91 protein-coding genes, 1 tRNA gene and 1 pseudogene are annotated in these 112419 nt (G+C 65.9%); 49 read left to right on the top strand and 44 right to left on the bottom strand.

The window, feature by feature from the left end; translation table 11 throughout:
- The 4 genes from ACF8NF_RS16125 to ACF8NF_RS16110 all read left to right on the top strand — a co-directional run.
- Positions 1-1367 (top strand): hypothetical protein (locus ACF8NF_RS16125; RefSeq protein WP_392450850.1); only part of this gene is annotated, 1367 nt, incomplete at its 5' end.
- A gap of 60 nt (positions 1368-1427) precedes the next feature.
- Positions 1428-10184 carry an LPD38 domain-containing protein gene (locus ACF8NF_RS16120; RefSeq protein ID WP_392450849.1) on the top strand — a complete coding sequence of 2919 codons (8757 nt, stop codon included), beginning with the start codon at positions 1428-1430 and terminating at the stop codon, positions 10182-10184.
- 134 nt (positions 10185-10318) lie between these two features.
- The gene (locus ACF8NF_RS16115) at positions 10319-11008 is read left to right on the top strand and encodes an IPTL-CTERM sorting domain-containing protein (RefSeq protein ID WP_267178311.1); all 690 of its coding nucleotides are present in this window, start codon (positions 10319-10321) and stop codon (positions 11006-11008) included.
- A 27-nt stretch (positions 11009-11035) separates the two neighbouring features.
- Complete coding sequence (locus tag ACF8NF_RS16110) at positions 11036-12064, top strand: collagen-like protein (RefSeq protein WP_392450848.1); 1029 nt, start codon at positions 11036-11038, stop codon at positions 12062-12064.
- 585 nt (positions 12065-12649) lie between these two features.
- Here ACF8NF_RS16110 and ACF8NF_RS16105 read toward each other — a convergent pair.
- The 4 genes from ACF8NF_RS16105 to ACF8NF_RS16090 all read right to left on the bottom strand — a co-directional run bounded on the left by ACF8NF_RS16105 (position 12650) and on the right by ACF8NF_RS16090 (position 15198).
- Entirely contained in the window at positions 12650-12847 is a 198-nt protein-coding gene (locus tag ACF8NF_RS16105; RefSeq protein ID WP_338496113.1) for a hypothetical protein, read from the bottom strand.
- A gap of 122 nt (positions 12848-12969) precedes the next feature.
- Positions 12970-13389, bottom strand: a complete 420-nt coding sequence (locus tag ACF8NF_RS16100; protein ID WP_392450847.1) for a hypothetical protein — start codon at positions 13387-13389, stop codon at positions 12970-12972.
- A gap of 253 nt (positions 13390-13642) precedes the next feature.
- Entirely contained in the window at positions 13643-14716 is a 1074-nt protein-coding gene (locus ACF8NF_RS16095) for a linear amide C-N hydrolase (protein WP_209800626.1), read from the bottom strand.
- Between the two features lie 296 nt (positions 14717-15012).
- Positions 15013-15198 (bottom strand): hypothetical protein, encoded by a 186-nt coding sequence (locus tag ACF8NF_RS16090; RefSeq protein ID WP_017405224.1) that lies wholly within the window; start codon positions 15196-15198, stop codon positions 15013-15015.
- 266 nt (positions 15199-15464) lie between these two features.
- Between ACF8NF_RS16090 and ACF8NF_RS16085 the strand changes: the two genes are divergently transcribed.
- Both ACF8NF_RS16085 and ACF8NF_RS16080 read left to right on the top strand, forming a co-directional pair.
- Positions 15465-15944, top strand: coding sequence for a GNAT family N-acetyltransferase (locus ACF8NF_RS16085; protein ID WP_074923362.1), 480 nt, complete (start codon positions 15465-15467; stop codon positions 15942-15944).
- 137 nt (positions 15945-16081) lie between these two features.
- Positions 16082-17383: a UDP-N-acetylglucosamine 1-carboxyvinyltransferase gene (locus ACF8NF_RS16080; RefSeq protein ID WP_016454857.1), complete on the top strand. Its 1302-nt coding sequence runs from the start codon at positions 16082-16084 to the stop codon at positions 17381-17383.
- Positions 17384-17407: 24 nt separating this feature from the next.
- On the opposite strand, the gene ACF8NF_RS16075 is transcribed toward ACF8NF_RS16080, so the two are convergent.
- A complete protein-coding gene (locus ACF8NF_RS16075; RefSeq protein ID WP_392450846.1) occupies positions 17408-17800 on the bottom strand; it encodes a hypothetical protein in 393 nt (130 codons plus the stop codon).
- A 114-nt stretch (positions 17801-17914) separates the two neighbouring features.
- On the opposite strand from ACF8NF_RS16075, the gene ACF8NF_RS16070 reads away from it, so the two are divergent.
- The gene (locus ACF8NF_RS16070; protein ID WP_237426644.1) at positions 17915-18331 is read left to right on the top strand and encodes an Arc family DNA-binding protein; all 417 of its coding nucleotides are present in this window, start codon (positions 17915-17917) and stop codon (positions 18329-18331) included.
- 132 nt (positions 18332-18463) lie between these two features.
- Positions 18464-18643 carry a CsbD family protein gene (locus ACF8NF_RS16065; RefSeq protein WP_016446836.1) on the top strand — a complete coding sequence of 60 codons (180 nt, stop codon included), beginning with the start codon at positions 18464-18466 and terminating at the stop codon, positions 18641-18643.
- Positions 18644-18754: 111 nt separating this feature from the next.
- Here ACF8NF_RS16065 and ACF8NF_RS16060 read toward each other — a convergent pair whose 3' ends face one another.
- Positions 18755-19930, bottom strand: coding sequence for a diguanylate cyclase (locus ACF8NF_RS16060; protein ID WP_392450845.1), 1176 nt, complete (start codon positions 19928-19930; stop codon positions 18755-18757).
- A 352-nt stretch (positions 19931-20282) separates the two neighbouring features.
- Between ACF8NF_RS16060 and ACF8NF_RS16055 the strand changes: the two genes are divergently transcribed.
- On the top strand, positions 20283-21845 hold the full coding sequence (locus ACF8NF_RS16055) for a methyl-accepting chemotaxis protein (RefSeq protein ID WP_016446838.1): 1563 nt from the start codon (positions 20283-20285) through the stop codon (positions 21843-21845).
- A gap of 468 nt (positions 21846-22313) precedes the next feature.
- Here ACF8NF_RS16055 and ACF8NF_RS16050 read toward each other — a convergent pair whose 3' ends face one another.
- Positions 22314-22607 carry an H-NS family nucleoid-associated regulatory protein gene (locus ACF8NF_RS16050; protein ID WP_016446839.1) on the bottom strand — a complete coding sequence of 98 codons (294 nt, stop codon included), beginning with the start codon at positions 22605-22607 and terminating at the stop codon, positions 22314-22316.
- A gap of 794 nt (positions 22608-23401) precedes the next feature.
- Here ACF8NF_RS16050 and ACF8NF_RS16045 point away from each other — a divergent pair.
- Positions 23402-25222, top strand: a complete 1821-nt coding sequence (locus ACF8NF_RS16045) for a methyl-accepting chemotaxis protein (RefSeq protein WP_016454855.1) — start codon at positions 23402-23404, stop codon at positions 25220-25222.
- Positions 25223-25254: 32 nt separating this feature from the next.
- On the opposite strand, the gene ACF8NF_RS16040 is transcribed toward ACF8NF_RS16045, so the two are convergent.
- Positions 25255-26742 (bottom strand): diguanylate cyclase, encoded by a 1488-nt coding sequence (locus tag ACF8NF_RS16040; RefSeq protein ID WP_392450844.1) that lies wholly within the window; start codon positions 26740-26742, stop codon positions 25255-25257.
- A 703-nt stretch (positions 26743-27445) separates the two neighbouring features.
- On the opposite strand from ACF8NF_RS16040, the gene ACF8NF_RS16035 reads away from it, so the two are divergent.
- Entirely contained in the window at positions 27446-27925 is a 480-nt protein-coding gene (locus ACF8NF_RS16035) for an Lrp/AsnC family transcriptional regulator (protein ID WP_016446843.1), read from the top strand.
- A 176-nt stretch (positions 27926-28101) separates the two neighbouring features.
- Entirely contained in the window at positions 28102-30549 is a 2448-nt protein-coding gene (locus ACF8NF_RS16030; protein ID WP_392450843.1) for a penicillin acylase family protein, read from the top strand.
- Positions 30550-30653: 104 nt separating this feature from the next.
- Here the strand turns inward: ACF8NF_RS16030 and selD are convergent, their stop codons facing one another.
- On the bottom strand, positions 30654-31712 hold the full coding sequence (gene selD, locus ACF8NF_RS16025) for a selenide, water dikinase SelD (RefSeq protein ID WP_017405217.1): 1059 nt from the start codon (positions 31710-31712) through the stop codon (positions 30654-30656).
- 99 nt (positions 31713-31811) lie between these two features.
- On the opposite strand from selD, the gene ACF8NF_RS16020 reads away from it, so the two are divergent.
- From ACF8NF_RS16020 to ACF8NF_RS16005, 4 genes are all read left to right on the top strand, one after another.
- A complete protein-coding gene (locus tag ACF8NF_RS16020) occupies positions 31812-32624 on the top strand; it encodes an N-acetyltransferase (protein WP_047218171.1) in 813 nt (270 codons plus the stop codon).
- A 200-nt stretch (positions 32625-32824) separates the two neighbouring features.
- Positions 32825-33394 (top strand): YfiR family protein, encoded by a 570-nt coding sequence (locus ACF8NF_RS16015; RefSeq protein ID WP_016446847.1) that lies wholly within the window; start codon positions 32825-32827, stop codon positions 33392-33394.
- Positions 33391-34620 (top strand): diguanylate cyclase domain-containing protein, encoded by a 1230-nt coding sequence (locus ACF8NF_RS16010; protein WP_016446848.1) that lies wholly within the window; start codon positions 33391-33393, stop codon positions 34618-34620. The genes ACF8NF_RS16015 and ACF8NF_RS16010 overlap by 4 nt, the downstream gene beginning before the upstream one ends.
- A 1-nt stretch (position 34621) precedes the next feature.
- Positions 34622-35128 carry an OmpA family protein gene (locus ACF8NF_RS16005; protein WP_016446849.1) on the top strand — a complete coding sequence of 169 codons (507 nt, stop codon included), beginning with the start codon at positions 34622-34624 and terminating at the stop codon, positions 35126-35128.
- A gap of 32 nt (positions 35129-35160) precedes the next feature.
- Here ACF8NF_RS16005 and ACF8NF_RS16000 read toward each other — a convergent pair.
- From ACF8NF_RS16000 to ACF8NF_RS15965, 8 genes are all read right to left on the bottom strand, one after another.
- Positions 35161-35256 (bottom strand) — tRNA-Sec (locus ACF8NF_RS16000).
- Between the two features lie 194 nt (positions 35257-35450).
- Positions 35451-37391 (bottom strand): selenocysteine-specific translation elongation factor, encoded by a 1941-nt coding sequence (gene selB, locus ACF8NF_RS15995; protein WP_203399469.1) that lies wholly within the window; start codon positions 37389-37391, stop codon positions 35451-35453.
- 10 nt (positions 37392-37401) lie between these two features.
- Positions 37402-38856 carry an L-seryl-tRNA(Sec) selenium transferase gene (selA, locus tag ACF8NF_RS15990; protein WP_392450842.1) on the bottom strand — a complete coding sequence of 485 codons (1455 nt, stop codon included), beginning with the start codon at positions 38854-38856 and terminating at the stop codon, positions 37402-37404.
- Positions 38857-38870: 14 nt separating this feature from the next.
- Positions 38871-39845 (bottom strand): formate dehydrogenase accessory protein FdhE, encoded by a 975-nt coding sequence (gene fdhE / locus ACF8NF_RS15985; protein WP_392450841.1) that lies wholly within the window; start codon positions 39843-39845, stop codon positions 38871-38873.
- Positions 39846-40051: 206 nt separating this feature from the next.
- Positions 40052-40678: a formate dehydrogenase subunit gamma gene (locus ACF8NF_RS15980; RefSeq protein WP_012205324.1), complete on the bottom strand. Its 627-nt coding sequence runs from the start codon at positions 40676-40678 to the stop codon at positions 40052-40054.
- Positions 40675-41604, bottom strand: a complete 930-nt coding sequence (gene fdxH, locus ACF8NF_RS15975; RefSeq protein ID WP_016454846.1) for a formate dehydrogenase subunit beta — start codon at positions 41602-41604, stop codon at positions 40675-40677. The genes ACF8NF_RS15980 and fdxH overlap by 4 nt, the downstream gene beginning before the upstream one ends.
- Positions 41605-41614: 10 nt before the next feature.
- A complete protein-coding gene (gene fdnG / locus ACF8NF_RS15970) occupies positions 41615-44680 on the bottom strand; it encodes a formate dehydrogenase-N subunit alpha (protein WP_392450840.1) in 3066 nt (1021 codons plus the stop codon).
- A gap of 355 nt (positions 44681-45035) precedes the next feature.
- The gene (locus ACF8NF_RS15965; RefSeq protein WP_047327725.1) at positions 45036-46223 is read right to left on the bottom strand and encodes an AI-2E family transporter; all 1188 of its coding nucleotides are present in this window, start codon (positions 46221-46223) and stop codon (positions 45036-45038) included.
- Positions 46224-46454: 231 nt separating this feature from the next.
- On the opposite strand from ACF8NF_RS15965, the gene ACF8NF_RS15960 reads away from it, so the two are divergent.
- The 6 genes from ACF8NF_RS15960 to ACF8NF_RS15935 all read left to right on the top strand — a co-directional run bounded on the left by ACF8NF_RS15960 (position 46455) and on the right by ACF8NF_RS15935 (position 54483).
- Positions 46455-49334, top strand: a complete 2880-nt coding sequence (locus tag ACF8NF_RS15960; protein ID WP_016446856.1) for a 2-oxoglutarate dehydrogenase E1 component — start codon at positions 46455-46457, stop codon at positions 49332-49334.
- 54 nt (positions 49335-49388) lie between these two features.
- Positions 49389-50651 (top strand): 2-oxoglutarate dehydrogenase complex dihydrolipoyllysine-residue succinyltransferase, encoded by a 1263-nt coding sequence (gene odhB / locus ACF8NF_RS15955; RefSeq protein WP_016454845.1) that lies wholly within the window; start codon positions 49389-49391, stop codon positions 50649-50651.
- A gap of 14 nt (positions 50652-50665) precedes the next feature.
- Positions 50666-51124, top strand: a complete 459-nt coding sequence (locus ACF8NF_RS15950; protein ID WP_207442642.1) for a hypothetical protein — start codon at positions 50666-50668, stop codon at positions 51122-51124.
- Positions 51121-52548 carry a dihydrolipoyl dehydrogenase gene (gene lpdA, locus ACF8NF_RS15945; RefSeq protein WP_013802658.1) on the top strand — a complete coding sequence of 476 codons (1428 nt, stop codon included), beginning with the start codon at positions 51121-51123 and terminating at the stop codon, positions 52546-52548. The genes ACF8NF_RS15950 and lpdA overlap by 4 nt, the downstream gene beginning before the upstream one ends.
- Positions 52549-52643: 95 nt before the next feature.
- Positions 52644-53747 (top strand): cell division protein ZapE, encoded by a 1104-nt coding sequence (gene zapE / locus ACF8NF_RS15940; RefSeq protein ID WP_016446859.1) that lies wholly within the window; start codon positions 52644-52646, stop codon positions 53745-53747.
- A gap of 40 nt (positions 53748-53787) precedes the next feature.
- Entirely contained in the window at positions 53788-54483 is a 696-nt protein-coding gene (locus ACF8NF_RS15935) for a hypothetical protein (RefSeq protein WP_016454844.1), read from the top strand.
- A 78-nt stretch (positions 54484-54561) separates the two neighbouring features.
- Here the strand turns inward: ACF8NF_RS15935 and ACF8NF_RS15930 are convergent, their stop codons facing one another.
- A complete protein-coding gene (locus tag ACF8NF_RS15930; RefSeq protein ID WP_026062214.1) occupies positions 54562-55335 on the bottom strand; it encodes a PP2C family serine/threonine-protein phosphatase in 774 nt (257 codons plus the stop codon).
- A 136-nt stretch (positions 55336-55471) separates the two neighbouring features.
- Between ACF8NF_RS15930 and ACF8NF_RS15925 the strand changes: the two genes are divergently transcribed.
- Positions 55472-57631 (top strand): ATP-dependent DNA helicase, encoded by a 2160-nt coding sequence (locus ACF8NF_RS15925; protein ID WP_392450839.1) that lies wholly within the window; start codon positions 55472-55474, stop codon positions 57629-57631.
- Here the strand turns inward: ACF8NF_RS15925 and ACF8NF_RS15920 are convergent.
- Complete coding sequence (locus tag ACF8NF_RS15920) at positions 57594-58385, bottom strand: outer membrane protein assembly factor BamD (RefSeq protein ID WP_392450838.1); 792 nt, start codon at positions 58383-58385, stop codon at positions 57594-57596. The genes ACF8NF_RS15925 and ACF8NF_RS15920 overlap by 38 nt on opposite strands.
- A 212-nt stretch (positions 58386-58597) precedes the next feature.
- Between ACF8NF_RS15920 and dnaE the strand changes: the two genes are divergently transcribed.
- The 5 genes from dnaE to sbcB all read left to right on the top strand — a co-directional run bounded on the left by dnaE (position 58598) and on the right by sbcB (position 68057).
- Positions 58598-62131: a DNA polymerase III subunit alpha gene (gene dnaE / locus ACF8NF_RS15915; protein WP_047218165.1), complete on the top strand. Its 3534-nt coding sequence runs from the start codon at positions 58598-58600 to the stop codon at positions 62129-62131.
- Between the two features lie 133 nt (positions 62132-62264).
- Positions 62265-62642 carry an ATP-dependent Clp protease adapter ClpS gene (gene clpS / locus ACF8NF_RS15910; protein ID WP_016454840.1) on the top strand — a complete coding sequence of 126 codons (378 nt, stop codon included), beginning with the start codon at positions 62265-62267 and terminating at the stop codon, positions 62640-62642.
- 63 nt (positions 62643-62705) lie between these two features.
- Positions 62706-65042 (top strand): ATP-dependent Clp protease ATP-binding subunit ClpA, encoded by a 2337-nt coding sequence (gene clpA / locus ACF8NF_RS15905; RefSeq protein WP_074923373.1) that lies wholly within the window; start codon positions 62706-62708, stop codon positions 65040-65042.
- A gap of 83 nt (positions 65043-65125) precedes the next feature.
- Complete coding sequence (gene cls / locus ACF8NF_RS15900; RefSeq protein WP_016446867.1) at positions 65126-66580, top strand: cardiolipin synthase; 1455 nt, start codon at positions 65126-65128, stop codon at positions 66578-66580.
- A 37-nt stretch (positions 66581-66617) separates the two neighbouring features.
- The gene (sbcB, locus tag ACF8NF_RS15895; protein ID WP_017404791.1) at positions 66618-68057 is read left to right on the top strand and encodes an exodeoxyribonuclease I; all 1440 of its coding nucleotides are present in this window, start codon (positions 66618-66620) and stop codon (positions 68055-68057) included.
- A gap of 133 nt (positions 68058-68190) precedes the next feature.
- Here the strand turns inward: sbcB and ACF8NF_RS15890 are convergent, their stop codons facing one another.
- Positions 68191-69420, bottom strand: coding sequence for a nucleoside recognition domain-containing protein (locus tag ACF8NF_RS15890; protein WP_017404792.1), 1230 nt, complete (start codon positions 69418-69420; stop codon positions 68191-68193).
- A gap of 148 nt (positions 69421-69568) precedes the next feature.
- Between ACF8NF_RS15890 and ACF8NF_RS15885 the strand changes: the two genes are divergently transcribed.
- On the top strand, positions 69569-69964 hold the full coding sequence (locus ACF8NF_RS15885; protein ID WP_016454836.1) for a VOC family protein: 396 nt from the start codon (positions 69569-69571) through the stop codon (positions 69962-69964).
- A 19-nt stretch (positions 69965-69983) separates the two neighbouring features.
- Here ACF8NF_RS15885 and tam read toward each other — a convergent pair whose 3' ends face one another.
- On the bottom strand, positions 69984-70757 hold the full coding sequence (tam, locus tag ACF8NF_RS15880; protein WP_193584890.1) for a trans-aconitate 2-methyltransferase: 774 nt from the start codon (positions 70755-70757) through the stop codon (positions 69984-69986).
- A 107-nt stretch (positions 70758-70864) separates the two neighbouring features.
- Here tam and ACF8NF_RS15875 point away from each other — a divergent pair, with 107 nt between their 5' ends.
- A complete protein-coding gene (locus tag ACF8NF_RS15875) occupies positions 70865-71773 on the top strand; it encodes a LysR family transcriptional regulator (protein WP_193584788.1) in 909 nt (302 codons plus the stop codon).
- 9 nt (positions 71774-71782) lie between these two features.
- Here the strand turns inward: ACF8NF_RS15875 and ACF8NF_RS15870 are convergent, their stop codons facing one another.
- On the bottom strand, positions 71783-72700 hold the full coding sequence (locus ACF8NF_RS15870) for a LysR family transcriptional regulator (protein WP_016446874.1): 918 nt from the start codon (positions 72698-72700) through the stop codon (positions 71783-71785).
- A 75-nt stretch (positions 72701-72775) separates the two neighbouring features.
- Between ACF8NF_RS15870 and ACF8NF_RS15865 the strand changes: the two genes are divergently transcribed.
- From ACF8NF_RS15865 to ACF8NF_RS15845, 5 genes are all read left to right on the top strand, one after another.
- Positions 72776-73645 carry a CoA ester lyase gene (locus ACF8NF_RS15865; RefSeq protein WP_016446875.1) on the top strand — a complete coding sequence of 290 codons (870 nt, stop codon included), beginning with the start codon at positions 72776-72778 and terminating at the stop codon, positions 73643-73645.
- 81 nt (positions 73646-73726) lie between these two features.
- Positions 73727-74731, top strand: coding sequence for a tripartite tricarboxylate transporter substrate binding protein (locus tag ACF8NF_RS15860; protein WP_074923376.1), 1005 nt, complete (start codon positions 73727-73729; stop codon positions 74729-74731).
- A gap of 58 nt (positions 74732-74789) precedes the next feature.
- On the top strand, positions 74790-75953 hold the full coding sequence (locus ACF8NF_RS15855; RefSeq protein WP_126312732.1) for a CoA transferase: 1164 nt from the start codon (positions 74790-74792) through the stop codon (positions 75951-75953).
- The gene (locus ACF8NF_RS15850; RefSeq protein WP_392450837.1) at positions 75953-76798 is read left to right on the top strand and encodes an amidohydrolase family protein; all 846 of its coding nucleotides are present in this window, start codon (positions 75953-75955) and stop codon (positions 76796-76798) included. The genes ACF8NF_RS15855 and ACF8NF_RS15850 overlap by 1 nt, the downstream gene beginning before the upstream one ends.
- 63 nt (positions 76799-76861) lie before the next feature.
- The gene (locus tag ACF8NF_RS15845) at positions 76862-77854 is read left to right on the top strand and encodes a tripartite tricarboxylate transporter substrate binding protein (RefSeq protein ID WP_016446879.1); all 993 of its coding nucleotides are present in this window, start codon (positions 76862-76864) and stop codon (positions 77852-77854) included.
- Between the two features lie 20 nt (positions 77855-77874).
- On the opposite strand, the gene ACF8NF_RS15840 is transcribed toward ACF8NF_RS15845, so the two are convergent.
- A complete protein-coding gene (locus ACF8NF_RS15840; protein WP_046239341.1) occupies positions 77875-79017 on the bottom strand; it encodes a PQQ-dependent sugar dehydrogenase in 1143 nt (380 codons plus the stop codon).
- A gap of 275 nt (positions 79018-79292) precedes the next feature.
- Here ACF8NF_RS15840 and ACF8NF_RS15835 point away from each other — a divergent pair, with 275 nt between their 5' ends.
- The gene (locus tag ACF8NF_RS15835; RefSeq protein ID WP_016446881.1) at positions 79293-79994 is read left to right on the top strand and encodes a YebC/PmpR family DNA-binding transcriptional regulator; all 702 of its coding nucleotides are present in this window, start codon (positions 79293-79295) and stop codon (positions 79992-79994) included.
- Positions 79995-80075: 81 nt separating this feature from the next.
- On the opposite strand, the gene upp is transcribed toward ACF8NF_RS15835, so the two are convergent.
- The 3 genes from upp to ACF8NF_RS15820 form a co-directional block, all read right to left on the bottom strand.
- Entirely contained in the window at positions 80076-80705 is a 630-nt protein-coding gene (upp, locus tag ACF8NF_RS15830; protein WP_012205354.1) for a uracil phosphoribosyltransferase, read from the bottom strand.
- Between the two features lie 56 nt (positions 80706-80761).
- The gene (locus ACF8NF_RS15825; protein WP_026062217.1) at positions 80762-81739 is read right to left on the bottom strand and encodes a threo-3-hydroxy-L-aspartate ammonia-lyase; all 978 of its coding nucleotides are present in this window, start codon (positions 81737-81739) and stop codon (positions 80762-80764) included.
- Between the two features lie 147 nt (positions 81740-81886).
- Complete coding sequence (locus tag ACF8NF_RS15820; RefSeq protein WP_203399459.1) at positions 81887-83410, bottom strand: helicase HerA-like domain-containing protein; 1524 nt, start codon at positions 83408-83410, stop codon at positions 81887-81889.
- A 78-nt stretch (positions 83411-83488) separates the two neighbouring features.
- Here ACF8NF_RS15820 and ACF8NF_RS15815 point away from each other — a divergent pair, with 78 nt between their 5' ends.
- The 9 genes from ACF8NF_RS15815 to ACF8NF_RS15775 all read left to right on the top strand — a co-directional run bounded on the left by ACF8NF_RS15815 (position 83489) and on the right by ACF8NF_RS15775 (position 93642).
- The gene (locus ACF8NF_RS15815; protein ID WP_203399458.1) at positions 83489-84208 is read left to right on the top strand and encodes a YebC/PmpR family DNA-binding transcriptional regulator; all 720 of its coding nucleotides are present in this window, start codon (positions 83489-83491) and stop codon (positions 84206-84208) included.
- On the top strand, positions 84205-85488 hold the full coding sequence (gene purD, locus ACF8NF_RS15810) for a phosphoribosylamine--glycine ligase (protein ID WP_012205358.1): 1284 nt from the start codon (positions 84205-84207) through the stop codon (positions 85486-85488). Before ACF8NF_RS15815 ends, purD begins: the two co-directional genes overlap by 4 nt.
- Before the next feature lie 4 nt (positions 85489-85492).
- Positions 85493-86467: an oxygen-dependent coproporphyrinogen oxidase gene (hemF, locus tag ACF8NF_RS15805; protein ID WP_203399457.1), complete on the top strand. Its 975-nt coding sequence runs from the start codon at positions 85493-85495 to the stop codon at positions 86465-86467.
- Between the two features lie 249 nt (positions 86468-86716).
- Positions 86717-87484, top strand: a complete 768-nt coding sequence (gene rsfS / locus ACF8NF_RS15800) for a ribosome silencing factor (protein ID WP_016446885.1) — start codon at positions 86717-86719, stop codon at positions 87482-87484.
- A gap of 21 nt (positions 87485-87505) precedes the next feature.
- Complete coding sequence (gene rlmH, locus ACF8NF_RS15795; RefSeq protein ID WP_012205361.1) at positions 87506-87973, top strand: 23S rRNA (pseudouridine(1915)-N(3))-methyltransferase RlmH; 468 nt, start codon at positions 87506-87508, stop codon at positions 87971-87973.
- A 104-nt stretch (positions 87974-88077) separates the two neighbouring features.
- Positions 88078-88692, top strand: a complete 615-nt coding sequence (locus ACF8NF_RS15790) for a nucleoside triphosphate pyrophosphatase (protein ID WP_047218151.1) — start codon at positions 88078-88080, stop codon at positions 88690-88692.
- Between the two features lie 136 nt (positions 88693-88828).
- Positions 88829-90316: a ribonuclease G gene (gene rng / locus ACF8NF_RS15785; RefSeq protein WP_016453532.1), complete on the top strand. Its 1488-nt coding sequence runs from the start codon at positions 88829-88831 to the stop codon at positions 90314-90316.
- Between the two features lie 179 nt (positions 90317-90495).
- Positions 90496-92397, top strand: a complete 1902-nt coding sequence (locus tag ACF8NF_RS15780; protein ID WP_203399456.1) for a LodA/GoxA family CTQ-dependent oxidase — start codon at positions 90496-90498, stop codon at positions 92395-92397.
- 9 nt (positions 92398-92406) lie between these two features.
- Positions 92407-93642, top strand: a complete 1236-nt coding sequence (locus ACF8NF_RS15775) for an NAD(P)/FAD-dependent oxidoreductase (protein WP_239009384.1) — start codon at positions 92407-92409, stop codon at positions 93640-93642.
- Here ACF8NF_RS15775 and ACF8NF_RS15770 read toward each other — a convergent pair.
- From ACF8NF_RS15770 to lptF, 8 genes are all read right to left on the bottom strand, one after another.
- Positions 93578-94570, bottom strand: coding sequence for a tripartite tricarboxylate transporter substrate binding protein (locus ACF8NF_RS15770; protein WP_088164895.1), 993 nt, complete (start codon positions 94568-94570; stop codon positions 93578-93580). The two genes, ACF8NF_RS15775 and ACF8NF_RS15770, sit on opposite strands and share 65 nt — an antisense overlap.
- Positions 94571-94981: 411 nt before the next feature.
- On the bottom strand, positions 94982-97201 hold the full coding sequence (locus tag ACF8NF_RS15765; RefSeq protein ID WP_239009383.1) for a TonB-dependent siderophore receptor: 2220 nt from the start codon (positions 97199-97201) through the stop codon (positions 94982-94984).
- A 77-nt stretch (positions 97202-97278) separates the two neighbouring features.
- Complete coding sequence (locus ACF8NF_RS15760; protein ID WP_203399454.1) at positions 97279-98241, bottom strand: helix-turn-helix transcriptional regulator; 963 nt, start codon at positions 98239-98241, stop codon at positions 97279-97281.
- A gap of 83 nt (positions 98242-98324) precedes the next feature.
- Entirely contained in the window at positions 98325-99491 is a 1167-nt protein-coding gene (locus ACF8NF_RS15755) for a pyridoxal phosphate-dependent aminotransferase (RefSeq protein ID WP_016453527.1), read from the bottom strand.
- Positions 99492-99549: 58 nt separating this feature from the next.
- Positions 99550-100491, bottom strand: a complete 942-nt coding sequence (locus tag ACF8NF_RS15750) for a CysB family HTH-type transcriptional regulator (protein ID WP_016445880.1) — start codon at positions 100489-100491, stop codon at positions 99550-99552.
- Positions 100492-100555: 64 nt separating this feature from the next.
- Entirely contained in the window at positions 100556-100969 is a 414-nt protein-coding gene (locus ACF8NF_RS15745; protein WP_016445881.1) for a sirohydrochlorin chelatase, read from the bottom strand.
- Positions 100970-100979: 10 nt separating this feature from the next.
- On the bottom strand, positions 100980-102089 hold the full coding sequence (gene lptG / locus ACF8NF_RS15740) for an LPS export ABC transporter permease LptG (protein ID WP_203399453.1): 1110 nt from the start codon (positions 102087-102089) through the stop codon (positions 100980-100982).
- Complete coding sequence (lptF, locus tag ACF8NF_RS15735; RefSeq protein WP_016445883.1) at positions 102089-103216, bottom strand: LPS export ABC transporter permease LptF; 1128 nt, start codon at positions 103214-103216, stop codon at positions 102089-102091. The genes lptG and lptF overlap by 1 nt, the downstream gene beginning before the upstream one ends.
- A 23-nt stretch (positions 103217-103239) precedes the next feature.
- Between lptF and ACF8NF_RS15730 the strand changes: the two genes are divergently transcribed.
- From ACF8NF_RS15730 to ACF8NF_RS15720, 3 genes are read left to right on the top strand one after another with little or no spacing between them, the layout of a single operon-like run.
- The gene (locus ACF8NF_RS15730) at positions 103240-104829 is read left to right on the top strand and encodes a leucyl aminopeptidase (protein ID WP_160852484.1); all 1590 of its coding nucleotides are present in this window, start codon (positions 103240-103242) and stop codon (positions 104827-104829) included.
- A gap of 45 nt (positions 104830-104874) precedes the next feature.
- Entirely contained in the window at positions 104875-105306 is a 432-nt protein-coding gene (locus ACF8NF_RS15725; protein ID WP_043790566.1) for a DNA polymerase III subunit chi, read from the top strand.
- 3 nt (positions 105307-105309) lie between these two features.
- Positions 105310-106125, top strand: coding sequence for a hypothetical protein (locus ACF8NF_RS15720; RefSeq protein ID WP_392450836.1), 816 nt, complete (start codon positions 105310-105312; stop codon positions 106123-106125).
- Positions 106126-106176: 51 nt separating this feature from the next.
- On the opposite strand, the gene ACF8NF_RS15715 is transcribed toward ACF8NF_RS15720, so the two are convergent.
- Positions 106177-107193 (bottom strand): D-2-hydroxyacid dehydrogenase family protein, encoded by a 1017-nt coding sequence (locus ACF8NF_RS15715; RefSeq protein WP_016445887.1) that lies wholly within the window; start codon positions 107191-107193, stop codon positions 106177-106179.
- Positions 107194-107381: 188 nt separating this feature from the next.
- Here ACF8NF_RS15715 and ACF8NF_RS15710 point away from each other — a divergent pair, with 188 nt between their 5' ends.
- Positions 107382-108656 carry a tyrosine-type recombinase/integrase gene (locus ACF8NF_RS15710; RefSeq protein ID WP_392450835.1) on the top strand — a complete coding sequence of 425 codons (1275 nt, stop codon included), beginning with the start codon at positions 107382-107384 and terminating at the stop codon, positions 108654-108656.
- On the opposite strand, the gene ACF8NF_RS15705 is transcribed toward ACF8NF_RS15710, so the two are convergent.
- The 9 genes and pseudogenes from ACF8NF_RS15705 to ACF8NF_RS15665 all read right to left on the bottom strand — a co-directional run.
- Positions 108643-108888 (bottom strand): AlpA family transcriptional regulator, encoded by a 246-nt coding sequence (locus ACF8NF_RS15705; RefSeq protein ID WP_080945376.1) that lies wholly within the window; start codon positions 108886-108888, stop codon positions 108643-108645. The genes ACF8NF_RS15710 and ACF8NF_RS15705 overlap by 14 nt on opposite strands.
- A 271-nt stretch (positions 108889-109159) precedes the next feature.
- A complete protein-coding gene (locus tag ACF8NF_RS15700; protein ID WP_392450834.1) occupies positions 109160-109678 on the bottom strand; it encodes a hypothetical protein in 519 nt (172 codons plus the stop codon).
- Positions 109679-109681: 3 nt separating this feature from the next.
- A complete protein-coding gene (locus ACF8NF_RS15695) occupies positions 109682-110077 on the bottom strand; it encodes a hypothetical protein (protein ID WP_392450833.1) in 396 nt (131 codons plus the stop codon).
- Positions 110074-110259, bottom strand: a complete 186-nt coding sequence (locus tag ACF8NF_RS15690) for a hypothetical protein (protein WP_128422710.1) — start codon at positions 110257-110259, stop codon at positions 110074-110076. Before ACF8NF_RS15690 ends, ACF8NF_RS15695 begins: the two co-directional genes overlap by 4 nt.
- A complete protein-coding gene (locus ACF8NF_RS15685) occupies positions 110256-111392 on the bottom strand; it encodes a hypothetical protein (RefSeq protein ID WP_392450832.1) in 1137 nt (378 codons plus the stop codon). Before ACF8NF_RS15685 ends, ACF8NF_RS15690 begins: the two co-directional genes overlap by 4 nt.
- A gap of 141 nt (positions 111393-111533) precedes the next feature.
- Positions 111534-111812: an H-NS histone family protein gene (locus ACF8NF_RS15680; RefSeq protein WP_392450831.1), complete on the bottom strand. Its 279-nt coding sequence runs from the start codon at positions 111810-111812 to the stop codon at positions 111534-111536.
- A 28-nt stretch (positions 111813-111840) separates the two neighbouring features.
- The gene (locus ACF8NF_RS15675; RefSeq protein WP_392450829.1) at positions 111841-112023 is read right to left on the bottom strand and encodes a hypothetical protein; all 183 of its coding nucleotides are present in this window, start codon (positions 112021-112023) and stop codon (positions 111841-111843) included.
- Positions 112020-112250 (bottom strand): hypothetical protein, encoded by a 231-nt coding sequence (locus ACF8NF_RS15670; RefSeq protein WP_392450828.1) that lies wholly within the window; start codon positions 112248-112250, stop codon positions 112020-112022. Before ACF8NF_RS15670 ends, ACF8NF_RS15675 begins: the two co-directional genes overlap by 4 nt.
- Before the next feature lies 1 nt (position 112251).
- Positions 112252-112419 (bottom strand): annotated as a pseudogene (locus tag ACF8NF_RS15665) (recombination-associated protein RdgC); the annotation flags it as partial.

Here is a 112419-nt window from a genome sequence, read left to right as displayed (position 1 = left end):
CCAACGGCTACAAGATCGACTTTGACGACGCCCAGAAAGCCTATGTCGCGCGCAACGATGCCGGCGACACCAAGACCATCGCCATGCAGGGCGTGACGGATTTCATAGGCGAGCGCTCGGCCGGCTCCCTGAGCCGCGAGCAGCAGGACAGCACGCGCATGCTGGCCATGGCCGACGTGATCGGCCGCACGGATCCCGAGCGCGGCCTGCAGATGCGTCAGCAGTTCCGCCAGGGCCAGCACGCTGAAAAGCGCCAGGCGCGCGAGGAAAAGCAGTGGGCCAGAGAGGATGGCATCGAGGCCCTGGACAAGGAGCTGGGCCAGGCCTTCGAGTCCTCGCTGATAGGAGAGGACGGCAAGCGCCGAGCCCCCACGGCCACGGACTACCTGCAGTCCAACCAGCAGCGTGCGTTCAAGCTGGCCCAGGGCGGCTACATGGCAGAGGCGGAAAAGGCGTTCAAAGACAACCTCTCGACTGCCCACATCAAGATCCAGATGGACGCGGCCGAGCGCAAACAGGCGCTCGGCCCCGCTATGGCCGCCTTGGGCAGCGGGGACTATGGCGCCGTCGCCGAGTTCTACAACCGCTTCGTGCCCAGCGGCGCGAAGGTCACGGGCATCGAGGCGGACAAGGATGGCGGCCTGGTGATGAACCGTACGGGCATCGATGGCAAGCCGTTGGCGCCGCTGCGGGCCAAGGACCAACGCGAAGCCATGGCTATGCTCCAGTCCCTGGAGAACCCCGGCGCGCTCTACCAATACAGCCAGGACGAGTTCCGCAATCAGCTGCAGCTCAAAGCCGACCGCCGAGCCGACCATGCCGACCAGCGCGCAGCCGGGGCCGATGCCCGCGCTGCAGCTTCCCATGGCATTGCCATGGAGGACCGCCGCGAGCGGCTGAACGACAAGCGCGAGCAGCGGGATGTACGCGAGGCCATGGCGCGCGAGTCAAACCCCAGCATCTCGGACACCCAGATCCGGGCGGTGCGCGCGGGCATCATTCAGCCCCCCGGAGCCGACAACGCCAAAGCCAAGTACGACTACGACCCGGTCAAGGTGCAGAAGGCATTTGGGGAAACCATCCCCGCCCGATATGCGGGAGAGAAGGACACCGTGAAGCGCGATATGGACAAGGAGCGGCGCTTCCAGGAGTTCATGGCCGACAACCCCAACATCAGGGACGTGGACGAAGGGCTGGTGAAGTTCAACACTGCAGAAGTGAAGCGCACCCGGGGCGAGAAGGCCGGCCGAGTCTCGGCCGTGCAGGGCGCCATGTCGCCGGACGCCATTGCCGCGACGGCCAAGAAGTACGGTATGACCGAGGACCAGGTGCGCGACAAGCTGCGCTCCCAGGGCCTCATCAAGTAGGCGGGCCTGGGGCGTACCAAGCCTGACAGCCTCGACGGAGTTCCATCCGCGAGGTAATGCATGCCCCAGACCCCCCAAAGCGCCGCCGATGGCGGCGTTGACCTGTTTGAGATTGCCGGTATCGATCCCGGGCCGAAGAAGGAAGCCCAGGCCCCAGCCGGTGACGTTGACCTGTTTGAGTTGGGCGGAATTTCTATCGATCTGCCCAAGCCGAAGCCGCAGGGCATAGGCGGCTATGTGGCGGATGCCATCACCGACGTGTTCAAGCGCGCGGGCGGCGCCGCCCTCTCTGGCGTGGCTGCAGTGCCCGAGGCTGCCCAGTCGGGCATCCGCGCCACGGTGCGCAGCGGCGCCGGCGGCGACCCCGCCACAGTCATGCCCGGCGGCGCCTTCATCCCAGGCATTGACACAGACGAGGCCATCAACGGCCCCATGACGCAGCAGCAGCGTGACCGCCGCGAGCTGCAGGCGGAGCGCGCGGCCGTGGGCGTGCGTCTGCCGGGCGCCGAGACGCTGGCCCGCGCCGGCCGCGATGCGCAGAAGGCCATCAACGACACGACCAGCCAGGCCACGCAGGACGCGGTGGCCAACTCCCAGATCACGGGCAACCTGCTCAAGGGCGAGATCGACTTCGGCAAGGACCCGTCCGTGCGCGGCTTCCTGATGCAGGGCGCTGACGTGTTCGGTTCGATGTTCCCGGTGGTGGCCACGGCGCTGGCCACGCGCAGCCCGGGCGCAGCCGGCGCGGTGGGCGGCGCCATGGCAGCGGGCGAGGGCGTGGAGAACGCGCGGGAGTTCATCGCCAAGCAGTCGCACGAGCAGCTGCTGGACACCAGCCCGCTGTACCGCCGCATGATCGATGCTGGTGCAGCGCCCGACGAGGCGCGGCGCATCACCAGCGCCAAGGCCGAGGACGCCTCGGCGCTGCTGCAGGGCGCGGTGGCCACGTTCGGCGACCGCTTCACCGGCAAGCTGGTGACCGGCGGGCTCGACCCGCTGCTGGCCCGTGTGGCCGGCCGCTCGGTGCTGAGCAAGACGGCGGCCGGCGCGGGTATCTCGGCGCTGGAGGAGGGCACGCAGGAGCTGGCGGAAGGCGTAGCCTCGGACCTGGGCACCAAGAGTGTGGCCAGCGGCAAGGAAATCGGCGAGGACTCGGCCGCCAACTTCGTGCTTGGCGCGCTGGGCGGATCTGCACCAGGTGCTGCCCGGGGCGTGGTGGCCGGCGTGAAGGATCGGGGCGCCAAGGCGGATGCCGGCGGGCGCAGCACGGTCATCGACGTGACCTACAAGGATGCCGAAGGCAACACGGTCACGGACGTGGCCACGACCGCAGATGCTGGCCAGCGCGACGGCGCTGCAGCTGCGCCAGCCCCGGCACCGGCACCGGCACCGGCACAGACGGAGCAGCACGCCGAGCAGCAGCGTGTGCAGCAGCCCGATGGCACGCCCGAATCCATGGACAGCACCACGGCTGCCACGCGCCTGGCCGAGCTGGAGGTGATCGACAGCACCACGGGCTTGAACCCGGTGCAGCAGGAGGAGCGTGCAGCACTGGCCCAGCGCCTGGAGCAGGACGCTGCGCGCGAGGACGAGCTGGAAGCTCTGGGTTATGAGCCCCAGGCCGTGGCCGCCGAAGCTGCGGCGGCCGAACAGGCCCCGGCGTTTGATCCTGGTGCAGTGCGGTCCAAGACCTGGCCCCAGTTTGTGCACGAGCGCGGCGAGAAGGTGGCCACCCTGCGCCGGGGCACGCCCATCTGGGACCAGCTGCAGCACGAATGGGCCGCCGTGAAGACGCGCCGCGCCGGCACCAACCCCGAGGGCACGGGCGCCGCCGGCACGCCGGCCCAGGAGATCCAGAACCGCGACCGCAGCCGGCCTGCCAGCGTGGTGCAGATGCAGGGCATGGCCCAGAACCCCGATTACCTGCGGCTGGGCGTCTCGCGCAGCCCCGAATCGGGCGCTCCCATGGTGTTCGCCGTGGGCGACCAGGCCGACGCCGTGCAGGCGCTGGGCCGGGCCGACGTGGCTGTGATGAGCGATGGCCAGCGCGTGCCGTTCCGCTATGGCGTGATGGAGGCAGCCGATGTGCAGCCGTCCAACTTCGCGGACGGCGCCGTCAATCCGCTGTTCGACGCAGCGCACCCGGGCACCGTGAAGGCCCTGAACAACGGCCGTGTGGCAGGCCTGCGCGCAGCCTACGAGCGCGGCACGGCCGACGCCTACCGGCAGGAACTGGCCGCCGACAGCGACATGCACGGCATCGACCCGGCCGCCATCGAGGGCATGCAGGCCCCTGTGCTGGTGCGCCTGTATTCCGAGAAGGACAATCAGGTCAACATGGGCGCCAAGAGCCAGAGCCAGGCCCTGGGCCTGTCCGCCACGGAGCAGGCCGCCACGGACGCGGCCCTCGTGGACGGCGGCGTGCTGGAGGTGTTCGACAGCGGAGCCCTGGACAGTGCGGCCAACCGGGATTTCGCGCGGGCATTCATCGGCAAGCTGCAGGAGCATGGCCAGGACGTGGCCGGCATGATGGACGCCAACGGCGCGCTCTCGCCGGCCGGCGTCACCCGCCTGCAGGCCGCTCTCGTGCACAAGGCCTACGGCGACGGCGACCTGGTGGAATCGCTGTTCGGCAGCACGGACAACGACATACGCGCGATTGGCGAATCCCTCAAGGCCGTGGCCGGCGAGTGGGCCAACCTGCGCCTGGCGGCCGAGCGCGGCGCCATCAATGCCGAGGTGGACGTGACCGAGAACCTGCTGCAGGCCATCCGCCTGGTGCAGAAGGCCCGGCGCGAGCGCGCGGCCCTGCACGACGCTGTGCAGCAGGTGGACATGCTGACGGGCGACGTGCCCGATGCCCTGACCGTGGGCATGCTGCGCCTGCTGTACAGCGGGCATTACCTGACCCGGCCCGTGGGCCGCGACCGCTTGGTGGAGTCCCTGCGCGCATACATGGGCGCAGCTTTGGCGACCTCGGCCAGCGGTGATATGTTCGGCGAGCAGGTAGGCCCTGCCGCAATCCTTGCCGCCCTGAGCGGCCAACCCGTCCTACAGCGACAACAGACCAATGACACAAGCACCGACTCCCAGCAAGCCCCAGCCCCGCAAGGCAGCAGAGAACCCCCTGGCAGCGATGCTGCTGGGGAGCGTGCTGATGCAGCAGGGCCAGAAGCACGGCGACAAGAGCCAGACGGAGCAGGGCGAGCAGCTGCTGGAGATCGCGCAGACGGCCCAGGGCAAGAAGCCGACGCCGTAGCGCCCGCGCTGGAGCTTTCCAGCTACACCCCCGACGAGATCCAGGCCCAGCAGGCTCAGCAGGAGCAGGCCGAGCACAGCCGTGCACGCGATGATGCCAAGGCAGATGCGGACGCGCGGGCCGAGCGCGAACGCCAGGAAGTGGCCGAGCGCCAGGCCGCCAGCGCTGAAAACTTCCAGTTGGGCCAAGACGCGAAAGATGCGCTGAGCGGGCAGCAGGGAATTTTCGACAAACCGGCCGCCGCCGGGCCGGTGCGGCCAGACACTGCTGCAGCACCTGCAGCACCTGCAGCACCTGCAGCACCTGCAGCACCTGCAGCACCTGCAGCACCTGCAGCACCTGCAGCACCTGCAGCACCTGCAGCACCTGCAGCGAGCCAGCGGCCAAAGCTGCGTGACACGCGCGGCACAGGCGTTCGCCTGCATGGCACCAGCCGCCCGCTGCCCGAAGGCGGGCCAACAAACGATGGCGTCTACCGCGGCAACGTTCTCAACATCTACGGCCAGGGTTTCTACACCACAGACGCCGCCGACATTGCCGCCGGCTACACCCGCAAAGGGCAGGGCGGCGAGCCCACGCTGTATGAGATTGCCGAGCACTCCCCTGTCCGTCTGTATGACATGAATGCTCCGATGGAGCCTGAAGTGCAGTCCATGGCCAAGCGCGTCCTGGATGACCTGGCCCGCGATGAAAACACGGAGACGGGTGAGCGCATCACCACGCTGGCCCAGTTGTTCGATGAGGCGCGCGCCGAGTCTCGCTACGAAGGCGTGAGTGCGGACGAGCTGCAGGAGCGCTTCGATGGCATTCGCTACAACTTGGAGGACATGGGCTATCGCGGGTTTGCGCATGTGGGCGGCGGAAAGACCGGCAACCAAGCCCACAAGGTGAACATCTATTGGTATCCCGAGGATGATCTGTCCGTCACGCGCAGCGAGCTGTCCCGTTTTGAGGAAGGGGCTGTGCAGCCGGCGGCAGTGCCGTTCAAGCGCGCGGAGAGTTCCGTGGCGCCCACCATGACGGCCGACCTGGCGCAGGAACTGCTGCGCATCGCTGGTGGCGCGGCTCCGGCGGGCGAGCGCGGTGCACAGCCGGCTCCCATGGCGCGCGCGCAGAAGGTCGTGGACGCAGTGCGCCAGGCCTGGGCCAATGCGCCGCGCATCAACGTGGTGTTCGACCTGCAGGACCCGCGTGTGCCCCAGGAGGCGCGCGACACGGAGCGACTGCAGGCGGCCGAGGGCGCGGAGGGTGTGCCCAAGGGCTTCTATTTCGATGGCGAGGTCTATCTGGTGGCAAGCCAGCTGGCCACGCCCGAGGAAGCGGCCCGCGTGCTGTACCACGAGGCGCTGGGCCACCACGGCCTGCGCGGCGCCTTCGGCGAGAAGCTGGATGCGGTGCTGGACCAGATCATCGTGGCCCGCCCCCGCGAGGTGCGCACCAAGCTGCAGGAGTATGGAGAACTGGACGACCTGGTGGGCCGGCGCTACGCGGCCGAGGAGGTGCTGGCCGAGATGGCCGAGACACAGCCGCAGCTCGGCTTTGTCCGCCGCGCCGTCGCCGCCATCCGCGCCTGGCTGCGCACCCATGTGCCCGCGCTGCGCGACCTGGTCATGACGGACGCGGAGATCATCCGCGACTTCATCCTGCCGGCGCGCCGCTGGGTGGAGCGTGGCGCTTTGGCAGGCGCCTTGGCGCCGGTGGCAAGGCCTGCGTTCAGCCTGGACAGCGGCGCGGGCCGCCGCGCGCTGCAGGAGTTGTCCGAGCTCGAAGACCTGTTCACCTTTCCCAGGTCGCAGAAGACGGACCTGGCTGCCATCGCCCACGAGCACGACCCAGAGATCCGCGTCAGCAAGCCGGTCAGCGTCGCGGGCCGGCAGGAGTACACGCTCACCATGTCGGGGGGCAAGAAGGCCATCCTGTCGGTGCGCCAGCCCAACCCGTATGGCGGCGAGCAGGTCTACGACATGCTCTACACGGCGGAAGGCATGGAGGCCGTGGCCGGCAGGCCTGGCGAGAACCCGGAGGATGTGCCTCCGACCACGGACGTGTGGCTGGACGTGTCCAAGTTGTCCCGTGGGGACTCGGGTGCCATGGCGTACAGCATCGCCGCCACCTTCGCGCACAACACGGACAGCATTTTCATCGGCGATCCTCACGGGCTGAGCAAGACCGCGCTGCGTCGCCGGCTGGAGCAGATGCTGTCCAGCGCCTTGAAGTTCGGCACCACGCGCCACTTGGCGCCGCACCCCGACCAAGTGCGCGGCGGTCACGGCGTGCCAGGCCTGCGCTGGGTCTATGGGGATGACGTGGGGAATGTGGAGCGCATGATTGCGGCGAGTGTGGCAGCCACGGATAATGCTTTCCCAACCTCCAACCAGATCGAATATGACGCAGACCACGGTACTTTCCGACGTGCCAGCACCGGAGATCAACTATCAAGACAGCGACTGGCTGTCCTGGTTGGACAATCCCTCCGAGCAAGCCGTGGCATGGATAGAAGCGGACCAGCAGAAGCGGAAGCTGGCTGGCGAACAGTTGCGCGAGCGGCTGTCTGGCGTGCCCTTCTACGCGGAGAGGGCAGCGCGGGTGAAGGCAATCGACGGGGACGAGGCGCTGTACTGGGAAGGCTTGCTGAGCGGCACGCACAAGTTCTAGGCGACCCCAGCCCGAAGCTGCGCGTTTTCTACAGCCGCGGCTCCGCTGCCGGCGCGGCCCCGCCGGCACCTTCCAAGGGCCTGCTCGGCCGCCTGCAGGACAAGGTGGCCGACCTCACCGGCTACCGCTCCGTCGACGACTTCCTCTACGCTTGGCAGGACAAGTTCATCGACCTCAAGCGCATTCAAGCCACCATCCGGGCTCTGAATGGCACCGTCAGCGAGACAAATGACGCCTACCGGGGCGAGGAGCTGTACCACAAGCGCGTGGCCAAGCGCACGGCCAACTTCCTGCGCGACGAAGTGCAGCCGCTGCTACGGCGCCTGAACGCCACGGGCGTGGCCATCGGGGAACTGGAGCGCTTCCTGCACGCCCGCCATGCGCCCGAGGCCAACCGCGTCATGGCCGAGCGCAACCCGGGCGCCCAGCAGCTGCAGGCCCAGCTCGAGGCCGCCAGCAAGACCGTGGAAGATCTGCGCCGCCAGCTGCAGCGCGCCCAGGCCCGGGGCATGGCGTCCGGCCCCGTCCAGAAGGCGCTGGGTCTGGCCCTCATCGACCAGGACCGCTGGGACCGCGCCGAGGCCTTCGACGGCACCGAGGAGGAACGCCTGTCCCTGTCGGGCATGAGCGATGCCGAGGCGGCGGCGGTGATGGCCGGCTACAGCCCGGAGCAGCGCCAGGTGCTGGACGAGTTGGCCGCGCGCGTGGACCGCATCAACGACGGCACCCTGAAGACTCTGGAGAGCTACGGGCTCATGGACCAAGCAACGCTGTCGGCCTGGCGCAAGACCTATCAGCACTATGTGCCTTTGCACCGCGACGAGGCCCACCCGGACAGCAAGGCCCATCCCATCGGCCAGGGTTTCAGCACCAAGGGCGACGCGGCCAAGAAGCGCACTGGCTCGAACGAGCGCGTGACCAACATCCTGAGCCACATCGTCATGCAGCGGGAGGCGGCGCTGACGCGCGGCGAAAAGAACAATGTGGTCAAGCGCATGTACCTGCTGGCAGCGCAGAACCCGGACAAGGAGCTTTGGAGCCTGGAACTGCCCAAGAAGAAGGCACTGGACACGGATACGGGCCTGGTCAAGACCATGGTGGATCAGGGAGCCAAGGTGCGCGACAACGTGGTGACGGTGCGCATTGGCGGCAAGGATCGGTACATCGTCTTCAACGAGCGCAACGAGAAGGCCGTGCGCCTGGCCGTGGCCATGAAGAACCTGGACGCCATGGAACTGGACCGCTTCACGCGGATTGCAGCTTGGATCACGCGGTGGTTCTCCTCGGTCAACACCCAGTACAACCCTGTGTTCGGTGTCATGAACCTGGCGCGCGACCTGCAGGGCGCCATGCTGCAGCTGTCCACCACACCACTGGCCGGGAAGCAAGCCGAGGTGTTCCGCAACATCCGGCGAAACACGCGCGCCATCTACAAGGATCTGCGCCGCGAGCGTCGGGAGGAGGGCGCCGGCACGAGCGAATGGGCCAAGCTGTGGGAGCAGCTGCAGCTGGACGGCGGCACCACTGGCTATCGCGACCTGCATGCCGATCCCAAGGACCGCGCCAAGGCATTGCAGAAGGCGCTGGACCAGGTGAGCGAGGGCAAGGTGGTTGGCAGCGGCCGCGCGCTGCTGGCCTGGCTGTCGGACTTCAATGAGACCCTGGAGGCAACAACGCGCCTGGGTGTCTACAAGGCTGCGCTGGACCAGGGCATCAGCCGGCAAGAGGCCGCGAGCATCGCCAAGAACATCACGGTGAACTTCAACCGCAAGGGCCGCAACACCTCCGTGGTGGGGGCACATTTTGCGTTCCTGAATGCCGCGATTCAGGGCAACAAGCGCATGCTGGAGACGCTGGCGGGGCCTGCCGGGCGCAAGATCATGATGGGTGGCGTGGCCCTGGGCATGGCGTCGGCCATGGCCGGCTACCTGATGATGGGCGGCGGCGATGGTGCCGACGACGAATGGAAGAAGATCCCCGAGTTTGTAAAGGAGCGGGCGATCATCATCCCGCTGGGACGCCAGGACTATGTGGCTATCCCTCTGCCTCTGGGCTTCCATGTGTTCCCCAACATCGGCCGCACCATCGTGGAGATGGGTGTGCACGACGACCCGACGAAGAGCCGAATGGGGCACGTCCTGGACATGGCCGTGCTGGCCCTCGATGCCTACAACCCGCTGGGCGGGTCTGCGGATCTGGGGCAGATGGCATCGCCTACTTGGTTTGACCCCGTGCTGGCCCTGGCTCGCAACAAGGACTGGACAGGACGGGAGATCTACCGAGAGGACCGGAATTCAAACGACCCAACGCCAGGCGCGAGCCGGGTGAAGGATTCGACTGCGAAGCCTTACCGCTGGCTGGCCTCCTTGGCCAATGCCGCGACGGGCGGCAACGAATGGCGGCCCGGCGCTGCCAGCCCAACGCCAGAGGCCATCGAGTACCTGGTGGAGCAGATCACTGGCGGCGTGGGCCGCGAGGTGAACAAGGCCGTGGCCATGACCACTTCCGCCTTCACTGGTGAGGAACTGGCGCCGCATCAAATTGTTCTGGCAGGGCGTCTCTATGGGAACACGCGCGGCGCCAACGGCCAGAGCAACGCCTATTACGAGAACCTCAAGCGGATCAACATCAGCGAGAGCGAGTTCAAAGCCCGGGTCCAACGTGGCGAGGATGCTGATGCGGTGCTGGCTGACGTGCCTCTGGCGAGGGCCTATGACGCAGCCAAAGCACTGGACAAGAAGATCTCCGACCTCCGCAAGTTTCGCCGCAGCGTGCAGGCTAGCGATGCACCGAACAAGCGCGATCAGGTCAAGGCCATCAATCAGGAGATTGAGGTTTCCATGCATCTGTTGAATGCGGAGGTGCACCTAACGCTGAAAAAAGCGAAAACCCAGCGCCCATGACAACAAAAACGCGAACTAGTTCTTGATCGAAGATTTCAATGCGTTGCACATTGTTTCGGTTGACAATGCTTGACACTTTTGGCGCATTACTGTGACTGTGCCCTGCGGTCTTGATGCCCAGTGGAGCTTGTTTGATGAATTTTTCACTTTCTCGATGGCTGGCCGGGGTTGGCTTGGCTTTTCTGCTGTCCTCCAACGCCGCTGCCCAGTGGTCCTATCCACCGGGCAGCTCTCTGGTCGTCCCGCCGGGCGGCGCCGTGGACCTGTCCTGCTCTGCACTGGACATGCAGGGAACCCTGGACTTGGGCGGCGCCCTGACCGTCGATTCTTCGGCTACGTTCGCAAGTACCGCCGCCATCACGAACAGTGGCGGAACGCTGTCGGTGGGGGGTGACCTGCAGATCAACGGATCACTGAATGCCGGCAACAACACGATCGAGCTGCGCGACGGCTGCGATCCGGGCAACACCAGCCAGCTCAGCGGCACCTTGGTCGTGCAGAACCTGACCATCAAGAGCAGCACGGGCCGCACCTTTGTGCTGCCTGTCGGGGCAAATATCACCGTGCTCGGGACGCTGACCGTCGAGGGAGTGCCTGGTCAGCCTGTGGTGCTGCAGGCTGCCAGCGGCACTGCGGTCATCAACCTGGGTCCCGGTGCGACGGTGGTACGCACCAATGCGACGGTTCCGCCCACTGTGCAGATCGGTGCAGGTCCCGGCCCATCGGCTGCGGCCATTCCCACACTGAGCGAGTATGGGTTGGTGCTTCTCTCTCTGCTCATGGGACTGGCGCTTTGGCGTCAGCGCCGCACTGCACAACGTTAGCCACTACACATTCAGACTATGAAAACCATGAAATTCACGCTGCGCTCTGTCTCTTTCGCTGCGGCCATCGTCTTGAGCGGCGCTGCAGTGGCGGCTCCTGGCGGCGCCGACATCACCATCACACCACCCGCCAATGGTGGATTCGTCATCAAGAACAATGCAGGCAATGCAGAGCGGTTCCGGGTGATGGAAACAGGCGATGTATATCTGCCCAACCTATCCAACACATCGGAGGCTGGCAGCGTGGCCTGCTATGACGATGTGACGGGGCGACTGGGCAAGTGCGCAGCAGGGGCGATTGTGGGGAACCCGGGGCCGACGGGAGCAACCGGGGCGACCGGTGCAACAGGACCTGCGGGCGCGACCGGCCAGGCAGGTCCTGCGGGACCCACAGGTCCGGCCGGCGTTCAAGGCCCGGCGGGCCAGACAGGCGCTCAAGGCCCCATTGGTGCCACGGGCCTTCAAGGTCCGACGGGGGCGCAGGGTGATATTGGCTTGCCTGGTCCTACAGGCCCCGCAGGCCCTGCAGGTGCATCGGGTGGTAAAGCCATCATGAGCAGCAGCGCGAAAGGCATGGCGTTGACAACGATTGCGGGTGGCTTGCCCGGCAACGTTGCGGTCTTGCCGATGAATGGTTACGTTCCTGCTGCTGCAATGCAAAGTCTTATTGGTGGAAACCTAGACCTTACAGCACTGCAAGCAGCAGATGGAGTACCTCAATCATTTCCAGCTGATGGTGTGATAACTGGATTGACTGCGCAAATCCAAAACACCAATGCATTGAGTTTGGTGGGAACTACTATCTCATTGCAGGCGCAACTTTATACATCCGTGGATAATGTATTCTCGCCGGTGCCAGGAGCGGTATGCACAATGGGTCCTAGTTATACGGGGATTCTTGCTTTAGGTACTATTTCGAGCTGCGTTGTTACTGGGTTGAGCATTCCTGTTACATCTGGTACGCGAGGGGTTTTCGTAATTTCGGCAAATGCTTTTGGTCTTACTTTGGTAAATACTGTGAATGTCGTAGGGGGGGCATCGCTTGTAATGCAATAAAAGCCTTGTTTTAGTATTCACCGTGCTCTCAGATGCTGAAAAGTGTCTGAGAGTTTTTTATTTAAAATTTCCTAAAAAGATTTCGATAATATTGCCGGGGTGTGGTTTTGATGAGAGAAGACGACGGGAACGCGTCGGAGCCGCACACAGGTCAACGATATTCCGGCCAAGTGGCTAGGTACTGCAGTAGAGGATGCTGCGCTGGAGGCATCAGCGAATCGTCACCACTGGGATATCTGCGTGGGCCAAGCCCGGCACAAGCAGCTGACGAGCTATATGGTCCTTTTACTATGACCAAATCCTGCCCAAAGTAGGCCAAAATTGTGTGGAAAAGGCATGATTGCGAAAACACCAGAAGCGTGGCTATCGCTGCAAGTTGTTGATGTAAAAGGCGTTTTCTCTTGTGCCTATTTCGGTGAATCGGACTTTTAATCCGTTGGTCGCGAGTTCGAATCTCGCAGGACCCACCAAAGAACACAAGGCCCCGTAGCGATACGGGGCCTTTTTTCTTTGCTATCGAAGAAGTAGCAAGATGGGGCCGAGGTTTACAGGCCGCGTTCCGCAACTCTCCCCGTGTTCCGCAATTCACCGAACGGGCTTCACCTTCTTGCCCACCTTGTGGCGGATGTACTGGGCGGCCATGCGCTCCGTCGTGTGCTCCAGCCGTATCCCGCCGTCGTCATCCAACGTGGTGGCGGCCGTGGCGCGCAGGCCCCGAGGCTGGAACTGCGCCTTGGGAATGCCGGCGGCATCCCGAGCGGCGTCGACGCGGTCGCGGAGCATGTTCTTGGTCAGAGGCTGGCCGGCTTCGTTGAGCTGGCCGTGCAGGATTCGAACAAGCCGAGCATGTGTTGCGCGTGTCTGCAGGACGAGCAGGTTGTGGACCGTCTGGACACCGCGCTACGTCAATCCACTACGGAAATCTTGAGCGCGTACGCCGATGACTTGCCCTGGCGGGCGGCTGCGCGGTTGAGGAAGACACGCACACGGTAGTCACCGCTGGCGGGCAATGCACCGGTCCATGTGGGGCCGTCTGCCACCTCGCCCCGATACAGCGCTTCCTCGCTGCCGGGCGGCAGCACGTTGAAGTAGGTGGAGGTGGATTTCGTCTCCGTGTGCACGGTCATCTTCTGCCCGGCAACCGCACGCACTATGTAGTCGCGCGCCTGCTCCTTGTTGCCTTGGAGCTTGCCTTGGACAGTCGCGCCCGACGTGCCTTTCTTGAAGGTCACCGCAGTGGACGGAACGTCCGCCTGGGCGATCGCCGGCATTTGTACAAGCGTGATGGCAGCGAAAAATGCAGCTGCGCAAATTCTGGAAAGCATGCTGATCCTTTCTAAGAGGCACTGATCGCCTCGCTTGCATGCAGGCTACCAGATGATTTTCCGCTTGGGCGCACCCGACGGGCGTGGTTTGCAGGAAGAACTCCGATCAGTGCCGAGGCCTGCATTGACAGGTCCTCCCGTCGCGCCGCCCCCGCCGATGACGGTCATGGTTGTGATGCCTGCAGGCACCGTGCAAAGTTGGGGGCCGCCAGCGGCCGTTGTTGATTTGGTGTTTCTGCTCGCTTTTTTTTCCCTAGATGCCTAGAAATTGAAACGGTAATGATTCCTGAAACTGCCGCGTGGCATCGCCCGAGAAGGTGTGGTTCTGGTCTGGGCCCAGATCCAGCTTGAGAACCTTGCCGGTTTTCTGGCTGAAGTCGAGTGCCTTGAGGTCTATCCAGAAGGTATTTGGCGTCAACGCTGATTCGAAGAAATAGAGCTTGCGCTGGTGGTCGAAAACGGTTCTCCAGCGGGTTGACGAGATATTGGGCTCCTCCGGCGTATTCAGGCCGTAGGGCACCGAGGCGTTGCGGATCACGCTGAAGACGCTGGCCAGCGCCTTGTTGGGGTCCTGACTTTTGGGGATGGCGTTGACGTAGAAGGATGCGCGGGCAAATCGATCGGCGGCGCGATTGGTGCCGGGCAGCATGGTGGTGCCGCCCACTTGCTGCCAATAGGTGTTGAGAGCCAATTGCTGATCAAACGTCGGTGAATTGGTCATGACCTGGTATTGCCGGCCGTGATGTATCACCTGCCGGCCATTGATGTACTCGACGATGGCGCTGTCGCCGCTGGCGTCGGACATCGAGAGATGCAGCGTCGTCAGCCGGTTCTCTCCGGGAACGTTGTCGGAGACGATGGTGAAAGGTTCTTTTTCCAGCGCCGCAACGGCTTCCTGGACGGTGGCGAAGTTGTCTAGCACGTATTGCGCCCAGGCTGCAATGGTCAGGCCAGGCTTGCTGCCCGCACCGAAGGCCGGGTATTGGGACTCCACCAGCCAGAGCAGGTTGGCGTTGAGGCCGGCTTCATTGACTCCATCGGTGGTGGAGACGTCATAGCCCGAGGTGATGACGCTTCCGTATTTGGACGTCCAGCGCAACGAGTTGGGGCCTGCCTTGCCTGAGCGCTCCATTCCACGCGGGAGCACCCAGAGATTGCTGACGATGTCGCTTTTCCAATCCATGGAGCGCGCGGTGACGACCTGGCCATTCGCACCAAGAAAGACAAGGCGGGTGCAGGCCCAGGTGCCGGGCAGGGCCGTAAGGCCGGCAATTCCCATCAGCAATGCGCCCACTACGGGGTGAATCTGCAGTCTGCGTTTCTTCATGGCAACTCCTTTGCAGGCAAATGGACTGGCGCAGTGTAGTGCGTCATTCGTACCCAGGTCAGAAATGGCCGCCTTGTGAAAAGGCGGGCCGGCAAACTGGCGGTCATTGGAGATGCCGCGCATGGGCCTGCGCGCATGCGGGTGCAGAGGGCACCGCTGTCAGATGGCGTGGCTGAACATGGGGCTGGCCAGCATCGCCACCGCAAAGGAGATGGCGCAGATTGCAGACCACAGGAAGACGAGGAAGAGGTGGCGCATCGTGCAGCTCTCGGGAGTGTTTGGTGGTTCTTGCCAGTTCAATTGCGGATGCGGTTCAGAATGCGCAGCCCGAGCATTGAAAGGCGTTCCAGCAGAGGCCTTGGCTCCATGCGCAGCAGCAACAGCTGCTGGCCGCCGCGCACGGGAAAGGCTTCCAGCAGGCTGCGGTGGTAGCGGGCATCCGGGTCCGGGTTGAAGCTTTCTGTGGGAACGACTCGATGCATCTTGTATCTCCGTCATGTGATTTCGGAAGCCTTTGGGGAGCACGGCCTCTGACGGGATCTATTTCAATTGGTTTCGCGGCGTTTCCGTGCGGGTCAAGTTTGTGGCCGCATGTAGGCCGGGTCTGTACGCTGCGTATGTGTTTTGCGCACGCGCTGTGCGGCCTGTCCGCAGGTCTTCACAGGTGTGAGCAGCGCATCGGCAACGGCTTTGCGGCGGCTGGCAGTCCCTAGAATTCGGGATCCCCATCTCATTTGCCAGGAGTTCCATGTCCTCCGTTCCCACGCTTCAGATCCGGCCCGTTGCACAGGCGGACCATCAGCAATGGCTTCCTCTTTGGCAGGGCTACAACGCCTTTTACGGGCGCGCTGGCGAGACGGCGCTGCCCGAGGACATCACGCAGGCGACCTGGGAGCGCTTTCTCAATCCGCTGGAGCCGGTGTTTGCGCTGGTGGCAGAGAGCGAGGGTGAGCTGGTGGGCCTGGCGCACTACCTGTTCCACCGCAGCACCACGCGGCTGGAGCCCGTGTGCTATTTGCAGGATCTGTTTGCCGATGCAGGCCGGCGCAAGCAGGGCATAGGCAAGTCGCTCATCCGCGCGGTCTACGAGCAGGCATCCCTGGCGGGAGCGCGCCGTGTCTACTGGCAGACGCAGTCTTCCAACGAAGCGGGCCGTGCGCTGTATGACCAGGTGGCCGAGCATCGTGGCTTCATCGTCTACGGGCACGAACTCCAGGGCAGAGCCTGACGCTTTGTTGTCGGGTTGGCGATCCAGAGAAGAAACCTGTTGAAACAGCGGGTGCGCGCAGCCGATGCAGGTCCGCCGGGGGGGCTTGGCAACCCTAGAATCACGCGTTGTCCTTTCGCTGCTTGCGCTGCACCCCCATGTCCAATCTCATCGTCCACGGCGGCACGCCCTTGCGCGGCCGCGTCGTTCCTTCCGCCAACAAGAATGCCGTGTTGCCGATCCTGTGCGCCACGCTATTGACCGATCAGCCGCTGCGGCTGCATGGCGTGCCGGACATCACCGATGTGCGCAAGATCCTGGACATCTTCCGCACGCTGGGCAGCGAGGTGCAGCTGGACGAAACCACACGCACGCTGCAGTTGCATCATCGCGATACGCGCTTTGATGCATCGTCGCATCGCCTGCCGGAGGAGATGCGCTCTTCCATCATGCTGGTGCCGCCGCTGCTGGCGCGCTTTGGCGTGGCGCGGCTGGAGGACAACGTCAAGGGCTGCACGCTGGGCGTGCGTGAGATCGATCCGCACGTGGACATCTTCCGCTCCTTCGGAGGTGAGGTGGAGCGCGCCAGCGGCTCGCTGCTGATCCACAGCGCACAGCCGCTCAAGGCCGTGCGCCACTGGCTGGACTACGCCTCCGTCACGGCGACAGAGAATTTCGTGCTGTGCGCCGTGGCCGCGCAGGGCGAGTCCATGCTGACCAATGCGGCCTGCGAGCCGCATGTGCAGGAGTTTTGCCGCTTCATGGTGATGATGGGTGCCGACATCGACGGCATCGGCACCTCGCGGCTGACGGTGCGTGGCGGCGCGCCGCTGAGCGGCGGCGAGTTCACCTTCGAGGAAGACTTCCACGAGATCACCACCTTTCTCGCGCTGGGCGCGATCACGGGCGGCGATGTGGAGGTGCGCAACAGCACGCCGGACAACTTTCCGCTGATCGACCGCACCTTCGCCAAGTTTGGCGTGCAGGTGGAGCACAAGAACGGCTGGTCACGCGCGCTGCGCTCGGGGCCGCTGAAGGTGCAGACGCCGTTCACCAGCAATGTGCTCACCAAGGTCGAGGCTGCGCCGTGGCCGTACTTTCCGGTGGATCTGCTGCCCATCTTCATTGCGCTGGGCGTGCATGCGCAGGGCAATGCGCTGTTCTGGAACAAGATCTACGACGGCGCGCTGGGCTGGACGGGAGAGCTGTCCAAGTTCGGCGCCCATGTGTTTTCTTCGGACCCGCATCGTGTGGTCACCTTCGGCGGCAATCCGCTGACGCCGGCCGTGGTGGAGAGCCCCTACATCATCCGCGTGGCGATTGCGCTGTTCATGGTTGCCAGCAGCATCGAGGGCCGCTCGGAGATCCGCAACGCCACGCCGATCCGCCGGGCGCATCCGCACTTCGTGGAGAACCTGCGCAGTCTGGGCGCTCGGGTGGAGTGGACCAACGAGGAGTGATGGAAAGCGGCGATGCGCAGGCTGCTAGGCCTGCGCCGCCGCTTCCGAGAATCTCTTGGCCGCCCTGAGCAGGTAGCTCACGGCATAGAGGATGGGGTCGTCCGTCTCGTCGTCGTTCACGCGGTCAATGATTTCCAGCAGGCCCTGAAGGTCGGCGGACATTTGTGGCAGCACGCTGCTGGCCAGGGCCTCCACCGGCTGCTCGGCAGCGGCGCGGTCCGCCTTGAGGTGATAGCCGCGCAGCAGGTCGCGGACACCGATCACCATGGCGCGGCTGGATCTTTCCACATGCATTTCCAGCACGCTCAGCGCTGCGCTGATGTGGCATAGCGCGTCTGTTGCCAGGGTCTCCGGGTCGGGCGGGCTGGCGACGGCCTGCGCAGGATGCACGGAGGCTGGCATGTCTGTGTCCGGCATGGTTCTGTCCTTGCGCAATGTGTCCTGGATTCAGGGCTGGTGGTTCGAGGGCGTGGATGTGGGCTTGCACAGCCCCCGGGCGGGTCGTTTCGAGTTTTATGCCAACTTGGAATCATGTCAACTAGGCATGAATCTGAATTTGCATCCGGCAGGTACCATCGCGCAATGCAACGCAAACCCTTTCCCAGCGAAACCCAGGAGCGCTTCATCGTCCGTTTTCCGGATGGCATGCGTGATCGCATCTCGGAAGCGGCAAAGGCCGGCCACCGTTCCATGAATGCAGAAATCGTTGCGCGCATACGGCGCAGCTTCGAATTGGACGAAGCCGGCGATGCCGACCAGGCCGAGATCGAGCAGGGTGCGGCGGGATTGAGAGAGGAAATTTCGCGCCTGTGCCAGTTGCTGCAAGAGCACAAGGACGCTGCGGCAGGCCTGTTCGAGGCGCACAAGGAAGCGGTGGTGGACGAGGCACTGAAACGCCTGCGCTCCGAAACAGGCATGGCGGCAGGCCGCGCTCCGGGGAAGAGATGAGGCTGTAGGCCTGAGACCACGCTCATCGTTGCCGAGCGCTGGCGCTTGTCCTTGCGGGGCGCGCTTATCGTTGCGTCGGGTCTGCAAGGATCCATCCCTTTTTTAGAAGCTCTTGCAGCAAAGGACGCAGCTATGAACACGGATCAGATCAAGGGCACGCTCAAGGATGCCGCAGGCAAGGTGCAGCAAAAGGCTGGCGAGTTGATCGACAGCCCCGAACAGCAGGCCAAGGGCATTGCCAAGCAGGTCGAAGGCACGGCTCAGAAAAAGCTGGGCGATGTGAAGGAAGCCCTGAAGGATGCGAAAAAGTAAGGCGCCCACGCTGCCTTGATGACGAACAAGCCCGCCACTGCCTGGCGGGCTTTTCTTTTCAGCGAGTTTTGACGGGCGCAAGCGCGAGCAAGGCGTTCCTTGCTTCCTTTATCAGGCGGTCTGGGGCAGCTTGCGGCCGGGGTCCGCGGCCACGTGCACACGGTCACGGCCTGCCTGCTTGGCGGAGTAGAGCAGGGCGTCGGCGCGCGTCAGCGCATCGGTCAGGGCGGTGTTGGCGGCCACGGGGGCGATGCCGAAGCTGATGGTGATCCGCTGGCCGGCTGCCAGCACATAGCCGTCCGCGCTGAGCTGAGCGCGTATGCGCTCGGCCACGCGCTCGGCCTCCTCGGGCGTGGTGCGCATCAGCAGCAGCACGAATTCCTCGCCGCCAAAGCGTGAGACCAGATCGTCGCTGCGCACATGCTGCTGCAAGGTCCTGGCCACGGCCTGCAGAACGCGGTCGCCACAGTCATGGCCCCAGCTGTCGTTGATGCGCTTGAAGTGGTCTATGTCGCCGATCAGAACGGAAACCGGCGCCATGTGCGAATCGGCCAGGCGCAGCTCGGCGGCCTCCTGGAAGGCGCGACGGTTGAGCAGGTTGGTCAGCGAGTCGTGGTTGCGCTCCTGGCGCAGCGCGGTGAAGACATCGCGCACCGTGCAGGCCAGCAGCATCAGGGTGAACAGCAGAGCAAACGACAGCGTGCTGACCAGAGTCACCAGCCAGTAGGTGGAGCGAGCAATCTCATTGAGGTCGGTGCTGCCCAGGGCCAGCACCAGCAGCGGCCGGGCGGCGGTGTAGCCGGCAAACACCACGTAGGACCAGTAGAGCATTCTCTCCAGCCAATCCTGCGGTGGCCGGCGCCGCAGCATGGCGGGCGCCGGCAGCAACTGCAGCAGGCCCAGGCCTGTGTTGAGCCAATGCACGCGTACCCACAGATCGACCTGGATCCGGCTGTAGTAGTACAGCGCGGCCAGAACCACCGCACCTATGAGCAAACCCAGCACGGGATGGGCCGAGACCCCGTAACGCCCCGCCATGCAGCGCGCAAAGCACCAGGTGCCAAACAGGTACATGGCGCCTGTGTACACGGCCCAATGGTGGAGTTGTTCGCGGTGGGCAATGCTCTGCCATGCAAGCGCCAGGGAAACCAGGGCATAGCCGCCGGCAATCCACAGCAGATAGCGCTGGCGACGCTGCACCAGCCAGCACACGGCCAGCGTGCAGCTGAGCAGCAAAATGCTCAGTGGCGCAATCAGTACATAGAGGCGATCGGTATCGAGTGACACATCCACAGCGTGTTATGCACTTGCAGGTGCGAAAGACGGCGGCTGGCAGCTTCCAAGCCCAGGCATTCAATGGCGCGGCAGCCGCAAGCGTCATTGCATTTTGCATCCGATGTCACCGGCGCTTGCCACTGCATATGCACTGTTCCGCGTTGTGCACAGCGGGTGATATCGGGTCTGCCCGCGCGCAGCCTCAAGTTCCCGGTATTTCTGACGAAAAAGCAAGTCATCTTTTCCGGATTGATGGGCCATGTCGATATGGCGGGGCTTTTCACCGGAAGACGGCCGGCGCTAGTGCGCGTGGCCTGTTGTTTCACCTTTCCTCTGTTCAGTTTTTCCGACGAGAGTTCTACGAATGAAATTTGATCAATGGAGCGTGTCCGCCAAGCTTTGGGGCACGCTGGGCGGCTTGTTGGCGATGATGCTTGCGGTATCGCTGTGGGCACAGTTTGCGGCGGCCCGCGCCATGGACCAGGGCATGCAGACGCTATCCGAATATGAGAACCGCATCGGTCTGGCCATTCAATGGAAGGGCGCAACGGAAACCACGGGCGAGCGGGTGCTGGCCAGCAATGCCTCCACCGATGAGGAATTGACGCGCCTGCTCGACGGCCGGGTCAAGGAGGGCTCTGGCCTGATCACCAAGCTGCAGGCCGAGATCGTCAAGGGTGCCAGCGAGGCCGACAAGGCTGCGCTGGAGCGCATCGCCAGCATCCGTGCCGAGGTGCTGGCGCTGAACAAGCGGGCCCGCGAGATCAAGTTGACGGGCGATGCCGCGGCGTTCCGCGAGTTCGTCCAGCAACAGTACCTGGGTGCCATCGGCCGCTATGTGGACTCGCTGGAAGTCTTTGTGCAGCTGCAGCGCAGCCAGCGCGATGCGGCCATGGAGCAGGCCCAGGCCGCGCGCCAACAGGCCAGTGTGCTGGCCTGGATTGTCCAGGGCGTGGTGCTCCTGGCCGGACTGGCGCTGGCCTTCGTGCTGACGCGTGCCATCACGCGTCCGCTGGAGCGAGCCGTGCAACTGACCGATGCCATTGCGCAGGGCGACCTTACCGTGTCGGCCGAGGACAGCCGCAAGGACGAATTCGGTCATCTGCTGCGCTCGGTCTCGGGCATGGCGGCACGGCTGCGTGGCTTGGTGACGGAGGTGCGTGACAGCGTGCACTCGATCTCCACTGCATCCACCGAGATTGCCGCCGGGAATCACAACCTGTCTTCGCGCACCGAGCAGACGGCGTCGAACCTGGAGGAAACGGCCGCCAGCATGGAGCAACTGACCGCGACCGTGGGCCAGGCCGCCGACACCGCGCGCCAGGCCAATCACCTGGCCGGCAGCGCCGCCCAGGCGGCCGAGCGCGGGGGCGCCGTGGTGGGCCATGTGGTGGCCAGCATGGACCGCATCAGCGACAGCGCACGCCGCATCTCCGACATCATCGGCGTGATCGACTCCATTGCTTTTCAGACCAACATCCTCGCGCTCAATGCCGCCGTGGAAGCGGCCCGCGCGGGTGAGCAGGGCCGTGGCTTCGCTGTCGTGGCTGGCGAAGTGCGGGCCCTGGCCCATCGCAGCGCAGAGGCCGCCAAGGAGATCAAGGGGCTGATCAGCACCTCGGTCGATGCCGCGCAGGAAGGCTCTGCCCAGGTCGCCCAGGCCGGCCAGGTGATGGATGACATCGTGGGCAGCGTGCGCAAGGTCTCGGACATGATTGGCGAGATCACGGCGTCTTCCACCGAGCAGCGCGACGGCATTGGCCAGGTCAACCAGGCCGTCAGCCATCTGGACCAGATGACGCAGCAAAACGCTGCCCTGGTGGAGGAGTCCGCAGCGGCAGCGGCCGCACTGAGCGACCAGGCGCAGCGCCTGTCGGGCATGGTGGCCGTGTTCAAGGTTGGCAACGCTGTGCCAGCCCTGCGATAGCGCGTGCAGAAAAAAAGGACCGCCGGGGGCGGTCCTGTTGCAGAGAAAAGCCGTGGCCCTTGCGGGCCTGCCAGGGTAAGTCAGTGAGAGGGGAGGGAGGAGATAGTCTCCCTGGCTCGGCTGGAAAATGGTTCGTGGTGGTGGCGGATTGCTCCAGTGGCCGTTGGGGCCTGGCCGTTGCGTGACCGGATGCCCATGGCTTGCGGGTGCTGCAATGACGTGGGCATCATGATTTTGGAGAGTGCAGGTGTAGGACAGTTCCCTGTGCGATACCTGCTGTTTCCCTTGTTGTGATTGCTTGGGTACCGAAACATGCAGGCACCTTTCGGCTCACACATCAGCACTACATTGAAGAATTTGTAACTTCTGGGCAATAGGGTTAACCCCTTGCTTCTGGCAACAAAAAGCCCGCACTTGGCGGGCTCTGTCGCAGCTTAGTGGCTGCCGGAGGGCGTGGCAGGCCGCATCTCATATGGCGAAGGGAGTGCGGTCCTTGCCTTCAATCCAGCGGGGCTGCTTGCCGCGGCCGGTCCAGGTCGCACCGGTGGCGGGATCGCGGTACTTGGGAACGCCGACCACGCGGAAACCAGCGCCAGTCTTGGCTTTGGACGAGGGAAAGACATCGGCCTCGGTCAATCCGTATTGGTCGATGATGGTGCGCACCTGGGCAATGGCTCCGGACTTCTCGGTCTTGAGCACTTCGGCGATCTGGGCTTCGAGCTGGGCTTTCTGCTGCAGCAGTGTCTTGTAGTCTGTGGTCATGTATATCAATGAATGTTGATCTGCCAATATAAAGGAATCCGGGAGAGCTTTTGGCAAAGTGAGCCTACACTGCCGCGCAACACCCGGATGACGACAGGCGTATTGTCAGAGAGCCTGTTTGAGAACAGGTTCCCATGTTGCCTGAGTCTAGGCGAGTCTGACGCTGATTTTTGTGGCGTATGGAAACCGGGTCATCGCATCTGCCACCGCTGCGCAGGTGCTGGGAAACAGGGCCGTGTAGCAGGCGCCGGCCACTTTGATGATGCATCGCTTCATGTTTCTCTCCCCTTGAATGACAGGTCTGCCTGCTTATCGGCATCTTTGCATCAAGATGAAACATTTTGTATCCTGCTCCCTGCCGATCCTGGTCAGGGGCCTTCATGGATCCATGGCAGTCCATGAAGGGCAAGAAAAGGCCGCATGGTGCACCCCAAAAATATGAGGGAGGGAAAAACACAGGGTGCGCGGCGCAAACGGCAGGACCCTGGTGCAAGGCCCTGGCGTTTGCGACAAAAAGATCCCGCCTGCAGGGCGGGAAATGTCTGTGTTACAAATTGACACTATAGCATGCATCCGTCCAGGATGTGACGATAACTTGCAAAAACCTGACGACTCAGGCTCCGGTGGCGTTGCGAGCAAAGCGCTGCTTGCTCGAAGGGGGCAGCGGATCACCTGCAGCCAGGAAGCGTGCAATTGCAAGGGCAAGTACGCACTCTTTGAGCTCTGGCGGCCGGTGTGTCTCGGATAGGCTCGGTGGGCATTCACAGCCCTCGTTTTTGCCTTTACTACGCATCATGTTTCAAACACTTCGTGCCCGCCTGATCCTCATCTGCGTGGCAATCACAGTGGCCGCGCTGTTCGCGCTGTCCATGGCCACCTTCTGGACGGCGCGCGGCAGCACGCTGTCCGGCATCGACGAAAACATCGGCCAGCTCACGCAGGCCCATGCAGCTGCATTGACCGACTGGGTCCAGGACAAGCAGCGCATCACCGGCTCGCTGAAAACGGCGGTGCAACAGCCGGACCCGATTCCTTTCCTGCTGGCAGGCCAGCAGGCCGGCGGCTTCGATGACGCCTACTTCGTGCATGCGGACAAGCGTGCCGTGTTCACCCATCCCATGCCGGAGAACTACGACGGCACCCAGCGCGACTGGTTCAAGCAGGCCGTGCGGGAAGGCCGTCCGGGCGTCACGCCGGCCTACGTGGATGCCAGCACGGGTGAGCTGACGATCAGCTTTGTCGATCCGGTCGGGGCCTCGGGCGCGATCACGGCCGTCGTCGGCACCGATGTGCGGCTGGCGGCCATGTCCAGGAAAGTGGCGGCCATACGCCCCCAGGAAAAGAGCTTCGCCTTTCTGATGGACGGCGAAGGCCGTCTGCTGGCCTACGCCAGGCCCGAGCTGGCGCTCAAGCCCGCTTCGGCGATTGCACCGGAGCTCGATGCGGCCCTGATCAAGCGCCTGGCCGAGCAGGGCGGACGTGCCGACCTGGTGCTCGATGGAGAGCCGCAGATGGTCTATGCCGCCAAGGTGGAGGGCACGCCCTGGACGCTGGCCGTGGTGATCGACCGCGCACAGGCCACGCATTCCGTAAGCGCGCTGCTGCAGGTGGCCGCCTTCATCACCGCGCTTTCCGTGCTGGGTACGGCCGTGCTGTTGACCGTGGTGCTGCGCCGGATGCTCATGCGCCTGGCCGTGGCGCGCGATGCCTTGCAGGACATTGCTTCCGGCGAGGGCGATCTGACCCGCCGCCTCACGGCGGCAGGCCGGGACGAACTGGCGCAGATCGGCCAGTCCTTCAATCAGTTCGTGGACAAGATCGCCACGGTGCTGCTGCGCATTCGCGAATCGTCGGAATCGGTGCGCATGGCGTCGGCCGAGATCGCGGGCGGCAACCAGGACCTGTCGTCACGCACCGAGCAGCAGGCCAGCTCGCTGGAGCAGACGGCAGCCGCCATGGAGCAGATCACGGCAACCGTGCAGCAAAACGCGGCCAATGCCCGCCAGGCCAGCGAGCTGGCCACCAGCGCCTCGCAGATCGCCACGCAGGGCGGTGAGGCCGTGGGCCAGGTGGTGCAGACCATGGGTGGCATCGAGGCGTCGGCACGCAAGATCGAAAGCATCATCGGCGTGATCGACTCCATCGCCTTCCAGACCAACATCCTCGCGCTCAATGCTGCCGTCGAAGCGGCCCGTGCCGGCGAGCAGGGCCGTGGCTTTGCGGTGGTCGCCAGCGAGGTGCGCACGCTGGCCCAGCGCAGCGCCACGGCGGCGCGGGAGATCAAGGCGCTGATCGACGATTCCGTGGGCCAGATCGACACGGGCAGCCGGCTGGTGCGCAATGCGGGCACCACCATCGACCAGGCCGTGGACGGCGTGCGCAAGCTCAGTACGCTGGTGGCCGAGATCAGCAATGCCAGCCAGGAGCAAAGCCGTGGCATTGCCGAGGTGGGTAGCGCCATTGGACAGATGGACCAGGTCACGCAGCAGAACGCCGCCCTGGTGGAAGAGGTCACGGCGGCTGCGCAATCGCTGCAGCAACAGGCCGTGCAGCTGGCCCAGGCCGTGGCGGGCTTCAAGCTCGACGAAGGAAACGGCGCCCGCCGCCTGCGCTGAGCGCGGGCAAAACGCCGAGGCGGCGCCTGGTGTCAGGCCGCCTTGGCGCCCCCGGAATGCTCGCAGGCAAAGGCCGGTGTACCGGCCTCGCCCGGCCGCTCGCCCGCCACGAAATACCGGTCCCGGCCGCTGGCCTTGGCTTGGTACAGCGCCGTGTCGGCCGTGCGCAGCAAGGCGCTCAAACCCAGCGGAGGCTGGGCCATGTTCGTGCAGGCGATGCCAATGCTCAGCGTGGGGCAGATGGTTGCGCCATCGCTTGTCTCGATGCGGATTTCGCGCGTGGCTTCGCACAGCCGCTGGGCCACGGCGCTGGCCGTGGCGCAGTCGGCGCCAGGCAGCAGCACGGCAAATTCCTCGCCGCCCAGGCGGCCTATGAGTTCATGCGGGCGCAGCGCCTGCGACAGGCGGGCCGAGACTTCCTGCAGCACCCGGTCGCCAGCGGCATGGCCGTGGCGGTCGTTGGTGTGCTTGAAGTGATCCAGGTCCAGCATCAGCATGGCGCCCGACTGGTGCTCGCGCTGCAGGCGCTCCAGCGTGCGCTGAGCGCGCTCCAGAAAGCTGGTGCGTGCCAGCAGGCCGGTCAGCGCATCGTGGTTCACTGCATGGCGCAGTTTGCTGAGCATGTCCTTGAAGGCCATGAGCGTGCAGGCCACGGCCAGCGGGCCTATGGACAGCATGGCCAGGCCCAGGCGGAACGAGAACGTGGTCTCCAGTTCGGAACTGGGCGAGGTGAGCAGTACATCTGAAAACGTGGCCAGCTTGATGGCACAGCTGGCGAGGTTGAGCAGGGCGACCACGAACAGCCGGTAGCGCATGGCACACAGCAGCATGGCCGGCATGCTCAGGGACAGCGCGCCCGGCCCGCCCAGGTAGATGGCAATGGCCTCGGAGATCACCAGGGCCAACAGCGGCAGCAGGGCCTGCACGGTCTGCCTGAACGGCTGGCCACGCCAGGACAGCGGCTCCAGGCTTGCGGGAAAGCTCAACAGAACGGGCAGCAACAGGGTCATGTGCATCAGCTCGCTGCTGAACCACATGGCCATCATGGGCTGCCAGGGCCAATGCATCAGCTGGTGCATGCCCACCGAGCCCAGCACGGCGCCGACCACGCTCACAAGCAGGCTGCACATCACCAGGTGCAGCACCGATGAGGGGGAGCGCATCTGCCGCACCCGCAGCGGCAGGCGCCTCATCATCACCCAGCCGCAGGCCACGGCTGCCAGATCGGCGAAAGTCAGCCACAGGGTCTGGTCAAGCGGGCTGCCCGACAACCATTCGGCCAACGTCATGGCCACGGCGGCCGCCGTCCAGCAGTGTCTATGGCTGTAGGCGGGGCTGCGCAGCATCCAGCCCAGCAGCAGGGCGTTGGACAGCCACAGAGATGACAGATGCCCCGGAGAGCGCAGGCCCAGCGCAACGGCCGAGCACAGAAACAGCACCCCGCCCAGCACAAAGCTGTCCCGCCAGGGCGTTGCAGCTTGTGAAATCCACGGATCTCCAGATACGGCGCGATATGACATATGTCTCCCCTGTGGAGACTGAATGGAGGCACCGGACACTGCGCGCGTTCGTCGGGCATGCCGGGCATGCCCTTGTCATGGGGAACGAGCGGTCCGGCGGGCAGCGGGAAATCGGAAAACCCTCCTTTGGCGTGCTGCGGCAAGCCGCGTAACTGCGGGCAGGCCCTGCGTCGGAAGCCGACGGATGCGGGGTAACTTGAGTTCACAAAATTTACGCCTGCGGGGCCAATCTAGCGGAAATGCATGTATTTGCAAGTACTGATCCATCATGCGTGCTGCGCCTTCCCAAGCGGTTTGCCGTGTTCCGTCGAGCCCGGCCAGTACGGCCGCAGGCGGCAGCCCTACCCGCGGAGCAGCGTCGCCAAAGGAAGGATGGGATGCATGCTAAGTATTTATGCGAGGTCCCAGCCGGGTGACATGCAGCGGCGGAGCATCGGGGTGTGTCGGGGGATTTGTAATTAGTTACTTTTGTTTCTGATAGCCATTACTCTTGCCTGGTGGTGCCCATGTGCCGTCGCTGCTGGGCGATGCGGGATGGGGATGCACTCCAGATGCGGCGGTTTCGGATGAAACGAGGATCTTGTTGATGAAAGCGACGATTTGCAGCGCATAGAATTGCCGGATTGGTGGATATATCTGCCGAAATGTTGAACACGTCCGAGCCGCCGCCATAGGCTCTTGCCGTTGACGTCCAGGGAGCTGCATGGAATACCGTCTTGATGAAACCGACCGCCAACTGCTGCGCCTGCTGCAGACCAATGCGCGGGCTTCCACCGCGCATCTGGCCCGGCAGATGAATCTGGCGCGCACGACGGTGGTGGCCCGCATTGCCCGGCTGGAGCAGGAAGGCGTGATCGCCGGATACGGCGTTCGCCTGGGTGCGCGCGTGGAGCAGTCTGCGGTGCGCGCGTACTGCGGCATTCGCGTGCAGCCCAAGACGGCCACTTCAGTAATGCAGGCACTCAACCGTTTCACCGAGGTCGAGGAGGTCTCCGCCGTCAGCGGCCAGTACGACTACATGGTGTTCGTGCGCTGCGAGAGCAACGAAAAGCTCGACGCGCTGCTGGACCGCATAGGCCTGATCGACGGCATACAGCAGACCTATACCTCGGTGGTGCTCAGCCGCAAGATCGACCGGCGCATGACGGCGGCGCTGAGCCAGCTGGCTGAATCTGCCGCCTGAGTCTTCTGCCCGTGCCGGCCGATGGAGAGCCGGGTGGCTGTCCGCATCGACTGTCGGGCATCAGACATTTCCTAGTGAAACTGCCGGGTAGGCAGTGCCTTGCCTCGCTCCTATGCTGATGCGGGCCCCGTGGCAGACCGGGGCCTTTGTGTACGCATAACACCAGGAGACAAAGCATGCACCCAGCGCTTCGCAGTGGATGGAAACCCTTGTCATTGATAGCCCTGGCCGCCTTGGCGGCCTGCGGCGGTTCGGGAGACGGCTCCGGCAGCAAGTACAGCGCGGAGATCCGCCGCACGGAGATGGGCATTCCGCACATCAAGGCCAAGGACTGGACGGGCCTGGGCTATGGTGCGGGCTATGCCCAGGCGCAGGACAACCTGTGCACCATGGCCGACTCCTTCCTGACCTACCGCGGGGAGCGTTCGCGCCACTTCGGCGGCGATGCCCAGGCCGTCTATGACAGCACCATCGACCGGCCGCGCAACATCGATTCGGACTTCTTCTTCCGCCATGTCGTCTCCGATGACGCCGTGGCCGCCATGATCCAGGCCCAGCCCGACAAGCTCAAGCAACTGGTCGATGGCTTCGTGGCCGGCTACAACCGCGTGGTGCGCGAGACCCCGGCCGGGGCCAAGACCAATGCGGCCTGCGCGGGCCAGCCTTGGGTGCAGGCCATCACGGCCCAGGACATCTGGCGGCGCATGTATACGGCCAATCTTGCCGGCGGCTACAGCAATTTCGTGGCCCAGATCGCCAATGCCGTGCCGCCTGCAGCAGCTGCGGCGGCAACGGCCTCGGCCAAGCCGGCGAAGGGCCGGTCGGCCGCGACGCAGCTGGCCGCGCTCAAGCCGGGCCAGGTGGTGGCGCCATCATTGCAGGTGGGCGGCACCACGGGCATAGGCAGCAACATGTACGGCTTCGGCCAGCAGGCCACGGGCGGCAGCAGCGTGCTGTTCGGCAATCCGCACTGGTACTGGAAGGGGCCGGACCGCTTCTACCAATCGCAGCTCACGATTCCGGGCGAGATCGACGTCAGTGGCGCCAGCTTCCTGGGTATCCCGATGGTGCTGATCGGCTTCAACAACGACGTGGCCTGGAGCCACACCGTGTCCACGGCGCGGCGCTTCGGCCTGTTCATGTACCAACTGGCCCCCAATGATCCGACCCGCTATGTGCGCGACGGCAAGACCGAGGCCATGCAGGCCAGCAGGATCACGGTGAGCGTGCGCAATGCCTCCGGCGGGCAGGACCAGGTCACGCGCACGCTTTACAAGACCGTTCACGGCCCGGTGGTCAACCTCGGCGCCATGGACCCGGCGCTGGGCTGGACCACGCAGAGCGTGTTCGCCATCCGCGACATCAACGCCTACAACTACCGCACCTTCCGCAACTGGCTGCGCTGGAACCAGGCCAAGTCGCTGGACGAGTTCATCCGCATCCAGAAGGAGGAGTCGGCCATTCCCTGGGTCAACACCGTCGCTGCGGGACGCGGCAACGCCCAGGTCTGGTATGCCGACATAGGCGCCGTGCCCAACGTGCCGCCCGCGCAGCTGCAGGCCTGCGCCACGCCGGCCTCGGCGGCCATCAACGCGGCGCTGCCCCAGGTGCCGGTGCTGGCCGGCGGCAGCAGCCAGTGCGACTGGGGCTCGGATGCGGATTCGGTGCAGGCCGGCGCCATCGGCCCGGCACGCATGCCCAGCCTGCTGCGTGGCGACTACGTGGGCAACATGAACGACAGCTACTGGCTGTCCAATGCCTCGGCACCGCTGACCGGCTATCCGGCCATCTTCGGCTCCACCTCTTCTGCCCAGAGCCTGCGCACGCGCCTGGGCCACACCATGGCGCTGCAGCGGCTGGCGGGCACGGACGGCTATCCGGGCAAGATGGCCACCAGCGACATCGTTCGCCAGATGGTGCTGGACAGCCGTGTGTACAGCGCGCGTTTCAAGGACGAGGCATTGGCCCAGGTCTGTCCAGGCCCCGTGTCCTCGGCGGGTGAAACGGTGGACGTATCGGCTGCCTGCACGGCGCTGCAGGCCTGGGACGGCACGGGCACGGCGGCATCCAGGGGCTCCCATGTCTGGGACGAGTTCTGGAAGCGCGTGGCCAGCCAGATCAAATCGGCCGACCTGTATGCCGTGCCCTTCGATGCGGCCGACCCCGTCAACACGCCGCGCGGCATCAAGCCCACGGCCAAGGCGGCGCTGCAAAAGGCGTTCGCCGAAGCAGTGAAGGCCGTGCAGGCCAGCGGCTTTGCCATGGATGCGGCGCGTGGCACCGTGCTGTTCTCGCAGCGTGGCGGAGAGAAGACGGCGCTGTATGGCGGATGCGGCGAGGTGGGCTACTTCACCATCACCTGCTCGGAAAACAAGATAGAGCAGGGCGGCTACAGCATGGACGGGCAGCCGCACGGCAACAGCTACATGCAGGTGGTGAGCTTCCCGGCGGCCGGAGTGGAGGCCCATACCTTCCTGACCTTCTCGCTGTCGGACGATCCTGCCTCGGCCCACTATGCGGACTACACCAAGGCCTACGGTGCGCGCCAGTGGCTCAAGCTGCCGTTCACCGACAGCGCCATCCAGGCCAGCCCGGCCTACAAGACGCAGACCGTGAGCGAGTGACATCCGCTGTCCGGCGTGATGCAGTGCCCGCCTGAAGGGGCTGCATCAGGCATGCAATGCAAACGGGGGCCCAGGCCCCCGTTTCGCTTGACTGGTTGCCTGGCTCAGTCCACCACGACGCGGGCCTGGCCCGCTTCCATGCGGCCCACGATGGCTGCATCGCCAAAGCCCTGTTCGGCAAACAGCGCAAGCACCTGGTCCGCCACATCGGGCGTGCACGATACGAGCAGGCCGCCCGAGGTCTGCGGATCGGTCAGCAGCGCGCGCTGGGCATCGGTGATGCCGGCGCCCAGCACCACCTGCGTGCCATATGAGGCCCAGTTGCGGCCCGAGGCGCCCGTGATGACGCCCTGCTCGGCAAAGCCCTGCACCGTGGGAAGCACGGGCAGGCTGCGGCTGTCGATGCGCGCCGTCAGGCCCGCGCCGCGTGCCAGCTCCAGGCCATGGCCCAGCAGGCCGAAGCCCGTCACATCGGTCAGCGCGTGCACGCCGTCCATCTTGCCCAGCGCCGTGCCGGGGCGGTTGAGCAAGGTGGTTGCCTCCACCATGGCGCGGTAGCCGGCTTCGTCCAGCAGGTTCTTCTTGAGCGCGGCCGACAGAATGCCCACGCCCAGCGGCTTGCCCAGGATCAGCACGTCGCCGGCCCGGGCGTCGGCATTGCGCTTCATCTGGCGGGGGTTGACGATGCCGATGCCGACCAGGCCGTAGATGGGCTCGACCGAGTCGATGGAGTGGCCCCCGGCCAGCGGAATGCCGGCATCGCGGCAGACCGATTCGCCACCTTCCAGGATCTTGGCAATGGTGTCGTGCGGCAGCACATTGATGGGCATGCCCACGATGGCCAGGGCCATCAGGGGCTGGCCGCCCATGGCGTAGATGTCGGACAGCGCATTCGTCGCGGCGATGCGGCCGAAGTCATACGGATCGTCCACGATGGGCATGAAGAAGTCCGTGGTCGCCACGATGGCCTGCTCGTCGTTGATGCGGTAGACGGCGGCGTCGTCGGCGGTCTCCGTGCCCACCAGCAGGTCCGGGAAGAACTGCTTGGGCAGCGCGCTCTTGCCGATCAGCTCCGCCAGCAGGCCCGGCGCGATCTTGCAGCCGCAGCCGCCGCCATGGGACAGCGAGGTGAGTCGGGGGGCTTGGGAGGTGTCTGTGGTCATGGAGCAATCCGGCGATCGGCGGCGATCGCAGTAGTGGGAAAGAGTGCCTGCCGGCAGCGCGGCGGCGCGCCATATTATGGGCGGGCACGGCGGGCGGCCATGGTACAAGCGGGCATGTCCAAGTCTTTCGCTCATGACCGCGCATCCGTGGACTGCGATCCCGAGACGGTGGTCGGCGTGGAGCAGCGCGGCTTCAACGCCTGGCCGGCCCAGCGCACCGTGCTCTGCGGGGACTGGCTGCTGCGCGCCGCGCAGGGCCATACCAAGCGGGCCAACTCCGCCAATGCCCATCAGCCCGGCGCCCGCCTTGGCGCCTTGCTGGCGCAGATCGAAGCCTTCTACCAACGCCAGGGCCTGCCGCCCGTCTTCCGCCTCTCGCCCCTGGCCAGCCCCGAGGCCGATGCCCAGCTGGCGCAGGCCGGCTACCTGCTGGCCGATCCTTCGCTCGTGATGCGCGCAGCCTTGGCGGACATGGCGCAGCCGGCGGACGAAAAAGGCTGGACCCTCGCCATGGATGCCCGGCCCGGTGCGGCCTGGCTGCAAGGCTTTGCCGAGGCCGGCGCCGTGCCGCCCCGGCACAGGCAGGCGCATCACCACATGCTGCAGTCCATTGCCTGGCCCGCCGCCTTTGCCACGCTGCGCGTCGGGGGCGAGGTGGCCGGGTTCGGCCTGGCCGTGCTGGAGCGCGGCTGCGTGGGCCTGTATGACATCGTCATCGCACCTGCAATGCGCGGGCGGGGGCTGGGCCGTGCGCTGGTGTGCGGCCTGCTGCACTGGGGACGGACGCAGGGGGCGCAATGGGCCGAGCTGCAGGTGCGGGCTCCCAACCGGGTGGCGCGCGGGCTGTATGAAAGCCTGGGCTTTCATCCGCTCTACGCCTATCACTACCGCCTGCCTGCCGCGGCGCCTTGATGTGCCGCAGCGACTAAGAAAGGATGATGACCCAGCGCGACACTCCGGGTGCTCCGAGGCGGGCGATATGTGAAAAAATGCTTCGATGCGCCGTCGTGGTGCAATGCATGGATTTCCCGTTCAAGGAGCCTTGGTTGGCTGTTCGCATAAATCGCTCACAGCGCTCGCAGCGCTCACTTCTCCCATCCCGCAGGTGGTGCATGGGTGGCAGGATCAAGGGCCTGCCGCCCGCCTGGGCCTGGGTGGCCGTGTGCCTGCTGGCGCTGCAAACGGGTTGGGTGGGGCTGGTGGGGCAGGCGCATGCCGAACCATCGGCCGACGAGCATGAGCTGGGCGTGACACGCACAGTCTTAGGCATCCTGGGCTACACGCGCTGGCCCACGGAAAGCGCGGTGCTGCGGCTGTGCGTGGTGGGCTCCACCGAATATGCCGATGACCTGCTCAATGGTGCCCCGCAGACCGTGGGCAGCCAGCGGCTGGAAGTCCGGCGCGTCGTGCTTTCCGATGCGCGCATCCTGGCCGAATGCGAAGGCATCTATGCCGGCCAGCTCGATGAAGCGGCCTGGCGCAAGCTCATGGAGCAACTGGCCGGACGGCCGCTGCTGACCATCAGCGAGCGGGGCGAGCTGTGCCGCATCGGCGCCATGTTCTGCCTGCGCCGCCGTGGCGAGGGCGCGGGCTTCGAGGTCAGCCTCGACTCCGTGGCACGCAGCGGCCTGCGCGTCAATCCCAAGGTGCTGCAGCTTGCGCGCCACAGGACGTTGCCATGAAGTTGTTCCTGTCCGGCAGCGCCTCCCTGCGCAACGTGATCCGCCGCGCGCACATGCGCATGGCGGCGGTGGCCATTGCGCTGGCGGGCGCGCTGCTGCTCATCGTCGGCGTGGCCACCCTGCGTCTTTACCTGTCCAACAACCTGCATCTGGTGGCACGTTCGCTGGCCTATACGGTCGAGGCATCGCTGGTCTTCGGTGACCGTGACGAGGCTGCCCGCGTGCTGGACCAATTGCTGCGCGGCGAAGGCGTGGCCCATGCCGAGGTTTTCGATGCCGAGCAGCGCCCGTTCGTGCAGTGGTCGGGCCATGGCGGCTCGGCGCTGTCCAGCGTGGGTGAACTGCTGGCCATAGGCATAGGCCTGCCGCGCGCCGAGGCCGATGTGCGCCAGGATGGCCGCCTGGTCGGGAGCGTGCAGCTGTCCAGCGATGGCGTGGGCCTGGTCCGCTTTCTGGGCGCAGGCTTCATCGTGCTGGTGCTGTGCGTGGGCGTGAGCGGCTATGTGGGGCTGCGCCAATCGCGCCGCATGCTGCGCGACATTGCCGAACCGCTGCAGCAGTTGGCGCGCGTGGCGCACGCCGTGCGCCATGACCGGTCCATGGACCAGCGCGTGCCGCTGGCGCGCATTGCCGAACTGCGCGAGTTGGGAGACAACTTCAATGCCCTGCTGGCCGAGCTGCAGACACGCCACGAGCGGCTGCAGCAGCAAAATTCGGCCCTGGAGCGCCAGGCTTCGCGAGACAGCCTCACGGGGCTGGCCAACCGCCTGCATTTCGAGCAGCGCCTGCAGCAGGCGCTGGACAACGCGGCCGAAACCGGACAGAAGCTGGCCGTGCTGTTTCTGGACAACGACCGCTTCAAGCAGGTCAACGACGCGTACGGCCATGCTGTGGGCGATGTGCTGCTCAAGGCCGTAGGCGCAAGACTGCGCTCGCAGGTGCGCGAGAGCGATCTGGTCGCGCGGCTGGGCGGCGATGAGTTCGCCATCCTGCTCTATCCCGTGGGCGGGGGCGGTGATGCGCAGATGGTGCGGGACAAGATAGAGGCCGCCATGCATGAGCCTTTGGTGGTCAGCGAAGGCGTGGTGCTGCAGCCTTCGGTCAGTGCGGGCGTGGCCCTTTTTCCCAAGCATGGCCAGAGCATGGAGACGCTGATGCGCCATGCCGACCAGGCCATGTACCAGGCCAAGGCCATGCGCCAGGCCGAACGAGTCACAGGAGGATGACATGTTGAAACGACGGAGCTGGACCCGGATGTGCGGCGCAGGTGCGGCCGCTGTGCTGGCCCTTGCGCTGGCGGGCTGCAAGGCGGCGCCCGAGGCGCCGCCTACGCCGCAGGGCCTGACCGAGCAGCAGCAGCAAGTGCTGCGCAGCCAGGGCTTTGCACAGGCGGAGCAGGGCTGGGAGCTGCAGATGTCGGGCAAGCTGCTGTTCGGCTTTGACTCGGCCGAAGTCGGTGCCCAGGCGCGCACCAAGGTGCTGGAACTGGGGCGGGCGCTCAAGGGCGTGGGCATAGAGCGGCTGCGCGTGGAAGGCCATACGGACGATCGCGGCAGCGATGCCTACAACATGCGCCTGTCGCTGCGCCGCGCCGAAGCCGTGGCCGATGTGCTGGCCGAAGCCGGCCTGGCGCGCCAGGATATCGAGGTCAAGGGCCTGGGCCGCGCCATGCCCGTGGTGCCCAGCGATGCGGCGGAGAACCGCCGCGTGGCCATCGTCGTGCCCTTGCAATAGCCGGAACCTGGCTGGGATCAGAGCCGGGGGATTGGCGGAAAGCAGCAGGAGTCGAACCTACCCAGGAGCGGCTGACGCCCCTGACCGGGTTTGAAGCCCGGGCGCACCACCGGGTGCGTATGCTTTCCTTCTGGCTTGAAGCTCCCCCTGAGCGGCTTACGCCGCTTCCCCCCGTTGCACGGCGCCTCTCTACCCGCTTCGCGGGGGAGGGGGACGACACCCTTGCTGCGGGGCGGCCCTTGCTCGGTGTCTCTCGCCCTGGGCCGCGCCGGTTGCTGGCGCCGTGGCGAAGCAAAGCTGGCCATTGTAGCGGCCCCTTGCCTCAAATTCTTGCTGTGGCGCCAGTGGTCCACTGCACATCGGGGCGCAGCAGGTGGGCGTCGCGCAGGCGGCGGGTGTAGCCGATGCGGTCGAAGAATTCGAGGATCTGGATGGCGCGCTTGCGGCCCAGGCCTGTGGCATCGCGAAAGGCGTGGGCCTGGATTTCGCCGTTGGGGGTGGCGGCGGCCAGTTCGCGCACCAGGGCGGCGAGTTCGTCCGTGCGGGCGGCGGAGTAGAACAGGTCCTTGGTCACCTGAAACAGCAGTCCCTGGCGCGCGAGCTTGCGCAGCAGCTGGCGCACGGTTTCCTCGCCGATGGCGTTGTCGCGTGCCAGGTCGCGCACCCAGGGCGGGTCGTAGCGGCCGGCTTCGATGGCCGGCAGCAGTTTCTGGGCGATCTGTGTTTCGCTGTCCGACAGTTGCACGCTGTGGCCGGGCAGGTGCAGCCAGGCGCCGCTGGCGGCCAGGCTGCCATCCTGCAGCAGCGTTTGCAGCAGGCCTTTCCACAGCGCGTCATGTCCTGCATGGACCAGGCCGGACAGTGCCATGCGGCGCAGGCGTGCCGCGTTCACACCGGGCTCGTCGGGGTTTTTTTCGTGAAAGCGCGCCATGCTGTCCAGCACCTGGCCGCGCAGCTGCGTCCAGCGTGCGTCACCCAGCAACAGCGTGTCGCCCTCGGCCAGTGGAAGTCGGTGCAGCCGGTGCCCGACGTTGTCCGTGGCCACGGATGCGCGGCCCGTCAGGCGCATGAGCTGCGACGTGGCAATGCCGTGCGCCGCGCCTTGCACCAGCGCGCTGGCGTCCCCGGTGGCAATCAGCGATTCCAGCGCCTGCAGATAGGCCGTGCGCTCGGGGCTGCGGCGCTTGCGTGCGGGAGCAAAGGGGTCGATGACGCTGCCGCCCGCAATCGTACGGTTGGCCTGGGCATTGCGCACGATGAGCCGGTCGCCGGGTTGGGCATGTACGGGCATGTCCAGCACCAGTTGGACGATGGCCTGCTCGCCGGGACCCAGCGGCTGGTCCTGCAGCAGGGCCACGTGGGCCGTGCAGCGCGCCGTACCGATGTGCACATGCACAGGCGTCCATTGGGCCAGTGATGGCGCATCGGCCAGCAGTTGCAGGCGCACGTCGATCCGGTCGCTGGCCTGCAGCAGCCGTGCGTCGGCGATCCAGTCGCCGCGCGTGATGGCTTCCTTGGCAATGCCCGACAGGTTGAGCGCGCAGCGCTGTCCGGCCAGGCCCTGTTCGCTGGCCTGGTTCTGGGCATGCAGGCTGCGCACGCGCACCTCGGTGCCCGAGGCCGAATGCACCAGCGTGTCGCCCACCTTCACTTGGCCGCCGAACACGGTGCCCGTGACCACGGTGCCCTGGCCGGGCAGCGTGAAGCTGCGGTCCACGGCCAGGCGGAACAGCCCGTCTCTGGCCCGCGCGGGAATGGACTGGGCGCGCGCCATGAGGTGCTCGCGCAGCTGCGCCACGCCCGCGTCACCGGGCTGGGCGGCGGCGGTGGGAAAGACCGGGGCGCCGGCCAGCGCCGTGGGCGCCAGCAGGGACTCGATCTCGGCACGCACCTGCTGCAGGCGCTCGGGCGTGGCGCGGTCGGCCTTGGTCAGGGCCACGGTGCCTTCGCGCACGCCCAGCAGCTGCAGGATGTCCAGGTGCTCGCGCGTCTGCGGCATGACGCCGTCGTCGGCCGCCACCACCAGCAGGGCGTGGTCTATGCCCACGGCGCCTGCGGCCATGGTGTGCACGAATTTTTCGTGGCCGGGCACGTCGATGATGCCCAGTACCTCGCCATTGGGCAGCGGCGTGTAGGCATAGCCCAGCTCGATGGAGATGCCGCGCGCCTTCTCTTCCTTGAGGCGGTCGGTGTCCACGCCCGTGAGCGCGCGCACCAGGGTGGTCTTGCCGTGGTCGATGTGGCCGGCGGTGCCAATGATCATGCGTTCGTCCTCAGGCGATGTGCAGCAGCGGCAGCTGTTCGGTGAAGGCCGGCTCGTCGGCTGCCTCCAGGCAGCGCAGATCCAGCCACAGCGCGTCGTCATGCAGCCGGCCGATGACGGGGCGGGGCAGGCCGCGCAGGCCCGCTTCAAGCCGGGTGAGCTGGCGGCCGGCCTGGCGACCGTCGGCCGGATGCAGGCGCAGGCCCCAGCTGGGCAGGTTCTCCACGGGCAGGGCGCCGCTGCCGATCTGACTGTTCATCTCGGCGGTTTCCACCACATAGCGGCTGCCCAGCGCCTGCTGCACCAGCGGCTGCAGCGCCTGCGCGCGGGCCTGCATGTCGGCCTGGGGGCGCGTGAACAGGCGCAGCGTGGTCAGGCGCTCGGCCAGCTTTTCGGGGTGCAGGTACAGGCGCAGCGTGGGCTCCAGCGCGGCCAGGGTGAGCTTGCTCACGCGCAGCGCGCGCTTGAGCGGGTGTTTCTTGATGCGGGCGATCAGGTCCTTGCGGCCCACGATCAGGCCGGCCTGCGGACCGCCCAGCAGCTTGTCGCCACTGAAGGTGACGATGTCGGCGCCCGACTCGATGGTCTCGCGCACCGTGACCTCGTAGGGCAGGCCCCATTCGCGCAGGTCGACCAGGGTGCCGCTGCCCAGGTCCACCACCATCTGCAGGCCGTGCGCATGGGCAATGGATGCCACCTCCGCGTCGCTCACGGCCTTGGTGAAGCCGGTGATGGCGTAGTTGCTGCAATGCACCTTCATGAGCAGGCCGGTGTGTTCGCCGACAGCGCCTTCGTAGTCGCGCGCATGGGTACGGTTGGTGGTGCCCACCTCGACCAGGGTGGCGCCCGCGCGCGTCATCACGTCGGGGATGCGGAAGGCCCCGCCGATCTCCACCAGCTCGCCGCGCGAGACGATGACCTCGCGCCCGCCCGCCAGCGTGGCCAGGGTCAGCAGCACGGCGGCGGCGTTGTTGTTGACCACGGTGCAGGCCTCGGCGCCCGTGAGTTCGCAGACCAGGGATTCGATCAGGTCGTCGCGGTCGCCACGGCCGCCGTCCTCCAGGTCGTACTCCAGGTTGGCCGGCGCCGTCATGGCGGCCACCAGGGCGTCCACGGCCTCCTGCGGCAGCAGGGCGCGGCCCAGGTTGGTGTGCAGCACCGTGCCCGTGAGGTTGAAGACCGTGCGCAGACGGGGTGCAAAGCGCCGCGCCAGGCGCAGGCCGGCCGCCTGGATCACCTCGGTGATGCCGGGCGCGCCTGCATCGGGCTCGCCGGACCGCAGCCGCTCCTGCGCATCGGCCCGCATCTGTGCCAGTGTCTCGCGCACGGCCTGGGTGCAGGCATCGAGGCCGTGGCGCTCGCGCAGCGCGAGCATGTCGGCGCTCAGCAGCACCTTGTCCACGGCAGGCAGGCGCAGCGCGGACGGGGTGGAGGAAGCGGCAGAGGTGGCGGCGGTATCGGTCATGGTGTGCGAAAGGGTCAGGCAGCAGGCGTGGCGGGGTCGATCAGCGCGTCGCCGGCCTCGTCCTGCTCCTCGGCAAAGGCCACGTAGAGCAGGGGATTGGCGCTGGCGCGCTGAAAGCGCGTCTCCTCGCCCATCAGCAGGTCCAGCATCAGCGAGGCCAGGTCGTCGGCCAGGGGCTCGGCCATCGGGTCCTTTTCCTGGTTGACCACCTTGCGGTAGCTGCCGCATTCCTCGCAGGTCTCGGCCAGCACGGTATCGCCTGCGCCATCGATGCCCTGGTACTCGACGCCCTTGGTCGACTCGCAGTGGGAGCACTTGACGCGAACCATGTGCCACTCCGTGCAGCAGGTGCCGCAGTGCAGGTAGCGATGGCCTGCGGCCTTGCCGCCAATGCGCAACACGCTGGCCACGGGCTCGCTGGCGCAGACGGGACAGATCGAGGCGGGATCGGTATAGGGCACGTCGCGTGCGTTCAGGCCGCTGGCGCGCGTGGCAAACACCACCTGCAGCGCAGCCATCACAAAGGGCGCCATGCCCACGTGGCGGGCCGCCACTTCCTTTTGCAGCAGCCGCTGCGCGATCTCGTCACGCCCGGCCGTGTCCAGCGCGCGCAGCTCCTGCAGCAGCGGCTGCAGCGGCGCTGGCAGGCCGTTGGCGCCCGACAGGGCATCGAGCATGCGGTCCAGCACGCCATGCCAGGCGGCATCGATATGGTCGGCGGCAGGCAGCAGCGGCATGGAATGCTCCTGCGCCCGCGCGATCAGCGCCGCATCGGGCTCGGCCAGCATCAGCTGCCCGGCCGCCTTGGCCTGCGCGTCCACGATCTGCGCCACGAACCGCAGGTAGTCGGCAATTGGATTGCCCTCGGCCAGCTGCCGCAGCCGCGCCGCCCGCTCGACGAACAGCCCCGGCAACTGCGGCAGCAGCACGCGCGGAAAACTGGTGTGGTCCAGCGACTCGATATCGCCGGGTTGAAGAATGCGTTGCATTGGAATGAATCCCAAAAAAACAGCCGCCCGGATCGCTGGGCGGCTGGGTGCTCAGGCTGATGCCTAGTATGACGCCATGTCTGTGAAAACTGGCGCGGCCCAAGGCGAGGGGCACCGAGGAAGGGCCGTCCCGCACCGAGGGTGCCGTCCCCCTCCCTCGCGCAGCGAGTAGAGAGGGGGAAGCGGCGTAAGCCGCTCAGGGGGTGTCAGTCATTATCACCGGTCATCTTGCGATACCACCCCCGGTGGTGCTGCTTGGCCCAGGCCCGTGTCACCGTGCCGTACAGCATGGCGCGGATGGTGCCCCGGGTCCAGATGGCCGCGTACACGTGCATGATGATCAGGCCGATCATCCACACGCCCGCGATGGCGTGCACCACCGAGGCGGCGCGCACCACGTTGACGGGCAGCGTCCACCAGGCGCGCCACATGAGCGCGCCGGTCACGGTGATCGCCAGCATGCCGATGACCAGGCCCCAGAACAGCAGCTTCTGGCCGCCGTTGTACTTGCCCTGCTCGGGCATGTCGTGGTCGTCGCCGTCGATCATCTTGTTGACGTTCTTGAGCCACTCGATGTCGCGCGGCTCGACCACGTTCAGGCGCCAGAAGCGCAGCGCCATGATGATGAAGAACAGCGCCATCACCACCCCGATGTAGGGGTGCAGGATGCGTGTCCACGGCCCGCCGCCGAACAGCTGCGTGAGCGGGAAGAAAGCCGGGTGGAAGAACGCCAGGCCCGACAGCGCCAGCAGGATGAAGCAGATGCCGACCACCCAGTGGTTGGCACGCTCCGATGCGTTGTAGCGCACCAGGTCACGTGGGTTGCGTTTCATCGGCGGGCCTCCTTTTCAGCGGCTTCCTGGTCCTTGCGGTCCATTTCGTCTTCCAGTTCCTTGGACACGTCGTTCGGGCCCTTGGTGATGTAGTGGAACAGGCTGCCGACGGCAGCTGCGCCCAGCGCGGCCATGGCCAATGGCTTGGCCACGCCCTTCCACAGGGACACCATGGGGCTGATCTTCGGGTCGTCGGGCAGGCCCTTGTACAGCGAAGGCTTGTCCGCGTGATGCAGCACGTACATCACATGGGTGCCGCCCACGCCCTGCGGGTCATACAGGCCCGCCTCGGCATAGCCGCGCCGCCTGAGGTCGCCGATGCGGTGCTCGGCCTGGTCCTTCATCGCCTCCTTGGTGCCGAACATGATGGCGCCGGTGGGGCAGGTCTTGACACAGGCAGGCTCGCGGCCGACGGCCACGCGGTCCGAGCAGAGCGTGCACTTGTAGGCCTTGTGGTCCTTCTTGGAGATGCGCGGAATGTTGAACGGGCAGCCCGTGACGCAGTAGCCGCAGCCCACGCACTGGTCCTGCTGGAAGTCCACGATGCCGTTGCTGTACTGCACGATGGCGCCCGGCGAGGGGCAGGCCTTCAGGCAGCCCGGGTCCTCGCAGTGCATGCAGCCGTCCTTGCGGATCAGCCACTCCAGGTTGCCGGTCGCTTCGTTCTCGTACTCGGTAAAGCGCATGACGGTCCACGACTGATCCGTCAGATCGGTCGGGTTGTCATAGACGCCGGCCGCGCAGGTGCCGATTTCGTCGCGCAGGTCGTTCCACTCCATGCAGGCGGTCTGGCAGGCCTTGCACCCGATGCACTTGGAGACATCGATGAGCTTGGCCACCTCGCCGCTGTGCGTTTCGCGCGCACTGGGAGCAGGCGTCGTCGTGGCCGAGCGACGCTTGATATCGAGAGACATGGTTGATGACATCAGCTGCTCCTTAAACCTTTTCCACCTTCACAAGGAAGGTCTTGGATTCCGGGGTAAGGCTGTTGCCATCGCCCACCGATGCCGTCAGGTTGTTGGCCATGTAGCCCTTGCGGCCCGTCGACGAGAAGCCCCAGTGAATGGGCACGCCCACGTGGTGGATGGTCTTGCCATCGATCTTCATGGGCTTGATGCGCTTGGTCACCACGGCGGCCGCCTTGACGAAGCCGCGCTTGGAGCTGACCTTCACATGCTGGCCCGTCTCGATGCCCAGTTCCTTGGCCAGCGCCTCGCCGATTTCCACGAACTGCTCGGGCTGAACGATGTTGTTCAACTGAACGTGCTTGGTCCAATAGTGGAAGTGCTCGGTCAGGCGGTACGTCGTGCCCACATGCGGGAACTCGCTGGGCGAGCCTGCCGAATCCTTGGCGGAGTCGAAGATGCGGGCGGCCGGGTTGATGACAGCCAGCTTGTTGTCGGGATACATGGGGTTGTATCCCAGCGGGTTGTCGAAGGCCTCGTAGTGGGTGGGGAACGGTCCCTCGTTCATGCCCTTGCGGGCGAAGAAGCGCGCCACGCCCTCGGGGTTCATGATGAACGGATCGGTGGTCTCCGGCGGCATGGTCGGACCCATGTCGGGCACGTCGGCGCCGCCCCAGGCCTTGCCGTTCCAGCGGATCAGCGTGCGCTGGGGATTGAACGGCTGGCCGTTGCGGTCGCACGAGGCACGGTTGTAGAGCACGCGGCGGTTGGCCGGCCAGGCCCAGGCCCAGTTCAGCGTATTGCCTATGCCCGTAGGGTCGCTGTTGTCGCGTCGGGCCATCTGGTTGCCGGACGAGGTCCAGCAGCCAGCCCAGATCCAGCAGCCGCCCATCGTCGTGCCGTCGTCGCGCATCTCGCCGAAGCCGGCGAGCTGCTCGCCGGCCTTGCGGATGAGCTTGGTCGGGTCCTTGGGGTCGAACAGGTCCACCAGCGCGCGGCCGTTGTACTCCTTGGCGATCTCTTCCGAAGTCGGATGATCGGCATGGGCATACGGCCACCACAGCTTGGTGATCGGCTCGGGGAACTTGCCGCCGTCCTTCTCATAGGCCTGCTTCAGGCGCAGGTGCAGGGCCGACATGATGGCGATGTCGGTCTTGGCTTCGCCCGGGGGCTCGGCCGCCTTCCAGTGCCACTGCAGCACGCGCGAGGAACTGACGACGGCGCCGTCCTCCTCGGCAAAGCAGGTCGTGGGCAGGCGGAACACCTCGGTCTGGATGGATGCCGAATCCACGTCGTTGAACTCGCCGTGGTTCTTCCAGAATTCCGACGTTTCGGTGACCAGCGGGTCCATGATCACCAGGAACTTCAGCTTCTTGAGGCCTTCGCGCACATTGTTGCTGTTCGCAAGAGCCGCCAGCGGGTTGAAGCCCTGGGCGATGTAGCCGTTGATCTTGCCCTGCGCCATCATGTCGAACACCTGCAGCATGTCGTACTGCTTGTCCAGCTTGGGCAGGTAGTTGAAGGCCCAGTTGTTCTCGGCCGTGGCCGCCGGTCCCCACCAGGCCTTCATCAGGCTCACGTGGAACTTGGGCGTGTTCGACCAGTAGTTCATCTGGCCCGGGCGCATGGCCTTGGGCGTGCGCGCGTTGATGTACTTCTGGTAGTCCTGCTCGCCTTCGTTGGGCAGCGTCAGATAGCCTGGCAGCGAAGCCGACAGAATCCCCAGGTCCGTCAGGCCCTGGATGTTGGAGTGCCCGCGCAGCGCATTCATGCCGCCGCCGGCCACGCCGATGTTGCCCAGCAGAAGCTGCACCATGGCGCCCGTGCGCAGGATCTGCGCACCCGTGGTGTGCTGTGTCCAGCCCAGTGCGTACAGGATGGTTGCGGCGCGGCCCGGCACTGCCGTCGAAGCCAGCTTCTCGCACACATGCAGGAATTTTTCCTTGGGCGTGCCGCAGGCGCTCTCCACCTTCTCGGGCGTATAGCTGGCGTAGTGGCGCTTGAGCCATTGGTACACGCAGCGCGGATGCTGCAGGCTGGCGTCCACCTTCACGTAGCCGTCGGCGTCGAGTTCATAGTCCCAGCTGGACTTGTCGTACTTGCGGGTCTGCGGGTCGTAGCCCGAGAAGATGCCCTCGTCGAACGCAAACTCCTCCTTCACGATGTACGAGAAGTCGGTGTAGTTCCTCACGTACTCGTGATGGATCTTGTCGTTCGTCAGCAGATAGTTGATCACGCCACCCAGGAACACGATGTCCGAGCCCGACCGGATGGGGGCGTAGAAATCGGCCACGGAGGCGGAGCGGTTGAAGCGCGGATCGACCACCATGAAGTGCGCACCGTTGTGCTCCTTCGCTTCGGTCACCCACTTGAAACCGCAGGGATGTGCTTCAGCGGCATTGCCGCCCATGATCAGGATAACGTCCGCGTTCTTGATGTCGACCCAATGGTTCGTCATCGCTCCACGGCCAAACGTCGGGGCAAGACCTGCCACCGTCGGGCCGTGTCAGACACGTGCTTGGTTATCGAGTGCGAGCAGGCCCCAGGAGCGGGCCACCTTGTGTGTGACGTAGCCGGCTTCGTTGCTGGAGGCCGAGGCGGCCAGCATGCCGGTGGTCAGCCAGCGGTTCACCGTCTGGCCCTTGTCGTTTTGCTCGACGAAGTTCGCGTCGCGGTCGTCCTTGAGCAGCTTGGTGATGCGGGTCAGCGCCTCATCCCAGGACATGCGCTTCCACTCGGTGGAGCCGGGCGCGCGGTACTCGGGATACTTCAGGCGGTGCGGGCTGTGGACGAAGTCCAGCAGCGATGCGCCCTTGGGGCACAGCGTTCCGCGGTTGACGGGGTGGTCGGGATCTCCCTCGACGTGGATCACCGACAGCTTGGCGTTCTTGACGCCATCGCTCAGCGAATACATCAGGATGCCGCAGCCTACCGAACAGTAGGTGCAGGTCTGGCGGGTGACCGTGGTGGCGGCCAGCTTGAACTGGCGCACTTCAGCCAGGGCGGCCGTGGGCGAGAAGCCCATCAACGCCAGGCTGGATCCGGCCAGAGTCGAACCAGTCACTTTCATGAACTGGCGTCTGGAGAATTGGACCATGTGGGGTACCTTCTAATAGAAATTGACGCTTGTAAGCAAATTCTACGAGTGCACCCCGAAAACAATCCGGGAAATAACCCTTAATCCCGAGTCGGCCTGTGCGGCATTCATGCGCGGCCTCCCCGCTGCACCTTGCTGCGCGGGGCTTGCCGGCCCGGTGTCCGGCTGATTCATCAGTTGAATTGATTATCTGGTTTGAAGGCTTCGGATATTTTGTTTTATATCAATCCGGTATTCATTGGCTGGCTGAATGGCATCGATCAATACAGTCTATTGGGTGAATGCAAACCATTTGCGTAGATTGAATTGCCGAATGGGGTTTTTGGCCTCCCCCGGGAGCGGAGGCCGGGGTGGATCAGCGTGCCGGCGGGCCTGGATCGCGCGGGGCATGCTTGAGGCCCAGATCATCCGACGTCTGATATTCAGCATGCGCCAAACCCGTCTTGTTCACCGATGGGTTCACCGATTGGGCCATTTGGCGGCGCCTTTCCTCATCCTGCAGCTGCATGCGCGTGAACATGTCCCAGATTGCCATGAACAGCGCCGCGATCACGGGTCCTATCACAAAACCCGTCAGTCCGAAGAGAGCCATGCCGCCCAGTGTCGAGATCAGCACGATGTAGTCGGGCATCTTGGTGTCCTTGCCCACCAGCAGCGGGCGCAGCACGTTGTCCACCAGTCCGATCACCAGCACGCCGTAGGCGATCAGGATCAGGCCCTTGCCCATGTCACCGGTGGCCAGGAAGTAGATGGCCACCGGTGCCCAGATCAGGCCGGCGCCCACAGCGGGCAGCAGCGACAGGAACGCCATCACCACGCCCCACAGCACGGGCCCCTGGATGCCCAGAATCCAGAAGATCAGCCCGCCCAGCGCGCCCTGGGCGGCCGCCACGGCCAGGTTGCCCTTGACGGTGGCGCGGATCACGGTGGTGAACTTGCTCGACAGCTCGGCCTTGTGATCGGACTGCAGCGGGATGGCCATGCGGATGCGCTGTGTCAGGTCGCGGCCGTCACGCAGCAGGAAGAACAGCAGGTACAGCATCACGCAGAAGCCGACCAGAAACCCGAAGGTGTTCTGGCCTATGCCCAGCGCCTTGGTGGCGGCCAGCTTGGAGGCCTGCATGGCGATGCTGGACAGCTTGTCCTGCAGCTCGGCCAGCGAACCCAGGTGCAACCGCTCCAGCCAGGGTGTGACCCAGGAGGGCAGGGCGTCCATGATCTGTTGCACATAGGTGCCTGCATCCAGGTTGCCGCTGTTGACGCGCTCATAGATCAACGAGGCCTCGCGCACCAGCGAGGCGCCGATCAGCGCCAGCGGCAGGATGGCCACCACCAGGCACAGCAGCAGGGTGGACAGGGCGGCGAGATTGGTGCGCCGTGGCATGCGCGCCAGCAGGCGCCGGTGCAGCGGCGAAAACAGGATGGCCAGGGCGACGCCCCAGAAGATGGCCCCCATGAACTCCCAGAGCACGGCACCGAAGCCTATGGTTGCCGCAATCAGCAGCAGCATGAAAGTGCGTTTGTGTAGGGGCAGCAGGTTCATCTGGCGGTCCGTTCGGAAGATGCGCCAATGTACGCGACTGCGGGAACTCCCGGAGAGTTCAGGTAATCACTTGGTAACTGCCCTGCTGCGATGTTTGAACGGTGGCACAATGGCGGTCGCAACCAGGCCCTTCCCCAGCCACAGTCGCATCCGCCAATCGGTACAGCCGTGTCGCGGAAGGTTCCACAAACCAGCTAATGCCTCCCTCAGGGAGGCTGAGGTCAGCGCAATATGAGCGATCAGACGTCGGTCTACCAAGCCTACCAAGGCAATACCTACCTCTTCGGCGGCAATGCCCCCTACGTCGAAGAAATGTACGAAAACTACCTGGCCAATCCCGGTAGCGTGCCGGATTCCTGGCGCGAGTACTTTGATGCACTGCAACATGTGCCCGCAGTCGATGGCACCGACGCCAAGGACGTTCCGCACCAGCCCGTCATCAACGCTTTCGCCGAGCGCGCCAAGCAAGGCGGCACCAAGGTGGTCGTGGCCTCCGGCGCCGACTCCGAGCTGGGCCGCAAGCGCACCGCCGTCCAGCAACTGATCGCCGCCTACCGCAATGTCGGCGCACGCTGGGCCGATCTGGACCCCCTCAAGCGCACCGAGCGCCCTGAAATTCCCGAGCTGGAGCCGTCGTTCTACGGCTTCACCGATGCCGACCAGGAAACGGTGTTCAACACGAGCAACACCTTCTTCGGCAAGGAAAGCATGTCCCTGCGCGAGCTGATGAACGCTCTGCGCGAAACCTACTGCGGCACCATCGGCTCCGAGTACATGTATGCCACGGACCAGACGCAAAAGCGCTGGTGGCAGCAAAAGCTGGAAACCAGCCGTACCAAGCCCAGCTTTGATGCCAGCCGGAAAAAGCGCATCCTCGACCGCCTGACGGCTGCCGAAGGCCTGGAACGCTACCTGCACACCAAGTACGTCGGCCAAAAGCGCTTCTCGCTGGAAGGTGGCGAGAGCTTCATCGTCGCCATGGACGAGCTGATCAACGCTGCCGGCCAGAAGGGCGTGCAGGAAGTCGTGATCGGCATGGCCCACCGCGGCCGCCTGAACGTGCTGGTCAACACCCTGGGCAAGATGCCCAAGGACCTGTTCGCCGAGTTCGACCACACCGCCCCCGAGGACCTGCCCGCCGGTGACGTGAAGTACCACCAGGGCTTCAGCTCCGACGTGTCCACCGCAGGCGGCCCCGTCCACCTGTCGCTGGCCTTCAACCCCTCGCACCTGGAAATCGTCAACCCCGTGGTCGAAGGTTCGGTGCGCTCGCGCATGGACCGCCGCGACGACCCGCACGGCAAGCAGGTGCTGCCCGTGCTGGTGCACGGCGATGCAGCCTTCGCCGGCCAGGGCGTGAACCAGGAAACCCTGGCGCTGGCCCAGACCCGTGGCTACACCACGGGCGGCACGGTGCACATCATCATCAACAACCAGATCGGCTTCACCACCTCCGATCCGCGCGACACCCGCTCCACGCTGTACTGCACCGACATCGTCAAGATGATTGAGTCGCCCGTGCTGCACGTCAACGGCGATGATCCGGAAGCCGTGGCGCTGGCCGTGCAGTTGGCCCTGGAGTTCCGCATGGAATTCTCCAAGGACGTGGTCGTGGACATCGTCTGCTTCCGTAAGCTGGGCCACAACGAGCAGGACACCCCCGCGCTGACCCAGCCGCTGATGTACAAGAAGATCGGCGCCCACCCCGGCACCCGCAAGCTGTACGCCGACAAGCTGGCCGCACAGGGCCTGGGCGAATCGCTGGGCGACGACATGGCCAAGGCCTACCGCGCCGCCATGGACGAAGGCCGCCACACCGTGGACCCGGTGCTGACCAACTTCAAGAGCAAGTACGCCGTGGACTGGAGCCCGTTCCTGGGCAAGACCTGGACGGACGCCGGCGACACCGCCATCCCGCTGACGGAATGGAAGCGCCTGGCCGAACGCATCACCACCATCCCCGAGACCGTGACGCCGCACGCGCTGGTCAAGAAGGTCTATGACGACCGCGCAGCCATGGGCCGCGGCGAAGTCAACGTGGACTGGGGCATGGGCGAGCACATGGCCTTCGCATCGCTGGTCGCATCGGGCTACCCCGTGCGCCTGTCGGGCGAGGACTGCGGCCGCGGCACCTTCACGCACCGCCACTCGGTCATCCATGACCAAAAGCGCGAGAAGTGGAGCGAAGGCACCTACATCCCGCTGCAGAACGTGGCCGACAGCCAGGCTCCGTTCACCGTCATCGACTCCATCCTGTCCGAAGAAGCCGTGCTGGGCTTCGAGTACGGCTATGCGTCGAACGACCCCAACACCCTGGTGATCTGGGAAGCCCAGTTCGGCGACTTCGCCAACGGCGCCCAGGTCGTGATCGACCAGTTCATCGCCTCCGGTGAAGTCAAGTGGGGCCGCATCAACGGCCTGACGCTGATGCTGCCGCACGGCTACGAAGGCCAGGGCCCCGAGCACAGCTCGGCGCGCCTGGAGCGCTTCATGCAGCTGGCCGCCGACGCCAACATGCAGATCGTGCAGCCGACCACGGCCAGCCAGATCTTCCACGTGCTGCGCCGCCAGATGGTGCGCCCGCTGCGCAAGCCGCTGGTCATCATGACCCCCAAGTCGCTGCTGCGCAACAAGGACGCCACCTCGCCGCTGTCCGAGTTCACCAGCGGCGGTTTCCAGACCGTGATCCCCGAGCAGGACGAAGCCGTCGTGAAGAACGCGGCCAAGGTCAAGCGCGTGATCGCATGCTCCGGCAAGGTCTACTACGACCTGGTCAAGAAGCGCACCGAGAAGGAAAGCAAGGACGTCGCCATCATCCGCGTCGAGCAGCTGTACCCCTTCCCGCACAAGGCTTTCGCCGCTGAACTGAAGAAGTTCGGCAACGCCACCGACATCGTCTGGTGCCAGGACGAGCCGCAGAACCAGGGCGCCTGGTTCTTCGTGCAGCACTACATCCACGAGAACATGCTCGATGGCCAGAAGCTGGGCTACTCCGGCCGCGCTGCCTCGGCATCGCCCGCCGTGGGTTACGCCCACCTGCACCAGGAGCAGCAAAAGGCCCTGGTGGAAGGCGCGTTCTCCAAGCTCAAGGGTTTTGTCCTGAACAAGTAAGGCAGCCCCCACCCGCTACGTATCAGTACAGAACACTTTTGGAAAGAATCACAAATGGCTATCGTTGAAGTCAAAGTTCCCCAGCTGTCCGAGTCCATCGCTGAGGCCACCATGCTGACCTGGAAGAAGAAGGCCGGCGAGGCGGTTGCAGTCGATGAGATCCTCATCGAGATCGAAACCGACAAGGTCGTGCTCGAAGTGCCCGCGCCCGCCGCTGGCGTGCTGGCCGAGATCGTGCAAGGTGACGGCGCCACCGTGGTGGCCGAGCAACTGATCGCCAAGATCGACACCGAAGGCGTGGCCGGCGTGGCCGCTGCCGCTCCTGCAGCCGCCCCCGCCGCTGCAGCCGCTCCCGCTGCAGCGCCCGCAGCCGCGGCCGCCACCGGTGGCAGCAAGGGTGATGTCGCCATGCCCGCCGCTGCCAAGCTGCTGGCCGAAAACAACCTGTCGGCCGCCGGCGTGGCTGGCTCCGGCAAGGATGGCCGCGTGACCAAGGGTGACGCGCTGGCCGCCATCAAGGGCGGCGTGCAGTCCACCGCTGCCGTCATTCCCACCGGCGTGCCCACCAAGGCGCTGCCCCAGGTGTCGGCTCCGTCCGCCAAGGAAGACCTCAGCGGCCGTCCCGAGCAGCGCGTGCCCATGAGCCGCCTGCGTGCCCGCGTGGCCGAGCGTCTGCTGCAGTCGCAGTCCACCAACGCCATCCTGACCACGTTCAATGAAGTGAACATGGCCCCGGTGATGGATCTGCGCAAGAAGTTCCAGGACGCCTTCACCAAGGAACACGGCACCAAGCTGGGCTTCATGTCCTTCTTCGTCAAGGCGGCAGTGCACGCCCTGAAGAAGTACCCCGTGCTCAATGCTTCCGTGGACGGCAACGACATCGTCTACCACGGCTACTTCGACATCGGTATCGCCGTGGGTTCGCCCCGTGGCCTGGTGGTGCCCATCCTGCGCAATGCAGACCAGATGAGCTTCGCCGACATCGAAAAGAAGATTGCCGAATTCGGCAAGAAGGCTGCCGAAGGCAAGCTGGGCATTGAAGAAATGACCGGCGGCACCTTCTCCATCTCCAACGGCGGCACCTTCGGCTCGATGATGTCCACCCCCATCATCAACCCGCCCCAGTCGGCCATCCTGGGCGTGCACGCCACCAAGGACCGTGCCATGGTCGAGAACGGCCAGGTCGTGGTGCGCCCGATGAACTATCTGGCCATGTCCTATGACCACCGCATCATCGACGGCCGCGAAGCTGTGCTGGGCCTGGTGGCCATGAAGGACGCGCTGGAAGATCCTTCGCGCCTGCTGTTCGACCTGTAAATCGAAGAGAAGACATGCTGCAGACTGCCATGGCAACTGTGGCATCGGCACTGCTGCTTGCATCGTGCGGGACGTTCCGTCCAACGGTGCAGCCAGCGCAGGCTCGACTGATCGGCGACTACCGGATGGACTGCCAGTCCATTCGTGCGTCTGCCGAGATGGCGCCTGCGCTGCAGCAGGCCTGTGAAAATCAAGCTGGCAAACCCAGCGTCAGGATCAGGCAGGATGATTCTGGCAATTGGAGCGTATTGGACCTCGCCGGTCTGCCTCTTTCGCCCCATGGAGAGTGGAAACTGACGGTCGATGAAGGCAATGCCTGCATCAACGCACCGTTTCTTGCCGTGTGCAGGGTTTCCTTGAACACCCCGGTTTTCAAAAATCTGAACGCTGGTGTTCCGATTTCCTCCAGCACGGGGTACGTCCTTTTGACTCAGGGGCTGATCGCCGATTTGATAAAGGTAGAAGACAAATGAGCAAGCAATTCGACGTCATCGTCATCGGCGCGGGCCCTGGTGGCTACATCGCCGCCATCCGTGCCGCACAACTGGGCTTCAACGTGGCCTGTATCGACGAGTGGAAGAACGCCGCTGGCGGCGCCGCTCCGGGCGGCACCTGCACCAACGTGGGCTGCATTCCCTCCAAGGCCCTGCTGCAGTCGTCCGAGCACTTCGAGCACGCCAATCTGCACTTTGCCGACCATGGCATCTCCACCGGCAAGGTCGAGATGGACGTGGCCAAGATGATCGCCCGCAAGGATGCGGTCGTGAAGCAGAACAACGACGGCATCCTGTACCTGTTCAAGAAGAACAAGGTCACCTTCTTCCACGGCCGTGGCTCGTTCGTCAAGGCGGTCGAGGGCGGCTACGAGATCAAGGTTGCCGGCAAGGAAGAGGAAGTGCTGACGGGCAAGCAGATCGTGGTCGCCACGGGCTCCAGCGCCCGCGCGCTGCCCGGCGTGCCCTTCGATGAAGAGAACATCCTGTCCAACGACGGCGCCCTGCGTCTGGGCAAGGCCCCGAAGAAGCTGGCCCTGATCGGCGCCGGCGTGATCGGCCTGGAAATGGGCTCGGTCTGGCGTCGCCTGGGCACGGAAGTGGTCGTGCTCGAAGGCATGGACAAGTTCCTGTCCGCCGTGGACGAGCAGATCGCCAAGGAAGCCAAGAAGGCGTTCGACAAGCAGGGCCTGAAGATCGAGCTGGGCGTGAAGATCGGCGAAATCAAGAGCGGCAAGAAGGGCGTGTCCATCGCCTACACCAACGCCAAGGGTGAAGCCCAGGCGCTGGAGGCCGACAAGCTGATCATCTCCATCGGCCGCACCGCCAACACGGCCGGCCTCAATGCCGAGGCCGTGGGCCTGGCACTGGACGAGCGCGGCTGCGTCGTGGTCGATGACGACTGCAAGACCAGCCTGCCCGGCGTCTGGGCCGTGGGCGACGTGGTGCGCGGCCCGATGCTGGCGCACAAGGCCGAGGAAGAGGCCGTGGCCGTGGCCGAGCGCATTGCCGGCCAGCATGGCCATGTGAACTTCGGCACCATTCCCTGGGTGATCTACACCAGCCCCGAAATCGCATGGGTGGGCCGCACCGAGCAGCAACTGAAGGAGCAGGGCGTCAAGTACAAGGCTGGCACCTTCCCCTTCCTGGCCAACGGCCGTGCGCGCGCCCTGGGCGACACCACGGGCATGGTCAAGTTCCTGGCCGATGCCGAGACCGACGAAATCCTGGGCGTGCACATGGTCGGCCCCATGGTCTCGGAGCTGATCTCCGAAGCTGTGGTTGCCATGGAGTTCAAGGCATCGAGCGAAGACATCGCCCGCATCTGCCATGCCCACCCCTCGCTGTCCGAAGCCACCAAGGAGGCTGCCCTGGCAGTCGACAAGCGTACTCTGAACTTCTGAATGCCAGGCTAGCCATCTAGCCAATCCGAGACCTGAAAGCGCTTGCTCTGCAAGCGCTTTCAGCTTCTGAATACATAGCAAATGGTTGATGCTGCATGAGCGTTTCAGTGCGAGAGGCCTACGAGGCCGAACTGGTAGCCAAGGGCTTTCACAGTGATCCTGCGCAACTGCGCGCCGTCGAGGCGCTGCAGCGCTGTGCCGACGACTGGACGGTCTACCGCCAGCGCCGCTCCAACGCCTTCAAGAAGCTCATCAACCATCCCGAGATTCCCCGTGGCGTCTACATGTACGGCGGGGTGGGGCGCGGCAAGAGCTTTCTCATGGATTGCTTCTTCAACGCCGTGCCGCTCAGGCGCAAGGTGCGCCTGCATTTCCATGAATTCATGCGCGAGGTCCACCGTGAACTCGCCGTGCTGCAGGGCACCCAGAACCCGCTGGACGTGCTGGGTGCGCGCATCTCCAAGAAGTACAAGCTGATCTGCTTCGATGAATTCCACGTGGCCGACATCACGGACGCGATGATCCTGCACCGGCTGCTGGTGTCGCTGTTCGCCAACGGCGTGGGCTTTGTCACCACCTCCAACTTCAAGCCCGACGAGCTGTACCCGGGCGGCCTGCACCGCGACCGCATCCTGCCGGCCATCGACCTGCTCAACGAACGCATGGAAGTCGTCAACGTGGACAACGGCACGGACTACCGCCGCCGCACGCTGGAAAACGCCAGGCTCTACCACACGCCGCTGGGCGCCGAGGCCGATGCGGCCATGACCGAGACCTTCGACAAGCTGGCCGAGGTCAAGGACGAGGACCCGGTGCTGCACATCGAGGCGCGCGAGATCCGTGCGCGCCGCCGCGCCGGCGGCGTGGTCTGGTTCGACTTCCGCGAGCTGTGCGGCGGCCCGCGCTCGCAGAACGACTACCTGGAGATCGCAAGCCAGTTCCACACCGTGCTGCTGTCCGACGTGCCCTATATGCCGGTCAACATGGCGTCGCCCGCGCGGCGCTTCACCTGGCTGGTGGACGTGCTGTACGACCGCAGGGTCAAGCTGGTCATCTCGGCCGCCGTGCCGCCCGAGCAGCTTTACACTGAGGGCCCGCTGGCCCATGAGTTCCCCCGTACCGTCTCGCGCCTGAACGAGATGCAGTCCAAGGAATTCCTGGCGCTGGAGCGCCGCGTGGTGGATACCAGCCTGACCTGAGGCAGGTGGCCGCGCCTGGCGTCGTTTGCCGGACCTGTACATGCTGAAACTGCCCACCTCTGCTTTTGCCCTTGTGAAGAAACTGCCCGTTCCTTTGGGCGCCGCGCTGGCCTGCCTGGCCTTGGCGGGCCCGGCCGTGGCGGCCGATGCCGCGCGGGAGCCTGGCCAGGCGGCCAGGCAGGCCCAGGCCGAACGCAAGGCCGCGCGTGCCGACATCGCAGCCCAGCGCGCCGTCATCGAGCGCCGGCGCACGGCCCTGGAGTCCGAGTGCTACCAGCGCTTTGCCGTGGAAGACTGCCTCAAGCAGGCGCGCGAAGAGGCCCGTGAGCAGGATCGTCCGCTGCGCGAACGCGAGCTTCAGATCAACGACGAGGAGCGCAAGGAGCGCGCCGTCCAGCGCCTGGAAGACATCGAGGCCAAGAAGGCGCAGAAGGCAGCCTCCACCATGGAGGCCAAGGAACGGCCGCCGGCCGTGCAGCGCGATACCCAGGCCCTGCGCGCGCAGCGCGCCCAGGAGGCGCAGCAGCGCGCCGCCCAGCAGGCCAGCCACCAGCGCGAACGGCAGGCCCAGATGGAGCAGCGCCAGTCCGCCCAGGAGCAGGAGCGGCGCGCGGCATCGCGTGCGCAGTTCGAAGCCAAGCAGAAGGAAGCGGCCGAGCGCAAGGCCCGTGCCGCCGAAGCGGCCCGCGAGCGCGGTCCCCAGGCTGCGCCGCTGCCGGCGCCGCCTGCTCCCTGATCCTTTTTTTCTCTGCCACGCGCCAACAGGCCAACCGGGAGGGGGCTGGCGTGAGGGCCTGGATGCTCCAACCCCGGTTCAAGCCGTCTGGGCCGACTCCAGCGCCTCGAGCTTGAGCACCACCAAGGACAGGTTGTCGCCCCCGCCCTGGGCGCGCACGCGGGCCTTGTCGATGAGGAACTCCGTGGCCTCGCGCGGGGTGAGCGCGTTGAGCACGGTGCCCAGTTCCTCGGCCGTGTAGTAGTGCCAGACGCCATCGCTGCAGGCCATGAGGGTGGTGCCCGGATACACGCGCTCGATCACATGGTGGCTCATGGGCGGTTCGGCCTCGGTGCCCAGGCAGCCCAGCAGGATGTTGGACTTGGGGTGCACATGGGCCTCGAATTCGGTGAGCTCTCCCCGGTCCACCAGCGACTGCACATAGGAATGGTCCTTGGTGCGGTGGACCATGGTCGCGTCCTGGTAGTGGTAGATGCGCGAATCGCCCGAATGCACCCAGTGGCAGCGGCCCTGGGGCAGCAGGACGAAGGCGGCGATGGTGCTGTGCGGCTCCTGCTCGGCCGAAATGGCGGTCAGACGGATCACCGTGTGCGACTCGCGCACGATGCTCTCCAGCAGCGCTGTGCAGTCCTCCTTGCCCGGCTCGAAGCGCTCGAACAGCTGGCGCGCCGTGAGCATGACCTGGTCGGAGGCCTTGCGCCCGCCGCTGCGCCCGCCCATGCCGTCGGCCAGAACGCCCAGCAGGCAGCCGTGGACATACGGGTGGGCCATGAGCATCACCTGGTCTTGCTGGTATTGCCTGTCACCGCGATGGATGCCTGTGGCGGCTTGGAGTCGGTACGCTGGCTGCATGGTCTCTGGTTTGGTGGGCTCTTGGGGCGGCGGATGGGCACACCAGTGGCATGGCGCATATTATCGGAGCGCTGCCCCCGGTGCCGGCTCGCCCGGCTCCCGTGGCGCTGTCTTTTTCAACAACCGGACCTGTCCTGTGCATTCCCTGACCGCCGCCGTGCAGGCGGCCTTCGCCCCGCAAGGCCTGCTGTCGCGCGCCGAGGCGCAGTTCCTGCCGCGTGAAGGCCAGACCCGCATGGCCCTGGCCGTGGCCCAGGCCATCGAAGAGCGCCAGACCCTGGTCGTGGAGGCCGGCACGGGCGTGGGCAAGACCTATGCCTATCTGGTGCCGGCCCTGCTCAGCGGCCAGCGCGTGCTGGTGTCCACGGCCACGCGTGCGCTGCAGGACCAATTGTTCGCACGGGATCTGCCGCGTCTGGTGGCCGCCCTGGGCATGCCGCTGCGCATGGCGCGCCTCAAGGGGCGCAGCGCCTACCTGTGCCTGGAGCGGCTGGAGCGCGTGCGCCAGGGCCGCACGGCGCCGCAGGACCCGCAGGTGCTGCGCAGCGTGGCCCTGGTCGAGCGCTGGGCGCGCACCACGCGCACAGGTGACCTGGGCGAGCTGCCCGCGCTGGACGAGCGCTCGCCCGCGCTGCCCCTGGTCACCTCCACGCGCGACAACTGCCTGGGCTCGGACTGCCCGCATTGGCAGGACTGCCATGTCAACGTGGCCCGCCGCACCGCGCTGGACGCCGACGTGGTGGTCATCAACCACCATCTGATGTTTGCCGACCTCGACGTGCGCGATTCGGGTGTGGCCCAACTGCTGCCCAGCGCGGGCGTGGTGGTGGTGGACGAGGCCCACCAGCTCAACGACACCGGCGTGCAGTTCGCTGGCCTGAGCCTGTCGGGCCAGCAATTGACGGGCTATGCCCGCGATGTGCTGCGCGCCGGCCAGGAACTGGCACGCGGCATGGCCGACTGGATGATGCTCTCGGCGCGTGTGGAGCAGGCACTGCGCGAGCTGCGCCTGGCCGCAGGCAAGCCCCCTGTGGGCGGACGTCTGTCCTGGCAGGGCGTGACGCCGCAGGGACTGGACGCCCAGAGCTGGCGCACGGCCCTGGTCACGCTGGGGCGCAGCCTGCGGGCGCTGGTGGAGCCGCTGGTGCAATTGCAGGTCAGCGATCCCGAACTGCGCAGGCTGCTCGAGCGCGGCAGCGAACTGCTGCGGCGCCTGGCCACCTTCGCGGCGGCGGCCGTGCAAGACACGGTGCGCTGGCTGGAACTGGGCAGCCAGCAGATGCGCATGCTGGAGTCTCCGCTGACCATTGCACACATCATGCGCACGCGGCTGCTGGGTCCGACGCAAGCGCAAGAGCAAGAGCAAGAGCAAGAGCAAGAGCAAGAGCAAGACCATCAGGAAGGAAGCGGGCAAGACGCCGAGCCGCAGGAAAACGCACCCACCGCCCCGTACGAGCCGCCAGCGGGCACCGCCTGGATCTTCACCTCTGCCACGCTGGGCGACGACGAGCGGCTGAGCTGGTTCACCGAGCCCTGCGGACTGCGAGAGGCCCAGGTGCTGCGCGTGGACAGCCCCTTCGACTATGCGCGGCAGGCGGCGCTTTATGTGCCGCGGCCTTTTGCCGAGGCAGGAAGCACGGCCCACAGCGCCGAGGTGGCACGCCTGGCGCTGGATGCGGCCCAGCGCCTGGGCGGCCGCACTCTGGTGCTGACCACCACGCTGCGTGCCCTGCACGCCATAGGCGACACGCTGCAGCAGTCGCTGGGGCTGTTCGGTGAACTTGATGTGCTGGTCCAGGGGCAGGCGCCCAAGCTGACCTTGATCGAGCGCTTTGTTGCAGCGGGCGAAGGCAAGGGCGCCAGCGCGGGGCGCGGCTGCATTCTCGTGGCATCGGCCACTTTCTGGGAAGGGGTGGATTTGCCTGGCGATGCGCTGCAGCTGGTGGTCATCGACAAGCTGCCGTTTCCGCCGCCCGACGATCCGCTGGTCGAGGCGCGTTCGCGCAGTCTGGAATCCGTGGGCCGGCAGGCCTTTGCCGACTACATGCTGCCCGAGGCCGCGATGGCGCTCAAGCAGGGCGCCGGGCGCCTGATCCGGCGCGAGACGGATCGCGGCGTGCTTGTGGTCTGCGATCCCAGATTGACCGCCAAGGGTTATGGGCGGCGGCTGCGCGCTGCGCTGCCGCCCATGCGGACTCTGGAGGACGAGGCGGCCTTTGTTCAGGCCCTGCAGGCGCTGGCGCAGCCTGCGCCGCCGGTCACCACAGTTTCCACCACGACTTCTGCTTTGCCGTGACGTCCTTGTCGGAGTCCTGGCCGTACGAGGCGGTCAGCACGCGCTGCGCATCGTCACGCAGCTGGGTCATGCCCAGTGCATCGTATGAGTTCACCAGGATCTGCATGGCCTCGCGCACGGCGGGCACGCCCTGGTAGTCCTTGACGGCGGTCTGCGCACGTGCGATGGCGGCCACGTAGGCGCCGCGTCCGTAGTAGTAGCGGGCCACGTGGACTTCGTACTGCGCCAGCGAGTTGACGATGTACTGCATGCGCAGCCGCGAGTCTTCGGCGTAGCGCGACTCGGGGAAGCGCGTCACCAGCTCGCGGAATGACTCGAAGGAGTCCTTGGCGGCCTTCTGGTCGCGCTCGGACAGATCCTGGCGCGACAGCCAGGAGAACATGCCCAGGTTGTCATTGAAGTTGACCAGTCCCTTGAGGTACAGGGCGTAGTCGGTGGCGGGGCTGGCCGGGTGCAGCTTCAGGAAGCGGTCCAGCGTGGCCGTGGCCTGGACCTTGTCGCCGCTCTTGTACTGGGCATAGGCCTTGTCGAGCTGGGCCTGCTGGGCCAGGGGCGTGCCGGCGGCACGGCCTTCGAGCTTCTCGAACAGCGGAACGGCCTTGTCGAACGCACCGGACGCGGCTTCGTCGCGCGCCTCGGTATAGATGCGGTCCGGGGTCCACTTGGCAGTAGGGTCTTGTTGCGTACTGGAGCAGGCTGTCAGGACGCCTGCGACCAGCATGGCGGGAACGATGGACAGGGAAATACGCTGCATGGTGGACGTTTCTCGGGCAATCGAAGGGCGGTGAGAGGGTTGGCGGGCAGGGACGCGGGCCGCGCTGAGGGGCCGCATGAAGCCTGATTTTCCCGCAACCGGGCCGAGGCATTGTAACGGCCTGCGATGCCCGCCCCGCAGGCGGGGGCGGCGGCAAAGGCATGGCCGCGAACGGGTCCCGGCATTGCGGAGCTTTCTACAATGGCGCCCATATGTTTGTCCATTTGCGCCTGCACACCGAATTTTCCGTCGTGGACGGAACCAACCGCATCAACGCCATCGTCAAGGCCGCCGCCGAGGATGGGCAGGTCGCACTGGCCGTCACAGACTTCAACAACCTGTTTGGCGGCGTCAAGTTCTATCGCGAAGGCCGGGCCAAGGGCGTCAAGCCCGTGCTGGGCGCGGAAATCCAGATCGAGGGCGAAAACGGCGCCGCGATCTCGCGCATCATCGTGCTGGTGCAAAGCCCGCTGGGCTACCACAACCTGTCCGAGCTGCTGGCCCGGGGCTGGACCCGCAATGTGGTCAAGGGCCAGGCCGTGCACACATGGGCCTGGCTGCAGGAGCTGGGCGAAGGCCTGATCGTGCTGGCCGGCGCCCAGGCCGGCCCGGTGGGCCAGGCACTGATGCGCGGTGACGAGGCCGGCGCAGCAGCCGTCGCCCAGCGGCTGGCGAGCATGTTCCCGCACCGCTTCTTCATCGAGCTGCAGCGCGCAGGCCGGCCTGACGACGAAGCCCATGTGCTGGCCGCCGTGCAACTGGCCGATCGCCTGAACCTGCCCGTGGTCGCCACGCACCCCATACAGTTCTTCGGCCCCGACGACTACGAAGCGCACGAGGCGCGCGTGTGCATCGCCGAGGGCGAGATCCTGGCCAACCCCAAGCGTGTGCGCCGCTTCACGCGCGACCAGCATTTCAAGACCGTCGCGCAGATGCAGGCGCTGTTCGCCGACATTCCCAGCGCCATCGCCAACACCGTGGAAATCGCGCGTCGCTGCAGCCTGACGCTGGTGCTGGGCAAGCCGCAGCTGCCCAACTTCCCCGTGCCCGAAGGCATGACCATGGACGAGTTCTTCCGCCAGGAGTCCTTTGCGGGACTGGAGGAACGCCTGATCCATCTCTATCCCGACCCCGCCAAGCGCGAGGCCCAGCGCGAGCGCTATGTCGAGCGACTGGAGTTCGAGATCGGCACCATCCTCAAGATGGGCTTTCCGGGCTACTTCCTCATCGTGGGCGACTTCATCAAGTGGGCCAAGCTCAACGGCTGTCCCGTGGGTCCGGGCCGCGGATCGGGCGCCGGCTCGCTGGTGGCCTACGTGCTCAAGATCACGGACCTGGACCCGCTGGAATACAACCTGCTGTTCGAGCGTTTCCTCAACCCCGAGCGTGTGTCCATGCCCGACTTCGACGTGGACTTCTGCCAGGCCAACCGCGACCGCGTCATCGACTACGTGAAGCAGCTGTACGGCCGCGACGCCGTCAGCCAGATCGCCACCTTCGGCACCATGGCCGCGCGCGCGGCCATCCGCGACGTGGGCCGCGTGCTGGACATGAGCTACACCTTCTGCGACGGCATCTCCAAGCTCATTCCCAACAAGCCTGGCCTGCACGTCACGCTCAAGTACCCGCCCAATCCGAAGAAGGAGGGCGACAAGTACACCTACGCCATCGAGGCCGAGCCCATGCTGGCCGAGCGCATCGACAAAGAAGAAGACGTCAAGACACTGATTGAAATGGCCCAGAAGCTCGAAGGCATGACACGCAACATCGGCATGCACGCGGGCGGCGTGGTGATTGCCCCGGGCAAGCTGGCCGATTTCTGCCCGCTGTACCAGCAGCCGGGCAGCGACTCGGCCGTGGCCATGTACGACAAGGACGATGTGGAGGCCGTGGGCCTGGTGAAGTTCGACTTTCTGGGCCTGGCCACGCTGACCATCCTGGAGATTGCGCGCGAGTTCATCATCAAGCGCCACAAGGGCCAGGAGAACTTCGCATTCGAGAACATCCCGCTGGACGATGCGCGCACCTACCAGCTGTTTTCCGAGGGCAAGACCGAGGCCGTGTTCCAGTTTGAATCGCGCGGCATGCAGGGCATGCTGCGCGACGCCAAGCCCAGCCGGCTGGAAGACCTGATCGCCCTGAACGCCCTGTACCGCCCGGGACCCATGGACCTGATTCCCAGCTTCGTGGCGCGCAAGCACGGCAAGGAAGTGGTGGAGTATCCGCATCCGCTGGTCGAAAAGGTGCTGGCCGAAACCTACGGGATCATGGTCTACCAGGAGCAGGTGATGCAGACGGCCCAGGTGCTGGGCGGCTACTCGCTGGGCGGCGCCGACCTCTTGCGCCGTGCCATGGGCAAGAAGAAGGTCGAGGAAATGGTCATGCACCGCGGGATCTTCCGCGAGGGCGCGGCCAAGCAGGGCATCAGCGAGGAAAAGGCCGACGAGGTCTTCGACCTGATGGAGAAGTTCGCGGGCTACGGCTTCAACAAGTCGCACGCCGCCGCCTACTCGCTGCTGGCCTATCACACGGCCTGGCTGAAGGTGCACTACACGGCCGAGTTCTACTGCGGGAACATGACCGTGGAAATGGACAACACCGACAAGCTCAAGGTGCTGTACGAAGACGCGCTCAAGATGGGCATCAGCTTCGAGCCGCCGGATGTCAACCGCGGCATGTACCGCTTCGAGCCCGTCACCGACAAGGTCATACGCTATGGCCTGGGTGCCATCAAGGGCACGGGCCAGCAGGCCATCGAGGCCATCATCGCGGCCCGTGAAGGCCGCGGTGTGGGCCCGCGCGGCGCTGACAAGGGGCCGTTCAAGAGCCTGGCCGACTTCTGCGTGCGCGTGGACCGCACGCGCCTGAACAAGCGCACGCTGGAAGCCCTGATCAAGGGCGGTGCCTTCGATGCCATCGAACTGAACCGCGCGGCCCTGGTGGCCTCCATCGACCATGCCTTCGAGTTCGCCAACAAGACGCTGGCCAATGCCAACCAGGGCGGGCTGTTCGACATGATGGGCGAGGACGCCGTGGGCTCCAGCACCCAGGAGCCGCCCCTGGCCGATGCGTTGCCCTGGGGCGTGAAGGAGAGGCTGACCCAGGAAAAGACCGCCGTGGGCTTTTACCTGTCGGGCCATCTGTTCGACGAGGTCGAAAAGGAGGTGCGCCGCTTCGTGCGCACGCCGCTGGCCGAGCTGCGCGACAGCCGCGAGCCCCAGACCCTGGCCGGCATCATCAGCGACTTCCGCGCCATCAACGGCCAGCGCGGGCGGCTGGGCCTGTTCAAGATCGATGACGGCTCGGGCGTGATCGAGGCCTCGGTGGACGAGAACACGCTCAATACCTATCGCGATCTGCTCAAGGACGACGAATTCGTCGTCATCACCGGGCGCCTGCAGCTGGACCACTTCAGCGGTGGCCTGCGCATGAAGGCACAGCAGCTGTTCAACCTGGCCGATGCGCGCTGCCGCTTCGCGCGCTACCTGCAGGTCAGCGTGGGCGAGAAGATGCCCGACGTGGTTGGCCTGCTGCGCCAGTTTCCCGCCGTGGTGGAGCAGGGCGAGCATGGCGAGCTGCAGCGCGGCATGAAAGTGCGCCTGGGACTGGTCTGCGAGGACGAGCGCGGCTCGGCCAGCTGCGAGCTGGCCCTGGGCGACGGCAGCCGCTTCTATCCCAGCGACGCGGCCCTGGCCGCCTGGTATGCCCAGGCGGGCAGCGCCCAGGTCAAGGTGGTCTACGAATGACGCGCAAGGTGGCGCAGCGCCCGGTGGCGGCAAGCAGGCACTGCTTTGGTGCGTGCTGGCCAGCCCGGGCAGGCGCCGCGCTTGAATTCTTCAGGCACGCCTCGCATATCCCTTCCGGAAAACAGTGGCTCCGATGGCTAGAATGATTTTCATGGCAACCCAACCCCCTTCGACCCCTCCTGCCATTCCCACAGTGCGGCCCGTGTCCGATGACGACGGCGCCGTGGTGCTGGAGCGGCGGCGCCAGCGCGTGCAGCCGCCGCAGATGTACCAGGTCGTGATGCTCAATGATGACTTCACGCCCATGGAATTCGTCATCATCGTCCTGCAGGAACTCTTCGGCAAGGACCGCGAAACGGCCACCCAGATCATGCTCAAGATCCATCTCGACGGCCGCGGCGTCTGCGGCGTGTACTCGCGCGATGTGGCGGCCACCAAGGTCGAGCAGGTGCTGCAGGCCGCCCAGAAAGCGGGCCATCCGTTGCAGGCCATGTTCGAGCCTGTTGAATAAACCCGGGCCGCCCTGATTTATGGTTGCAGTCAATAATCCCCAGCAAGCGAAAAGGAGTCATCAATGATCGCCCAGGAACTGGAAGTCAGCTTGCACATGGCCTTTGTCGAAGCACGCCAGCAGCGCCACGAGTTCATCACCGTGGAACACCTGCTGCTGGCCCTGCTGGACAACCCCAGTGCAGCGGAAGTGCTGCGCGCCTGCTCAGCCAACATCGATGACCTGCGCTCGGCCCTGTCCAACTTCATCAAGGACAACACGCCCCAGGTCGCGGGCACCGACGAAGTGGACACGCAGCCCACGCTGGGTTTCCAGCGTGTGATTCAGCGCGCCATCATGCATGTGCAATCGACCGGCAACGGCAAGAAGGAAGTCACGGGCGCCAACGTGCTCGTGGCCATCTTCGGTGAAAAGGACTCGCATGCCGTCTACTACCTGCACCAGCAGGGCGTGACGCGCCTGGACGTGGTCAATTTCATCGCCCACGGCATCAAGAAGGGCGAGCCGCCCGAGCCTGCGAAGGCGGAGAACCCTGCGGAATCCGAAGAGGGCGCCGGTGGCGAACGCAACGAAAAGGCCTCGCCCCTGGAGCAGTTCACGCTGAACCTCAACCAGGCGGCCAAGGACGGCAAGATCGATCCGCTGATCGGGCGCGACTACGAGGTCGAGCGCACCATCCAGATCCTGTGCCGCCGCCGCAAGAACAACCCGCTGCTGGTCGGCGAGGCCGGCGTGGGCAAGACCGCGATCGCCGAGGGCCTGGCCTGGCGCATCACCGAAGGCAAGGTGCCCGAGGTGCTGACCGAGGCCGTGGTCTATTCGCTGGACATGGGCGCGCTGCTGGCAGGCACCAAGTACCGTGGCGATTTCGAGCAGCGCCTCAAGGGCGTGCTCAAGTCGCTGAAGGACAAGCCCAACGCCATCCTGTTCATCGACGAAATCCACACGCTGATCGGCGCGGGCGCCGCTTCGGGCGGCACGCTGGACGCGTCCAACCTGCTCAAGCCGGCGCTGTCCAGCGGCCAGCTCAAGTGCATCGGCGCCACCACGTTCACCGAGTACCGCGGCATCTTCGAGAAGGACGCGGCCCTGTCGCGGCGCTTCCAGAAGGTGGATGTGGTCGAGCCCACGGTGGCCGAGACCGTTGACATCCTCAAGGGCCTGAAGTCGCGCTTCGAGGAGCACCACAGCGTGCAGTACGCCGCCGCCGCCCTGCAGGCTGCGGCCGAGCTGTCGGCCAAGTACATCAATGACCGCCACCTGCCCGACAAGGCCATCGACGTGATCGACGAGGCCGGCGCCGCGCAGCGCATCATTCCGGTGGAGCAGCGCAAGCAGACCATCGACAAGGCCGAGATCGAGGCCATCGTGGCCAAGATCGCGCGCATTCCGCCTGCCAACGTGTCCAACGACGACCGCAGCAAGCTGCAGACGCTGGAGCGCGACCTCAAGAGCGTGGTCTTCGGCCAGGACAAGGCGCTGGAAGCGCTGGCCTCCTCGGTCAAGATGGCGCGCTCGGGCCTGGGCAAGCCGGACAAGCCGATCGGCTCCTTCCTGTTCTCGGGCCCCACCGGCGTGGGCAAGACGGAAGCGGCCAAGCAGCTGGCCTACATCCTCGGAGTGGACCTGATCCGCTTCGACATGTCGGAGTACATGGAGCGCCATGCCGTCAGCCGCCTGATCGGCGCGCCTCCGGGCTATGTGGGCTTTGACCAGGGCGGCCTGCTGACCGAGGCCGTGACCAAGAAGCCGCATTCGGTGCTGCTGCTCGACGAAATCGAGAAGGCGCATCCGGACATCTTCAACGTGCTGCTGCAGGTCATGGACCACGGCACGCTGACGGACAACAACGGGCGCAAGGCCGACTTCCGCAACGTGATCCTCATCATGACCACGAACGCGGGTGCAGAGACCATCAACAAGGCCTCGATCGGCTTCACCAACCCGCGCCAAGCCGGCGACGAAATGGGCGACATCAAGCGCCTGTTCACGCCGGAGTTCCGCAACCGTCTGGACGCCATCGTCAGCTTCAAGCCGCTGGACGAGCAGGTCATCCTGCGCGTGGTCGACAAGTTCCTGCTGCAGCTGGAGCAGCAGCTTGCCGAAAAGCGCGTGGAGGTCACCTTCACGGACGCGCTGCGCAAGCACCTGGCCAGGAAGGGCTTCGATCCGCTCATGGGCGCCCGTCCCATGCAGCGCCTGATCCAGGACACCATCCGGCGCTCGCTGGCCGACGAGCTGCTGTTCGGGCAGCTGGTCGACGGTGGCCGCCTGGAAGTGGACTGGGTGGTCGATGCCGACGACGCCGAAAAGGGCGAGGTCAGGCTCGACATCACGCCCCAGCCCAAGCAGGACCCGGCTTCCGAGCCGGCCGAACCCAAAGAGGCCACCGCCGACTGATGTGCATCGCCTGATGCCCATCGCGCAAGCCGACAGCCCCCCGGGCTGCCGGCTTTTTCTTTGATCCGCCCGAAGGAGTCTTTGTGGAGTGGCTTCGTCAGTACCTGACCCATGAGAATGCGCTGCTGCTGCTGTCGGTGACCTGGTCGGTCTATGTGGTGATCGTCGCGGTGTGGATCCTTTTGCAGCGCAGCGCGCCCGTGGCCACGCTGAGCTGGCTGCTGTCCATGGCGGCGATTCCCGTGGGCGGGCTGGCCATCTACTATTTCTTCGGCCCGCAGCGGCTCAAGCGCCAGCGCATCAAGCGGCTGCGCGCGCGCAAGACATCGCGCGTGCGCTCGGGCGTGCAGCGGCTGCGCGAGCGCATGCCCGGCAGTCCCGAGCGCCTGCACCAGGTCGCGCGACTGGTGGCCGCCACCAGCGACTTTCCGGTGAGCACGGCCACCGACCTGCGGCTGCTGGTCGGTGGCGCGGCCACCTTCGACGCCATCATCGACGCGGTGAATGCCGCGCGCCACCACATCCACCTCGAGTACTACATCTTCGAGCCCGACCAGACCGGCACGGCCCTGCGCGACCTGCTGATACAGCGGGCCCGCGCAGGCATACAGGTGCGCCTGCTGGTGGATGCCCTGGGCTCCAAGAAGCTGGGGCGGCGCTTTCTGCAGCCGCTGGAGGATGCGGGCGCCGAGGTCGCGCTGTTCCATGGCACCAAGATCGGCCGGCGGCTGCGCCCGGTCATCAACTTCCGCACCCACCGCAAGATCCTGGTGTGCGACGGCAAGGTGGGCTTCACGGGCGGCGTCAACGTGACCGACGAAGAGAACGCGCGTGTCATGCCCGATGCCTACCACGACGTGCACCTGCGCCTGGAGGGCGCCATCGTCAACTGGCTGCAGACCGTGTTCCTCGAGGACTGGGCCTACGCCCTCGAAAAGGACCCCAAGAGCGAGCCCGCCGACATCGACCTGCTGCTGCCGGACGCGCCCGAGGGCCCGCTGCCCGTGCAGGTCATCACCTCCGGCCCCGACAACGGCCTGCAGGCCATCTACCGCGCCCATCTTGCGGCCATCAACGCGGCCGAGGAGCGTGTCTGGCTGACCACGCCGTACTTCGTTCCCACGGAGGCCGCGCTGGCCGCGCTCACCAATGCCTCGCTGCGCGGCGTGGATGTGCAGCTGCTGGTGCCGCGCCGCTCCGATTCGGCCCTGGTCACGGCGGCCGCGCGCTCCTACTACGACGAACTGATCCGCTGCGGCGTGCGCGTCTACGAATACAAGGCGCGCATGCTGCACTCCAAGACGCTGGTGGTGGACGGCAGCATCTCCATCATCGGCACGGCCAACTTCGACTACCGCAGCTTCTTCCTGAACTACGAAGTCTGCGCCATCGCCTACGGGCCCCAGCTCAATGGCGACCTGGCGCGCCAGTTCGAGCTGGACCTGGAGCAGGCGCAGCGCGTGCATTTCAAGCGCGACCTGGGCTTCGCACTGCGCCTGTTCGACTCCGGCGCGCGCCTTTGCTCACCCTTGCTGTGATGTCCGGACGCACTTTTTTCGCAGGCATACTCGCCCGATGGCCCATACCTTCTTCTGGCACGACTACGAGACCTTCGGCGCCCAGCCGCGCTATGACCGGCCCGCGCAATTCGCGGGCATCCGCACGGATGCGGAACTCAATGAAATCGGCGAGCCCGTCATGTGGTATTGCCAGCCGGCAGGCGACTACCTGCCCGATCCGCAGTCCTGCCTGATCACCGGCATCACGCCCCAGCAATGCCTGGAGCAGGGCATGCCCGAGGCCCAGTTCGCCGCCCGCATCGAGGCGGAACTGGCCCAGGCCGGCACCGTGGGCGTGGGCTACAACACCATCCGTTTTGACGACGAGATCACGCGCTTCATGTTCTGGCGCAACCTCATCGACCCCTATGCGCGCGAATGGCAAAACGGCTGCGGGCGCTGGGACCTGCTCGACGTGGTGCGCATGGTCTATGCGCTGCGCCCCGAAGGCATTGTCTGGCCGAAAAAGGAGGATGGATCTCCAAGCTTCAAGCTCGAGGACCTGGCCCGCGCCAACGGCCTGCTGCACGAGAAGGCGCACGACGCCCTGTCCGACGTGCGTGCCACCATCGGGCTGGCCCGACTGATCCGCAAGGTCCAGCCCAGATTGTTCGACTTCGCCTTCTCGCTGCACAAGAAGGACCGGGTGCTGCAGGAAATGGGCCTACCGGCCGAGCCGGCGCATGCCAGGCCCTTCCTGCACGTCAGCGGCATGATCCGGCCCGAGCGCGGCTGCATCGCCGTCATGTGGCCGCTGGCCACGCACCCCACCAACAAGAACGAGATCATCTGCTGGGATCTGGCGCAGGACCCGTCCGAGCTGGCCTCCATCGACGTGGACACGCTGCGCCTGCGCCTGTTCTCGCGCGCGGCCGACCTGCCCGAAGGCATGCAGCGCCTGCCCATCAAGAGCATCCACGTCAACAAGTCGCCCATGGTGGTCGGCAGCCTCAAGACGCTGAGCCCGGCCATGGCCGCGCAATGGGGCATCGATGTGGAGCAGTGCATGGGCCATGCGGCCATTGCACGGGACCTGCCCGACATGAGCGCGCTGTGGCGTGCCGTTCACCAGCGCCCTGCGCAGGAAGGGCTGGATGCCGACCAGGACCTGTACGGCGGTTTCGTGGGCAATGAGGACCGGCGCCGCCTGAACCACCTGCGCAGCCTGTCCGCGCAGGAGCTGGCGCTGGACCGCACGGGCTTCGACGATGCACGCCTGACCGAGCTGCTGTTCCGCTACCGCGCCCGCAATTTCCCCGCCAGCCTGAACCCGGCCGAGCGCCAGCGCTGGCTGCAGCACTGCGCGGCCTGCCTGATCGAAGGCAAGGGCGGCGCACGCACGGCCGAGCAGATGTTTGCCATGGTCGATCAGCTATCGGAAACTGCCGACGAGCGCGGCGAGGAGATCCTGGGGGCGCTGTATGACTATGCCGAGGCGATCATGCCGGAACTTTAGTTCCCCCTGAGCCGCTGCGCGGCTTCTCCCGAGAGGTGCGACACTCTCGCGGCGGGGCGGCCGGCGTAGGCACTTGCTCGGTCTTCCTCGCCTTGGACCGCGTCGGCTTCAGGCGCAGCGCCCATTTGTGCCCTCAGCCAAAGAACTTGTAGCAGACCACGATGGCCGCCACCACGCCGGCCAGTTCGGCGATGAGGGCGCAGGGCACGGCGTGACGGGCGCGCTGTATGCCTACGGCGCCGAAGTAGACGGCCAGGACGTAGAAAGTGGTTTCGGTGCTGCCCTGGATGGTGGCGGCCACCAGGGCGGCGAAGCTGTCCACGCCCTGGGTCTGCATGGTCTCGATCAGCATGGCGCGCGCCGCGCTGCCCGAGAAGGGTTTGACCAGGGCCGTGGGCAGGGCGTCCACGAAGCGGGCGTCCATGCCCATGGCATCGACCACCCAGCGTATGCCCGACAGCGCATACTCCAGCGCGCCCGATGCGCGGAACACGCCCACGGCGCAGAGCATGGCCACCAGATAGGGCAGCAGGCCCTTGGCCACGTCAAAGCCTTCCTTGGCGCCCTCGATGAAGCTGTCGTAGACCGCGACCTTGCGCCAGGCGCCCAGGGTGACGAACAGCACGATCAGGGCAAACAGCGTCAGGTTGCCCAGCAGCGATGACAGCTGGGCCAGTGCGGCCGCCGACAGCGTGGCCAGAAAGGCCATGAAGCCCGCCAGCGCCAGGCCCAGCGGCAGCAGATAGCCCAGCACCACGGGGCTCCACAGCGGCAGCCTCTGCACGGCGGCCACGGCCAGCAGGCCGACCAGGGTCGAGGCCGAGGTGGCCAGCAAGATCGGCAGAAAGACCAGGGTGGGATCGGGCGCACCCTGCTGCATGCGGTACATGAAGATGGTCACGGGCAGCAAGGTCAGCGACGACGCATTGAGCACCAGGAACAGGATCTGCGCATTGGTGGCGGTGTCGGGCCGGGGATTGAGCTCCTGCAGCGAGCGCATGGCCTTCAGGCCCATGGGCGTGGCCGCGTTGTCCAGTCCCAGCCCGTTGGCCGCGAAGTTCAGCGTGATCAGGCCCAGGGCCGGATGGCCGCGCGGCACCTCGGGCATGAGCCTGGCGAACAACGGGCCCAGCACGCGCGCCAGCCACTCCACCACGCCGGCCTTCTCTGCGATGCGCAGAAAGCCCAGCCACAGCGTCAGCGTGCCGAACAGCAGCACCATGACCTCGACCGACAGCCTGGCCATGGCAAACAGCGCCTGCACCATGGCCGAGAAAATCCCGGCCTGGCCGCCGACCAGCCATTGGGCCAGCGCAGCCACGGCCGCCACCAGAAAAAAGCCCAGCCACAAGGCATTCAGCATGGATTCCCGTCCCTCACGAGGCAATTGCAAGCCGCCATTGTGGGGCCAGCCGCAGGGCTTACGGGCCAGGGCGGCAGGGCATTGACAGGGCTCCGTTATCCTCGCGGCCCCGTGGTCCGAGGACCGCACCATTGCTGCAAAGGATTCCATGCCCCAGGTGATAGGACAGGTGAGCGTCGCCGTGCGCGACTATGACGAGGCGCTGCGCTTTTATGTGGGCGCGCTGGGCTTCGTGCTGATCGAGGACACCGCCCTGTCCGAGGGCAAGCGCTGGGTCACCGTGGCTCCCGGTGGCGGCGGTGTGCGCCTGCTGCTGGCCCGTGCCACGAATGAGGAACAGGCCGCGCGCGTGGGCAACCAGACGGGCGGGCGCGTGTTCCTGTTCCTGCAGACCGACGACTGCCTGCGCGACTTCGAAGCCTACCGCTCGCGCGGCGTGCGCTTTGTGCAGGATCCCCAGCGCAAACCCCACGGCACCGTGGCCGTGTTCGAAGACCTCTACGGCAATCTGTGGGATCTCATCGAGTTGCATCCGGCGCGCTGAGGGCCTAAGGCGCGCTGCTTCAGCGGCTGGCCACGATGAACAGCCTGGGGAAGGGCAGCAGCACCGTGCCATCGTCCAGCGCGGGGTAGGCCTGGGAGATGGCCTGCAGATACGCTGCGTAGAAGCCGGCCTTTTGCTCCTCGTCCAGCGGCGCGACGAAGGGTCGCAGCGCCGAACCCTTGAACCACTCAACCACCGCGGCATGGCCGCCCGCCAGCGGGTGGAAGTAGGTGGTGCGCCAGACATCGACGTTGCTGCAGTGCGGGCGAAGCAGGGCGTAGTAGAAGTCCGCGCTGTGCCGTGCGGGGTGGCGCACATCGCCAATCGTGGCAGCCCAGGGGCCGCTGGCGGCCACTTCGCGTGCCAGCCGGTGGGCCGGTTCTTCCAGGTTGTCCGGCGTCTGCACGGCCAGGCTGCCACCGGGGGCCAAGTGGCTGACGAGGCGCGGGTAAAGCTGCTGGTGATCGGGCAGCCACTGCAGCGAGGCATTGGCCAGGATCACGTCCTGCGGCTGGTCGGGCTGCCAGGTGGCGATGTCGGCCAGGCAGAAGGCCGTGCCCGGCAGCCGCTTGCGTGCGGCATCCAGCATGTCCTCGGAATTGTCCAGTCCCGTCACGGTGGCGCCGGGGAAGCGCTGGGCCAGGACCTCGGTGGAGTTGCCGGGGCCGCAGCCCAGGTCCACGGCCAGCCGCACGGCGCGGCCAGGCAGATCGGGAATGGCGGCCACCAGGTCGCGCACGGGGCGGGTGCGTTCCTGCTCGAACGTTGTGTACTGCTTTGCGGACCAGGTCATCGTGTTGCCTTTCAGGTAGGTGTGTTTGTGGGGCGCGAGCGTAAATCCGTCCATTCATGATTGCAAATGCCACAATCGAAGCCTTCCCATACCTTGAAAGTATTGATGTGCCCGAGCTTCGCCAACTGCGCGCCTTTGTCGCCATCGCCGAGGAAGGCCACATCACGCGTGCGGCCGAGCGCCTGGGCATGCAGCAGCCGCCGCTGACGCGGTTGCTGCAGGGCCTGGAGCACGAATTGGGCGTGGAGCTGGTGCAGCGCCTGCCGCGCGGCGTGCGGCCCACGGCGGCGGGGCTGGCGCTGCTGGAAGAGGCCAGGGCGCTGCTGGCCCGCTCCGATGGGCTGGCCGAAGTGGTGGGCCGTGCCGCCCGCGGCGAGACGGGCCGGCTGGCCGTGGGTTTCACCAGCTCGGCCGCACTGCATCCCTTTGTGCCCGGCGTGCTGCGCATGTTCCGCCAGCAGGTGCCCGGCGTCGCGGTGGCGCTGGAGGAGGCGGGCACGGGCGAGCTCATGGATGCATTGCTGCAAGAGCGGCTGGACGCGGCCTTTGTGCGCTCGCCCCTGCACGGCAGCCAGGGGCTGCAGGCCGTGCCGATTCTGGAGGAGCCCATGCTGCTGGCCCTGCCGGCAGGGCATGCGCTGGCACGCCCATTGCGCCGGCCCGTGCCTTTGCCGCAGCTCGCCTCGGAGGATTTCGTGCTGTACCGGCGCAGGGTGGGGCAGGGCCTGTACGACGCTATTCTCAAGGCCTGCCTGGAGGCCGGTTTCAGCCCGCGCGTGGTGCAGGAGGCGCCGCGCATGACGGCGACGCTGAGCCTGGTCTCGGCAGGGCTGGGGCTGTCCATCGTGCCGGCCTCCATGCAGCGCCTGCGCAGCGACGGCATTGCCTACCGCACGCTGTCGCAATGCCCGGGGCTGGCCGCTCCGCTGCATCTGGCCACGCGCGTGGGCGATGCGTCTGCGGTGCTGCGCAGGTTCCAGGACCTGGTTGCCACGGCGGCCGTGGCGGAGTCCTGAAGGTGCGGCCTATGGTGACCTGGTTGCTGCGCGTGCGGCAGCGCGAGGACCGCCGCGCTGCCTGACCACGGTGCGCGCGCATTCCACCAGCTTGTGGATCAGCGGCAGGCGTGCCGAAGAGCGCAGCCACATCACACCGAAGCGTCGCGACTGCGATTCCTCGGGCAGGGCCAGCCGCACCACGCCCTGGCCATCGGGCAGGTTCAGGGCCGTGTCGGGCACCAGGGAGACGCCCAGGCCCCTGTCCACCATCATGGCAATCGCCACCAGCGAGCTCAGTTCAAAGCGCTCCTGTGGAGCGATCTGCGCGGCGCGCAGGTAGCGCTCCACCATCTGGCCGCCGCCCAGGCTGCGGTCATAGCGGATCAGCGGCTGGGTGCGCAGCAGCGTGTGCGGGTCCAGGTGCGCCAGCTGGCGCGGCACCAGCAGCACCAGCGGCTCCTCGCGCAGCAGTGTCCAGTCGAAGGTCTTGGCCAGGGCGAACGAGGGGTGCAGGCAGACCGCCGCATCCAGCTCGCCCTGCCGCACGGCCTCGTACAGCTCGCGCGTGGTGGCCGACCGCAGGAACACCTTGGCGTCGGGGCACTTCTTCACGAAGCCGGCCAGGATGTCGGGCAGCAGGCTGTGCAGCGCCGTGTTGATGGTGCCTATGACCAGTTCCCCGGCCGTGCCTTCCTGGCTGACATGGGTCTTGGCATTGGCCAGTTCGCGCAGCAACTGCGGCGCGGATTGGGCCAGGCGGTGGCCGGCCGGGGTGGGCAGCACGGTGCGGCCTGCGCGGGCCAGCAGGGGGGCGTCGAACTCGCGCTCGAGGATGCGGATCTGCTGGGCCACGGCGGCGGCCGTGATATCCAGGCGCCGCGCGGCCTCGGCCATGGAGCCGGTCTCCACCACAAGCAGGAAGCTGTGCAGGTAGCTGGTTTCCATAAACAAAGAATTTGTGTGGTTTGAACAAATATTACCTGTGTTTCTCTTGGCTTTCTGCCGCCCACAATGCGGGCCATGAGAAGCAAACTGTTTGTTCCCGCATCGCGTCCCGAGCTGTTCGCCAAGGCCCTGGCCGGCGAGGCCGACGCGCTGTCCTTCGACCTGGAGGACGCGGTGGCCGAAGCGCGCAAGGACGAGGCGCGCAGCCTGCTGCGCAGCTTCCTGCTCAGCCCTGAAAGCCGGGGCCATGGCAAGACGCTCATCGTGCGCGTCAACGCCATGGATACGCCGCATTTCGGCGCCGACATCGCCGAGATGGTGCGCGACGGCGTGCACCTCATCAACCTGCCCAAGCCCGAGACCGTGCAGCAGGTGCGCGAGGCCGCACAGCGCATTGCCGATGCGGCAGATGCCAACGGCGTGCCCCAGGCGCCTGGCCTGCTGCTCAACATCGAAACACCTCGCGCCCTGCGCTGCGCTGCCGAACTGGCCGGCGCCCACGCCAGCGTGGCCGGCCTGCAGATGGGGCTGGGCGACCTGTTCGAGCCCTTTGGCGTGAACCGGCGCGAGCCCGCCGCCATTGCCCAGGTGCTGCTTGCCGTGCGCATGGCCGCTGCCGAGGCAGGCATCTATGCCTATGACGGCGCCTTTGCCGACATCCGCGACAGCGACGGCTTCAGCGCCGAGGCGCGGCTGTCGCGCGGCCTGGGCTTTCTGGGCAAGACGTGCATACACCCCAGCCAGGTCGCGCTGGCCAATGCGGTCTACCAGCCGACCGAGCAGGAGATTTCCCACTCGCTGAAGGTGGTCCAGGCGGCCCGCGAGGCTGACGCCAATGCGCTGGGCGCCTATGTGGTGGACGGAAAGATGGTGGACAAGCCCTTTGTGCTGCGTGCCCAGGCCATCGTGGCTGCGGCGCATGCACAGGGGCTGCTGGTGGCCTGAATAGGGTTCTGGCATTCCGGTGTACCGGCGTCCTGCATGCCGGGCAACACAACGACAAGAAACAGGACAGGAGACAAAGACATGAGCATTTCGCATTGCCGCACGCGGCGCAGGCTGGTGGCGCTGGCGGCCACGGCAACGGTGGCCACGCTGGCCGGGCTGGCTTCGCCGGGATTGATGGCGCAGGGCGCCTTCCCGTCCAAGGCCATCACCATGGTGGTTCCCTATCCGCCGGGAGGCTCCAACGATGTGTTCGCACGCCAGGTGGCCAAGGAAATGGGCGATCTGCTCAAGCAGACCGTGATCGTGGACAACCGGCCCGGTGCCAGCGGCAACACCGGCACGGCCTCGGTGGCCAAGGCGGCGGCAGACGGCTACACGCTGGTGGCGGTGTCGTCGAGCATGACCACGAATGCCGCGGTGCAGGCCAAGATGCCCTTCGATCCCGTCAAGGACCTGGCGCCCGTGGCCATGTTTGCCAAGGGCCCGCTGGTGGTGGCCGTGAACAACGAATTCCCGGCCAGGACGCCGCAGGATCTGGTGCGCGCCATCAAGGCCAGCCCGGGCCAGTTCAACTACGCCACCTCGGGCACCGGCAGCATCAACCACTTCGCGACCGAGATGATGCGCTCCATGGTGCCGGGCATGGACATCATGCATGTGCCCTACAAGGGCCAGGGTCCGGCCGTGACCGACGTGATCGGCAACCAGGTGCAGATGCTGGTCTCCAGCGGCCCGTCCATCCTGCCCATGGTGCGCAACGGCAAGCTGCGCGCCATCGGCATCACCAGTCTCAAGCCCAGCCCCATTGCGCCGGACCTGACGCCCATGGCAACAGCCATCCCGGGCTACGAATTCGATCTGTGGTGGGGGCTGCTGGCGCCTGCGGGCACGCCCGCCGACATCGTGGACCGCCTCAACCAGGCCGTGAACCAGGTGCTGGCCAAGCCGACCATCCAGGCCAGCTTCCTGCGCGAAGGCGCCATTGCCAACCCCGTGACGCCGCAGCAGTTCGCACAGGTGATCCGCAGCGACGTGGCGCGCTGGAAGCAGCTCGCCAAGGACCGCAATATCCAGGCCGATTGAACCCGGCCTTTGGCGGGAGGTGCCCCAGGCCTTCCCGCTTCCCTATCAGGAGAAACGAATGAGTTTTGTGCCCGGTGAACGCCAGGGGCCGAAAGGCCCGCTCAGCGGCGTGCGCGTGCTGGACCTGAGCGCCTATATCGCGGGACCGTATGGCTGCTCGCTGCTGGCGGACCAGGGCGCTGAGGTGATCAAGGTCGAGCCGCCCGTGGGCGACAACCTGCGCAAGTACCCGTCCACGCTGGAGGCTGAAAGCCGCGCCTTCCTGGGCGTGAACCGCAGCAAGTGGGGCATGGTGCTGGACCTGAAGGACGAGGCCGACCACGCCGTGCTGCTGCGCCTGGTGCGCGAGGCCGATGTGCTGGTCCACAACTTCCGGCCCGGCGTGCCCGAGCGGCTGGGCATCGGTTTTGCGCAGTTGGCCGCCATCAACCCACGCCTCGTCTATTGCAGCGTCACCGGCTACGGCAGCCGGGGTCCGCTCAAGGCCAAGGCGGGTTACGACCAGGTGCTGCAGACCATGACCGGGATGTGCGCCATGCAGGGCAAGGCTGGCGGGCCGCCCGAGATTCTCTACGGCTCCGTGGTGGACTACTACGCCTCGGCCCTGGTGGCGGGCGGCGTGTCGTCGGCGCTGTACGAGCGCGAGAAAAGCGGGCTGGGCCAGCATGTGGGCGTGTCCCTGCTGCGCGCGGCACTGACCATGCAGTCCGCACGCATGGTCTGGGCCGAGGGCGAGCCGCGCGAGGTGGGGCGCGACATGCGCTCCGGCGGCATCACGGGCATCCACCCGACGCGCGAAGGTTATCTCTACATCTCGGCCAATACCGCGCATTTCTGGGAGGCGCTGTGCCGCAAGCTGGGGCTGCCCGAGCTGGCCGGTGACGAGCGCTACGACTCCGTGCGCAAGCGCGCCCAGCACCGCGACGTGCTGGTGCCCCTGCTGCGCCAGGCGTTGGCGGGGCGCAGCGCGCTGGAATGGGAGGCCTTGTTCGGTGAGGAAGTGCCCTGCGCGGCGGCCCGCACGGTGGAAGACATGTTCGACGACCCGCAGGTGCAGGCCGAAGGCATGGTCACCCGCTTCGAGCACCCGACCCTGGGCAGCTACCGGGGCTTTGCCGGCGCCGTGGAGTTCGACCGCACGCCCGGCCCGCCGGCCTTTGCCGCGCCCACGCTGGGCCAGCATACCGAGGCGCTGAAGGCCGCCGCGCAAGAGAGCCGCTGATGCACGCACTGCCCGCTGGCGCCTGCGACGCCCATCTGCACGTCTTCGATCCGCGTTTTGATACGCGTTTTTGGGCCGAGGCTCCGCAGGCCATGCGCGCCCATGCCACGGCTGCCGACTATGCGCAGCTGCGCGGCGCCATGGGGCTGGAGCGCGCCGTCATCGTCCAGCCGCGTGCGCATGGCACGGACAACCGGGCCACGCTGCACGCCATCCAGTCGCTGGGCGCTGCAAGCACGCGTGGCATTGCCGTAGTGCACCCCGAGAGCACCGACGCCCAGCTGCAGGCGCTGCATGACGGCGGCATTCGCGGCATCCGCTTTTCGCTGCACACCGAGCACGATGCAGCCGTGCGGCTGGACATGCTGGAGCCGTTGGCCGAGCGCATTGCCCCGCTGGGCTGGCATGTGCAGCTGCACTGGCTGGCCAACCAGATCGCGGCCCATGCGGCGCTGCTGCAGCGGCTGCCATGCACCCTGGTGTTCGACCACATGGCGCGGCTGGCTGACAGCACTGACGGCGCAGGCGTGCACCAGCCCGCCTTCGGTGTGGTCCGTGGGCTGGTGCAGCAGGGCAGGGCCTGGGTCAAGCTCTCGGGCCCGTATCTGAACAGCCGGGCGGGCCTGGCCGCAGGCTATGCCGATTGCGACGCGCTGGCGCAGGCCTGGGTGGCCGAGGCCCCGCAGCGCCTGGTCTGGGGCAGCGACTGGCCCCATGTCACCGAAGCTGCCCATCCGCCGCAGACCCCGATGCTGCTGGCGCTGCTGTCACGCTGGATTCCCGATGCGGCGCTGCGCGCCCGCGTGCTGGTGGACAACGCCGCCGAGCTGTACGGATTCGATTGAGGGCGCGGGGCACGCAAGCCTCGCAGCCCAGGTTTTCACCATGGAGCAACAGGAGACAGAAACGTGAAGAAGATCAAGACATTGCGGCCCGCCATGACGGTGCTGGCCTTGGGGTTGGGCCTGGGACTGGGACTTTTCCAGGGCACGCTGCATGCGGCCGACTATCCGGCCGCGCAGGCCATCACGGTCGTCGTGCCGTTCTCGGCCGGCGGCGGTGCGGACAATGCGGCGCGCATCATCGCCAAGGCGCTGGGCGAGGTCTCGGGCCAGACCGTGGTGGTGGACAACAAGGCCGGCGCCAGCGGCGCCATTGGTGCCGCCCTCGTGGCGCGTGCCAAGGCCGATGGCTATACGGTGCTGTATGACGCATCGTCCTTCGCCATCAACCCCGCGTTGCGCAAGCTGCCCTATGACCCGGCCAAGGACTTCATTGCCGTGTCCCAGGCCATCAGCGTGCCCAACATCCTCGTGGCGGCGCCGTCCTCGCCCTACAACAGCCTGGCCGACTTCATGAATGCCGCGCGGCAAAAGCCCGGCAGGCTCACCTATGCCTCCTACGGCCCGGGCAGCCTGGCCCAGATGGCGACGGAACTGCTCAAGGCAGACGCCAAGTTCGATGCCGTCCACGTTCCCTACAAGGGCGGGGCGCCCGCCATCGTCGATGTCATGGGCGGCCAGGTCGATGTGTACTTTGCCAACGCCGCCTCCAGCATCAACTATGTCAAGGGCGGCAAGCTCAAGGCGCTGGCCGTGTCCTCGGCCAAGCGCATGCCGGACCTGCCCGACGTGCCCACGGTGGCGGAAAGCGGCATCAAGGGCTTCGAGGTGACGGAGTGGAACGGCTTCTTCCTGCCCGCAGGCACCGCGCCCGAGACCGTGCAGAAGCTGCAGGACCTGGTGCAAAAGGCCCTGGCCCTGCCGGCCACGCGCGCCAGCCTGGAGAAACTGGGCCTGACGCCCGTGGGCAGCTCCTCCGCAGCCTTCACGGGCTTCGTGGCCGCCGAGCGCAAGCGCTGGGATGCCGTGGTCAAGGCCAACGGCATCACCGTGCAGTGAGCCGCCGCGCGTGACGGGACTCAGGGCGTGGCGGTGACGCGCAGCAACTGCCCGCCCTGGGCGTCCGTCAGCAGGTAAAGCCAGCCGTCCGGTCCCTGGCGCACATCGCGCACGCGCTGGCCCAGGCGCGGCAGCACCTGCTCGCTGGCCGTCACCTTCCCGGACCTGATCGTCAGGCGCTCCAGCCGCTGGAACTTGAGCGAGCCCACGACCAGCGATCCCTTCCATTGCGCCCCATACCGGTCACTGGTCACAAAGGCCATGCCTGAGGGGGCGATCGACGGCACCCAGTAGTGCAGCGGCTGCTCCATGCCCTCCTTGCGCGTGATGCCGGCGCCGATCTTGCCGCCGCCATAGTTCTCGCCGTAGGTGATCACGGGCCAGCCGTAGTTCTTGCCGGGCTCGGGCCGGTTGACCTCGTCGCCGCCCTGCGGGCCGTGCTCATGCATCCACAGGCTGCCATCGGGCGCCAGCGCCGCGCCCTGGGCGTTGCGGTGGCCGTAGCTCCAGATCTCGGGCCAGGCATCCGCGCGGCCGACAAAGGGGTTGTCCCTGGGCACGCTGCCGTCCTTGGCAATGCGCACGATCTTGCCCAGGTGGCTTTGCAGGTTCTGGGCCTCTTCCTTGTAGCGCGAGCGCTCGCCCAGCGCCAGGAACAGCGTGCCATCGCTCTTGCCGTCCACCCTGCGCTCCACGATGCGGCAGCCGAAATGCAATGCGCTCGCGTACCTGGGGCGCTGCGAGAACAGCACTTTCACCTGCTCCAGCCGGCTGGCATCGTCGGACAGCCGGGCGCTGGCCAGCGCCGTGCTGTTCTTGCCGCTGTCGGCGCCGCTGCCGGGCTCGGAGTAGCAGAAGTACAGCTGGCGGTTGCGCGCGAAGTCGCTGTCCAGCACCACGTCCAGCAGGCCGCCCTGGCCTGCGGCCTCCACGGCCGGAAGGCCCGCCAGGGGAGCGCCCAGCCTTCCGTCGCCCTGCACGATGCGCATGCGGCCCGGCCGCTCGGTCACCAGGTAGCGCCCATCCGGCAGGAAAGCCATGGCCCAGGGGTGCTCCAGGCCTTCGGCGACGATTTCTGTGGAGAGGTTGGGGCTGGCGGCCCACAGTGCGCCGGACAGGCCCAGGGTGCTGATGGCGAGGGCGGCGGATAGGGATGGCGGCATGCCGATGCTCCTGTGATGAGGGGACAAGACGGGAAGCCGGATGCACCGCCGTTGACGTCGGCGGCGGTGCAGCGCAGGCAGGGGGCTTCGCACAAGCCAGCATCATGCACGACGCCACCAGAGCCTGCGGCGACCTGTCAACCACTGTGCAAAAAGCCCGCGCAGCCACTTGCGCGGGTGTATAAACAGCGCTCTTTCGGCGCCGGGCCGGGTCCCTGCGGGGGCGGGCGGCGGCGCCTCCTACCCACCAGAGAATCCGCAAGGGAAAAGCAGCCATGGGCGCGCAATGGAAAGCAAAGGGCAAGGCGCTGGTCGCCGACGCCAAGGGAAAGCTGTTTGGCAAGCTTGTCAAGGAAATCATCGTCGCGGCGCGCGCCGGCGCCGATCCGGCAGGCAACTCGCGCCTGCGCATGGCGGTGGAAGCCGCACGCAAGGCCTCCATGCCCAAGGACACGCTCGAGCGTGCCATCAAGAAGGGCTCGGGCGTGGGTGCCGATGCCGTCAACTACGAGCGCGTGGTCTATGAAGGCTACGGCCCCAACCGCGTGCCGGTGATGATCGAGTGCCTGACCGACAACGTGAACCGCACGGCGCCCAACATGCGCGTGTGCTTTCGCAAGGGCCAGATGACGGCCGTGGCCTGGGACTTCGACCATGTGGGCATGATCGAAGGCGAGCCCGAAGGCGGCGCCGATGCCGAACTGGCCGCCATCGAGGCCGGTGCACAGGACTTCGAGCCCGGCGAGGAAGAGGGCACGACGCTGTTCATCACCGACCCCACCGACCTCGATACCGTGAGCAAGGCGCTGCCGGCCCAGGGCTTCAAGGTGCTGTCGGCCAAGCTGGGCTACAAGGCCAAGACGCCGGTCAGCATGGCCAGCCTGTCGGCTGAGCAGCAGGAGGAAGTGCAGGACTTCCTGGCCGGCATCGAGAACGACGATGACGTGCAGAACGTCTACGCGGGCCTGGTGGATTGATGACGCTGTCCCCGCTGCCAAGCAAAAAAGCCGCACATCGTGCGGCTTTTTTGTGGGTGCAGGCGCCCAGCGCCCGGCGGCTCACTTGGTGCCGAAGATTCGGTCGCCCGCGTCGCCCAGGCCCGGCAGGATGTAGCCGTGGGCGTCCAGCTGGCGGTCCACGGCGGCCGTGTAGATGTCCACGTCGGGATGGGCCTTCTGCATGGTGGCCACGCCTTCGGGCGCTGCCAGCAGGCACATGAACTTGATGGACTTCGGGTTCAGCTGCTTCAGGCGCGCCACGGCGGCGGCGGCCGAATTGCCCGTGGCCAGCATGGGATCGACGACCAGCACGTCGCGCTCTTCCATCTCGGAGGGCATCTTGAAGTAGTACTCGACGGGCTGCAGCGTCTCGGGGTCGCGGTACAGGCCGATGTGGCCAATGCGCGCGCCGGGCACGACGTTGAGCATGCCGTCGAGGAAACCGTTGCCGGCGCGCAGGATGGACACCAGCACCAGCTTCTTGCCGTCGATGACCTTGCCGGTCATGGTCTCCAGCGGGGTCTCGATCTCGATGTCCTGCAGCGGCATGTCGCGCGTGATCTCGTAGGCCATCAGCGTGGACAGCTCGCCCAGCATGCGGCGAAAGCTGTTGGTGCTGGCTTCCTTGCGGCGCATCAGCGTGAGCTTGTGTTGGACCAGCGGGTGGTCGATCAGGTGCAGAGTACTCATGGTTTTCTTCTGGAAAAAAGGGCGCCGGTATTTTGGGGCCGGCGCCAGGGGTCGGTTCAGTCGTGCAGAAAGCGCGCGTAGCGCGCCAGGTCCACATTGCCGCCGCTGATGAGAATGCCCACGCGTGCGCCCGACAGCGCAACCCCGCCATGCAGGGCGCCCGCCAGCGAGAGCGCTCCCGTGGGTTCGACCACGATTTTCTTGCGTTCCGCGTAAAAGCGCATGGCCTGCACCAGATGCTCGTCCGCCACGGCCAGGATATCTTCGACATGCTCGCGGATGATGGCGAATGTGATATCGCCGATGGACTGGGTCTGCGCGCCGTCGGCAATGGTGTGGGGCGTGGGGATCTGCACGATCCGGCCTGCGCGCAGCGACTGGCGGGCATCGTCGCCGGCCTGGGGCTCGACGCCGTAGACCTTGCAGCGCGGAGAGAGCTGTCCGGCTGCCAGCAGGCTGCCCGACAGCAGGCCGCCGCCGCCCAGGCAGACGAACAGGTAGTCCAGATCGGGCACCTCCTCGAACAATTCCTTGGCCGCCGTGCCCTGGCCGGCAATCACGTCGCGGTGGTTGAACGGCGGGATCAGCGTCATGCCGCGCTCGTCGGCCAGGCGCCGGGAGATGGCTTCGCGGTCCTCGGTGAAGCGGTCATAGGTCACCACCTGGGCACCGTACGAGCGCGTGGCCGCCATCTTGGAGGCAGGCGCATCCTCGGGCATGACGATGAGCGCGGGCATGTCCAGCATCTGCGCGGCCAGTGCCACGGCCTGGGCATGGTTGCCCGAAGAGAAGGCCAGGGCGCCGCGCTTGCGCTGCTCGGGGGTGAACTGCGACAGCGCGTTGTAGGCGCCGCGTATCTTGAAGGCACCCGTGCGCTGCAGGTTCTCGCACTTGAAGAACAGCTGGGCGCCCAGCAGCTCGTCGGCGGTGCGGCTGCGCAGTATGGGGGTGCGGTGGGCCACGCCCTCCAGCCGGCCGGCTGCGGCGGCAACGTCGTCATAGGTGGGCAGCGAGGGAGGGCTGTTCGTCGTCATGGCGTGCGGTTCCGCAAAGTGGATGGAGGCGGTTTCGATCATAGCCGCATGCGCAGGCTTTCAGCGCCCTGAAATGCGCCAGCCGTTGCATGGCAACGGCTGGGTGCTATGGTGTTTGATGCGGCGCAGTGCCGGTGCGCCAGCGCTTCAGCGCTTCTTGTTGCCCAGGATGCCGCCGAGCACGCCGCGCAGGATTTCCTTGCCCAGCGAATTGCCCATGGTGCGCATGGTGGACTTGGCCATGGTCTGAACCAGGCCGTCGTGCTTGCCTCCGCGCGGGCCTGTGGTGCCGAACAGAAGGTCCTTGAGCCCGTCCATCATGGCGCCGCCGCCTTCGCTGGCGGCGGGTGCGGCTCCGGCAGGGCTTGCCTGCGAGGCCCCGTCGCCGGATGCTGCCGTGCGTCCGCGCAGCACTTCGTAGGCCGATTCGCGGTCCACCGCCTTTTCATAGACACCTGCCACCAGCGATTGCGCCAGCAAGACCTTGCGCTGCTCCTCGCTGATCGGACCGATCTGGCTGCCCGGTGGAATGACATAGGCGCGTTCGGTGATGCCGGGGCGGCCCTTTTCATCGAGGAAGCTCACCAGGGCCTCGCCCACGGCCAGCTCCGTGATGGCGGCCTCGATGTCCAGCCCCGGCTTGGGCCGCATCGTGGTGGCCGTGGCCTTGACGGCCTTCTGGTCGCGCGGCGTGAAGGCGCGCAGTGCATGCTGCACGCGATTGCCCAGCTGGGCCAGCACGGTGTCGGGCACGTCCATCGGGTTTTGCGTGACGAAATACACGCCCACGCCCTTGGAGCGCACCAGGCGCACCACCAGCTCGATGCGTTCGAGCAGCACCTTGGGCGCATCGTTGAACAGCAGGTGGGCCTCGTCGAAGAAGAAGACCAGCTTGGGCTTGTCGGGGTCGCCGATCTCGGGCAGGCGCTCGAACAGCTCGGACAGCATCCACAGCAGGAAGGTGGAGTACAGGCGCGGCGAATTCATCAGCTTCTCGGCCGCCAGGATGTTGACCACGCCCTTGCCGCCCGCATCGGTCTGCATCAGGTCGTTGATGTCGAGCATGGGCTCGCCAAAGAATTTGTCGCCGCCCTGCGACTCGATGGCCACCAGTCCGCGCTGTATGGCCCCCACGCTGGCGGCACTGATGTTGCCGTACTCGGTGGTGAACTGCTTGGCGTTGTCGCCCACGTGCTGGAGCATGGACCGCAGGTCCTTGAGGTCCAGCAGCAGCAGTCCGTTGTCGTCGGCAATCTTGAAGACCAGGTTGAGCACGCCCATCTGCGTGTCGTTCAGGGCCAGCATGCGCCCGATCAGCAGCGGCCCCATGTCCGAAACCGTGGCGCGCACCGGATGGCCCAGCTCGCCGAACACGTCCCACAGCGTGGTGGGGCAGGCCAGGGGCTGGGGAATCTCGATGCCGCGCTCCTGCAGCGAAGCCGCCATCTTGGCGCCGGTGCTGCCGCTTTGGCTGATGCCCGACAGGTCGCCCTTGATGTCGGCCATGAACACCGGCACGCCGATTTCGGAGAAGCCTTCCGCCATTTTCTGCAGCGTCACGGTCTTTCCGGTGCCCGTGGCGCCGGTGATCAGGCCATGTCGATTGGCCAGTGCGGGCAGCAGCAGGCATTCTGTGGCAGAGTGGCGGGCGATCAGAAGTGGAGCGGCCATTTCGGGTTTCCTCGGGGGAGCATGCGGTCAAAAGTAAAATCCCAGCCGCAAGGTTAAATCAATATCAAAGGACAGCCTGTGGCAGGACACAGTAAATGGGCCAATATCCAGCACCGCAAAGGCCGCCAGGACGAAAAGCGCGGCAAGGTCTGGACTCGCATCATCCGTGAAATCATGGTGGCGGCACGCACGGGAGGGGGCGATCTCAGCGCCAACCCGCGCCTGCGCCTGGCGGTGGAAAAGGCCAAGGCGGCCAACATGCCGGCCGACAACATCAAGCGCAACATCGACAAGGCCACGGGCAATCTCGAAGGCGTGACCTATGAGGAAATCCGCTACGAAGGCTACGGCATTGGCGGCGCGGCCATCATCGTGGACACCATGACCGACAATCGCGTGCGCACTGTGGCGGATGTGCGTCATGCCTTCAGCAAGTACGGTGGCAACATGGGCACGGAGGGTTCCGTGTCCTTCCAGTTCAAGCATGTCGGACAACTGATCTTCGCTCCCGGAAGCGACGAGGACCAGATCATGGGAGTGGCGCTGGAGGCCGGTGCCGAGGACGTGATCACCGATGATGAGGGGGCCATCGAGGTGCTGACCGCACCCGCCGAGTTCGAAACCGTGCGCGACGCGCTGCAGGCCAAGGGCCTGACGCCGGAGGTGGCTGAAGTCACCATGCGCCCGGAAAACACCATCGCCCTGCAAGGCGATGACGCAGCCCGCATGCAAAAGCTGCTGGACATGATCGAAGACCTGGATGACGTACAGGACGTCTACCACAACGCTGAACTATGAAAATTCTTGTGATTGGTGGCGGAGGCCGCGAGCACGCCCTGGCGTGGAAACTGGCTGAATCGCCGAAATCGACCAAGGTCTATGTGGCCCCCGGCAACGGTGGCACGGGCTTGGCCGGCGGCAAGGTGGAGAACCTCAACATCACCGACCCGCAGGCGCTGCGCGAGTGGGCGCAGGCCGAGAAGGTCGCGCTGACCGTGGTCGGCCCCGAGGCTCCGCTGGCTGCCGGCGTGGTCGATGAGTTCCGCGCCCACGGCCTGCGCATCTTCGGCCCCTCCAAGGCGGCCGCCCAGCTGGAAAGCTCCAAGGCGTTTTCCAAGGACTTCATGGCGCGCCACGGCATCCCCACGGCGCTCTACGAGACTTTCACCGACCCGGTTGCTGCCCACGCCTATGTGGATCGCCTGGGTGCGCCTATCGTGGTCAAGGCCGACGGCTTGGCCGCAGGCAAGGGCGTGGTCGTTGCGACCACGCTGCAGGAAGCCCACGACGCCGTGGACTTCATGCTCGTGGACAACAAGTACGGCGTGGCCCACAACGACGGCGGCGCCCGCGTGGTGATCGAGGAATTCCTCGCCGGCGAGGAAGCCAGCTTCATCGTGCTGTGCGACGGCAAGAACGTCCTGGCCCTGGCGACCAGCCAGGACCACAAGCGCCTGAAGGACGGCGACCAGGGCCCGAACACGGGCGGCATGGGCGCCTACTCGCCCGCGCCCGTGGTCACGGCCGACGTGCATGCCCGCGCCATGCGCGAGATCATCCTGCCGACCATCCGCGGCATGGAAAAGGACGGCATTCCCTACACCGGCTTCCTGTATGCGGGCCTGATGATCGATGCATCCGGCCATCCCAAGACGCTGGAGTTCAACTGCCGCATGGGCGACCCCGAGACCCAGCCCATCATGATGCGTCTCAAGAGCGATCTGGTGGACGTCATGCTGGCGGCCACCGATGCCAAGCTCGACCAGGTCGAGCTGCAATGGGACCGCCGCACGGCGCTGGGCGTGGTCATGGCCGCAGCAGGCTACCCCGAGGACCCGCGCAAGGGCGATGCCATCAGCGGGCTGCCGCAGGACGCCGCCGATGCCATGGTCTTCCATGCCGGCACCCAGCTCAAGGACGGTGTGCCCGTCACCAGCGGTGGCCGCGTACTGTGCGTCACCGTGCTGGCCGACAGCGTCAAGCAGGCCCAGCAAAAGGTCTATGACGTGGCGCGTGGCATCCATTTCGATGGTGCCCAGTACCGCCGCGACATCGGCTTCCGTGCCGTGAAGAACTGAGTCCATGGCAGAGCAATCGACCGGGCAGGCGCTGCCCGTGGCCCTGGTGCGCGAGTACCTGACGGGCCTGCAGGCCCGCATCACGCAGGCGCTGGAACAGGTGGAAGGCGAGGGCGGTGCACGCTTTCTGTCCGACGCCTGGAGCAAGGGCCCCGGCGAGCGCCTGCAGGGCGATGGCATCACCCGCATCATGGAAGGCGGCCGCGTGTTCGAGCGCGCGGGCTGCGGCTTCTCGCATGTGCGCGGGCCGCAGCTGCCGCCCTCGGCCACGCAGCACCGGCCTGAGCTGGCCGGTGCGCCGTTCGAGGCCATGGGCGTGTCCCTGGTCTTCCATCCGCGCAATCCTTTTGTGCCTACGGTGCACATGAATGTGCGAATGATTGCGGCCGGCTCAGGTGCAGCCGGCTCAGGTGCGGCAGGGCAGCCGGGCAACGAACCCACCTGCTGGTTCGGCGGCGGCATGGACCTGACGCCGGTCTACGGCTTCGAGGAAGATGCACAGCACTTTCACCGCGTCTGCCGCGATGCGCTGGCGCCTTTTGGCGACACGCTCTACCCGCGCTTCAAGACCTGGTGCGACGAGTACTTCCGCCTGAAGCACCGCAACGAGCAGCGCGGCATCGGCGGCATCTTCTTCGACGACTTCTCGGAACTGGGCCAGGCGCGCAGTTTCGACATGCTGCGTTCGGTGGGCGATGCCTTTCTGGAGTCCTACCTTCCCATCGTCGAGCGCCGCCAGGCCATGGACTACGGGCAGCAGCAGGTCGATTTCCAGCGCTACCGCCGCGGCCGCTATGTGGAGTTCAACCTGGTCTGGGACCGGGGCACGCACTTCGGCCTGCAGTCCGGCGGGCGTACGGAGTCCATCTTGCTGTCCATGCCACCGCATGCGAGCTGGAGCTACCAGCGCGAGGACGCGCCCGGCACCCCCGAGCGCGCTTTGCTGGAGCAATTCCTGGTGCCCCGCGACTGGCTTTGAGCCCGAGAGCCGCCCTCCCGAGCGGCGTGGCGAAATCCGCGCGTGCAAGGGAATAGGCGGCAAAACTATAATTTCAATAGCTTGAGGCGCAGCGTTGGCTGCGTTCTCCACTTTCTTCGGCGCGAAATCTTCCGGCGATCTGTGGGCGAACTCCATGCATTTTGGAGCGCCGCTACAGCCCAGCCCTCTACGGGCCGCACGGCGCTCGCGCTATATTGATCCCATTCCTATTCCATTGATCACCGCCTGATGACCACTTCCACCAAATCGGATTCCGCAGCCAAGCGCGACGTGACCAAGCTGCAACGCGCCATTGTTGACGGCCTCGAAAACGTCAAGGCCCAAGACATCCAGGTCTTCAATACCGAAAAGCTCTCGCCGCTGTTCGAGCGCGTGATCGTGGCTGCGGGCACCTCCAACCGCCAGACCAAGGCGCTGGCCTCCAGCGTGCGCGACGCCGTCAAGCAGGCCGGTTTCCCCGTGCCGCGCCAGGAAGGCGAAGAAAACGGCGAGTGGATCATCGTGGACTGCGGCCAGGCCGTGGTCCATGTCATGCAGCCGGCCATCCGCCAGTACTACCGCCTGGAAGAGATCTGGGGCGAGACGCCTGTACGCCTGAAGCTGGGCGCTCCCAAGCCCACGCGCTCGGCTGCCACCGACAAGGCGGAAGAAAAGGCCAAGAAGGCTGCAACCAAGAAGGCGGCGGCAACCGCTGCCAAGCCTGCAGCCAAGAAGGCCGCTTCTGGCGCAGCCTCCGCCGCCGCCAAGAAGCCCGCTGCCAAGAAGGCGGCCCCTGCCAAGGCCGCTGCACCCCGTTCCGCAGCGGCAAAGCCGGCCGCCGCAAAGTCGGCTGCTGTGAAGTCGGCCGCAGCCAAGTCGCCGGCCGGCAAGACGGCGGCGCCCAAGGCCATCAAGACCGTGGTGGTCAACCGCGCCCCCGCCAAGGCCAAGGCTGGCGCCGCTGCCAAGCCTGTCGCCAAGCCGGCAGCCAAGCGCGCTCCCCGCGCCAAGGCCTGAGCGGTTCAGGGCTGACGCTGCATGAAGCTGTTGATCGTGGCCGTGGGCCAGCATGTGCCCGACTGGGCGCAGACAGCCTACGACGACTACGCAAAGCGTTTTCCTCCGGAACTCAAGGTGGAGCTCAAGGCCGTCAAGACGGAGCCACGCGGCTCCAAGACGGTCGAGACCCTGTACGCGGCCGAGCGCAAGCGCATCGAGGCCGCCATTCCGCGCGGCACGCGCATCGTCGTGCTCGATGAGCGCGGCACCAATCTGACGACCAAGGCCCTGGCCCAGCGCCTGCAGGGCTGGCAGCTGGAGGGCGATGACGTGGCCCTCATCATCGGAGGCCCGGACGGTCTGGACCCCGCCTTCAGGCAGGCCGCACACGAGCGCATACGCCTGTCGGACCTGACCCTGCCGCATGCCATGGTGCGGGTGCTCCTTATCGAGCAGCTGTACCGTGCCTGGTCGGTCAACGCCGGCCATCCCTACCACCGGGAATAGCGGCAGCGGCGGTGTCATGCGGATCGGAAGATCTCGTGATACTATGATTTTGATAGCCTTCGGCGCTTTGATACAAAGGGCTGAAGGCATTTCTCATTTTCATCATGCCGCCCTTCATCTACCTAGCCTCCCAAAGCCCCCGCCGCCGCCAACTGCTGGAGCAGCTGGGCGTGGCCCATGAGCTTTTGCTGCCCAATGCGGATGGCGACATCGCCGAAGATGCCGAGGCCATGGAAGCCGAGCTGGCCGGCGAGGCAGCGCGCGACTACGTGCAGCGCGTGACCGCACTCAAGCTCGACGCTGCCGTGGCCCGCCACGCGCGCCGTGCGCTGGCTGCCGCTCCCGTGCTCTGCTCGGACACCACGGTGGCGCTCGACGGCCGCATTCTGGGCAAGCCCGCCGATGCCGACGATGCACGCCGCATGCTGACGGGGCTTGCCGGCCGAGAGCATGAGGTGCTGACAGCCGTGGCCATACAGCATGGCGCGCGGCGCCTGGCTGCGCTGTCGGTCTCCCGGGTTCGCTTTGCGGCCATGAGCGCTCAGCAGATCGATGCCTACGTGGCCTCGGGCGAGCCCATGGGCAAGGCCGGTGCCTATGGCATACAGGGCCGTGCGGCGGCCCATGTGCAGTGGCTGCAAGGCAGCTACTCGGGCATCATGGGCCTGCCGCTGTTCGAGACGGCGGCGCTGTTGCGCGAGCTGGGCTGGGCGCTGTAGGCCAGCTCCCCGACCTGGGCCCCGAGGGGCGTGCAGGCAGGCGCGCACGGCCGACGGCAGCGCGCGGCACGGCAAGATGTCTGCCGGGCCGCTCCGGCCGAGAAATACAAACGACAAAGCACACCACAGGCACAGCATGCAGCAAGACATTCTGATCAATTGGTCGCCACAGGAAACGCGCGTGGCCATCATCGAGAACGGCGCCGTCCAGGAACTGCACATGGAGCGCCCGCTGGAGCGCGGCCTGGTCGGCAACGTGTACCTGGGCAAGGTCTCGCGTGTGCTGCCGGGCATGCAGTCGGCCTTCATCGACATCGGCCTGGAGCGCGCGGCCTTCCTGCACGTGGCCGATGTCTGGCAGCGGCAGGAAGGGGGCGAGGCCCCCATGTTCGCGCGCAAGGACATGCCTGTCGTGCCCATCGAAAAGCAGGTTTTCGAGGGCCAGACCATCATGGTGCAGGTCATCAAGGATCCGATCGGCACCAAGGGCGCGCGCCTGTCCACGCAGATCAGCATTGCGGGACGCCTGCTGGTGCTGCTGCCGCAGGACGACCACATCGGCATCTCGCAGAAAATCCCGCAGGGCGAGCGCGATGCCCTGCGCGCCCGGCTGCAGGGCCTGGTCGGCACCAAGGAGACCGGCGGCGGCGGCGGCTTCATCCTGCGCACCAATGGCGAGGACTCCAGCGACGCCGAGCTGGCCGACGACATCCGCTACCTGCGCAAGACCTGGAGCCGCATCAAGGAGGCCTCGGTGCGCCTGCCGCCCATGTCGCTGCTGCACCAGGACCTGAACCTGCTGCAGCGCGTGCTGCGCGATCTGGTGGGCGAAGGCACGCAGAGCATCCGCATCGACTCCAAGGAGCAGTTCGCCCTGCTCATGACCTTCGGGCAGGAGTACATGCCGGCGGCCGTGCCCAAGCTGCAGCATTACCGCGGCGAGCGGCCCATCTTCGATCTGTTCGCCATCGACGAGGAAATCGCCCGCGCGCTGGGCCGGCGCGTGGACCTCAAGTCGGGCGGCTACCTGATCGTGGACCAGACAGAGGCGCTGACCACGGTGGACGTCAATACCGGCGGCTACGTGGGCGCGCGCAACTTCGACGACACCATCTTCAAGACCAACCTGGAAGCCGCCCACCAGATCGCGCGCCAGCTGCGCCTGCGCAACCTGGGCGGCATCATCATCGTGGATTTCATCGACATGGTGCGCGACGACCACCAGGCCGAGGTGCTGTCCGAATTCAAGCGCCAGCTCGGGCGCGACCGCGTCAAGACCATGGCGGGTGGCTTCTCGCAGCTGGGCTTGGTGGAGATGACGCGCAAGCGCACGCGCGAATCGCTGGCCCACATGCTGTGCGAATCCTGCCCGGTCTGCCAGGGCAAGGGCCATGTGAAGACCGTGCGCAGCGTCTGCTACGAGGTGCTGCGAGAAATCCTGCGCGAGGCGCGCCAGTTCAACCCGCGCGAGTTCCGCATCGTGGCCTCGCCCAAGGTGGTCGAGATGTTCCTGGACGAGGAAAGCCAGCACCTGGCCGGCCTGTCCGACTTCATCAAGAAACCCATCTCGCTGCAGGCCGAGACCGCCATGGCACAGGAGCAGTACGACATCGTGCTGCTGTGAACCGGTATTTATCTTGCCAATTCATTATCAATAGCGATTCGGCATCTTTTGCGCAAATGGGTTCATATGAATCGATTTGCGCGTTGCTATGGATTGGCGATTCCCGATAATTAACTTTGTCTCGGCATTTTTGATACCGTTTGTTGCAATCAGTGCCTCAGCAACTGAAAGGGCGACAAATGGGAATCGACTCCACCATTGTGCGTGCTGCCATACACCCGGGAATTGGTGTGGCGCGTATTGGCAATAGCCCGGATGAGTACTATGTCGGCCCCGAGCTGATGCATATGCCGCCCATGGCGCCGGGCAGCCTGCGTGATGCGCAGGGCGCGCTCAAGCGCCAGGCTGCGCGCTTTCGCATCTACGGCTACAACGCCGCGGGCGAGGTGGTGCGTGAACTCACGGCCGACCAGGACGAAATCGAATGGGAAGTCGAACTGGCCAATACCAAGGCTGCTTGGTATCAATTCCAATTGGCGCTGGACGTGCCTGAAGCCGCAGCGGCCGATCCCACGATTTTGCGCAATGCCAAGGTGAAGGACCGGAAAAGCCTGGCCATTCGGCCGGGAGCCCGCCGAATTGCCAAAGGCTCGGCCCCGGTGGCATTCGACAGCGGCAGTTTCTGCGGCAAGCCGGTTTATCTGGGCGAATTGCGCATTGAAAAGACGGGCCAGCTTCTCGTGCTGGGAGGCCGGGGCGTCTCTGCCTCCGTGGATGGCTCCAAGGCCACTACGTTTGCGAACAACGAGGGCTGGCATGACGATGTGGCCGACGGCCCGGTGCGCGCGAAGGTCGTCGTGGCCGGCGTTTCCGTGCCGGTGGATGCGGCATGGGTCACGGTTGCGCCGCCCAACTACGGCCCGCAGATGAAGTCGGTGCGCACCATGAAGGACCTGATGGAGGATGTTTTCATCCGCTCGGGCATGGCTGCGTTTCCGCTGCAGGTCTCCTTCAGCCGGCACATTCTGCCCATACTCCAGCGCCAGAGTAGCCTGCAGTGGGCGAACAAGGGCTTTGCCGCCCAATTCGGCTGGGGTGCCGCCGCCAGTGCGGATGACGAGGCGTGGATCGCCAGGCTCAACAGCCCGGGCACGACCTGGGCCGAGCTGCGCCAGCAGGTTGCGAATGCCTTCCGCCGTTTTGACCGTGATGGCGCATCTCCTCAGCCCTGGCCCTGGCTGTATGGCGACGCCATGGCCGTGCCGCCGGCCGACACGCCGCGCCAGCATGCGGCGCTGACGGCCACGCAGCTGAGGATGCTGGACCTGTGGGCCGCAGGCCACTTTCTCTCCGACTGGACGCCCGGCCAGAAGTACCCGGCCCAGCTGTCCGATGTGCCGCTGCAGGAGCAGCCCACCATGCTCGACCATGCCGCCATGGACGACTGCCTGGCCGATGCCTTTCACCCGGGTTGCGAGATCACCTGGCCCATGCGCCACGCCAGCATGTACCGGGCGCCATTTCGCATCCGCGAGGCGGCCGAGAACCCGCCCGAGCTGCAGCTCTACGGCTCGCGGCTCACCCCCGCCGTGGCGCTGTCCGAGAGCGGGCCGCTGTATGCACAGGTGGCCGGTGACCTCACGCGCTGGATGGCCGTTCCCTGGCAGACCGACACCGCCAGCTGCCGCAGCGGCTACTACGCCGGCTACGGCCCGCGCTACGACCCCTACCTGCCCACGTTCTGGCCGGCCCGCGTGCCCAACCAGGTGCTGACGCAGGAGGCCTATGAAAAGGTCATCGATACCGAACTGCCGCGCGATCAGCGTGTCGCCGCCTTCAACCGGCGCGAGTCGTGGTTCCGCACCCTGGGCGAGGGAGGCTATGAGAGCGAAATCAACCGCATGATCAGCCACTTCGGTGACATGGGCGTCATCGAGAATCGGCCGGGCCCGCTTGGCGACAAGGACTTCCCGCCGTTGATGCAGGTGGAAAACCGCATCGCCCCGGCGCCGTCGCACATGCTCAAGACTGCCGTGCAACCGGCCGGGCAGGAAGCGCCTCCCCGCATCGAGCCCTTCGACGCAGACAACGAAGAGCAGCTGCGCGCCCTGACGCAGCGCGGCCCGGTGCTGCCGCGCTGAATGGCGGCCATGTCTATGTCTGCGCATGCCATGGCCACCGCGCCGCTGCCGGATGAACTGGATGTGCTCGTCGTGGGCGCGGGACCGGCGGGCGCGGCCGTTGCCGCGCAGCTGGCAGGGCATTGCCGCGTGGCGCTGGTAGGACGCGCCGTGCAGGCTGGGCGGGCCATTGGCGAAACCCTGCCCGCTGCGGCCCGGGTGATTCTGTCCGACCTGGGCGTGTGGGATGCGTTCGCGGCACAGGGCCACCGTCCTGCCTGGTCGCGGCGGTCACTGTGGGGAAGCTCCGAGGTCATCTTTCAGGACGCACTGTTCGACCCGCATGGCGCGGGCTGGCACCTGGACCGCAAGCGCTTCGACGCCATGCTGCTGGAGGCTGCGCGCAGCCGTGGCGTGCCCTGCCTGGTGCCCGCCACGCTGCGCAGCCTGCAGCGCCAGCCACCGGGCGCGCCCATGCGCTGGCGCTGCCTGATCGATAGGGCGCAGGGCGACCCGGCGCACGGCCCGTTGGAGCTGTCCTGCCGCATCGTGGTCGATGCCACGGGCCGCGCGGCCCGGGTGGCCCGGCAGGCGGGTGCCGAGGTCCGCCGCGACGGCCGCCTGGTCTGTTTTCACGCCTGGGTGGAGCCGCCATCGCATGAGCATGCAGGCACCACCATGATCGAGTCGGATGCCGAAGGCTGGTGGTACAGCGCCGATCTGCCTGATGGCAGTTGCGTGATTGCCTGGCAGACCGATATCGACCTGCCCGAAGCCCGCCGCCTGCGCAGCACGGCGGATCTGCTGGACATGGCCGATCGCACGGCCCTGGTGGGCGCGCGCAGCGTGGGCAGCCAGGTGCTGGAGCCGTTGCGGGTGGCCGCCGCCCACGAGCAATGGCTGGATGCAGCCAGCGGGCCGGATTGGCTGGCCGTGGGCGATGCCTGCCTGTCCTTCGATCCGCTGGCATCGCAGGGTCTGCTCAACAGCCTGGTCACCGGCAGCGAGGCCGCCCTGGCCGTGCGCCGCAGCCTGGCGGGCGACGCCGGTGCGTTGCCTGCCTGGGATGTGTGGATCCGGTCGATACGCGCCGCGTACCGCAGCCATCACCAGCACTACTATGCGCTGGAGCCGCGCTGGGCGAACGAGACGTTCTGGGCCCGCCGCCAGCGGGCGCCGGAGGCGGGGGCCGGAGCCGACGTTATTGCCGCTCCAGCTTCGCCGTCTGCACGATCGCATTCCAGCGTTGGTACTCGGCCCGCGTGAATTCGCGGAAGGCCTTGGAGTCCAGCAGGCGCACTTCGCCGCCCAGTGCCGTCACCTTGGACTTGAAGTCGGCATGGCCCGCCACCTTGAGCGTGGCCTCTTCCAGGCGCTTGACGATGGCGGCCGGCGTGCCCTTGGGTGCCAGCACGCCGTTCCAGGTGCCGGTCACGAAGGTGGGGTAGCCGCTTTCCTTCATGGTCGGCACATCGGGCAGGGCGGGCAGGCGCTGCTCGGAGGTCACTGCCAGGGCCTTGAGCTTGCCCGACTGCACGAAGGGCAGGGCGGGCGTTACGTTCTCGAAGATGAAATCGATCTGGCCGCCCAGCAGGTCGGTCAGGGCCGGCGCGCTGCCCTTGTAGGGCACATGCACCATGTCCAGCTGGGTGGCGCTCTTGAACAGCTCGCCCGACAGGTGGACCGTGGAGCCGCTGCCCGGCGAGCCATAGCTCATGCCGGTCTTTTGCGCGGCGGCGCGTGCCACCAGGTCCTTCACCGTCCTGGCGGGCGTGCGCGTCTCGTTGACGACCAGCACATTGGGAATGGTGGTCACCAGGGCCACGTACTCGAAATCGCCCAGGTTCTTCTCGCTGAGGTTCTTGTACAGGCTCTGGTTGATGGCCTGGGTGCCGGCCGTGCCGAACAGCAGCGTATAGCCATCATTGGCCGCCGAAGCCACGCGGCTGGCGCCGATGGAGCCGTTGGCGCCGGAGATGTTTTCCACGATCACGGGCTGGCCCAGCGATTCGGACAGGCCCTGCGCCACCATGCGCGCCAGCACATCGGTATTGCCGCCAGGGGCGAAGGGCACGACCAGCTTGACGGGGCGGGTGGGATAGGCATCCGCCCAGGCCTGGGGCAGGGGCAGCAGCGTGGCGCCGAGCAGCGCGGCAGCGCGCAGGAATTGCTTGCGTGAAAGGGTACGGGGCATGGGGGATGTCTCCTTGTCGATGTTTTGGTGGCGCAGCGGCTGGGGCCAGCGGTGGATTTTCAGGCGGGCCAATGCTGGGCGGTGGCTGTCTTGACGTCAATCAATGTTTTGGCAGGACGTCATGCGGCGGGCGAATGACCTGTTCGGCCTTGCTCGGCAAATGAGAATGGATTGAACCGGCGTGCGCCCGTCATGGCTCCTGCAACCACGGCGCAAGCCTCCTGGACCCGCCCATGAACAAGGTCCGCCCCCTCTCCTGCATCCGCCCCCGACGCTGCCAACTGCCCGCACCCATGCGGCTTTGCGGCTCGTGCCTGCATCTGCACGGTGCGCCCCATGACGTGGGCTGGCGCCTGCCGGGGCGCCGGGGTGGAGCGGGAATTGCCGCTGTCCATGCCGATGCCGATACAGCTAGAAATCCGCCTTCAGGCTCACCGTCAGATTGCGCGGCTCGCCCCACCAGCCCTGGTTGTAGAAGCCGATCTGGCTGTAGTACTGCCGGTCCAGCAGGTTGTTGAGCTGCACGCTGGCCGACCAGGTGGGGTCGATGCGGTAGTGGGCCGAGAGGTTGACCACCAGGTAGCTGCCCTGGCCTACCTGCACGCTCTGGCGCAGCGGGTTGGTCACGTTCTGCCAGATGCGGCTTTGCCAGCGCAGGTTGCCGCCCAGGCTCAGGCCTTGCAGCGCACCCTCGAAGCTGCGCATGGCCATGAGCTTGACCAGGCTGCGCGGGTGCGTGGTGTTGAAGGCGGCGCCGCTGGCGCTGCGTGCCGTGTAGTGCGTGTAGCTGGCGCCCAGGCGCCAGCCCCGGGCCGGCTCGCCGCTGAGTTCCAGATCGATGCCGCGCACCTGGGCGCCCTTGACTCCCCGGTAGGCCTTCTGGTCCGTGGTGCCGTCGATGAATTCGCCCGTGTCCTGTGCCAGGTTGTCCTGGCGGGTCTGGAACAGCGCGGCAGAACCCTGCAGCCGGTCCTGCAGCCAGGAGCCCTTGAGGCCCAGCTCGAAGGCCTGGCCGGTGACGGGGTCCAGGATGCTGCCTTGCTTGTCGCGGTAGTTCTGGGGCGTGAAGATTTCCGTGTAGCTCAGGTAGGCCGTGTGCCGGGCATCGATGTCCCACAGCAGGCCGGCGTAGGGCGTGATTTCGTTGCTGTAGCGGTAGTCGCGCAGGCTGCCGAAGTAGTTCTGGCGCGTGGACCAGCGGCTCAGGCGGGCGCCGGCCACGGCCGTCCAGCCATCGGCCAGCGAGAAACGCCCCACGGCATAGCCGCCGCTTTGGCGCATGCGGCTGTCGTCGCCGCCGTTGGAGGCGTCGGACCAGCCCGGCTCGGCCAGGCTGCCGTTGCGCCAGTCGAGGAAGTTGTCCGTGGCAGGCGGCGTGCCCAGCGGTGCATAGCGGCGGATGTCGATATCGTCGCGCACATGGTTCCATCCCACGGCAATCTCGTGCTGGCGCCCGAACAGCGCGACCGGGCCGCTGGCCGTGAGGTGCAGGCTGTCGCGCGAGCGGTCGCCCCGGTACTTGATGAAGGAGTTGGCCATGCCCAGGCCGGTGCTGGCGTCCGGCGCGCCGCCCCGGTAGACGTAGCGCATGTCGTAGTTGCCGTCGTTGCGGCTGTAGGCGGCGCGCAGCAGCCAGCGGTTGTCCAGGCGGTGGGTCAGGTCCAGCGTGGCCGTGGTGTTCTCGGTGCCGAAATGCGACCAGCGCGCGTTGTTGGACACCGAGCGGTCGAAGTCCGTGCGGCTGCCGTCCGCATAGAACAGCGGAAAGCCGGCGCCCATGCCGGGACTGGTGTTCTTCTGGTATTCGAGGCTGGTGACGAGCCGGGTGGCGGGCGTCAGGGCCGCGCTCACCACGGCGTACAGGCCCTGCCTGCGCTGGCCGAAGTGGCTGACGTAGCTGTCGCTGTCCGATTGCACGGCCACGACGCGGCCATGCACGCGGCCTTCGCGGTCCAGCGGCAGGGACAGATCGGCCTCGGCGCGGCGAAGGTTCCAGCGGCCCAGCGTCAGCGAGGCATGGCCGCCCGCCGTCTCGCGCGGCTGCTTGCGCACGAAGTTCACCGTGGCCGACGGATCGCCCGAGCCATTGAGCAGGCCCGTGGCGCCGCGCACGATTTCCACACGGTCGTAGAAGGCCGTGTCCATGTCGGTGGCGCCGAAGTTCCACAGGCTGTTGATGGGCGAGGCCAGCCCGTCGAACTGGAAGTTGCTGACGCCAAAGCCGCGCGAGGAAAACTGATAGCGGTTGCTGTCGCTGCGGCTGACCGACAGGCCGGGGGCGGAGGCCTCCAGCGTCTGCGAGACCGTGAGCTGGCCGGCATCGTCCATGAGCTGGCGCGTGATCACGCTGACCGACTGCGGTGTCTCGCGTGCCGACAGTTGCAGGCCCGTGGCCGTTCCCGTGGAACCGCTGGTGTAGCGCGCCGTGCCTTCGGTGGTGCCGGCATCGGCGGCGGCGCGCACGGTGACGGTGCCCAGTTCGGTGTCGCTGTTCCTGGCAGGGGGCCTGTCCTCGTCGGCGGCCCAGACTGCTGGCGCAGGGGCGGCACAAAGGGCACAGATCAGCAGGGACAGCGGGGTCCGCGCGCCTTGGAGGTGTCGCGGGGTGGGGTTTTGAATGCGAATGCTCATCATTTCCATGGTCCTGGGCGTGAGCCCGGATTGTGGGAAATGTGCGCCGCCGCCGCCTGTTCCCGGCGACGCCAGTCCTATGGTTTGCGACGCAGGCTGCCTTGGCTGGGCGCGTGGCCGAAGCGCTGGCGAAAGGCCGTGGCGAAATTGCTGGCGTGCTGAAAGCCCACGCAGTCGGCCGCTTCCTGCACGCTCCAGCCCTGTGCCAGCCGCTCGCGCGCCAGCTGCATTCGGCGCTCGCGCAGCCAGCCGAACACGGTCTGGCCGTAGGCGGCCTGGAATTTCTCGCGCAGCGTGGTCGGGCTCATGCAGGCCAGGCGCGCCAGGTCGTCCAGGCTGTACGCCTGGCCCGGCGCTGCATCCATGCACTCGCGCACGCGCTCCAGGCCGCGCCTGTCCCGGGGATGGATGCGCGGCAAGGGCGCAGGCCGCGGCTGCGCATGTGCCTGCAGCGCGCAGGCCAGCACCTGCAGCGCAATGCCTTCGCGGTGCAGCCGGGCCAGGCTGCCGCTCCAGACGCCATCGAGCAGCTGGCGCAGCGAGACGGCCAGGTGCTCGGGCAGCGACCAGGCATGCAGTGGCGGGCCGGGTTGCCGCATGGCCTGGTGCAGCAGCTCGGCCAGTTCGGCATCGGCGCAGGCCTCGGGCGCCTCGATGGACAGGTTGAAGCCGCGCACCGTCTGGCCTGCCGCATGGGTGGCCTTGAGAATCTCGGTGTCGCCGCACGAGAATGCCGCCGCCGCATGGCGCGTCACGCTCAGTGCACGGCGGGCGCCCGGCAACTGCAGCTCGGCCTGGCCGTCGAGCAGGACCACGGCGGTGAAGCGCCGCGGGTGCTCGGATGTGGATTCATAGCTGTGGTCGATGCGGATGTCGGAGCTGACCAGTTGCAGGCCCGAGGGCAGCTGGTGCTCCTGCACCTGTCCCTCGAAGATGCAATCGTTTTCGGAGACGGCAGAGAGAAAGCGCACGCTGAAACCGTGGCGCTGGCGCATGGCGTCGAGCTGCGCCGTGGTGTAGCGCTGGGAGGAGGAGGGCATGGGTGAGCGGAACAAAAGGCCCGCAATCGGATTCGAGAATGCTTCTCATTATCCGGGGCTGCAAGCCCGCTCGCCCACAAACCTCAGAGTTTGCGCAGCCGATCCAGTGCCGCGCGCAGCGTGCTGTCCTGCTTGGCAAAGCAAAAGCGCACCACGCGCTGGTCGAAGCCGTCGCCATAGAAGGCCGACAGCGGGATGGCCGCCACGCCGTGTTCCTTGACCAGCCACTGGCAGAACGCGGCTTCGTCCAGGTCCGACACGGCCGAGATGTCGGCGCAGACGAAGTAGGTCCCCGCCGTGGGCAGAAGGCGCAGGCGCGAGCCTTCCAGGCCCTGGCGGAAAAGATCGCGCTTGGCCTGGTAGAAGGCGGGCAGCTGAAGATAGGGCGCGGGGTCGGCCATGTAGCTGGCCAGGCCCGCCTGCATGGGCGTGTTGACGGTGAAGACGTTGAACTGGTGGACCTTGCGGAACTCGGCCGTGAGTGCGGCCGGCGCGGCGACGGTGCCCACCTTCCAGCCCGTGACATGGTAGGTCTTGCCGAAGCTGGAGACGATGAAGGCGCGCGCCGCCAGGCCGGCAAAGCGCGCGGCGCTCTGGTGCTGGCGGCCGTCGTAGACCATGTGCTCGTAGACCTCGTCGCTGATCAGCAGCACGTCGGTGGGCGCCAGCAGCTCCTGCAGCTGCAGCATCTCGGCATCGCTCCAGATGGTGGCGCTGGGGTTGTGCGGACTGTTGATGATCAAAAGCCGGGTGCGCGGCGTGATGGCGGCGGCAATTTTGGCGAAGTCGGGCTTGAAGCTGCCCGGCGTCAACGGTACGCGCACGGGCACGCCGCCGGCCAGCTCGATGTTGGGCACGTAGCTGTCGTAGCAGGGGTCGAGCACGATGACCTCGTCGCCAGCATGCACGGTGGCCAGGATGGCGGTGAGGATGGCCTGCGTGGCGCCGGCCGTGACCGTGATCTCGGTGCCCGCATCGTAGCTGCGGCCGTACAGCGCCTGCATCTTGTCGGCCATGGCCTGGCGCAGCTGGGGCAGGCCGGGCATGGGCGGGTACTGGTTGTGGCCGGCCTGCATGGCGGCCGTGACGGCATCGACCAGCCTGGGGTCGCAGCCGAAATCGGGAAAGCCCTGGCCCAGGTTCACCGCCTGGTGCTCGGCGGCCAGGGCCGACATGGTGGTGAAGATGGTCGTGCCCACATGGGGCAGGCGGCTGGGGAAGGCGGGCGTGCGGGGCGTGGCAGAAGTCATGGCGGAAACAGCGGACAGCGGGAGCGGACCCGCACTGCAGGTCCGGTGGGGCGGAGGATCAGAGTTCGTAGTCGTGCACGTGGCCGTTCATGGCGCGCATGATGAGATCGCGCGTCAGGCGGTCGCTGAGCAGTTCGGCGAATCGGTAGACGAAATTGCGCAGGTAGGCGCCGCGCTTGATGGCCACGCGTGCCACGCTCTGGCCGAATAGGTGGCCCATGGGGCGCACGACCAGGTCATTGACCGGGTCGTCGCGCATGGCCATTTCGGCCACGATGCCGATGCCCAGGCCCAGGCGCACATAGGTCTTGATCACGTCGGAGTCAATGGCCTCCAGCACGATGCGCGGACGCAGGCGGCGCGTGGCAAAGGCCTGGTCGATCTTGCCGCGACCCGTGAACGAAGGGTGGTAGGTGATCAGCGATTCGTGGGCGATGTCGTCCAGCGTGATGCGCTCTTTCTGCGCCAGCGGGTGGCCTGTGGGCATGACCAGCACGTGCTGCCATTCGTAGCAGGGCAGGGTGACGAGATCGGGGTAGTCGGCCAGGGATTCGGTGGCCATGCCGATGTCGGCCACCTCGTCGATGACCATGCGCGCCACCTCTGCCGGAGTGGCCTGGTGCAGGCTGATCGTGACCTTGGGATACAGGTCGCGCAGCCGTGCCACGGCAGGCGGAAGCACGTAACGGGCCTGTGTGTGGGTGGTGGCAATCGACAGCGTGCCGCTGTCCTGGGCGCTGTACTGCTCGCCGATGCGCTTGAGATTTCCGATCTCGCGCATGATGAGCTCGATGCTCTTGAGCACCTCCAGGCCGGGTTCGGTGATGCGCTTGAGGCGCTTGCCGTGGCGCGCAAAGATGTCGATGCCCAGCTCTTCCTCCAGCTCGATGATGGCCTTGGAGACGCCGGGCTGCGAGGTATGCAGGGCCTTGGCCGCCTCGGTGAGGTTGAGGTTGCGGCGCGCCGCTTCTTGGACGAATCGGAATTGGTGCAGGTTCATGGCGGTGACAGCAGGGTGCTGCGCGCCATTATGCTGCATTTATATAAAGAAGCGATTCGTTATTTCAGCTTCCCGGTGCGCCACGGGGCTCCGTGGCCACCAGTGCCAGTTCTGCCAGCAGGGCTGTGACACGCGGATGCTCGCCCACGGCCGGCTGCAGGTCCACGGCCACCTGCGGATGGGTATCGCTTATCTCCTGCACCAGCTTCGGGATGTCCTCGCGCGCATGCTTGCCCGTGCCAAGGAACAGGGGCAGCACGGTGATGTGCGTGGCGCCGGCCTCGACCAGCCCGCGCGCGGCAGTGGGCAGGTCGGGCGCGCAGGCCTCCAGGTAGGCGCAGGCGGCCAGGGATTGGGGATGCGTCTGCTGAACGGCCTTCAGCACGGCCTCGATGGGTTGGCGCCACAAGGCGTCGCGCGAGCCGTGTGCCAGCAGGATCAGTCCGGTCCTGCCGGCAGATGTTGTCTCGTTTTGCATGGCAACGGTCCTAGCGGCGCAGCACCAGCCAGGTGAAGGCCGTCAATGAAAGAAGGCTGTAGAGCAGGCCCGGCGCCGCAGCGGTCAGCCAGGGCGACCAGGTCTGCAGCGTGCCGATGTAGCCGAACACGTTGTTCAGCAGGAAGAAGCTGATGCCGGCCATGACGCCGCCGAACACATAGGCCGCGATGCCGCCCGAGCGGAAATGCAGGTAGGCGAAAGGCAGGGCCAGCACCACCATCACCAGGCAGCTCATCGGGTAGAAGACCTTGCGCCAGAACTCGATATCGTACTTCTGCGCAGCCTGGCCGTTGGCTTCCAGGTGGCGCACATACTGGAACAGCGAGATGGTGGACATGCGATCGGGCTTGAGCAAAGCGGCCGAGACCATCTCGGCGCTGATGCCCGTCTTCCAGTTCATGCTGTCTTCTTTCTCGCGCTGCAGCACCATGCCGCCGTCGGGCTTGGCCGTCAGGCGGCTGGCCTGCACGCCCTGGAGCATCCAGGATTCTCCGTCTTCGCTCACCTGCGCCGATTCCGCATGGATCTGGGCAGAGATGCGGCCCTGGCCGTCAAAGTCGAAGATGCGCACATTCGAGAAATCGCCCGGCCCGCGAATGGCACGCACGTTGATGGCAATGGAATGATCGCCCTGGCGCTCCTTGAGCCAGGCACCCGTGGCCCCGCGTGACAGCTGGGCCAGGTGGATGGCGCGTATGTTCTGGCCCGCGTTCTCGGCCGCAGGTGCCAGGTAGTCGCCGGTGCCGAAGGTGACCAGCACAAAGCCCAGGCCCAGCACCATCAGCGTGCGCAGCGCCAGCCAGGGGCCCATGCCGCTGGTGCGCATGATGGTGAATTCCGAGCTCTGGGCAAAGCGCGCCATCACGTAGATGGTGCCGATCAGCACGGTGATGGGCATCAGCTCGTACAGGTGGCTGGGAATGCGCAGCACCACGAAAAGCAGCGCGTGCGTGATCTTGTAGCCGTTGTCGCCGCCGCGCCCGACCCATCGCAGCTCATCGACCAGATCGAAGAAGAAGAACAGCGCCAGGAAGGCCAGCGTCACATAGCCGACGGCCGCGATGATGTCGCGGTACAGCAGGTTTCTCAGAACTCTCATCATGGCACCGCCTTCGCGTCGTCCAGGGCAGTCGGCTTGCAGGGCCTGCGCCACAGATCGCGCGGCGACCAGCGCCTGTGCCGCACCAGCAGCACCAGCAGCGCCAGCAGCAACGTGCCGCCGTGCAGCAGGGCCGTCATGGCGGGCATGCTCAGCTTGCCCGAGGCCACCCAGTTCTCGCCCAGCGTCATGAGGTTGTAGTACACGATGAAGGCGAACAGCGCGAGCATGAGGCTGCCGCTGCCACCGGCACGCGGGTTCACGCTGGCCACGGCCAGGCCCAGGATCACGAAGTTCAGCGCCGCCAGAGGCAGGCCTATGCGCCAGCCCAGTTCGGCGCGGTAGATGGGTTCGGTGCGCGGCAGCAGCTCATGCGTGTACGTGCTGCGCGCGGCCATTTCCTCGGCGGCGGCCAGATTGTTGCCGCTGCCGAGCTGCGTGCCGTATTCCTTGAACTCGCTGATCTTCACCGAGCCGTCGCTGGTCTGCGTCTCCATGCGCTGGCCGTCGGTCAGCACGGCCATGCGTTCGCCCTTGACCACTTCCAGCCGCGCCCCGCGCGCCGAGGTCACGGACTCGCGCCCGCGCTCATTGGCCACGATGAACACATTGTTGGCAGCGGTGGCGCTGGGCACGTCCTTGTCGATGAAGAACACGCGCGAGCCGCCGGCAGACTCCTGGAACTCACCGGGAGCGATGCGGTCGATGTCGCTGCGCTGCTCGAACTGGGTCTTGATCTGCTCGATCTGCTGATTGGCCCAGGGCAGGATGCCCAGGCCCAGCACGGCGATCACGGCCAGCACCGGCCAGGCAAAGCGCAGCAGCGGGCGCAGCAGGCTGGCCAGCCCCTGGCCTGCGGCGAACCAGATCACCATCTCGCTGTCGCGGTACATGCGCGACAGTGAACCGACCACGGCCACGAAAAGTCCCAGGCCCAGGATGGTGGGCAACTGGCCAAGCACCGTATACCCCATGACCAGCAGAACGTCGGAAGGGCTGACATTGCCCTTGTAAGCCTGACCCAGCGTGCGGATCAGCATCATGGTCATGACGACCGTGATCAGCACCACGACCGTGGCACCGAAGCTGCGGGCCAGCTCTTTGCGTATGGATGAATCGAATAACATTGGCTGAAAGGAAAACGCCGATTATGAACTTTGAACTGAAGCCGTTGACGACTGCCGCTGCAGTACGTGAAAAGTGTGACCTGTTGTTGGTGCTGGTGACCGAAGCCACGGCCACGGGCAGCGACGCGCTGTCCACCCTGGTCGCTCACGCGGTCAAGGCCGGAGATTTCGAAACGGCAGCCGGCAAGCAGTTGGCACTGTACGGCCTGCCGGCCGTGGCCGCCCGCCGCGTCGTGCTGCTGGGCGCGGGCAGCGGCTCGGCCCGCGACGTGCGCCAGGCCGTGGCAGGCGCAGGCTCGGCCCTCAAGGCAAGCGGCGTTGGCAAGGCCGTGCTGTGCTTCGGCTTCGAGGCCACGGGTGGCGCTGTTGCAGCAGCGGTGGTGGCAGCGGCCGATGCCTGCTACAGCTATACCCACACCAAGCCCCAGGCCAAGCCTGTGGCGCTCAAGAAGCTGGTGATCGCGGCGACGGGCGCCAGTGCCGCGTCCGGCAAGTCCGGAGACAAGAGCGGGGACAAGGGCGGCATCGCCGCCGCTTTCAAGATCGCCGTGGCCCAGGCCGAAGGCATGGCCCTGGCGCGCGAATGGGCCAATCGCCCGGCCAACCACGCCACTCCCATGCTGCTGGCCGACGCAGCCCGTGCCCTGGCCAAGCTGCCCGGCATCAGCTGCAAGATCCACGGCCCCGCCGAAGTCGCCAAGCTCGGCATGGGCGCCTTCATGGCCGTGGCCCAGGGGTCGGAGCAGCCGCTGCGCTTCATCGAGCTGCACTACAACGGCGGCGCCAAGGGCGCCGCGCCCGTGGTGCTGGTGGGCAAGGGCATTACCTTCGATACCGGCGGCATCTCGCTCAAGCCTGCCGCCGAAATGGACGAGATGAAGTTCGACATGGGCGGTGCCGCCAGCGTGCTGGGCGTGTTCCAGGCGCTGGCCCAGCTGCAGCCGGCCATCAACGTGGTCGGGCTCATTCCGGCCTCCGAGAACATGCCCGGAGGCGCAGCCGTCAAGCCGGGCGACGTGGTCACCAGCATGAGTGGCCAGACCATAGAAATCCTCAACACCGATGCCGAAGGCCGCCTCGTGCTCTGCGATGCGCTGACCTACGCCGCCCGCTTCAAGCCCCGCGCCATGGTGGACATCGCCACGCTGACCGGTGCCTGCGTCATCGCCCTGGGCGGGCTGCGCAGCGGCATGTTCTCGCCCAGCGACGAGCTGGCCCGTGCGCTGGAGCAGGCGGGCGATGCCGCGCTCGACCCGTGCTGGCGCATGCCGCTGGACGAGGAGTATGGCGAAGGCCTCAAGAGCAATTTCGCCGACATGGGCAATGTGGCAGGCCGCGCAGGTGGTGCGGTCACGGCGGCCAAGTTCCTGCAGCGCTTCGTGGGAGACATTCCCTGGGCTCATCTGGACATCGCCGGCACGGCCTGGAAGAGCGGCGCCGCCAAGGGCGGCACGGGCCGCCCCGTGGGCCTGCTGCTGCACTACCTGCTGGCCAGCGTCGATGCCGGCAAGGCGCCATCCAGGGCCGGCGCGCCCAAGTCGGTTGCGGCGCCCAAGGCCGGCTCTGCCAGCCGCCGCAAGGCAGCCGCTGCAGTCCAGCCGGAGCAGGCCTGATGGCATCGTCCCCATCCGCACGGGCCTGCGCGAAAGGAGCGTCGCTTGACTGAAGTGGCGTTCCATTTCAACGCGCCCGACAAGCTGGCCTATGTGTGCCGTCTTGCGCGCAAGGCACTGCGGCATCGCACGCAACTGGTGGTGCTGGGATCTTCCGCGTCGCTCAAGGCCTTGTCGCCCAGGCTCTGGAGTGTCTCGCCCACCGATTTTCTTGCCCACGCCGTCGAAGGCGATGGGGCCGGCATTGTGGCCTTCTCGCCCATCGTGCTGCTGGAGCGGCTGGACAGCGCGCCGCACCACGACATGCTGGTGAATCTGGGCGGCGATGTGCCAGAAGGATTCGAGCGCTTTGCGCGTGTCGTTGAAGTGGTGTCTGCCACCGATGAGGAGGACCGGCATCTGGCCCGGCTGCGCTGGAAGCACTACATGGCGCAGGGGATTTCCATCAAGCGCCATGACCTGGTCCTCAAGGAGTAAGCCATGAGTGCTCCCTCCAAAACCCCGCCACGCTTTGTTCCCACGCTCACCGATGTCGTGCCGGTCGATGCAGCGCAGTCGCCGGTGGTAGAACCGCCCGCTGTCGCTGCGTCCGAACTGCCGCACAGCGGCGAGACCGATTCCTGGGCGAGCGAAGGCATGCTTGCGCCACGCCGCGGCCTGGTTTCCATGCCCGCGTCCCTGCCGCCGCTGCCCCTGGATCTGCAACCCCAGCGGTCCATGGTCGCCGAGCCTGCGCCGCCTGGACAGGGCCCGCGGCCTGCAGTGCAGCCCGTGCATTCCGACTATCTGCCGCCCAGTGCGCCGTCCGTGGAAATGCAGCTGGCCCAGGAGAGCCGTCTGCTCGAAGTGGCCGAAGTTGCCGAACCGGCCGATGTGCCAGAGGTGGCCCCGGCCGCACCGATCGAGGACGACATTCCTGCCGCGCCGGTGGTGCAGGCCGACGCTGCCACGCAAGGGGTCGAGCCGGATCCGGCATCTGCGGCACCTGGAGCACCTGGGGCATCACCCGCCTGTGCATTGCCCACCATGGAGTCCATCTGGGACAGCCACGCGCAGCAGGTCACCGAGGAGTATCTGGTCCATCGCCTCATGCAGCGCGTGGACCTGGTGCTGGACCAGCGCCTGCGCGATGCCATCGCCACGGTGGTGCAGCAGCAGACGCGATCCATCGTCGTGCGCCTGCGCGAAGAGGTGGAGTCGGTGGTGCGCCAAGCCGTCTACGAGGCCGTGGCGGACGAACTGGCCCACCGGGCGAGTGCCGCACGCGGCGATGCTGTACAGGGCGGGGGGCGTTGATCCGTGATCGGGTAGGCGGGTGAAGGGCGAGGTGCCCGCCTGACCCGGCCTTCAGCCTGCGCGTGCCGGGCCTGAGAACACCTCGGGATTGAGGATGTTGCTGGGCTGGCCTGCAGCGAAGTTCACCACATTGTCGAAGGCGGCGCGGAAATACAGCTCATAGCTGTCTTGTTCCACATAGCCGATGTGCGGCGTGCAGATGCAGTTCTCCAGCCGCAGCAGTGCGTGGCCCTGGAGAATGGGCTCGCTCTCGAAGACATCCACGGCCGCCAGGCCGGGGCGGCCACGGTTGAGCGCGCCCAGCAGCGCATCGGCCTCCACCAGTTCGGCGCGCGAGGTGTTCACGAACAGGGCTGTGGGTCTCATGCGCGCCAGATCCTGCGCGGTGACGATGCCGCGTGTGGCCTCATGCAGGCGAAGATGCATGGACAGCACATCGGATTCGGCAAAGAAATCCTCGCGCGAAGCGGCGGCCGAAAAGCCGTCGGCCTGGGCCTTCTGGCGCGAGGACTCGCTGCCCCAGACCAGAACCTTCATGCCGAAGGCATGGCCATAGTGGGCCACCAGCCTGCCAATGCGGCCATACCCCCAGATGCCCAGCGTGCGCCCGTGCAGCACGCTGCCCAGCCCGAAATTGGCGGGCATGGACGCCGCCTTGAACCCCGATTGCTGCCATGCGCCGTGCTTGAGGTTGGCGATGTACTGCGGCAGCCGCCGCGTGGCCGCCATGATCAGCGACCAGGTCAGCTCGGCCGGTGCGATGGGCGAGCCCACGCCCTCGGCAATCGCAACGCCCTGGTCGGTGCAGGCCTGCACGTCGATATGGGCGCCGGCCTTGCCGGTCTGCGCGATCAGCTTCAGGCGCGGGAGTTTTTCCAGCAGCTGCCGGCTGATCTGCGTGCGTTCGCGGATCAGCACGATGATGTCCGCATCGCGCAACCGCACCGACAACTGGCCCACACCCTTGACGGTATTGGTGAAGACCTTGGCGTTGAACGGCTCCAGCAGCCGCGCACAGTCCAGCTTGCGTACGGCGTCCTGGTAGTCGTCAAGAATGATGATGTTCATTGCCTGTGAATCTCTCATAAGCCTTTGATTTATCTCCGGGTTGCCGCGCAAGAGGTTGTCGGCAAATGATTTATTCCATTCGTGCGCTTACCTTTGTGCTTCATCTGCACTTGCCTGGACTCGTCTACACTTCACCTCTCGGTATAGGTTTTGTGTAGGTTTTTCCGGCACTCAAGGTATAGCTTCAGATGTTCTTTGACGCGCGTGCAGCCAAGGCCCTAAAGCAGGGCGAACACATTGTCGTACAAGGTTGTCCGGGCCTGAGGCTCGAGGCATCGGCCAGTACGAAATCATGGACCTATCGTTACAGAAGCTTGGCGGATTCGGCAAAGCTCAAGCAGGTCAAGCTTGGGCAGTGGCCGGCCATGTCTCCCGCTCAGGCCGCAGCCGAATGGCAGGCAGCACGGGACTTGCGTGAGCAGGGGCGGGATCCTGCTGACGAGCGCAAGCTGGCGCGCAAGGCAGTGGCGCAACCGGTTGCACAGGTTTACACACTGAGCATGCTGGTTGACGACTATGCCGCACGGTATCTCAGGGTCAATCGTGAGGCCAAGGGCGCCCGCAACATAGAGCAGCGGCTGCGCAATGCGATATCGGGACGCGAGTCGACATCCGTGGCCGAGGTGGGGCGCTCTTTCGTGTACGACGTCATTGAAGGCCTGGCCGACCGCCCCGTGCTGGCCAAGTCCGTGAAGACGGAGATGGCGGCCGCGTGGCGCGTAGGGTTGGAGTCGGGGAAGATCCCTGATGGTCTGCCGAACTGGTGGGCGGAACGCACGTCACACAAGCTCCGCAGCAAGGGCGCTGTGCGCGATGGCAAGCACAAGGGCACCAGCAAGCGTGTGCTGAGCGGTGCGGAGATCAAGACGCTGATCGGCGGCGAGCTGCCGATGTTCAGCCAGCAGGTTCAGGATTTCCTGACGCTGCAGCTGTGGACATGCACGCGCGGCGGGGAGATCTGCCAGATGCAGAAGAAGCAATTGTCGGAAGAGGGGGGTGTGCTTTGGTGGACCGTGCCCAAGGAGGCAATGAAGATTCGACACGTTGAGGTCGCGCATGACCTGCGTGTGCCTTTGTTCGGTCGGGCCGAGCAGATCGTGCGACGTCTGCTGGCGAATGAGGGGCAATGGCTGTTCCCGAGCATCGGGCGCGATGGGGTGCTGAAAGGGCAGACCCAGGCCTACATGCAGACCAAGGTGCACTATCTGCAGCCCTACAGCAAGACGAAGCCCGAGCACAAGCGGGCGCGGCTGACCGTGACGCATTGGTCACCGCATGATCTTCGGCGGACGGGGCGCACCATCCTTGCGTCGATGGGCTGTCCGCATGAGGTTGGAGAGGCGATCCTTGGCCACGTCCTCCCTGGCGTGGCCGGCGACTACAACCTCTACAGGTACGACGCAGAGCGCCGCCAATGGCTGGCAGCGCTCGATGCGAAGTTGGAGGAGTTCATCGGGGCTTAGGGGCGCCGGTGTTCTCTGGTGGCAGCAGCTCAGACGCTGGCCGCCGGGCGGACCAGTCATCGAGTTCCGCGCGTAGCCAACCAACGCGCCTGGCAGACAGCTGGCGGGGCTGTGGTATCTGGCGCTCACGCACCAGTTGTTCGAAGGAACTGACGCTCAGCGCCACGTAGGCTGCGGCATGCTCTCGACCCAATACAGCGGGTGCGAAGTTCAGGATGATGTTCTTGGACATGGACGTCCTCAATAAATAAGGCCAGCAACTGCTGGCCTTGTTGGTGGGTTTCCTCGTTGCGGGAGGGGGCGCTTGTCGCGCCAGTTGTGTCGCTCCTTGCTTGCCAAGGTAAGGGTCCCGGGATAGCCTGGACGGGATAGCCGCGGCTGGCGTTCTGCAGCAGCAACGGGCATGCGGCCTGAGGCGGTTTGTAACCACGGAATACGGAAACAGAAATCCAGCCGCGGACGGTTCGAGGTGGCTTGCCGGGTAAGCCTAACTGTATGGCGATCTAGGTGGTGCGCTGTGCTGTATCCACGTGAGCACTGATGAGCGGGCAGGCCAGGCGCAGGATGACCTTGGCCAGCTGCCGTGCATGGGGCTGCTTTCGCGCATCCGGCGTGGCGTACACCCAGCGAGCGCACTCGATCAGCTTGGTTGCCATGTAGACCACGTCCTGCGTGGCGCGCTGCGGCTGGTCCCCGTTGTCGAAGAGTTGGATGCTGCCGGCCTTCGGGTAGGTAGCCAGCCAGCAATACAGCTTGGGCGGAACGCGGTAGCCGTTGGTGCCCGTGGGTTCTGTGCTGATGCACACGGTGGTTGCGAGCTGCGGGGCGCTGCGCTGGGGCGCGATGCTGTTGAGCGCGTCCAGGAGCTGGTGGCCATTGAGGGTCAGCGGGTGCTGCTGAGTCTGCGCGATGACGGCCATCTCGGCTGCCATCTCGTCGAGCTGGGATTCGGTCAGGTCCGGGCCCAGCCTGGTAGCCAAGTAGTCGCGCAGCGCGCGGACGGTGTCATTGGTGGCGGTCATGGGTTACTGCCTGATGCGGTGCTGGACGACGCGGCTGCCGAGGCCGCGCCACGGGTGATCGGGCGCTGGGCCGGAATGCAGGGCCGACTGCATGCGCTGCTCGGGGGGCATGCCGGGCAGGGCCTCATCGTCGTCATCGCCTGGCAGGGCTGGTGCGGCTGGCGGTGGGGTGTAGGGGCGCTCGCTGGCGCCGTCTTGGTTCTCGATGAACGGCAGCGTCACCGAGCCCTTCATGACGGCGGCGAAGTGGATCTCGACGCGGGCCGTGTCAATGATCTGCTTCGACACCTCGCAGACCATGCGTGAGCGTTCCAGGTCGACCTGCTTGTCCAAGTCGCAAAGCATTTCAAGCTGGTTAAACAGATGGCTGCGCAGGTGGCCGATATTCTTTGTGCTCATTGCTTCTCCTGGTTGATGGAACGTTGTTGGCATTCGACTCGCAGCGAATCGATGATGCTGTTTGCGCAAGATGCGATCGCGCGGGCTCGGTCAATAGGAATATCTTTTTCGCGCAAGGCATCAAGCGCCGTTTTAATTTTGCTTGTGGCCTCGGAAATCTCCGCATTGGTGACTGAATTCATTTGTTGGTGCATTGACGATCTTTCTTTAATCCCATTCGAGAGGCCATTGCGTTAATTGCGCGCCTTGATCGGCCAAAAAAGAGAACCAGTTCTTTGTAGTCAGTATTCGGATAGATTTCGGCCAACTGCACTTTCTCTGGTTCGGGCCAGTCGTTCATATTTCGAGCGGGTGGGAGTTCCATCCTTATGCGTTTGTGCTCTACGGCGCGTCGAGTCCGGCCAAGAGCCTTGGCCAGCTCAGCGAGCGTTTGCGTAGAGATATTTTTTTCGAGATATTCCACCTGCTCTCGGGTCCAGTCTGTATCCCGACCAGATCGGAAATTTTTATCGTCACAATTGGACTTCTCGATTCTGGCCAAGGCTGAGCCAATTGTCTGTTTCAGCACCATGAGTTGTCGCAGTTCAGCATCGGCATTGTGAGCCGGGGCAAGCATTGGGATGTCAGCGGGTGACACGAGTTCTAGGTTCTCTGGTGTGCGCGGCATCCCCGGTTTTTTCATTAGGACCATGCCCGCCGGCACTGGTCCGTGAATAGCTTCCCATTCGAGAACATCGATGCGACGCCAGTCCTTGTTGCGAACGCCGGTAGAAGATACTTTTCGTTCTGGGATGCCACGGTAAACCCGCTCAGTTCCAATGGGGCTGCTATATCCGAATTCAGTGCCAACGAGACGCAATTTATACGCTCGCATGCGCACGGAAATTTCCGTACGGCCCAACTGAAGCGCCAACTTCTTGGCCATCTTCTTTCCATAGGAGGCTTTGAGCGTTGCATCTTCACTTGGAGTCCAGGGGCGTGAACGTGCTTCTCCAGTCAAGCGCTTGTCAAAGAGCTTCTTTTGAATTCCCAACTTCTGAACTTTTTTGAGCACCGCTGTTTCAGCTCGGCCTAGAAGAGCGGCAATGGCGGCGGCGGACGTCGTTGGATACAGGGCACGAAGCGTTTCAACGTCCGCGTTGCTCCATTTATTCACTGGTGTGGAAGCACGGGAAATACCAAGTTTCTGGGCTTTATGAAGAATGGCGGCTTGCGACCTGCCGAATATTTGCATCAGCTCAGGCCATGGAGTGGTGGTGTACCGGGCCCGCAGATCTCGGATCTCCTTCTCGCTCCAGGTGCGTGACTGATTCATGGTGGTGCTGTGGTTGGTCGCTCTCGCAAGCCGTTCTGGCTTGCGGCAGCGGACAGTATGAGAATGCCGTATTACTAAAATAAAAAAGGCCTGCACGATGGCAGACCTATTGGGGTGGGGCTGGGGCGTGTTGCCCGGACTTCAGCTGATTTGATAAGTTGTGCGGTCCTTCCCTACGATCCAGGTCGGCGGCTTGCCTCGGCCGGTCCAGGTCGCGCCGGTGGCGGGGTCGCGGTACTTCGGGGTGCCCACGCTGCCCTTGGTCTTGACGGCCGGGAAGACATCGGCAGCGGTCAGGCCATGCTCTGCGATCAGTGCGCGGGCCGCGGCGATGCCCTCGGCTTTGCGCTCGGCCTGGGCCTGGGCGATCTGGGCTTCGAGTTCGGCCTTGCGGGCCAGCAGGGTCTGGTAGTCGGTCATTTCGGGTTTTCCTTTCTGGACTGGGTGATCAGTGGCCGCAGGGCAGGGCATCGCCGCGGTGGTGGTCGTCGGGCAGTTCCGCGCTGCAGCTGAAACAGTGCGTGGGCTTCTGTTCGTCCCACCACAATGCGCGGGCACGTTCGGCGGCGCGGCGGGCGGCTGGCAGATCGCGCTCGGCGCGCGTGGGCTGGTGTTCGGTGTCTTGGTTCATGCTGTTGAGGCTGGGGCCGCTGGCCGCATCCAGATGCTGGCGAGCATGTCGGTGGCGCGCGGGCGGGAGGGGTTGCGGATGCGATAGCGGCGGTACTTGTCACACACGCAGGCGTTGCACTGGTCGGCCAGTCCGTCGGGGCTTTTGACCAGGGCGCGGAAGAAGCCAGCGTCGGCCGGCCAGGGCTCGCCGCAGGTGGTGCAGGCCTTTTCGGCTGGAGCGGCCATATCAGAACGGCACATCGCCAGGCTTCAGATCCGGCGGCGCGCCGGCCGGGCCTGTCGTGGTCAGCGAGGCCGGAAGGGTACGCCCCAGACCAGTGCGAGCCTCGCCGCCCAAGGCTTCAATCAGGTCTGGGATGAGCTTCGACAACTCGCCCGTGGTGATCGCCACATC

This window comes from Delftia sp. WSY_22, assembly GCF_043104185.1.
GTDB classification, from domain to species: Bacteria; Pseudomonadota; Gammaproteobacteria; order Burkholderiales; family Burkholderiaceae_C; genus Comamonas; species Comamonas tsuruhatensis.
This window is presented reverse-complemented; position numbering and strand designations above follow the sequence as displayed.

Coding starts and splice junctions, on each gene's coding strand:
- ACF8NF_RS16120 (WP_392450849.1), top strand. CDS start 1,428: ATGCCCCAGACCCCCCAAAGCGCCGCCGATGGCGGCGTTGACCTGTTT.
- ACF8NF_RS16115 (WP_267178311.1), top strand. CDS start 10,319: ATGAATTTTTCACTTTCTCGATGGCTGGCCGGGGTTGGCTTGGCTTTT.
- ACF8NF_RS16110 (WP_392450848.1), top strand. CDS start 11,036: ATGAAATTCACGCTGCGCTCTGTCTCTTTCGCTGCGGCCATCGTCTTG.
- ACF8NF_RS16105 (WP_338496113.1), bottom strand. CDS start 12,847: ATGCTCCGCGACCGCGTCGACGCCGCTCGGGATGCCGCCGGCATTCCC.
- ACF8NF_RS16100 (WP_392450847.1), bottom strand. CDS start 13,389: ATGCTTTCCAGAATTTGCGCAGCTGCATTTTTCGCTGCCATCACGCTT.
- ACF8NF_RS16095 (WP_209800626.1), bottom strand. CDS start 14,716: ATGAAGAAACGCAGACTGCAGATTCACCCCGTAGTGGGCGCATTGCTG.
- ACF8NF_RS16090 (WP_017405224.1), bottom strand. CDS start 15,198: ATGCATCGAGTCGTTCCCACAGAAAGCTTCAACCCGGACCCGGATGCC.
- ACF8NF_RS16085 (WP_074923362.1), top strand. CDS start 15,465: ATGTCCTCCGTTCCCACGCTTCAGATCCGGCCCGTTGCACAGGCGGAC.
- ACF8NF_RS16080 (WP_016454857.1), top strand. CDS start 16,082: ATGTCCAATCTCATCGTCCACGGCGGCACGCCCTTGCGCGGCCGCGTC.
- ACF8NF_RS16075 (WP_392450846.1), bottom strand. CDS start 17,800: ATGCCGGACACAGACATGCCAGCCTCCGTGCATCCTGCGCAGGCCGTC.
- ACF8NF_RS16070 (WP_237426644.1), top strand. CDS start 17,915: ATGTCAACTAGGCATGAATCTGAATTTGCATCCGGCAGGTACCATCGC.
- ACF8NF_RS16065 (WP_016446836.1), top strand. CDS start 18,464: ATGAACACGGATCAGATCAAGGGCACGCTCAAGGATGCCGCAGGCAAG.
- ACF8NF_RS16055 (WP_016446838.1), top strand. CDS start 20,283: ATGAAATTTGATCAATGGAGCGTGTCCGCCAAGCTTTGGGGCACGCTG.
- ACF8NF_RS16050 (WP_016446839.1), bottom strand. CDS start 22,607: ATGACCACAGACTACAAGACACTGCTGCAGCAGAAAGCCCAGCTCGAA.
- ACF8NF_RS16045 (WP_016454855.1), top strand. CDS start 23,402: ATGTTTCAAACACTTCGTGCCCGCCTGATCCTCATCTGCGTGGCAATC.
- ACF8NF_RS16040 (WP_392450844.1), bottom strand. CDS start 26,742: ATGTCATATCGCGCCGTATCTGGAGATCCGTGGATTTCACAAGCTGCA.
- ACF8NF_RS16035 (WP_016446843.1), top strand. CDS start 27,446: ATGGAATACCGTCTTGATGAAACCGACCGCCAACTGCTGCGCCTGCTG.
- ACF8NF_RS16030 (WP_392450843.1), top strand. CDS start 28,102: ATGCACCCAGCGCTTCGCAGTGGATGGAAACCCTTGTCATTGATAGCC.
- selD (WP_017405217.1), bottom strand. CDS start 31,712: ATGACCACAGACACCTCCCAAGCCCCCCGACTCACCTCGCTGTCCCAT.
- ACF8NF_RS16020 (WP_047218171.1), top strand. CDS start 31,812: ATGGTACAAGCGGGCATGTCCAAGTCTTTCGCTCATGACCGCGCATCC.
- ACF8NF_RS16015 (WP_016446847.1), top strand. CDS start 32,825: ATGGGTGGCAGGATCAAGGGCCTGCCGCCCGCCTGGGCCTGGGTGGCC.
- ACF8NF_RS16010 (WP_016446848.1), top strand. CDS start 33,391: ATGAAGTTGTTCCTGTCCGGCAGCGCCTCCCTGCGCAACGTGATCCGC.
- ACF8NF_RS16005 (WP_016446849.1), top strand. CDS start 34,622: ATGTTGAAACGACGGAGCTGGACCCGGATGTGCGGCGCAGGTGCGGCC.
- selB (WP_203399469.1), bottom strand. CDS start 37,391: ATGATCATTGGCACCGCCGGCCACATCGACCACGGCAAGACCACCCTG.
- selA (WP_392450842.1), bottom strand. CDS start 38,856: ATGACCGATACCGCCGCCACCTCTGCCGCTTCCTCCACCCCGTCCGCG.
- fdhE (WP_392450841.1), bottom strand. CDS start 39,845: ATGCAACGCATTCTTCAACCCGGCGATATCGAGTCGCTGGACCACACC.
- ACF8NF_RS15980 (WP_012205324.1), bottom strand. CDS start 40,678: ATGAAACGCAACCCACGTGACCTGGTGCGCTACAACGCATCGGAGCGT.
- fdxH (WP_016454846.1), bottom strand. CDS start 41,604: ATGTCATCAACCATGTCTCTCGATATCAAGCGTCGCTCGGCCACGACG.
- ACF8NF_RS15965 (WP_047327725.1), bottom strand. CDS start 46,223: ATGAACCTGCTGCCCCTACACAAACGCACTTTCATGCTGCTGCTGATT.
- ACF8NF_RS15960 (WP_016446856.1), top strand. CDS start 46,455: ATGAGCGATCAGACGTCGGTCTACCAAGCCTACCAAGGCAATACCTAC.
- odhB (WP_016454845.1), top strand. CDS start 49,389: ATGGCTATCGTTGAAGTCAAAGTTCCCCAGCTGTCCGAGTCCATCGCT.
- ACF8NF_RS15950 (WP_207442642.1), top strand. CDS start 50,666: ATGCTGCAGACTGCCATGGCAACTGTGGCATCGGCACTGCTGCTTGCA.
- lpdA (WP_013802658.1), top strand. CDS start 51,121: ATGAGCAAGCAATTCGACGTCATCGTCATCGGCGCGGGCCCTGGTGGC.
- zapE (WP_016446859.1), top strand. CDS start 52,644: ATGAGCGTTTCAGTGCGAGAGGCCTACGAGGCCGAACTGGTAGCCAAG.
- ACF8NF_RS15935 (WP_016454844.1), top strand. CDS start 53,788: ATGCTGAAACTGCCCACCTCTGCTTTTGCCCTTGTGAAGAAACTGCCC.
- ACF8NF_RS15930 (WP_026062214.1), bottom strand. CDS start 55,335: ATGCAGCCAGCGTACCGACTCCAAGCCGCCACAGGCATCCATCGCGGT.
- ACF8NF_RS15920 (WP_392450838.1), bottom strand. CDS start 58,385: ATGCAGCGTATTTCCCTGTCCATCGTTCCCGCCATGCTGGTCGCAGGC.
- dnaE (WP_047218165.1), top strand. CDS start 58,598: ATGTTTGTCCATTTGCGCCTGCACACCGAATTTTCCGTCGTGGACGGA.
- clpS (WP_016454840.1), top strand. CDS start 62,265: ATGGCTAGAATGATTTTCATGGCAACCCAACCCCCTTCGACCCCTCCT.
- clpA (WP_074923373.1), top strand. CDS start 62,706: ATGATCGCCCAGGAACTGGAAGTCAGCTTGCACATGGCCTTTGTCGAA.
- sbcB (WP_017404791.1), top strand. CDS start 66,618: ATGGCCCATACCTTCTTCTGGCACGACTACGAGACCTTCGGCGCCCAG.
- ACF8NF_RS15890 (WP_017404792.1), bottom strand. CDS start 69,420: ATGCTGAATGCCTTGTGGCTGGGCTTTTTTCTGGTGGCGGCCGTGGCT.
- ACF8NF_RS15885 (WP_016454836.1), top strand. CDS start 69,569: ATGCCCCAGGTGATAGGACAGGTGAGCGTCGCCGTGCGCGACTATGAC.
- tam (WP_193584890.1), bottom strand. CDS start 70,757: ATGACCTGGTCCGCAAAGCAGTACACAACGTTCGAGCAGGAACGCACC.
- ACF8NF_RS15870 (WP_016446874.1), bottom strand. CDS start 72,700: ATGGAAACCAGCTACCTGCACAGCTTCCTGCTTGTGGTGGAGACCGGC.
- ACF8NF_RS15865 (WP_016446875.1), top strand. CDS start 72,776: ATGAGAAGCAAACTGTTTGTTCCCGCATCGCGTCCCGAGCTGTTCGCC.
- ACF8NF_RS15860 (WP_074923376.1), top strand. CDS start 73,727: ATGAGCATTTCGCATTGCCGCACGCGGCGCAGGCTGGTGGCGCTGGCG.
- ACF8NF_RS15855 (WP_126312732.1), top strand. CDS start 74,790: ATGAGTTTTGTGCCCGGTGAACGCCAGGGGCCGAAAGGCCCGCTCAGC.
- ACF8NF_RS15850 (WP_392450837.1), top strand. CDS start 75,953: ATGCACGCACTGCCCGCTGGCGCCTGCGACGCCCATCTGCACGTCTTC.
- ACF8NF_RS15840 (WP_046239341.1), bottom strand. CDS start 79,017: ATGCCGCCATCCCTATCCGCCGCCCTCGCCATCAGCACCCTGGGCCTG.
- ACF8NF_RS15835 (WP_016446881.1), top strand. CDS start 79,293: ATGGGCGCGCAATGGAAAGCAAAGGGCAAGGCGCTGGTCGCCGACGCC.
- upp (WP_012205354.1), bottom strand. CDS start 80,705: ATGAGTACTCTGCACCTGATCGACCACCCGCTGGTCCAACACAAGCTC.
- ACF8NF_RS15825 (WP_026062217.1), bottom strand. CDS start 81,739: ATGACGACGAACAGCCCTCCCTCGCTGCCCACCTATGACGACGTTGCC.
- ACF8NF_RS15820 (WP_203399459.1), bottom strand. CDS start 83,410: ATGGCCGCTCCACTTCTGATCGCCCGCCACTCTGCCACAGAATGCCTG.
- purD (WP_012205358.1), top strand. CDS start 84,205: ATGAAAATTCTTGTGATTGGTGGCGGAGGCCGCGAGCACGCCCTGGCG.
- hemF (WP_203399457.1), top strand. CDS start 85,493: ATGGCAGAGCAATCGACCGGGCAGGCGCTGCCCGTGGCCCTGGTGCGC.
- rsfS (WP_016446885.1), top strand. CDS start 86,717: ATGACCACTTCCACCAAATCGGATTCCGCAGCCAAGCGCGACGTGACC.
- rlmH (WP_012205361.1), top strand. CDS start 87,506: ATGAAGCTGTTGATCGTGGCCGTGGGCCAGCATGTGCCCGACTGGGCG.
- ACF8NF_RS15790 (WP_047218151.1), top strand. CDS start 88,078: ATGCCGCCCTTCATCTACCTAGCCTCCCAAAGCCCCCGCCGCCGCCAA.
- rng (WP_016453532.1), top strand. CDS start 88,829: ATGCAGCAAGACATTCTGATCAATTGGTCGCCACAGGAAACGCGCGTG.
- ACF8NF_RS15780 (WP_203399456.1), top strand. CDS start 90,496: ATGGGAATCGACTCCACCATTGTGCGTGCTGCCATACACCCGGGAATT.
- ACF8NF_RS15775 (WP_239009384.1), top strand. CDS start 92,407: ATGTCTATGTCTGCGCATGCCATGGCCACCGCGCCGCTGCCGGATGAA.
- ACF8NF_RS15770 (WP_088164895.1), bottom strand. CDS start 94,570: ATGCCCCGTACCCTTTCACGCAAGCAATTCCTGCGCGCTGCCGCGCTG.
- ACF8NF_RS15765 (WP_239009383.1), bottom strand. CDS start 97,201: ATGAGCATTCGCATTCAAAACCCCACCCCGCGACACCTCCAAGGCGCG.
- ACF8NF_RS15760 (WP_203399454.1), bottom strand. CDS start 98,241: ATGCCCTCCTCCTCCCAGCGCTACACCACGGCGCAGCTCGACGCCATG.
- ACF8NF_RS15755 (WP_016453527.1), bottom strand. CDS start 99,491: ATGACTTCTGCCACGCCCCGCACGCCCGCCTTCCCCAGCCGCCTGCCC.
- ACF8NF_RS15750 (WP_016445880.1), bottom strand. CDS start 100,491: ATGAACCTGCACCAATTCCGATTCGTCCAAGAAGCGGCGCGCCGCAAC.
- ACF8NF_RS15745 (WP_016445881.1), bottom strand. CDS start 100,969: ATGCAAAACGAGACAACATCTGCCGGCAGGACCGGACTGATCCTGCTG.
- lptG (WP_203399453.1), bottom strand. CDS start 102,089: ATGAGAGTTCTGAGAAACCTGCTGTACCGCGACATCATCGCGGCCGTC.
- lptF (WP_016445883.1), bottom strand. CDS start 103,216: ATGTTATTCGATTCATCCATACGCAAAGAGCTGGCCCGCAGCTTCGGT.
- ACF8NF_RS15730 (WP_160852484.1), top strand. CDS start 103,240: ATGAACTTTGAACTGAAGCCGTTGACGACTGCCGCTGCAGTACGTGAA.
- ACF8NF_RS15720 (WP_392450836.1), top strand. CDS start 105,310: ATGAGTGCTCCCTCCAAAACCCCGCCACGCTTTGTTCCCACGCTCACC.
- ACF8NF_RS15715 (WP_016445887.1), bottom strand. CDS start 107,193: ATGAACATCATCATTCTTGACGACTACCAGGACGCCGTACGCAAGCTG.
- ACF8NF_RS15710 (WP_392450835.1), top strand. CDS start 107,382: ATGTTCTTTGACGCGCGTGCAGCCAAGGCCCTAAAGCAGGGCGAACAC.
- ACF8NF_RS15705 (WP_080945376.1), bottom strand. CDS start 108,888: ATGTCCAAGAACATCATCCTGAACTTCGCACCCGCTGTATTGGGTCGA.
- ACF8NF_RS15700 (WP_392450834.1), bottom strand. CDS start 109,678: ATGACCGCCACCAATGACACCGTCCGCGCGCTGCGCGACTACTTGGCT.
- ACF8NF_RS15695 (WP_392450833.1), bottom strand. CDS start 110,077: ATGAGCACAAAGAATATCGGCCACCTGCGCAGCCATCTGTTTAACCAG.
- ACF8NF_RS15690 (WP_128422710.1), bottom strand. CDS start 110,259: ATGAATTCAGTCACCAATGCGGAGATTTCCGAGGCCACAAGCAAAATT.
- ACF8NF_RS15685 (WP_392450832.1), bottom strand. CDS start 111,392: ATGAATCAGTCACGCACCTGGAGCGAGAAGGAGATCCGAGATCTGCGG.
- ACF8NF_RS15680 (WP_392450831.1), bottom strand. CDS start 111,812: ATGACCGACTACCAGACCCTGCTGGCCCGCAAGGCCGAACTCGAAGCC.
- ACF8NF_RS15675 (WP_392450829.1), bottom strand. CDS start 112,023: ATGAACCAAGACACCGAACACCAGCCCACGCGCGCCGAGCGCGATCTG.
- ACF8NF_RS15670 (WP_392450828.1), bottom strand. CDS start 112,250: ATGGCCGCTCCAGCCGAAAAGGCCTGCACCACCTGCGGCGAGCCCTGG.